The sequence below is a fragment of the Agrilactobacillus yilanensis genome, assembly GCF_003946725.1.
GTDB lineage: Bacteria > Bacillota > Bacilli > Lactobacillales > Lactobacillaceae > Agrilactobacillus > Agrilactobacillus yilanensis.
Genome location: NZ_RHOY01000011.1, coordinates 1 through 93,527 on the forward strand (window position 1 = coordinate 1; position 93,527 = coordinate 93,527).

General features: G+C 40.6%; 79 protein-coding genes and 2 pseudogenes. 53 read left to right on the forward strand and 28 right to left on the reverse strand.

Annotated features, from left to right (window positions below):
- Window positions 1–352: 352 nt before the first annotated feature.
- Complete coding sequence (locus tag EKM93_RS08445) at window positions 353–1,720, reverse strand: amino acid permease (RefSeq protein ID WP_125714928.1); 1,368 nt, start codon at window positions 1,718–1,720, stop codon at window positions 353–355.
- A gap of 351 nt (window positions 1,721–2,071) precedes the next feature.
- Here EKM93_RS08445 and EKM93_RS08450 point away from each other — a divergent pair, with 351 nt between their 5' ends.
- Complete coding sequence (locus EKM93_RS08450; protein ID WP_125714930.1) at window positions 2,072–2,632, forward strand: NAD(P)H-dependent oxidoreductase; 561 nt, start codon at window positions 2,072–2,074, stop codon at window positions 2,630–2,632.
- Window positions 2,633–2,698: 66 nt separating this feature from the next.
- Here the strand turns inward: EKM93_RS08450 and EKM93_RS08455 are convergent, their stop codons facing one another.
- Together EKM93_RS08455 and EKM93_RS08460 are read right to left on the reverse strand one after the other, a co-directional pair.
- The gene (locus EKM93_RS08455; protein ID WP_125714932.1) at window positions 2,699–5,137 is read right to left on the reverse strand and encodes a glycyl radical protein; all 2,439 of its coding nucleotides are present in this window, start codon (window positions 5,135–5,137) and stop codon (window positions 2,699–2,701) included.
- Between the two features lie 53 nt (window positions 5,138–5,190).
- Window positions 5,191–5,985: a glycyl-radical enzyme activating protein gene (locus EKM93_RS08460; protein WP_125714934.1), complete on the reverse strand. Its 795-nt coding sequence runs from the start codon at window positions 5,983–5,985 to the stop codon at window positions 5,191–5,193.
- 138 nt (window positions 5,986–6,123) lie between these two features.
- Here EKM93_RS08460 and EKM93_RS08465 point away from each other — a divergent pair, with 138 nt between their 5' ends.
- Window positions 6,124–6,882 carry a DeoR/GlpR family DNA-binding transcription regulator gene (locus EKM93_RS08465; RefSeq protein WP_125714936.1) on the forward strand — a complete coding sequence of 253 codons (759 nt, stop codon included), beginning with the start codon at window positions 6,124–6,126 and terminating at the stop codon, window positions 6,880–6,882.
- Here the strand turns inward: EKM93_RS08465 and greA are convergent.
- Complete coding sequence (greA, locus tag EKM93_RS08470) at window positions 6,879–7,349, reverse strand: transcription elongation factor GreA (protein WP_125714938.1); 471 nt, start codon at window positions 7,347–7,349, stop codon at window positions 6,879–6,881. The two genes, EKM93_RS08465 and greA, sit on opposite strands and share 4 nt — an antisense overlap.
- Before the next feature lie 253 nt (window positions 7,350–7,602).
- Here greA and EKM93_RS08475 point away from each other — a divergent pair, with 253 nt between their 5' ends.
- Window positions 7,603–10,374, forward strand: coding sequence for a cation-translocating P-type ATPase (locus tag EKM93_RS08475; protein ID WP_125714940.1), 2,772 nt, complete (start codon window positions 7,603–7,605; stop codon window positions 10,372–10,374).
- A gap of 318 nt (window positions 10,375–10,692) precedes the next feature.
- Window positions 10,693–11,205 (forward strand): GNAT family N-acetyltransferase, encoded by a 513-nt coding sequence (locus tag EKM93_RS08480; protein WP_225423673.1) that lies wholly within the window; start codon window positions 10,693–10,695, stop codon window positions 11,203–11,205.
- 50 nt (window positions 11,206–11,255) lie between these two features.
- Here EKM93_RS08480 and EKM93_RS08485 read toward each other — a convergent pair whose 3' ends face one another.
- The 5 genes from EKM93_RS08485 to EKM93_RS08505 all read right to left on the reverse strand — a co-directional run bounded on the left by EKM93_RS08485 (window position 11,256) and on the right by EKM93_RS08505 (window position 15,682).
- The gene (locus tag EKM93_RS08485) at window positions 11,256–12,092 is read right to left on the reverse strand and encodes a PfkB family carbohydrate kinase (RefSeq protein ID WP_125714942.1); all 837 of its coding nucleotides are present in this window, start codon (window positions 12,090–12,092) and stop codon (window positions 11,256–11,258) included.
- Window positions 12,093–12,094: 2 nt separating this feature from the next.
- Window positions 12,095–12,601 (reverse strand): ECF transporter S component, encoded by a 507-nt coding sequence (locus EKM93_RS08490; protein WP_125714944.1) that lies wholly within the window; start codon window positions 12,599–12,601, stop codon window positions 12,095–12,097.
- Between the two features lie 27 nt (window positions 12,602–12,628).
- Window positions 12,629–14,131, reverse strand: a complete 1,503-nt coding sequence (locus EKM93_RS08495) for a hypothetical protein (RefSeq protein WP_164507038.1) — start codon at window positions 14,129–14,131, stop codon at window positions 12,629–12,631.
- Window positions 14,132–14,285: 154 nt separating this feature from the next.
- Window positions 14,286–14,987, reverse strand: coding sequence for a hypothetical protein (locus EKM93_RS08500; protein ID WP_125714948.1), 702 nt, complete (start codon window positions 14,985–14,987; stop codon window positions 14,286–14,288).
- Window positions 14,988–15,058: 71 nt separating this feature from the next.
- Window positions 15,059–15,682, reverse strand: coding sequence for a histidine phosphatase family protein (locus EKM93_RS08505; RefSeq protein ID WP_125714950.1), 624 nt, complete (start codon window positions 15,680–15,682; stop codon window positions 15,059–15,061).
- A 313-nt stretch (window positions 15,683–15,995) separates the two neighbouring features.
- Here EKM93_RS08505 and serC point away from each other — a divergent pair, with 313 nt between their 5' ends.
- The 4 genes from serC (at window position 15,996) to EKM93_RS08525 (ending at window position 20,620) form a co-directional block, all read left to right on the forward strand.
- Entirely contained in the window at window positions 15,996–17,075 is a 1,080-nt protein-coding gene (serC, locus tag EKM93_RS08510) for a 3-phosphoserine/phosphohydroxythreonine transaminase (RefSeq protein ID WP_125714952.1), read from the forward strand.
- A gap of 25 nt (window positions 17,076–17,100) precedes the next feature.
- On the forward strand, window positions 17,101–18,276 hold the full coding sequence (locus tag EKM93_RS08515; protein ID WP_125714954.1) for a phosphoglycerate dehydrogenase: 1,176 nt from the start codon (window positions 17,101–17,103) through the stop codon (window positions 18,274–18,276).
- 922 nt (window positions 18,277–19,198) lie between these two features.
- Window positions 19,199–19,909 (forward strand): VIT1/CCC1 transporter family protein, encoded by a 711-nt coding sequence (locus EKM93_RS08520; protein WP_125714955.1) that lies wholly within the window; start codon window positions 19,199–19,201, stop codon window positions 19,907–19,909.
- Window positions 19,910–19,924: 15 nt separating this feature from the next.
- On the forward strand, window positions 19,925–20,620 hold the full coding sequence (locus EKM93_RS08525; protein ID WP_225423674.1) for a VIT1/CCC1 transporter family protein: 696 nt from the start codon (window positions 19,925–19,927) through the stop codon (window positions 20,618–20,620).
- A gap of 74 nt (window positions 20,621–20,694) precedes the next feature.
- On the opposite strand, the gene EKM93_RS08530 is transcribed toward EKM93_RS08525, so the two are convergent.
- On the reverse strand, window positions 20,695–21,207 hold the full coding sequence (locus EKM93_RS08530; protein ID WP_125714957.1) for a hypothetical protein: 513 nt from the start codon (window positions 21,205–21,207) through the stop codon (window positions 20,695–20,697).
- Window positions 21,208–21,357: 150 nt separating this feature from the next.
- Here EKM93_RS08530 and EKM93_RS08535 point away from each other — a divergent pair, with 150 nt between their 5' ends.
- From EKM93_RS08535 to EKM93_RS08580, 10 genes are all read left to right on the forward strand, one after another.
- A complete protein-coding gene (locus EKM93_RS08535; protein ID WP_125714959.1) occupies window positions 21,358–22,005 on the forward strand; it encodes an NAD(P)H-hydrate epimerase in 648 nt (215 codons plus the stop codon).
- A 64-nt stretch (window positions 22,006–22,069) separates the two neighbouring features.
- The gene (locus EKM93_RS08540; protein ID WP_125714961.1) at window positions 22,070–22,411 is read left to right on the forward strand and encodes a heavy metal-binding domain-containing protein; all 342 of its coding nucleotides are present in this window, start codon (window positions 22,070–22,072) and stop codon (window positions 22,409–22,411) included.
- A 229-nt stretch (window positions 22,412–22,640) separates the two neighbouring features.
- A complete protein-coding gene (locus EKM93_RS08545) occupies window positions 22,641–23,861 on the forward strand; it encodes a CDP-glycerol glycerophosphotransferase family protein (protein ID WP_125714963.1) in 1,221 nt (406 codons plus the stop codon).
- Window positions 23,862–23,877: 16 nt separating this feature from the next.
- Complete coding sequence (tagD, locus tag EKM93_RS08550) at window positions 23,878–24,270, forward strand: glycerol-3-phosphate cytidylyltransferase (protein WP_125714965.1); 393 nt, start codon at window positions 23,878–23,880, stop codon at window positions 24,268–24,270.
- A 14-nt stretch (window positions 24,271–24,284) separates the two neighbouring features.
- Window positions 24,285–26,684 carry a CDP-glycerol glycerophosphotransferase family protein gene (locus tag EKM93_RS08555; RefSeq protein ID WP_125714967.1) on the forward strand — a complete coding sequence of 800 codons (2,400 nt, stop codon included), beginning with the start codon at window positions 24,285–24,287 and terminating at the stop codon, window positions 26,682–26,684.
- A 5-nt stretch (window positions 26,685–26,689) separates the two neighbouring features.
- Window positions 26,690–27,691 carry an XcbB/CpsF family capsular polysaccharide biosynthesis protein gene (locus tag EKM93_RS08560; RefSeq protein WP_125714969.1) on the forward strand — a complete coding sequence of 334 codons (1,002 nt, stop codon included), beginning with the start codon at window positions 26,690–26,692 and terminating at the stop codon, window positions 27,689–27,691.
- A complete protein-coding gene (locus EKM93_RS08565) occupies window positions 27,610–28,641 on the forward strand; it encodes an ABC transporter ATP-binding protein (protein ID WP_225423675.1) in 1,032 nt (343 codons plus the stop codon). Before EKM93_RS08560 ends, EKM93_RS08565 begins: the two co-directional genes overlap by 82 nt.
- Before the next feature lie 14 nt (window positions 28,642–28,655).
- Window positions 28,656–29,465 carry an ABC transporter permease gene (locus EKM93_RS08570; RefSeq protein WP_125714970.1) on the forward strand — a complete coding sequence of 270 codons (810 nt, stop codon included), beginning with the start codon at window positions 28,656–28,658 and terminating at the stop codon, window positions 29,463–29,465.
- 149 nt (window positions 29,466–29,614) lie between these two features.
- Complete coding sequence (locus EKM93_RS08575) at window positions 29,615–30,577, forward strand: LCP family protein (protein ID WP_125714972.1); 963 nt, start codon at window positions 29,615–29,617, stop codon at window positions 30,575–30,577.
- Window positions 30,578–31,052: 475 nt separating this feature from the next.
- Complete coding sequence (locus tag EKM93_RS08580) at window positions 31,053–33,062, forward strand: Na+/H+ antiporter (RefSeq protein ID WP_125714974.1); 2,010 nt, start codon at window positions 31,053–31,055, stop codon at window positions 33,060–33,062.
- Between the two features lie 80 nt (window positions 33,063–33,142).
- Here EKM93_RS08580 and EKM93_RS08585 read toward each other — a convergent pair whose 3' ends face one another.
- On the reverse strand, window positions 33,143–34,666 hold the full coding sequence (locus tag EKM93_RS08585; RefSeq protein ID WP_125714976.1) for a helix-turn-helix domain-containing protein: 1,524 nt from the start codon (window positions 34,664–34,666) through the stop codon (window positions 33,143–33,145).
- 50 nt (window positions 34,667–34,716) lie between these two features.
- Window positions 34,717–35,250 (reverse strand): GNAT family N-acetyltransferase, encoded by a 534-nt coding sequence (locus EKM93_RS08590; protein WP_125714978.1) that lies wholly within the window; start codon window positions 35,248–35,250, stop codon window positions 34,717–34,719.
- A 185-nt stretch (window positions 35,251–35,435) separates the two neighbouring features.
- Between EKM93_RS08590 and EKM93_RS08595 the strand changes: the two genes are divergently transcribed.
- The 4 genes from EKM93_RS08595 to EKM93_RS08610 all read left to right on the forward strand — a co-directional run bounded on the left by EKM93_RS08595 (window position 35,436) and on the right by EKM93_RS08610 (window position 39,899).
- Window positions 35,436–37,031, forward strand: a complete 1,596-nt coding sequence (locus EKM93_RS08595) for an Nramp family divalent metal transporter (RefSeq protein WP_125714980.1) — start codon at window positions 35,436–35,438, stop codon at window positions 37,029–37,031.
- 37 nt (window positions 37,032–37,068) lie between these two features.
- A complete protein-coding gene (locus EKM93_RS08600) occupies window positions 37,069–37,521 on the forward strand; it encodes a universal stress protein (protein ID WP_125714982.1) in 453 nt (150 codons plus the stop codon).
- A 145-nt stretch (window positions 37,522–37,666) separates the two neighbouring features.
- Window positions 37,667–38,752: an acyltransferase family protein gene (locus EKM93_RS08605; RefSeq protein WP_164507039.1), complete on the forward strand. Its 1,086-nt coding sequence runs from the start codon at window positions 37,667–37,669 to the stop codon at window positions 38,750–38,752.
- A gap of 82 nt (window positions 38,753–38,834) precedes the next feature.
- On the forward strand, window positions 38,835–39,899 hold the full coding sequence (locus EKM93_RS08610) for an acyltransferase family protein (protein ID WP_164507040.1): 1,065 nt from the start codon (window positions 38,835–38,837) through the stop codon (window positions 39,897–39,899).
- A 69-nt stretch (window positions 39,900–39,968) separates the two neighbouring features.
- On the opposite strand, the gene EKM93_RS08615 is transcribed toward EKM93_RS08610, so the two are convergent.
- The 3 genes from EKM93_RS08615 to EKM93_RS08625 form a co-directional block, all read right to left on the reverse strand.
- Window positions 39,969–40,613: an SDR family oxidoreductase gene (locus tag EKM93_RS08615; protein ID WP_125714987.1), complete on the reverse strand. Its 645-nt coding sequence runs from the start codon at window positions 40,611–40,613 to the stop codon at window positions 39,969–39,971.
- A gap of 236 nt (window positions 40,614–40,849) precedes the next feature.
- Entirely contained in the window at window positions 40,850–41,371 is a 522-nt protein-coding gene (locus tag EKM93_RS08620; protein WP_125714990.1) for a GNAT family N-acetyltransferase, read from the reverse strand.
- A gap of 199 nt (window positions 41,372–41,570) precedes the next feature.
- A complete protein-coding gene (locus tag EKM93_RS08625; RefSeq protein ID WP_125714992.1) occupies window positions 41,571–42,098 on the reverse strand; it encodes an HdeD family acid-resistance protein in 528 nt (175 codons plus the stop codon).
- 95 nt (window positions 42,099–42,193) lie between these two features.
- Here EKM93_RS08625 and sfsA point away from each other — a divergent pair, with 95 nt between their 5' ends.
- Together sfsA and EKM93_RS08635 are read left to right on the forward strand one after the other, a co-directional pair.
- Window positions 42,194–42,961, forward strand: coding sequence for a DNA/RNA nuclease SfsA (gene sfsA, locus EKM93_RS08630; RefSeq protein WP_125714994.1), 768 nt, complete (start codon window positions 42,194–42,196; stop codon window positions 42,959–42,961).
- A gap of 64 nt (window positions 42,962–43,025) precedes the next feature.
- Window positions 43,026–43,847 (forward strand): Cof-type HAD-IIB family hydrolase, encoded by an 822-nt coding sequence (locus tag EKM93_RS08635; protein ID WP_164507041.1) that lies wholly within the window; start codon window positions 43,026–43,028, stop codon window positions 43,845–43,847.
- Between the two features lie 1,369 nt (window positions 43,848–45,216).
- Here EKM93_RS08635 and EKM93_RS08650 read toward each other — a convergent pair.
- The 6 genes from EKM93_RS08650 to hydE form a co-directional block, all read right to left on the reverse strand.
- A complete protein-coding gene (locus tag EKM93_RS08650) occupies window positions 45,217–46,056 on the reverse strand; it encodes a zinc ribbon domain-containing protein (protein ID WP_125715001.1) in 840 nt (279 codons plus the stop codon).
- 450 nt (window positions 46,057–46,506) lie between these two features.
- On the reverse strand, window positions 46,507–47,406 hold the full coding sequence (locus EKM93_RS08655) for a hypothetical protein (protein WP_125715003.1): 900 nt from the start codon (window positions 47,404–47,406) through the stop codon (window positions 46,507–46,509).
- Window positions 47,407–47,515: 109 nt separating this feature from the next.
- On the reverse strand, window positions 47,516–48,658 hold the full coding sequence (locus EKM93_RS08660; protein WP_125715005.1) for a nitrogenase component 1: 1,143 nt from the start codon (window positions 48,656–48,658) through the stop codon (window positions 47,516–47,518).
- Window positions 48,655–50,013, reverse strand: a complete 1,359-nt coding sequence (locus EKM93_RS08665) for a nitrogenase component 1 (RefSeq protein ID WP_125715007.1) — start codon at window positions 50,011–50,013, stop codon at window positions 48,655–48,657. The genes EKM93_RS08660 and EKM93_RS08665 overlap by 4 nt, the downstream gene beginning before the upstream one ends.
- A 9-nt stretch (window positions 50,014–50,022) precedes the next feature.
- Window positions 50,023–50,772, reverse strand: coding sequence for a nucleotide-binding protein (locus EKM93_RS08670; protein ID WP_125715009.1), 750 nt, complete (start codon window positions 50,770–50,772; stop codon window positions 50,023–50,025).
- Complete coding sequence (gene hydE, locus EKM93_RS08675; RefSeq protein WP_125715010.1) at window positions 50,765–51,826, reverse strand: [FeFe] hydrogenase H-cluster radical SAM maturase HydE; 1,062 nt, start codon at window positions 51,824–51,826, stop codon at window positions 50,765–50,767. The genes EKM93_RS08670 and hydE overlap by 8 nt, the downstream gene beginning before the upstream one ends.
- Window positions 51,827–52,121: 295 nt before the next feature.
- On the opposite strand from hydE, the gene EKM93_RS08680 reads away from it, so the two are divergent.
- The 12 genes from EKM93_RS08680 (at window position 52,122) to EKM93_RS08735 (ending at window position 69,577) form a co-directional block, all read left to right on the forward strand.
- Window positions 52,122–53,240 (forward strand): serine hydrolase domain-containing protein, encoded by a 1,119-nt coding sequence (locus tag EKM93_RS08680; protein ID WP_164507044.1) that lies wholly within the window; start codon window positions 52,122–52,124, stop codon window positions 53,238–53,240.
- Between the two features lie 38 nt (window positions 53,241–53,278).
- A complete protein-coding gene (locus EKM93_RS08685) occupies window positions 53,279–54,148 on the forward strand; it encodes an NAD(P)-dependent oxidoreductase (RefSeq protein ID WP_125715014.1) in 870 nt (289 codons plus the stop codon).
- Window positions 54,149–54,350: 202 nt separating this feature from the next.
- Entirely contained in the window at window positions 54,351–56,579 is a 2,229-nt protein-coding gene (locus EKM93_RS08690) for an SLAP domain-containing protein (RefSeq protein WP_125715016.1), read from the forward strand.
- A 507-nt stretch (window positions 56,580–57,086) separates the two neighbouring features.
- The gene (locus EKM93_RS08695) at window positions 57,087–57,299 is read left to right on the forward strand and encodes a hypothetical protein (RefSeq protein ID WP_125715018.1); all 213 of its coding nucleotides are present in this window, start codon (window positions 57,087–57,089) and stop codon (window positions 57,297–57,299) included.
- Window positions 57,300–57,313: 14 nt separating this feature from the next.
- Entirely contained in the window at window positions 57,314–57,556 is a 243-nt protein-coding gene (locus tag EKM93_RS08700) for a DUF2922 domain-containing protein (RefSeq protein WP_125715020.1), read from the forward strand.
- A gap of 621 nt (window positions 57,557–58,177) precedes the next feature.
- Window positions 58,178–59,953 carry a hypothetical protein gene (locus EKM93_RS08705; RefSeq protein ID WP_125715022.1) on the forward strand — a complete coding sequence of 592 codons (1,776 nt, stop codon included), beginning with the start codon at window positions 58,178–58,180 and terminating at the stop codon, window positions 59,951–59,953.
- A gap of 662 nt (window positions 59,954–60,615) precedes the next feature.
- Window positions 60,616–62,127: a hypothetical protein gene (locus tag EKM93_RS08710; protein WP_125715024.1), complete on the forward strand. Its 1,512-nt coding sequence runs from the start codon at window positions 60,616–60,618 to the stop codon at window positions 62,125–62,127.
- 448 nt (window positions 62,128–62,575) lie between these two features.
- The gene (locus tag EKM93_RS08715; RefSeq protein WP_125715026.1) at window positions 62,576–63,544 is read left to right on the forward strand and encodes a LacI family DNA-binding transcriptional regulator; all 969 of its coding nucleotides are present in this window, start codon (window positions 62,576–62,578) and stop codon (window positions 63,542–63,544) included.
- Between the two features lie 317 nt (window positions 63,545–63,861).
- Window positions 63,862–65,214, forward strand: a complete 1,353-nt coding sequence (locus tag EKM93_RS08720; protein ID WP_125715028.1) for an SLC45 family MFS transporter — start codon at window positions 63,862–63,864, stop codon at window positions 65,212–65,214.
- A gap of 374 nt (window positions 65,215–65,588) precedes the next feature.
- Window positions 65,589–67,832, forward strand: coding sequence for a glycoside hydrolase family 65 protein (locus EKM93_RS08725; protein ID WP_125715030.1), 2,244 nt, complete (start codon window positions 65,589–65,591; stop codon window positions 67,830–67,832).
- A gap of 75 nt (window positions 67,833–67,907) precedes the next feature.
- The gene (gene pgmB / locus EKM93_RS08730) at window positions 67,908–68,579 is read left to right on the forward strand and encodes a beta-phosphoglucomutase (protein ID WP_125715032.1); all 672 of its coding nucleotides are present in this window, start codon (window positions 67,908–67,910) and stop codon (window positions 68,577–68,579) included.
- Window positions 68,580–68,581: 2 nt separating this feature from the next.
- The gene (locus EKM93_RS08735) at window positions 68,582–69,577 is read left to right on the forward strand and encodes an aldose epimerase family protein (RefSeq protein ID WP_125715033.1); all 996 of its coding nucleotides are present in this window, start codon (window positions 68,582–68,584) and stop codon (window positions 69,575–69,577) included.
- Between the two features lie 91 nt (window positions 69,578–69,668).
- Here the strand turns inward: EKM93_RS08735 and EKM93_RS08745 are convergent.
- Window positions 69,669–70,916: pseudogene (locus tag EKM93_RS08745) on the reverse strand (M20/M25/M40 family metallo-hydrolase).
- A 110-nt stretch (window positions 70,917–71,026) separates the two neighbouring features.
- Here EKM93_RS08745 and EKM93_RS08750 point away from each other — a divergent pair.
- The 5 genes from EKM93_RS08750 (at window position 71,027) to EKM93_RS08770 (ending at window position 76,365) form a co-directional block, all read left to right on the forward strand.
- Window positions 71,027–71,776: a hypothetical protein gene (locus EKM93_RS08750; RefSeq protein ID WP_125715037.1), complete on the forward strand. Its 750-nt coding sequence runs from the start codon at window positions 71,027–71,029 to the stop codon at window positions 71,774–71,776.
- A gap of 84 nt (window positions 71,777–71,860) precedes the next feature.
- The gene (locus EKM93_RS08755; RefSeq protein WP_125715039.1) at window positions 71,861–72,646 is read left to right on the forward strand and encodes a hypothetical protein; all 786 of its coding nucleotides are present in this window, start codon (window positions 71,861–71,863) and stop codon (window positions 72,644–72,646) included.
- A gap of 93 nt (window positions 72,647–72,739) precedes the next feature.
- Entirely contained in the window at window positions 72,740–73,411 is a 672-nt protein-coding gene (locus tag EKM93_RS08760; RefSeq protein WP_125715041.1) for a hypothetical protein, read from the forward strand.
- A 162-nt stretch (window positions 73,412–73,573) separates the two neighbouring features.
- Window positions 73,574–74,578 carry a glycoside hydrolase family 73 protein gene (locus EKM93_RS08765; RefSeq protein WP_125715043.1) on the forward strand — a complete coding sequence of 335 codons (1,005 nt, stop codon included), beginning with the start codon at window positions 73,574–73,576 and terminating at the stop codon, window positions 74,576–74,578.
- A gap of 143 nt (window positions 74,579–74,721) precedes the next feature.
- A complete protein-coding gene (locus EKM93_RS08770) occupies window positions 74,722–76,365 on the forward strand; it encodes a hypothetical protein (RefSeq protein WP_125715044.1) in 1,644 nt (547 codons plus the stop codon).
- 138 nt (window positions 76,366–76,503) lie between these two features.
- Here EKM93_RS08770 and EKM93_RS08775 read toward each other — a convergent pair whose 3' ends face one another.
- Window positions 76,504–77,070: a hypothetical protein gene (locus EKM93_RS08775; protein ID WP_125715046.1), complete on the reverse strand. Its 567-nt coding sequence runs from the start codon at window positions 77,068–77,070 to the stop codon at window positions 76,504–76,506.
- A 65-nt stretch (window positions 77,071–77,135) separates the two neighbouring features.
- Between EKM93_RS08775 and EKM93_RS08780 the strand changes: the two genes are divergently transcribed.
- On the forward strand, window positions 77,136–77,720 hold the full coding sequence (locus EKM93_RS08780; protein WP_125715048.1) for a polysaccharide deacetylase family protein: 585 nt from the start codon (window positions 77,136–77,138) through the stop codon (window positions 77,718–77,720).
- A 148-nt stretch (window positions 77,721–77,868) separates the two neighbouring features.
- Here EKM93_RS08780 and EKM93_RS08785 read toward each other — a convergent pair whose 3' ends face one another.
- Both EKM93_RS08785 and EKM93_RS08790 read right to left on the reverse strand, forming a co-directional pair.
- On the reverse strand, window positions 77,869–78,552 hold the full coding sequence (locus EKM93_RS08785) for a hypothetical protein (protein WP_125715050.1): 684 nt from the start codon (window positions 78,550–78,552) through the stop codon (window positions 77,869–77,871).
- Window positions 78,553–78,654: 102 nt separating this feature from the next.
- The gene (locus EKM93_RS08790; protein ID WP_125715052.1) at window positions 78,655–78,975 is read right to left on the reverse strand and encodes a helix-turn-helix domain-containing protein; all 321 of its coding nucleotides are present in this window, start codon (window positions 78,973–78,975) and stop codon (window positions 78,655–78,657) included.
- Window positions 78,976–79,280: 305 nt separating this feature from the next.
- Here EKM93_RS08790 and EKM93_RS08795 point away from each other — a divergent pair, with 305 nt between their 5' ends.
- The 3 genes from EKM93_RS08795 to EKM93_RS08805 all read left to right on the forward strand — a co-directional run bounded on the left by EKM93_RS08795 (window position 79,281) and on the right by EKM93_RS08805 (window position 82,685).
- The gene (locus tag EKM93_RS08795; protein ID WP_125715054.1) at window positions 79,281–80,063 is read left to right on the forward strand and encodes a hypothetical protein; all 783 of its coding nucleotides are present in this window, start codon (window positions 79,281–79,283) and stop codon (window positions 80,061–80,063) included.
- Between the two features lie 169 nt (window positions 80,064–80,232).
- Complete coding sequence (locus EKM93_RS08800; RefSeq protein WP_125715056.1) at window positions 80,233–80,775, forward strand: sigma-70 family RNA polymerase sigma factor; 543 nt, start codon at window positions 80,233–80,235, stop codon at window positions 80,773–80,775.
- A 218-nt stretch (window positions 80,776–80,993) separates the two neighbouring features.
- Window positions 80,994–82,685, forward strand: a complete 1,692-nt coding sequence (locus tag EKM93_RS08805; protein WP_125715058.1) for an N-acetylmuramoyl-L-alanine amidase — start codon at window positions 80,994–80,996, stop codon at window positions 82,683–82,685.
- A gap of 501 nt (window positions 82,686–83,186) precedes the next feature.
- Here EKM93_RS08805 and EKM93_RS08810 read toward each other — a convergent pair.
- Window positions 83,187–84,149, reverse strand: a complete 963-nt coding sequence (locus EKM93_RS08810; RefSeq protein WP_125715060.1) for a CAP domain-containing protein — start codon at window positions 84,147–84,149, stop codon at window positions 83,187–83,189.
- Between the two features lie 311 nt (window positions 84,150–84,460).
- Window positions 84,461–85,309 (reverse strand): annotated as a pseudogene (locus tag EKM93_RS08815) (aldo/keto reductase).
- A 183-nt stretch (window positions 85,310–85,492) separates the two neighbouring features.
- On the opposite strand from EKM93_RS08815, the gene EKM93_RS08820 reads away from it, so the two are divergent.
- The 8 genes from EKM93_RS08820 to EKM93_RS08855 all read left to right on the forward strand — a co-directional run bounded on the left by EKM93_RS08820 (window position 85,493) and on the right by EKM93_RS08855 (window position 93,281).
- Complete coding sequence (locus EKM93_RS08820) at window positions 85,493–85,807, forward strand: PTS fructose transporter subunit IIB (protein WP_125715061.1); 315 nt, start codon at window positions 85,493–85,495, stop codon at window positions 85,805–85,807.
- A gap of 18 nt (window positions 85,808–85,825) precedes the next feature.
- The gene (locus EKM93_RS08825) at window positions 85,826–86,938 is read left to right on the forward strand and encodes a PTS fructose transporter subunit IIC (RefSeq protein WP_125715063.1); all 1,113 of its coding nucleotides are present in this window, start codon (window positions 85,826–85,828) and stop codon (window positions 86,936–86,938) included.
- A gap of 21 nt (window positions 86,939–86,959) precedes the next feature.
- Window positions 86,960–87,847: a class II fructose-bisphosphate aldolase gene (locus tag EKM93_RS08830; RefSeq protein ID WP_125715065.1), complete on the forward strand. Its 888-nt coding sequence runs from the start codon at window positions 86,960–86,962 to the stop codon at window positions 87,845–87,847.
- A 29-nt stretch (window positions 87,848–87,876) separates the two neighbouring features.
- Entirely contained in the window at window positions 87,877–89,829 is a 1,953-nt protein-coding gene (locus EKM93_RS08835; RefSeq protein ID WP_125715067.1) for a BglG family transcription antiterminator, read from the forward strand.
- A 17-nt stretch (window positions 89,830–89,846) separates the two neighbouring features.
- Entirely contained in the window at window positions 89,847–90,308 is a 462-nt protein-coding gene (locus tag EKM93_RS08840) for a PTS sugar transporter subunit IIA (RefSeq protein ID WP_125715069.1), read from the forward strand.
- A gap of 15 nt (window positions 90,309–90,323) precedes the next feature.
- Window positions 90,324–90,989, forward strand: a complete 666-nt coding sequence (locus EKM93_RS08845) for an RpiB/LacA/LacB family sugar-phosphate isomerase (protein WP_125715071.1) — start codon at window positions 90,324–90,326, stop codon at window positions 90,987–90,989.
- A 63-nt stretch (window positions 90,990–91,052) separates the two neighbouring features.
- Window positions 91,053–91,871 (forward strand): gluconate 5-dehydrogenase, encoded by an 819-nt coding sequence (locus EKM93_RS08850; protein WP_376923069.1) that lies wholly within the window; start codon window positions 91,053–91,055, stop codon window positions 91,869–91,871.
- An 18-nt stretch (window positions 91,872–91,889) separates the two neighbouring features.
- Window positions 91,890–93,281: a PTS galactitol transporter subunit IIC gene (locus tag EKM93_RS08855; protein ID WP_125715075.1), complete on the forward strand. Its 1,392-nt coding sequence runs from the start codon at window positions 91,890–91,892 to the stop codon at window positions 93,279–93,281.
- 169 nt (window positions 93,282–93,450) lie between these two features.
- Here EKM93_RS08855 and EKM93_RS13805 read toward each other — a convergent pair.
- The coding region (locus tag EKM93_RS13805) for a putative holin-like toxin (RefSeq protein WP_125715082.1) at window positions 93,451–93,527 on the reverse strand (77 nt) is incomplete at its 5' end.

Sequence of the window (93,527 nt, forward strand, 5' to 3'; positions counted from 1 at the left end):
GTGTTTGTTTTGGTTATAAACATTATCTTCCTGAATCCCCGAATTGGCAATCTAGGGGGTCATTTCATATTATCTCTAAACGCGTTCAAGGTCACTGACTTTTCACGCTCTAAACGCGTTCCCAAAGACTGATTTCTGCGCTTAGCTACGTCTAACTTGTAAGCGAAGCCCGCTCACGGCGTTAGCCTAGGCTATGCTCAAAATCAACTCGTCTTTGGTCACGCTCTGATTTAAACGCGTTCAAGGCCACTGACTTTTCACATAACTACAAATTACTTGTAAGCCAAGGACGGGCTTCCAGCGTAATTTTAGGTTATGCTCAAAGTCAAACCGTGCCCTTTCACGCTCTGATTTAATCAATTTCTGGTGGTTTTTTACCGTGGTACTTGCGCCAGTAGATTAAGGACATGAGGGCTAAGAAGATGACGCCGATGATGATTGAGATTCGTGTTTCTGGGTTAATGAACATAAAGATTAAGGTCATCACTAAAAAGGCGAGTGTCAGCCAATTTGAGATTGGTGATAGGGGCATTTTAAAGGGATGCTCGGCCATGATGGCTTGATGTTCTTTTCTAAAGCGCATTTGACTAATTAAAATGACAAACCAAGGGACCATCCCTGGTAGGACACTGGAACTGTACACCATGACGAAGATATTGATGGCGGCGGGATAAATAAGCGGCAATAGGGCATTTAAAACGACCCCTAACAAAATACCGATAGATGTGAAAATAACGGTATAAAAAGGTACCCCATGACGGTTTAATAATAAGAATTTCCGTGGCAGTTGGCCTTGATTGGCTAAGGTGTAACCCATTCGGCTGGCACTGTAAATACCGGAATTAGAACCGGATAAAGCGGCTGTAATTACAACAAAGTTGACGATGGAAGCGGCGGCTGTAATCCCAACTTTGGCAAAGGTTTGGACAAATGGAGAGCCAATTTGAGAAAGCTTATTCCAAGGATAGATAGTCACAATGACAAAAATAGCGCCGATGTAAAAAATTAAAATCCGGGCAACTGTCGAATGAATGGCTTTGACCAATGTTTCGCGGGGATTTTCGGCTTCACCAGCGGTAACCCCAATCAGTTCAATCCCTTGGTAAGAGGCCAATACAATCGCTAATGAGAAGACAAAACCTTTAAAGCCACCGGTGAAAAAGCCGCCGTTTTGCCAAAGATTGGCTAAACCAATGGCATGTCCATGATTCCCTAGGCCAAAGAAGATAACCCCTAAACCAGCGATAATCATTAAAACAATGGTGACAACTTTAATGAGTGAGAACCAAAATTCCAATTCCCCAAACATCTTAACGGAAATTAAATTGGCAATACATAGGAAGGTAATGGCAATTAATCCAGGGATCCAAGCGGGTAGACCTGGCCACCAGAACTCCATATAACCCCCGATGGCAATCATTTCACTCATCCCAACAATGATGAACTGGAAAATATTACTCCAAGCGGTTAAATAGCCAAAAATAGGATGAATATATTCACTGGCAAACTTCGCAAACGAGCCGGTGTCAGGGTCAACGTATAACATTTCCCCCAAGGCCCGCATGATCATATATAAGAACAGACCAGCGATGGCATAAGAGATTAGAACGGATGGGCCAGTCCATTTAATTGTGGAGCCGGACCCCATGAATAAACCAACCCCGATCGTTCCCCCTAATGCGATCATACGCATTTGTCGAGCACTTAATTTTCTCTGCATTTCTTCTTCCCCTTCAAAAAAACAGATTGTCTAGGACAATCCAATTTCAGTTTTATGCACTAATACAAGGCTCACAATTTTATTAACTTTAATATTAGAAAATCATTAAAAAAGCGATTATGTACATGAACATGTTACTCTAAAATAAGTCTCAAGGCAATGAAAAGTTCAATAGTTGATAGGGTTCGTTGGTTTTATTAAATGGATATTATAATTAGGTTTTTCACATATTCACTATTTCACTTTAAATAAGTTTTTTAATAGTCTGGAATGAGAATTTACCAAGTAATCTTGTAAGCGAATGCAATGAAAACTATAATTTAAAGTAATAAATGATGGAGGTTATTCAATATGAAAACAATTATATATACCCATCCTTGGGCAAAAAGCTTTAATCATGGTATTTTGGAAACGTTAACGACGAATTTTGCAGCCCACAAAGAGGCTTATCAAGTCATTGATTTGTACCAAGATAAGTTTAATCCCGTATTTGATAACGACGAATTAGCACAATTTAATAAAGGCACAACGCCTTATCCATTAGTAAAAGATTATCAAGCAATGTTGAAGCAGACAGATGAATTAATTATTATTTTTCCGATCTGGTGGTCAACTGTACCAGCAATTCTTAAGGGCTTCATTGATAAGGTTATGTTACCAGGGTTTGCTTATAATATTGATGATACGGGCTGGCATGGCTTGTTAACCAATATTAAGAAAACAACAGTCATTACCACATCTGAATCACCATGGTCTAAATTTACAGATTCAATTCAAGGACAATTTATTGACAGTTTGCTGCCTGAATTAGGCTTACACGCTGAACAAACAACTTGGCGGCACTTTGATGGCGTAGAGACATCAACCCCAGAAGCCAGAGCTGAATTTTTAAAAGAATTAGCTGATCTATAAAGTCGGTATATAAATAAGCACCCACTTAAGAGTCTACTTAAGTGAGTGCTTATTTTTTTTAGATTATTATAAAGCTTGTTCTGTCCGGGCAATAATATCGTCTTGAGTTTCTTTAGATAAGCCCACGAAGAAAGCGGAATAACCGGCTACACGAACGATCAAGTCACGATGCTTTTCGGGTTGTGCTTGAGCTTCTAATAGCGTTGCTTTAGAAACAATATTGTATTGAACATGGTAGCCGTGGAGCGCATTAAAGAAAGTCCGGATCAATTGAATCAGTTTTTCACAATTCTCAGGTGTTCGTAAAACTTGTGGCGACATTTTTTGATTTAATAAGACGCCACCGGTGATTTCTTTAGTGTTCAGTTTAGAAACACTCTTGAACACGGCAGTAGGGCCATCCACATCCATAGCATGTTCTGGAGAGCAGCCTTCCGCCAATGGGGTTCTGGCATGACGGCCGTCTGGCGTAGCTAGTGTACTATGGCCTTGGCCCACATTCGCGGAAATTGAAGAGGTGCCGGCATAACGCAAGCCACCAATTGGACCTCTACCATAGCGGGTATTTTTGTACTTAGCGATTTCATCAATGTAAGGGGCATAGGCGTCAACGATTAATTGATCCACAAAATCATCATCATTGCCATATTTTGGCGCCGTTAATAATAACTGGCGCACCGTTTCACCTTCTGGCCCGGCAAAATCATTTTGTAGTGCAGTCCAAAGGTCGGTAGTGCTCAGCTGCTTTTCATCAAAAACGAAGCGTTTGATAGCGGCTAAACTATCTGCCAAATTGGCAATCCCCACTTGTAGGCCGCTAATGAAATCATAAATTGCGCCGCCTTCTTTAATGGTTTTGCCCCGACCAATGCAGTCTTCAGTCAACGTGGAACAAAGAATATCTGGATAGTTCTGTTCTAGGGCTAAATCACAGCTGTTTTCAATGATGACACTTTGTCGCGTCATTTCTCGCAAGGATTTATCCCAAGCTGTGGCTAATTGTGAATAACTGGTCATATCCGTAAAGTGGCCATAATCCGGCAATAGTTTTTCACCAGATTCCGGATCCACGCCACCGTTCATAACAATTAATAAAGTTCTAGGGAAATTAATAAAGCTCATCCCGGTACACCGATACCCCCATTTACCAGGGACAGCGGTTTCAACACAGCCAATAGCACTATAATTGTACGCATCAGCTTTTTTAACCCCCCGGGCCATAAAGGACGGAATAATAATCTCATCGTTATTAAAGGCGGGCATCCCCAAACCTTCTTTAATAACCGCCACGCAGGCCTGCATAAAGTCATCACTTAAGCCTTTATGATAACGCACCGTTAAGTTAGGCTGAGGCAAATGAGCTTGGGCAATCGCATTCAAAATTAAATAAGATAAAGGATTGACCGCATCTTCACCAGTCACAGTCTGGCCACCGATGGTAATATTTTGATAAAGCGGACTGCCCGCAGAAAATTGCGTGTGGCCCCAAGACCGAACTTTATTAATGGTTAAAGTTTTTAAGCATAAATTTGTTAATAATTCCGTAGCCTGATCCGCTGTTAAGATACCAGCGGCTAAATCTCGTTCGTAAAAAGGGTTTAAATACTGATCCACCCGGCCGTAGGAAACAGAGTGGCCATTGGATTCGATTTGTAAAATGAGATGTGTTAACCAAACTGCTTGAACCGCTTCTCTAAATGTAGTAGCGGGTTCATACGGGACTTTGTGTAAAATCTCAGCCATCGTTAATAGATTTTGTTTTTCAGCTGGATCAGAACATGTTTTGGCTTGGGTTTCAGCTAATTGGGCATAACGCTTTGCAAAATCTCGAACCGCTTTAATGACAACTAAACTGGCTTCATAAAAGTAGAGTTTCTTCTGATCGTTGATATCTGTGAGCGCTAATTTTGCTTTTTCAGCTAGAACCCGGGTTTCGTACCATTTTAAACCTTTAGTGATGATATTATTATAATCCACAGCAATATGGCCGTCACCGGATGTAATGTTACCGGCAGCGCCAATAATACCTAGATCGTAAAAAAGGCGACTGGCTTTTGGAAAAGCTGCGTAACCCCGATCTTCTAAAGTGTTGTTTTTCCAGAAAGGCGCAATTTCTCGAAGCTGCGTTTTAGTGGCTTCTGTAATATAAAAGACATCTCCAGGCCGTTTTTCAAATTGGTCTAATTCGTCAATAACCCAATTCATGGAATATTCTGGAAAAATTGGGGCCCAACGATTACTTTGTGCCTGATTGCCGGCTAATAAAGTTTCAGGTTCAATGTAAATAGTCATGTTTTCCAAAATATGTGCTAAAACATGGGCCCGTAACAAATCTACTTGTTCCTGCTGATGGGCTTGGTAGGCCTGTGTCGTTAAAATCGCCCGCTGTGCATCTACATAAGGTTTGGCATCTAAAATTTTGTCCCGGTAATGCTGCATTCTAGGTGTTAGTTTACCAAAAGGGTGTTTCGGGTCAGTAGTTTTAAGTTCGACATTGGATAACATGTGAAAACCTCCTAAATTTTTGAGCGATAACTTTCGTACGAAACTATTTTAGATTACCAGCTATTAATTTTAGCGGTGACTTGATACTGTGCTAAGGTTGCTTGAAAGGCCAATAGATCTTCGCCGTGAAGTTGGGGCGTGTCTTTTAAGCGGTAGGGCCGGTCCAGCTGTTGATATTTATTTAAGCCGAATTGATGAAACGGCAGTAATTCAACCTCACTAACGCCTAATTCTTGGAAAAGTTCACCAAAATGTTTGGCGTCGTCTAGGCTGTAATTAAAGTCAGGAATGATAGGGATGCGAATCTTTAGAGGCACATTGGCCGCTAATGCTTGACGCAGATTTTTTAGAATAAGGTCATTGGTGACACCGGTACCTTGTAGGTGTACTTGAGGATTCCAGTGTTTACAGTCAAAGTACATGAGATCAAAATAAGGCATGAATGCTTTAAAAACGTCAAAAGGCGCATGACCGGTTGTCTCGCAAGCTAAGTGAATCCCTTGTCCTTTGACCGCTTGGGCTAAGGCGATGGCAAAATCCGCTTGGGCTAAAACTTCGCCGCCAGAAAAAGTAACCCCACCACCAGATTGGTCGTAAAAAGCTTTATCTTTTAAAATTTCAGTCAATACTTCGGGAACCGTTTGATAAGTACCCACCGTAATTTTTTTAGTACCAGCTGCTGCCGTCATTAATTCCGGTCGGCCGCTTTGAGATTCTGGATTGGCACACCATTGACATCGTAGGGGACAACCTTTAAAAAAGACGACGGTACGAATGCCGGGGCCATCATTTAAGCTAAATTTTTGAATGTTAAAAATTAAACCTTTTGTTGCTGTTTGGGATGTCAATGGTGATCACAACCTTTCGAACTTCGTTACCTGTAGTATAACATAAATATTTTCTTTCGCAACTAATATAGCTTTCGTTTGAAAAAATAATAATTTTAAAAATTATGCTAAACTAGACATAATTATGGAGGTTTTTCAATGAATAAACGAATTGATGATCTACTGCAAATTGTGAATCAACAGCAAAAAATAGAAGTCAACGAATTAGCCCAACAGCTTAATGTTTCTAAAGTTACGATTCGAAAGGATTTGACGGCACTAGAAAAAAAAGGCTTGTTACGACGACAGCACGGTTATGCGGTCATTAACAACCCTAATGATTTAAATTATCGTTTGGCACAAAATTATGAAGTGAAACTAAAAATCGCCCAGGCGGCAGCGGATATGGTACAGGATCAAGCGACGATCATGATTGAATCCGGCTCAACCTGTGCGCTTTTAGCGGAGGCGTTAGGCAAACAGGGGAAACATGTGACCATCATTACAATTTCATATTTTATTGCCAATTACGTTGCCCAATATACGAATTTAGATGTATTTGTGCTAGGCGGGAAATATCAGCCTGATGCGCAAGTCGTGGTGGGCCCTTTAGCTAAAGCGGTTTTGGCCAACTTCCGGGTGACCAACTTATTTATTGGTACCGATGGCTTTGATCCGACGGCTGGTTTCTTTGGCAATGACATTATGCGTACAGATACTGTTCAAGCAATGGCCGCAAATGCACAAAAACTAATTATTTTAACCGACGCCACTAAATTCACACAACCTAGTCTAGTGCATCAATTTTCACTGCCGGAAGTGGACACCGTGATTACCGACCAGAGCCTGCCGGCAGCTACAGCGGCTGTTTTGGCTAAAAATGAGGTGACTGTCGTCAAAGTAGCCGCAAATGCTTAACTTAAAAAAACATCGATAATCTTTACTTGGTAATCACCAGCTGGTGCGGTGACGGTGACAATTGCCCCGGGCCGCTGCTGTTTTAAAGCCCGGCCTAAAGGCGAAGCCAGTGTGATTTTATAGTTGGGTAAGTCAGCCTCTGGCAGGCCGACTAGATGATAAGTTTCTTGTTCGTGGTCGTCTAGAAATTCCAAGACAACATCTTTGCCAATTTCAATTTGATCATTATCGGTGGGGGTGACAATTTTGGCATAGCGCAGTTGTTTTTCCAAATAGCGCAACCGACTTTCTAAATGACGCAAATCGCGTTTGGCGGCACTGTAATCGGCATTTTCGGATAAATCACCCAATGCTCTAGCAACTTGCAGCGCTTTAATTCGGGCGGGCCGTTGTGCTTGGCACTGAAGAATTTCTTGCTGAATTTGATGGTAGCCGGCTTGAGTGATATCGTTGAAATATGGTTTCACATGAAACACCTTCCTAGATTTATAGGGAACTTTTGCTAATTAGGCCTATTATAACGGATTGAACGGGTTAGAATCTAGAAATAATGTATATAGGAAGAATTAGTTTTATGTAATAATCATCATAAGAAAAGCTTGCGTGAACTATAATTATCATGATAAACTAGAACTAACGAAATAGGAAAACCAAAAACGCGAGCCAAGCCCAGCCTAAGACGACTGAACTTTGACTGGCGTTTTTTTAAGGAGGTAACGGATGAAATTTTATACAGCAACGACAAAAGAAACCCTTAAAAACTTAAATGTTGAACGGACAATGGGGCTTAGCCATAAAGAAGCCCAGCGGCGATTGGCACAATACGGACCTAATGAATTGGCACAAGAAGCAGAAGTTTCAAAAGTAAAACTTTTCTTCAAAAGCTTTAAAGAACCGATTGTGATCGTGTTGCTCGTGGCGATCATTTTGGCGAGCTTCAGTGCCGTTTATGATTTTAAAGTGACTTTAAATACGAGTCACGCCTGGGCTTCAGTCTATGAAGCAATTGCCATTGCGGTCATTATTTTTGTGAATGCCTTCATTTCATTTTATCAGGCCAACAGCGCCCGTAAATCCTTAGCGGCGCTACAAGAAATGTCTCATCACCATATCAATACTCTAAGGGATGGCAACTGGCAGCCCGTGGATACGACACAATTGGTACCTGGAGATATCATTAATGTTAAGATGGGCGACTTTATTGAAGGAGATGTGCGCTGGCTTAAAGTTTCGGAACTGCAAGTTAACGAATCTCATCTCACCGGCGAAGCAGACGGTATTAACAAAATTACGGAAGTTTTAGCAGAAGATGCCCAATTAGGCGATCGTAAGAATATGGGTTTTTCAGGGTCCACGGTCGTTAACGGCAACGGCATCGGTGTGGTGGTAACGACGGGGATGCAGACGGAATTAGGCAAAATTGCTGATTTACTGCAAGGCTCCAAAACACAAAAGACACCGATCGAAAAAAATGTGAATGCCTTAGCTAAAAAACTGATGTTTCTGGCAGGTGGCATCATTGTATTCACGATTTTATATGACTTAATTAAAGAATATCTTGCCACGGGGACCATTGTTCTGACCAAAATTCCAGAAATCTTATCCAGCGCCATTGCTTTGGCTGTGGCGGCGATTCCAGATGCGATGCCCGTTGTTTTATCCATCGTTTTGACCATTGGCGCTACTATGTTAGCCCGCAATAATGGGCTGATCAAGTCTTTAAGTAGTGTAGAAACGCTAGGGGCAACCTCTTACATTGCTTCTGACAAAACGGGTACTTTAACTAAAAATCAGATGACGGTTGTTCGTTTCTGGGCGAACAACGCTACTTTTGCCGTTGAAGGCCGAGGTTACGATCCTTTGGGCGAAATTACACCGCTGACAAATGATGTACCTTATCAAGCCTTCTTAGAAGCGGCTGTTTTAAATAATGAAGCCGAAATCCGCCAAGATGAAACGCAAAATTGGCAGCCTTATGGTAATCCTACAGACGTTTCACTTGTTGTACTGGCGGCTAAAGCTGGGATTACAAGAAGTGCGCTGTTGGAAAAAAATGACGATCAAGACATTGATGTTATCCGGCTTTTGCCATTTGATAGCAAACGTAAAATGATGAGTGTGGTTATCGAAAAAAATGGGCAGTATCAAGTGATCACCAAAGGGGCACCGGATGTGATTTTAACAAACGCCACCGGAATTATGTTAGATAACGTGGTGAAACCCGTGGCCGAGTATCGCAAAAAATTTGATAGCAAGATTTTAGAATTTGCCAATGATGCTTTGCGGACACTAGCTGTCAGCGTCCGTCAAGTGGATAAAGCCACCGCGTTACACGGAACTGTAGCAGATTTGGAAAAAGACTTGACGATCTTAGGTATTGCCGGCATTATTGATCCACCAAGAGAAGAAGTGAAAGCTTCCGTAGCGAATTTGAATGCAGCAGGGGTTCATGTGGTCATGATTACTGGCGATCACGGGGCAACTGCCCGGGCCATTGCTTATCAATTAGGCATTGTGGACAGCAAACAAGCTAAAGTGATTGAAGGCCGCGAAATTGAAGCGATGACAGACGAAGAACTATTCCAAGTTGTACCGGACACTTATGTTTACGCGAGAGTTTCACCGGAACACAAACAACGGATCGTTAAACAGCTGCAAAAACATGAAGCAGTTGTGGCAATGACTGGGGACGGCATTAACGATGCACCGGCACTGCGGGCAGCTGATATTGGCATCGCCATGGGAATTAATGGTACGGAAGTCACAAAAGATGCTGCAGATTTAGTTTTGTTGGATGATAAATTTACAACAATTGAAAATTCAGTCCGTGCAGGGCGTCGGATTTTTGCCAATATTCGTAATTTCATTCGTCAAGAACTGATTACGAATGTCGCTGAAGTACTGTCATTAGTATTAGGGGTTATTTTAATCACTGCCCCAATTGGCAATATTAGTGAAACAACACCAACCTTAACCGCTTTGATGGTTTTATGGGTGAATATGATCAGTGATTCCTTGCCATCCTTTACTTTAGGCTACGATCGGCCGGAAGGTGACTTGATGAAACAAGGACCTCGGGATACTAAGCAGTCTATTTTAGCTGGTATGCTACCACGGATTTTTGTGCGGGGGACAGTCATGGGCTTGATGGTCTTCCTGGCATTTATCTGGGCAGCTAAACAAGGGATGCAAGTCTCTGAAGCACAGACCGTTGCCTTTTTGACCTTAGTATTTGGGCAACTATGGCACATCTTTGACGCCCGGAGCAACAAAACACTATTTTCCCGGAAACCGTTTGAAAATAGCCGATTAAATCTAGCCGTTGCCTTTGCAGCAACCAGCTCTATCCTAGTCACACTAATGCCATTCTTTAATAAAGTTATGGGCACAGCAGCTTTATCCCCAACACTTTATCTAGCCGTTATCTTCATCCCAGCCCTACCAACATTTATTCTCTCAGGGATAAAAGCTATGGCAAGTAAAAGAGCGTGAACCAACACGGGCTGATTTCGTAATATAACCTAGACTTGGTAGGTAGTCGCTGGCGACTAACAACAAGGCGTAGTTATATGTAGAAATCAGTGTTGGTGAGCGCGTTTAATCAGAGCGTGAACTAGAGCGGGAAAGCCTCGAGCACTAACCTAGGCCTGTGCCGTAGGTAGTTTTCGCTTACAAGTTAAGACAGTGTCAAAAACTAACTTTTGACACTGTCTTTTTTTGGCTTAAAACTGACATTGAAATGGGACGTGGCTAACTCAGAATAATTGCGTTATAATACTTAACATCAATTCTTGTGAGAGGATAGTTAACATGGCTAAAACAATGATTAAACCAGCTTTTATTTACCCCACAGCTGTGGATTTACCGGAGATTGTCGCAATTTATAATCAGAGTATCCCAGGACACTTAGCCACTGCAGATCTAAAACCGGTAACCGTGGCCTCTAAACAAGCCTGGTTCCAAGCCTATAATCCGGCGCAACGGCCGCTGTGGTTGATGAAAGTTGATGGACAAACAGCGGGATGGGTGGGCTTAGAAAGCTTCTATGGCCGGCCAGCTTATTACAAAACCGCCGAGATCAGTATTTATATCGCTAATGATTACCAGCATTTAGGCTTAGGGCAACAGGCATTAACTTTTGTAAGCACTGAGTTGCAGCGCCTTAATCTGGAAACGTTAGTCGCTTATATTTTTAGCCATAATAAACCGAGCCAAGCTTTGTTCCAAAAAAATGGCTTTGAACGCTGGGGCCATTTACCAGAAGTGGCCTTAATGGCTGACCAGCATCGGAGTTTGGACATCTGGGGTCGTCATTATTGTTGAATAAAAAAGGTTGCTCAAAAATTTAATTTTTGAGCAACCTTTTATTTTGATTAAAGCTGGGTTAATAGTGCACTTAACTGTAATCCGAATCGCCGTTGAATGTGACTATCGGCGGTTTGTTTCAAAGCGACATAAGTCAAATCACAGGCCCTTTTAACTGCTTGATCAAAGGGCACCTTAGCATAAAGCTGACAGGCTAGAATTGCCGCAAACGTATCGCCGCTGCCATAAAAATGACCGCTTAATTTTGGTTGCTGCAATTGCTGGAGCTGGCTGCCTTTTTGCCAAACTGTTGAAATTTGAGCTTCATAAGGAATACCGGTGATCACAATCTGCGCTTTATTATGGGTCAACAAAGTTAAATCATGAAAAATTGCTTGTAATTCGGCGGTTGTGACGGTAGTCGTTCCGGGGCGACCGGTTAAAAACTGGGCCTCCGTCAAATTTGGTGTAATAACGGTGGCCGTTTGAATTAAAGCTGACATAGCGGTGACATTAGCTGCATTAATATTAGGATATAATTTACCGCTATCACCCATAACTGGATCGATTAAAACAATCGGCAAGTTTTGTTGGCTGAGATAGGCTTCGAATAGATTGATCAATGCTTCTGAACCTAAGTAGCCCACTAGAGCACCGGATAGATTAATGTTTTGCCGTTGCCAATGGGCAAATAATTCGGGCAGCCAAGTCAATAAACTTTGACTTTCAACAGTACCAAAACCTTCTGTCTGTGCGGACAATAAAGTTGTGGGTGCTAATGCAGTAGGAATATTGGTTTTGGCGAAAATTGGTAGTGCAGCACCAAGTGAAATTCGGCCCAATGCGGATAAATCTTCGCCAATTAAAAAAGGCTGTGCTGGCTGTTGGCTCGTATCTTTTGTCATAATTAATGTGACAAGCGGGGTGCAAATTTACGGATACTGACAAATAAAGGATAAGCCACTAAACCACCGGCAATACCTTGGATGACATTCATCGGAATACTTAAGAAGCCAGCAGACCAATTATATAAAATCGTATCTGTAATGGCGTAACCAATAACCATCACAATGACACCAATCCCCATCCCGGTGAAGCGGGCAGCACGGGAATTTTTACCTTTTTCAGCCAGAAAACCGGCAATATAGCCTTCTAGTCCATGGACGATTAATGAAAAAATCATATATTGGGCATAACCAGAAATTAAATCCAGTAATAAACCACTTAAACCGCCGACGATGGCGCCTTGCTTGCGACCGTAGAGCATCGCCGCAATAAAAATACCGGCATCGCAGAGATTGATATTTCCCCGAGTCATTGGCACAGGAATTAAGAAAACCCGTGCAATAGTTACATTTAAAGCAATTAATAAAGCTAAATAAACGACTTGTGTCGTCGATAATCTTTTGGTCATGTGGTGCCCAACCCCTTTGTACAATAATTAAGATAGTTTTGGCAGTACAACTTTGAATTGTTGCTGCGTTTTTGATGTTGGCATAACAGTAGAAACACGAATATCATTCGTATATTGAATAATGGCTTTTTCGACCGTTGGTGAACTGGCTAAGACATTGTGGACGCGGATTTGGCCGTCAAATAAAGCGGCAAATGCCGGTGAGCCCAAGTCGTCTTCAGTGATTAAAGGCCAAAGTTCCAAATGACTGGCTTTCAAAGCGCTGAGTTCTGCCAGTAGCGGTTCGTTTAAACCTAGGACAACACAGCTGTCGGTCTGGAAGACTTTATGTTTTAGCCACCAAGCAATTAAGTCTTGTTCTGTGGCAAAAATATCAATCAAAATATTGGCTTCATTAAGCAGTTGAATCTGTAAGCGCCCTTGATGATCATAATCTTTGATCAGCACAATCGACCCATTATCCCGGTAGAACGTTTCGTTAGTGACAAATTGACTGTCTGTGCGGTCAATCATCTGCGTCACCGACAGCCGGCCATAAGTGTCAAAAATATCTCTTTTGATCGGCTTATCTTCCCAAAAATACGTGATCAGCCATAAGCTCTTATTATCCCGTCGCTTGATAACCATAATTTTATGACCATGGTCATCGCTGATTGTTTCCAGTGGGCCATTAACATTATGAACCCAAGTGGCCTTATCTGGAATCTGAACTTTAGTAACAGGTGGCTGAACAGCACTGGTTTGTAAGTCTTGGTATAAATTTAATAATTTCGCTTTTGGAGCAACTAATCCGGTAGTTTGATACTGCTGCCAAATTTGACTCAAGTTGGCATTATAATTTGTGGTAATAATATTTAATAAAACTTGGTTGCTAGTAAATGTTTCTTTTAGTCGGCGCAGGGCGTAACTATCCACATCAGATAAAGTTAATTTTAAGTCCGGACTTAAAATATAATAACTGGTGTTGATCAGAAAAGTTAACGGTCGAATAAACGTCTGACCATTAAAGTAAGTTGCTAACCGGGTTTGATTTTCCTGTAATAAATTCTGGTAATCTTGCAAATCTCGACGCTGTAATTCTGTATCCGGATTTGCGGCAGCCGGGATGGCAGGTTGTTGCGTGGTAGCTTTGTCTAAGTTTGCCTGTAAGCTTTGGACCACTTTGGTTAAGGCCTTATTTTCAGCCAACAGTCGTATCTTTAAAATACCAGCTTCCCGATCTAATTCTTGAACTAAGCCTTTTACCTGTTGTTCGGTTTCTGCCCGCTGAGCACTTAACTGACCTAGGCTAGCCTCGTGGGTCGGCTCTGTACGTTTGGGCGGTTCGGGTTGTGGTTCTAGATCGTGAGTTGTGGCAGTTTCTAAGTTTTCCAAAATAGAATCTAAGGCTTGCGTGTTTTGCGCAGGTGCTTGCTCGGTCGGTTCGGGACTTGTTTCTGGTTGAGCCGGCATCACTTCTGGACTGGAGGTTACAGGTACTGCTTCTGATTCAGCCAATGCTTTTTTTGAATTTTTTCGTTTAAAAACCATAATAAATCCTTCCATACGCAACGCTGAAGTTGCTAGTTTTCATTATATCTGTTTCATATACAAAATGCGAACGTTAATTGGTTAAAATGCAATAATTTACCTAAATTATACAATGACCTTAGCCGCTGTTTTCAGGAAATAATACGGTCACTGATTACATAAAATAAAGCGGTCCGGCTGGTGCAGAAATTGGCGTTAAAGTCAATCCTGGCGTGCCGTTAATAGGGGTGGCTACCGGTGGCGTAATGGGTTTAGTGGCTGCTTTAATGGCCAGTGATACTCGGGGAAACGGATGGTTACTGATGGTTAAGACATTATTCAGAACAATCGTTGCCTGGCGAACAACTGGGTAATCTTGCTGGCGTAGACTTTGTTTTAAGTTTTGATAGGCTTGATAACAGGCGGGCTGCCGCCGATTTGCTGCGGGACTATGCGCATAGCGTAATAAAACCGCAAAAGCTTGATCAAAAAGTTGGTTTTGGGCGGTGGCCATAGCTGCTGTAAAAGCTGTTTTAAAGGTAGCGATTCGTTGAGTTAAAGGGACTAGCGGTTCTGTAGCAAAGTGTGTGCATAAGCTGGTGTATTGCCGTTTCAAATTAGGATTGGCGGTTAAATAATCAGCTGCCGCATAGTCTTGACAAAGTTTTTGCGCTTGTTGCTGGGCGTTTGTCAAAGCCCGTGTCGTTTTGGCAGTATGAATCGCTTTTAGTAAGGCATCACTTAATTGGGTCTGCTGACTCAAATTTGAGCCCTTATAGCGACGCAGACATTGATAGCTATAAGCAACATTATAGTCTTGCTGTAATGCTGGTGAAAGCTTTTGATAAGCTGTTAGCGCTGCTTTGATACCGGTCATAGGCTACGCCGCCTTTCTAAAAAATTAAAAGTTCAATGTTAGATGTGATTCTCACAGGCTTCCGACTTTAGTCAGAAGTGGTTGACAGCGGCACGGTTATAATACACTAAATGCTGGGCGCCAGTTTCTGGGGTAACTAACAGTTTCGAGACACTGCAGTTGTCAGGTTCTAAAATAGTTAATCCGGTACTATGGGTGGCGTTGATCGCAAAACTACGAACGGTAAAGCCGTGGGTCACCACCACAATTTTTTGGGCAGGGTATTTTTTAGCGGTTGCTAAAGTAAAATCTAAAACCCGAGCCTCCACTTGTTCAAAAGTTTCACCAAAGGCTACGTGGGCATAACTAGGCTTTACGTCATGGATTAGAGCGTCAAAGTAATCCGGAAAACGTTGTTCCAAGTCGGCATTAAGTTGGCCGTCCCAATCACCATAAGAAATTTCTAACAGTCGAGGATCAAAGCTAAGGGGCAACTGGGCAGTTTGGTTTAAAATCTCGGCGGTTTGTTTAGTGCGGATCAGCGGTGAGGCAATTATTTGGTCAAAGCCAGTTAAATCAAGGGCTTTATGTAAATTTTGCGCTTGTTGTTTGCCTAACGCATTTAGATAAGTTTGTGGAGTATTAATGGTACCTTGTTTGATGCCGGCTAAATTTGCATCAGTTTTGCCGTGGCGGACAATGTAAAATTCAGTCATAGTTCATAACGCCTACCTTTTTCTCTAGTTTATCAAATTCTAACAAAAAAATTTGAATGTTGACACTTTTATATTTTGTTGCTAATATGTAATTAACAATTTTTTAAGGGGATTCTAATATGACAAAGCCAATTAATTTAAATACTGTCACATTTGAACAAGTTTCCTCATGGTCTTCATCAATCTGATGTAGGCCAATTTCACGTGTCCTTGGCCTTTATCGTGAGGCCGAGGGATGAGTTAATAACGTAAATTCCTAAAGCACTCACGCTTGCCGTGGGTGCTTTTTATTTTATGAATTGGAGGGTCTGTTATGACCACATATAACTTTGCCGCTGGACCAGCAGTACTGCCAAAAACCGTACTTGAACAAGTACAAAAAGAAATGTTAAATTTTAAAAATTCTAACATGAGTATCTTAGAAATTTCTCATCGTTCAGACCTATTCACAACCGTTTATCAAAGTGCCAAGCAACGGTTATTGGCATTGATGGCCTTGTCACCAGTAGATTATGATGTTTTGTTCCTACAAGGTGGCGCAACATTACAATTTACAATGCTACCTTTGAACTTAGCCACTAAGTACCATCGGGTTGCTTACTTAGATAGTGGCCATTGGTCAGCACGGGCCATTGAAGAAGCTGCGAAGTTAAAAGATTTGACGGTAGATGTTTTAACATCATCTGAAGATAATCATTACACGAATATTCCAGAATTTCCAGAAGTATTAGAAGATACTTACGATTATTTACACATTACAACCAATAATACAATTGAAGGCACAGCCTATTGGTCACTGCCCGAAACCAAGACACCGTTAGTAGCCGACATGTCTTCTAACTTTTTAGGGCAAACTTATCCATATGAAGCCTTTGATGTGATTTATGCCGGGGCTCAAAAAAACTTAGCGCCAGCGGGCTTAACAATTGTTGTTATCAAAAAAGCACTGTTGCAGCAAACCGCCGATAACCTGCCGAGCATGTTGGACTACACCGCTTTAGCCAAAAAGGACTCTGCTTTAAATACGCCGCCGGTTTTTCAAATTTATGTGGCTGATTTGGTATTACAATGGCTAGAACAACAAGGCGGTGTGGCTGCGATGACCGCGATTAATCAGCAAAAAGCAGCCTGCCTATATGACTTTTTAGACCAATCTAAACTTTTTCATACACCTGTTCAAAAAACCGCACGTTCTTTAATGAATATCCCATTTTTAACCGATGATCCCGCTGTGGATCAAGACGTCATTACAAAAGCGAGTGCCGCCGGTTTACTGAATTTAAAAGGGCACCGCTTAGTAGGCGGTCTGCGAGCAAGTTTGTATAATGCCATGTCCCTTGAAGGGGTCCAAGCCCTAGTTACTTTCTTAAAAGCTTATGAGCAGCGTCAATAACAACCAAAATAACGGAGGAAAATTAATGTATAATATTAAAACGTTTAACGCCATTGCCCCTCAAGGGTTAGCAGAATTTGCGGAAGATTATGTGATCAATGAAAGTGACACACCAGATGCCTATTTAATTCGTAGTGTAGATTTGCATGATCATAAATTACCTGAAAATCTAAAGTGTATTGCCCGCTGTGGGGCAGGATACAATAATATTCCTTTGGATAAAGCTTTGGAAAATGGCACCGTAGCCTTTAATACCCCTGGTGGTAATGCCAATGCCGTTAAGGAACTTGTGATTGCCAGTATGATTATCGCCAATCGTAATATCATTGATGCGGCGACTTGGGCTGGACAAGCGACAGCTGGTGCGGACATCACGTTGCGGACAGAACAGCAGAAAACGAAATTTAACGGCACCGAATTACTAGGCAAAAGACTCGCTGTTATCGGTTTAGGCCACGTGGGCTCTCGTGTAGCCAATGCTGGCGTGGACTTAGGCATGCGGGTAACCGGCTATGATCCTTATCTATCAGCGGATGCGGCTTGGCATATTTCGCAAAATGTAAAGCGGGCCAAAACTTTAGACGCCGCTTTGCACAATGCAGATTTTGTCACAGTTCATGTGCCTAAAAACGCTGAAACCACAGGCTTAATTGATGCTCAAGAACTGCAAGTTATGAAACCAAATGCCGTTTTATTAAACTTCTCACGATTAGGCATCGTGGCAAATCAAGATGCAGTGACCTATTTAAACAACGGTCGATTGCGTAAATATATTACAGACTTCAGTGACGATCAAATTTTGGGTCATAAAGACGTGACGATTATGCCGCACATTGGCGGGTCTACCGTTGAAGCTGAAATCAATTGCGCCCGAATTGCTGTGGCTGAAACTCAAGAATTTTTAGAAACCGGCAATATTCGTAATTCTGTGAACTTACCTAATGTACAATCACCGTTTACCAGCGCCTTTCGCTTCACATTAATCCACCAAAACGTCCCTAACATGTTAGGCCAAATCTCTACAATTATCGCCGGAGAAGGCGTTAATATTGAAAATCTAGTGAATCGAGCAAAAGATAATTACGCCTATACAATGGTAGACACTAACGACCTTAGCGCCGAACAACAATATTATTTAATTGATAAGTTGAACAACATCCCCACCGTCACACGAACACGATTAATAAAAAATAGAGCGTGAAGCCTCATGTTTTGGCTTCGCGTATAGCCTAGAATCTTGCCGGGTGTCGTTAGACACACAAGAGATTCGTAGCTATACAAGAAGACAATGAGGGTGAACGCGTTTCAAAAAACAGAGCGTGAGCCAATACGGGTGATTTCGCAATATAACCTAGACTTGGCAGACAGTCGCCAGCGACTGGCAACAAGGCGTAGTTATATGTAGAAATCAGTATTGGTGAACGCGTTTCAAGATCAGAGTGTGAACTAGAGCGGGAAAGCCTCGAGCGTAACCTAGACTTACGACATAAGCCCGGTCTTGGCTTGCGAGTAAGACGTAGTTATGTGAGAGCTTTGCTCCAGTGAACGGGTTTCAAGATCAGAGCGTGAACTAGAGCGGGAAAGCCTCGAGCGTAACCTAGACTTACGACATAAGCCCGGTCTTGGCTTGCGAGTAAGACGTAGTTATGTGAGAGCTTTGCTCCAGTGAACGGGTTTCAACCAAACTAAAGCCACCATAAGCACATAAAAACAGAGCGGCAAGCCTCCAAAAAAAGGGGACGTTGCACGCTCTGTTTTTATATAGACGTCCAAATGATAATTGATATCAATTGAATTGTATGTAAGCGCTTATTAATAGTCGTTATTAGACATTTTATCGGTAATAGGGTATTTTAAAATTCTAAATAAGTAGTGGTTTACTTAGGCTAAATTAGAAGTAAACTAGAAAAAGGTAAATTTAAAAGTTCAGTGACGAAGTTATCAATTTCGTCAAAATACCGATAACAAAGGCTAAACATGTCTATAACTTATGAAACAAAAATATTTAAAGATTAAGAGACTCAAAGAAATGTTAAAACACTATTGACCTGGTCTAGTTATGGAATTATAATAAAGCCTAGTTCCAAACAATAATTATTCTAAATTAGAACGAAGGCGAAACAATGCAGAAAGCGAAGAAATCAACCGTGGTACAAAAGAAAAAAACTTCCTTAGCGGAAAAAATTAATTTAATGCGTGCCTCGGTTATGGGGGCAAATGATGGGATTTTGTCAATTGCTGGGATTGTCATTGGGGTAGCCGGTGCCACTAGTAACAGCCATGCTATTTTTCTAGCAGGTATTTCTGGAATGCTTGCCGGCACGGTTTCGATGGCAATGGGGGAATATGTCTCGGTAAATTCTCAGCGTGATACAGAACGTCACGCCGTTCAAGAAGAAGTGCAACGTTTGGATGACCATTATGATGACGAAGTAGCCTATATTAAAGAAAAATATGTAAAGACTGGTATTCGACCAGAATTAGCCCATAAAGCAGCCGTTGAAATGATGGCCAGCAGTCCATTAGAAACGGCGGTTCGAGAACGTTACGGCTTTAACCCTAAAGAACATACTAGTGCAATCAAGGCAGCTTTGGCCTCGATGATTGCCTTTCCAACAGGCTCTATTTTACCTTTACTAGCTATTACGATGTTTCCTACGAACATTCGCGTGATTGCGACAGTGATTGCCGTCGTCTTAGCTTTGACGGTTACGGGCTATGCCGCTGCCGCCTTAGGGAATGCGAACCGGGGGAAAGCCGTTTTAAGAAATGTAATTTCAGGCCTATTGACGATGATTATCACCTACGTCATTGGGAGCTTGTTTGCCAGGTAATGGAGATGAAATTAAATGATCAATCGTAAAACTGCAAAAAAAGCGCCAGCAACAATGCAAGAACGCTCAAACACGTTAAGAGCCGGGGTTCTAGGTTCAAATGACGGCATCTTAACCGTTGTTGGGGTTCTGTTCAGTGTTGCCGTGGCAACTACTAATGAGTTTACCATCTTTATTGCCGGCCTAGCCGATCTATTAGCCTGTGCCTTTTCTATGGCCTCTGGGGAATATGCCTCAGTGAGTTCGCAAAAAGATACTGAAAAAGCCGTTGTGGCTAAAGAAGCTGAACTTTTGAAAAGTGATTATGAAGGCGAAGTGAGTGCCGTTGTTGCCTTTTATCGCGAAAAGGGTGTTTCCGAGGAGACCTCTGAAGCTATTGCCACAGATCTCATGGCGCAAAATGCATTAGCCACTGTTGTCCGGGTAAAATATGATTTAGTCTTAAATCATTACATGAGCCCATGGAATGCGGCCTTTTCTTCAATGGCGGCTGCAGCTGCCGGTGGTTTATTTCCTTTATTAGCAATGACCTTGTTGCCAAACGCCTTCAAATGGCCAGGGACAATTTTGGCGGTATCATTATCAGTTACATTAACTGGTTTTTTAAGTGCCAAGTTAGGCAATGGCCTTGTTAAAAATGCTGTTATCCGTAATGTCATTGTGGGGATTGTTACCATGGCAATTCACTATTACGTTGGGTTAGCACTTTAAAATAATTTTCTTAAAAAATAGCAACTACTAAGTTATCAAACTTTTGGTAATTTAACAGTTGCTATTTTTTAATTTTAAGATAAGGCGACTTTAGCGGTATCCGGTTTTAATAAATCGTTGAATAAGTTTAAAAACGCCTGTAACGCTGTTTTTAATTCTGGGCGTGTTTCAAAACCAGCTTCAATGGCTACTTCATGGGTTAATGTCAGATGATACTGGCCTAGAAAGTTCTTAAACCAAGGTTGCTTCAAGAACTGGCAGACAGATACATCGTAGTTCTCATAAGTTTGAGCATCTGCGCTTTTAGTGCGCTGTTGTTTAATGAAAGGCTCTAAAATTTGATTGGTGAATAATAAAGTGCCCAAGTCTGTCAAAGTATAACCTGTATCAAGATTTTTGTACAAAAATAAGGTAGTTAGTCGGCCATTAAGCGGTAACCCCAGCTGTAATTCATAATAATCCGTAATTTTAGTTTTTGTTAAAGGGGCTGCTTGATGATATAAAATATTGGTTTTAGCTTTAGGCAAAACATCGGCTAGAACTTTTGAAATTGCCAAGTAGTCTGCGGAAATTGGTTTTGCAAGCATTAAAAAACCTCCTAAAAGTGTATTTTATGGCGTCTAAATCACACTTATAGTATACCCCTTTAAAATATAAATGTTAAGCAAACCTAACTAAAAAAATTAGCTATTCCATATAAGGCAAATGTTGTATGATAGATAAAAGGGGGCAGGGTTATGACTGGAGAACAAGTATTAACTGCTGAACAAATGGCGGAATGTGATCGGCATACCATTGAAGACATTGGCCTACCATCACTTGTTTTGATGGAACGAGCCGCATTGGCAGCAACGGATGTTATTGTCAAACAAATGAGTACAAATAAGGTATTGGTTGTTTGCGGTGTCGGCAATAATGGCGGGGATGGCCTAGCGGTGGCACGCTTATTATGGCTTAAAGGTATTCCTGTGACGGTGGTGTTGATTGGTAATCCAGAAAAGGCCACTGCCCAAACAAAAACACAATTAAAAGTCTGCCAATATTATGGCATTACAATTTTAGAGGCACTACCAGAATTGGATACGTATACAACGATTGTGGATGCTATTTTTGGCATCGGTTTATCACGGTCAGTGACTGGTAAATTTGCCACGGTGATTGAACAACTAAATGCGGCTGCTGCGGGTAAATTGGCTATAGATATTGCCAGTGGTATTAGCGCGAATGCAGGGACTGTTTTAGGCACGGCCTTTAAAGCAGATGTTACCGTGACCATGGCTTATCAAAAAATAGGTCAAACTATTGCCCAGGGACCAGCGTATAATGGCGACATCATTGTCGCAGATATTGGGATCTACCAAGACGATCACTCTATTGAGGGCTAGAGGCAGGGCATTATTTAAAACTTTGGTATAATAAACTATCTTTAATAATTTGGAGGTATGCTTAATGGCAGAGTCTTATGAAACGATTTTAATTACAACAACAGAAACAATTCCAGGCCAGACTTATACTGTAATCGGTGAAGTCTTTGGTTTAACGACACAATCTAAAAATGTTTTTAGCAATATTGGTGCTGGCTTAAAAAATATTGTTGGTGGTGAAATCAAGGCCTACACGAGCATGCTCCATGAATCTCGGGATGAAGCCGTTGATCGCTTGCGGCAAGCAGCTTATGAAAAAGGCGCTGATGCTGTCGTTATGATGCGCTTTGATTCTGGCTCAATCGGTACCGATATGCAGTCCGTTGTGGCTTATGGGACCGCTGTAAAATATGACGATAGAGCTTAAGCGTGGTATATAAAAGTTTGAACTGGTAAATGTATTTTAAAAAAAGAAGCTGAGTTAAAGTTATTTTGACTCAGCTTCTTTTTTGCTAATCAAAATAAATTATTTTAATTAAATTATTTGATAAAATAAGAAAAACGGTTCATAATACAAATTAATTAGACTTATGATTTATTTAGTCGCCGATCATTGCATTTATACAGCTCTAAGCTGCAATTAGGAGTGATTAGAGATGATCTCAAATTTATTTAACCACATCCGACAGTTTATTGTTTCAATTATAAAAGAAATATATTTAATTTTGATAAAACATTTGCCTACGACTCGACAAAAACAAGCTGTTGTTGTGTATTATATGGCTTTTGCCTATAACGATGCGGGCTTAATTTTGAAGTTATTTGCTAATTTAGGCGCACAACTTGTTTTGGTCTATGCACCTAAAGCCGCGGACCAAGCCACTGAATTAGCAAATAAAGGCCTTAAGGTTGTGCCATTAAATCGAAAGAATTTTTTGTTCAAAAATGATATTTCGTATTTAAAACGGGCAGAATTGGTAGTCTGTGATGATTACTTAGCTGAAATTTCAATTTTACGACAGCAAGCTGTCATCCAAGTTTGGCATGCCAGCGGGGCCATTAAAAATTTTGGTTGGTTGGATAAAGCTAATTTAAAGCGACCCTATTTGGATCGACGGCGATTTCAGATGGTTTACGACAAGTATACGGCCGTACTCAGTGGTTCTCGGGAAATGTCTCAAATTTTCCAAACTTGTTTTAGTATTTCCAAACAAGTTATTAAAGAACTGGGATGTCTGCAAACGGACTTATATTTCCCAAGAAATAATGCGGTGATTGAGCCTAAAATTGATGTTTTATACGCCCCGACATTTAGAAAAAACTGTGACAATATGCGCAATATTATCCGCCAAGCCATTGCCGTATTTGGGCGCTATCCAAAACGGACCTTTTATATCAAACTCCATCCCGTGCTGATTAGCCAACTTGCCGCAGATCATTTTCAAATACCGCAAAATATTGTGATAACAGCTCAGCCACTTTATCAATTAATGCAGCAAAGTCGCTTATTTATTACGGATTACTCAGCCGCTGTTTTTGATTATTGTTTAATGAATCCTATGCGGCCAGTGTTGTTTTATTGTCCGGATTATCAAAAATACAGTCAAGAACCTGGCATTCAACCTTTGTTTACAGCTTGGCCACTGGGACCGGTGGCCAGCGATTCAGCTGCTTTGGACCATTGGCTGAGGCAACCGAATTTTGCGCAATACACACCAACAATTCAGCGTTATGTCATGGATTTACATGAATTTAATGATGGTCACGTAGCCGCTCGGGTATCGGTTTATATTTTAAATCAACTCAGTTTTAGAATTTACAAAAAGCATATCTTTCGTCGGTACACTCGAAAATCAGTGACACATCGGCCGGTTTGATCAAGGAGTTGGTCTTATGCAAAAAGTGATTACTTACGGCACCTTTGATTTGTTGCATTACGGACATATTGAATTACTCAAACGCGCCAAGGCATTAGGAGATTATTTAATTGTGGCGCTGTCAACTGATGAATTTAATTGGCGGTGTAAACACAAACAGACTTATTTTCCTTATAAAAAAAGAAAACAATTATTGGAAGCCATTCGTTATGTCGACTTGGTGATTCCAGAAAATAGTTGGCAGCAAAAAACTGCAGATATTCAAGAATACCGCGTTAATATTTTTGTAATGGGCGATGATTGGCGTGGGCAATTCGATGAACTTACCAGTTTGGCTACTGTGATTTATTTACCACGAACACCAGAAATTTCGACGACTAAGATCAAAAAGGACCTTAGATTGAGTTAGGCTAGGTGATCGATGTGAAGAAAAAAATAGCAATTATCAGTTTTAATATCTTTGCGGCTGGTGGTACGACTCGGAGTAATTTGAATTTAATTTCAGAGTTTAGAAATCACGGCGATACGGTGGCCGTTTATAATTTTAGAACCTTCACGGCGGTGGATGTTTTGACCTTAAAATATCAAAATGCAGTCATTGATGAACAAGTCAGATTTTACTCCTTTACAGATTTGGGCACAGCGCTAACCGCAGACTATATTTTTATTACCCGGGAAAACTTTTTTCCATTGGCGAAATACTTGCGCTATCAAAACCCCAATAGTGTGATTATTGGCGAAATTCATATGGCTTTGCCCCTCGTACAAGCAACCGTGCAACCGGAGGATTTAGTTTATTTCAGTAGTATTCGGGTGGCCACAGAATCTATCAGAACTGCCTTTGTTCAGCGGTTTAATTTTAAAAATGTTTATGTACAGACAGTGAGCTTGGCACATTTGCAAGGCATCGTGCAAACGCCTTTTTTTGAAAGCAAAGCAGACGCTAAAAATCAAATTAATTTTTTAGTCCGCACCCGATTTGAAAATGAAAAAGATATTCCCTTTGCGATCCAATTAATGGATTATTTAGTGCATTATTTACAGCGTCAGAATTTTCAATTTTATATTGAAGGCTATGGGCCGGGCGAAATTTTATATCGAAATTTAATTAGTTATTACAACTTAAAAGCCTATGTTTTTATTAATCAAACACCACCGGAGAATTACTGCTATTTATATACTGGCCGAGCGGAGTCTTTTGGTTATTCCTTTGCGGAAGCCTTTGATGCGGGACATCCCGTTATTTTTTATCGTGGGGATGACGGGGTTATTTTTGAAAATTTCCAAGCATTCAAAAACTGCCTCTGGCTGCAAAAAGACATTGTCACCGATGCTCGTAGAATTTTGGACTTTGTGGCAACGGCCAATACGTTAACGGATTATCAGACCAATTTACTAATTTTAAAACGATTGGGCGGTCAATATTATGAACGGTTCCTTGAAAATATGCGGCTGCAAAGTAATGCCTCACCAAAAGTACCCAAAAAAGCAGTTGCTTTTACTGCTATTTATGACGCTTTGTTAACAACGGATGCTACCGATCTTTGGGCGCCTTATCGAAAAATTTACAATCGACTAAAGGCTTGGCCGTTGATCGGTGGTTTGTTAAAACAACCTAAATTGAAGCAGTGGGCTATTTTACATTTAACCCAGCATCTTCAAAACAAACAACTAGTCGCCGCTGATTTACCCCTGACAGCAACCGCCATTTTTGTAGAATCTTTTCACGGACAGAATTTTTCAGGGGATCCTAAATATTTAGCATTAGCCATCCATCAGCAATGGCCGCAAGCAGAAATTTTTGTTAGCGCCACGAATCAGCTGGTGGATATGACCATTAGTCGTTACGGCTTTGTGCCGATTCGAACTGGGACCCCGGACTATATTCAAAAAGCCCGCAGCTGTAAATATGTGATTATTAATGGCAATAGTTTGGATAAAATCGGGAAACGCAGAGGTCAAATTTTTATCCAAACATGGCACGGTCTACCATTAAAACATATGGTTCATGATCTGAGCGATCCGGTTCAGCGGCAAAAAGAAGTGACGGCTTTTGGACCAAGAATGCAGAAATGGGACTATTTATTGACGTCTTCAATGTACAACACAGAATTACTGGAAAGCGCTTTTAACCTAACAAAGAACAAGCATTTGACCATCTTGGCAGCAGGCACACCTAAAAATGATTATTTATTAAAATACAAAAATGATCTAAACGAAAAAAAGCGATTGTATCTTAAGTATTTTAATCGACCTTATGATGCCACTAAAAAAATAATTTTATACTGTCCAACTTGGCGGCAAAATAATTGGGGTGAAAAAACAACCCCGAATCTAAAACAATTGATCCATCAATTACCACCAAATTATGAATTGATTGTTAAACTGCATCCTTTAGAAAGCAGTCAACGTAAGCATTACAAAGCGCTGGATCCGAGAATTTATTGTTTTTATAACGAATGGGTAGATATTCAAGAACTCTATTTATTAGCAGATATTTTAATTTCAGATTATTCTTCAGCAATTTTTGATTATGCGCTATTAGACAAAAAAATCATCATTACCCAAGATGATCAATCTAAATATGAACAAGCCATAGGTTGGTATTTTGATATTAAGCAGCAATGCGGCCTGACAACGACCACTAATACAGTGCCCGCCTTAGTCACTGAAATTTTGAAAAAAACGCCAATGACCTATGACGCCTTGATTCAACGGAAATTGCTGACAAATGAGACAGCCACCGCAAGTCATAAAATACTACAGACAATTTTTGCAAAAGATTACATGAGAACCGGTGATAACCTAAGAAAGGTCCGGTAAAAATTATGAAAATAAAACAATACGACGCAACAGCCACCAATCTTGACTGGACTGCCGACAAATTGATTATTAATACGACCATACCGCAAAGCCTACTCGCTCTAACCACACGTTTTGACGCCATGCGTATTTTATATCAGGAATTAATGAATCATGACTATATATATTATATGTTTCAAGGCAACAAATCCTACTTTATTAAACGCCCGCTGGTAGGCACATTATGGCAGCGTCAAGATTTACAGCAGCATGGCGCCACCTTTTACACCTTGCAAACGATTAAAGCCGTGGCCAAAAATCACTTAGCCCCGTTACGGCTGCTAGTATTGTTTTCGGCAACGCCGGATGAGGCCCAACGATTAACCAGCAACATCGCCGATCGGATGCTGATTAATAATGCCGCGTTACTCGCCCCGCAATTGCTGGACAATACTATGATTTTGAGTGTGATGGATTTATGTCGGTCCAGTGGTAGTTTTTATTTTGATACCCCACAATATCCGGATTTTGAACAAGATATTGGCGCCATGATTATTGAAGTAATGCAAAAGTATCATATTGCTAAAGATGATGTGGTGCTGTACGGGCAAGGCCGTGGGGGCACAGCTGCTTTATATTATGGCTTGTGTGCGGATTACAATGCGGTCAGTGTGAATCCAGTTTTGACCTTAACCTCATTTACCGCCAAAAATGATACTTTCTTTTTAAACGACAGTCTACCAACGAATTTTTTAACAAAATTTGAACCGTTTTTAACAGCGCCTTTAACGTATCCTAAAATCCTGATTGCCACGCCCATGTTAAATCCAGATGCTAAATTCTATGCCGAACTGCATCATGAAAAACTGCAAGTTATGTCGCTATATAACAGTTTAGACACAACTTTACAAAGTGCAATGACCCATACGGTGGCGGCGCAAGTGACATGGCTGAACTATTTATGGCTGCAGTCAAAACATTATTTAAAAGTAAATCAGCATATTGCAAAACTGAGTCAGGCGTTATAACGGCGACACAACCTATGAAGAAGGCAGGGACGGTCATGGATGAAGCACAGGTAAAATTAAAAGTACAAGCTTTAACGAAGGCTTACGATCTATTCAAAAATAAATCAGATCATTTAAAGACGCTTGTCTTTGGACAGCGGGCAGCCTCACAATTTTGGGCACTTAAAGGGCTTAGCTTTGAAATTTATGCTGGTGAAGCGGTGGGCATTGTCGGTATTAATGGGTCGGGCAAGTCAACGTTAGTCAATTTGATCAGTGCGCGCTTAGCCCCAACTTCAGGCCAATTGACTGTTTCTGGAACAGTGGCAATCATTGCCATTGGTGCGGGTTTAAAAGGGCAATTAACTGGTTTAGAAAATATTCGATTAAAGGCATTGATGCAAGGCTTAACCACTCAAGAAATTGCGCAAGTACAACAAGAGATCATTGAATTTGCGGATTTAGGGGCGTTTATTGAACAGCCAGTCAAAACGTATTCCAGCGGGATGCGAGCGCGTTTAGGTTTTGCCATTGCCATTCATCAAAAACCAGATATTTTAATCATTGATGAAGCTTTATCGGTGGGGGATCAGACTTTTTATAACAAGTGCATGCAAAAATTACTGGCTTTAAAAGCAGCGGGTAAAACCATTATTTTTGTCAGCCATGCTTTGAATCAAATCACCCAACTTTGTGATCGGGTAATTTGGCTGCATTTTGGCGATTTAAAAGAAATTGGGCCAACTAAAATGGTGCTGCAAAATTATCGAGCTTTTATCACGATGTTTAATCAATGGTCGTTGACAAAAAAGCATACCTATCAAACCCAAGCCAAGCAGGCTCAGGCGACTTTTGAGTTAGCGCCAACGACAGTCCGTACCAAGGCGCAGCCGATGACTTGGCCCACGCGACTGCTAGCTTTGGCATTAACGAGTTTATTAGCCGTTGTAGGTTTGATGATTTGTCTTTGATGAAGGTGACAGCCATGATCGAAATTAAAACAATTATGAAAGCACAAATTGCGCATTTCGGTTTGATTTTACGTTTAGCGCATTATGATGAGCGGGCCACTTATCAAAATCATTATTTAGGCTTGTTTTGGCAATTTTTAAATCCGTTAATTCAAGTGGGCCTTTATTATTTGATCTTTGGGTTGGGATTTTATAATGGTAAAAAAGTGGCGGGCGTCGCCTTTATTATTTGGCTGTTGATTGGTTTGACCTGTTGGCTATACATGAATGCCACTATTTTAGGGGCTACGACCAGTATTGTCAGACAATTGCCTTTTGTTTCCAAACTTAATTTTCCGGTGAGCATTTTACCAACGGTGATCTTGATCGGCCGCCTGATCAACTTTGGGGCCATGCTAGGCTTAACCGTACTTATTATGGTGAGCCAAGGTATTTATCCCACGGTGATGTGGCTGCAGTTAGGTTATTATTTTGTCTGCATGCTGAGTTTTTTGTTCAGTTTAAATTTATTGAGTGCCACAATTACCGTATTAATTCGAGATTATCAAATCGCTTTGCAGTCCGTCATGCGGGTGTTGTTCTATTTATCAGGGGTTGTTTGGGATTTAAACAGCACTTATTTTCCTGCTTGGCTGAAACGCATATTTACGTTAAATCCGTTGACCTATATCATTGAGGGCTTTCGGAATAGTCTGCTATCGCGCCATTGGTTTTGGCAAGATGGTCAGCAGATGGTCTTCTTTTGGACATTCGTCATGTTACTGCTATTAATTGGAACCCAGTTATATTTTAAATTTAGACCGCGGTTTATGGACCTCATTTGAAGGGAGATTGTCAAATTGTCACGACGTAAAAAATTAAGTTGGGTTGTCCTAAACGGATTATGCCTGCTGTTGTTGAGTACCGGCTGTAGCCCAACGCAAAAAGTAACGCTCACGCACACCACAAACAGCTGTATTCAGAGGCCGGATTAATGAAACGACACGCTAAATTCAAAATTGGGATCGGATTAATTTTGCTGTTGGTGATGGTTAGCGTCGGCTTTGGTTGGGGAAAATATCATCGGCTCAAACAGGCGGTCACGGAGACTTATCAGCCCGTTGCCCAAACTGCCGAAAAAACGGCCGCTGAAAAAATAGCACAAAAAAAGCCTTTAGCACTTTTGTTATTAGGCGTAGATACTGGTGCTTTCGGGCGCAATTATCAAGGATTAACGGATACGATGATGGTCTTGACCTTAAATCCCAAACAGCAGACGGTTACGATGACCAGCATTCCTCGAGATACCGCCGTCACGGTACCGGGATTTGCGGCTAAAGGGCTGAGCAAAATCAACGCAGCCTATGCTTACGGGCAAGCCAAGACGAGTGTTAAGACGGTTGAAAAATTACTGAATATACCGGTTGACTATTATGTGTTAATTAATATGGGCGGCTTAGCCCGGGTTATTGATCAAGTGGGCGGGGTGGACGTGATGGTGGCTTTAAGTTTTACGTACGAAGGCTATGTCTTTACAAAAGGACAAAACACCCATATGACCGGTAATCAAGCCTTAGCTTATGCTAGAATGCGCCATGAAGATCCTCAAGGTGATTACGGCCGGCAACAGCGGCAGCAAGCGATTTTACTGGCGCTAGCGCAAAAGAGCCATTCTGCTAAATTATGGTTAAATCAAGATTTCATCACGGCGTTAACTGCTCAGACACAGACGGATCTGACATTTAATAATTTGTTGCGATTGCTTAACGCTTATCCGGTGACTAATGCGCCGGTGGAAACGTTGCGGTTACAAGGGCAAAATCAGCGCGTTGGCGATCAAGATATGATTTTTATGACACAAACGGAATTGCAGCGGGGCACTGATTTTATTCGTACGGCCTTAGCTTTGCCCAGTGCTAAAACTGGGGGCATTAATGGCCAAATTAAAGGAGACTGAGTCCATTTTGATTCGGTCTTTTTTGTATAACTACGAATCTCTTGTGTGTCTGACGACACCCTGCAAGATTCTAGGTTACGCTCGAGGCTTTCCCGCTCTAGATCGCGCTCTGGCTTAAATGCGCTCCCAAAGACTGATTTCTGCGCTTAGCTACGTCTAACTTGTAAGCGAAGACCGCTCACGGCGTTAGCCTAGGTTACGCTCGAGGCTTTCCCACTCTAGTTCCCGCTCTGTTTTATGCGTTTACGAGGTAGCTGATGCCGATTAAGGCGATGGTCATGATAAAGACGTACGATAAGATGGTTTTTTGCATAATATACCTGCTTTCAATTTATTAGGGCTAGTTTAAAAAATAAATGATCGCAAAGCGTGTTCTTTTTTTTATTTTTCCTTGAAGAATTGACGAGTGTAAGTACTTCAATTGTCAGCAATTGAAGTGTAGACTAGATTTAAATAACTTTTCTGGAGAAGAAAAATGCATACAATCTTTTTAGTATTGCTCGTTGTGGCTGCCGTTGTTGCGGCTAATGCCGTTTATGCACGGTTCAATGCAGTACCGGTGGCTTTTTTGCAGATTGCAGCGGGTTTATTGTTAGCCTTAACACCCCTTTACCGCGATTTTGAATTGGAGCCGGAAGTTTTTTTGTTAGCCATTATTTCGGTCTTAATGTTTAATGATGGTCAAAATACAAGTATTCGAAAATTGACCCGGCAGTTAGGCACTACGTTATCGTTGGCAGTTGTGCTGGCGATAATTACAATCTTGGTAGTGGGTACGGTCACACACTTCTTAATACCGCAGTTTTCATTAGCACTTGCTTTAGCGCTGGGGGCCATTATTACACCCACAGATGCAGTGGCGGTATCTTCGATTACAACCAATATGGCGGTGCCTGAAAAAGTTATGGAAACATTAGAAAATGAATCCTTGTTTAATGATGCTTCGGGGATCGTAGCCTTTAATTTAGCTATCGCCGCAGTAATTACCGGTAAGTTTTCAGTGACCGCAGGGGTTCAAAATTTCTTATACGTTTTTATTGGCGGCATTATTTTAGGCTTAATTTTGGGCTATCTCATTGTGAGGGTTCGCATTGCCTTGATTAATCGTCGGGTAGATACGCCGTCGGTCATTGTGCCGTACACGCTGTTAACCCCATTTGCGGTCTATCTAATTGCGGAGGCTTTTGGGGTTTCTGGTATTTTGGCGGTGGTCGCCACCGGGTTAATCCACGGCATCCAGCAAGGTCGTTTACGTTTAACCACTTCCCGGCTGCAGATTGTCATGAGTACCACTTGGTCTATCGTGGCCAGCATCCTAAATGGTATTGTTTTTGTGTTATTAGGCGTTTCTTTACCAAGCGTCATTATTCACTTACAGCAAAGAGATACGGGCTCAGTGCTCATTTTAGTGGGCCTAGGTGTTTTATTATACGCAGTGATGACCTTTGTTCGTTTTTTGTGGTGCCGAATGGATATGGCTAAGGTCGCTGCGGAAAATCGTCAGGAACAAACAAAAAATAGTTTGATCTTAGCCCTCAGTGGTGTCCATGGCACGATTACGTTAGCAATGGCCTTTTCGTTACCGTTAACTTTAGGCGGCCATAGCTTTACTTATCGAAATGATATTATTTTTATTGCATCAGTTGTTATCTTAACGAGCCTGCTGGTGCCAACTTTGATTTTGCCAAGAATTTTACCAAAGCAAGTCAGTCAGGTTACCGAAGCCCAATTGGCGCAAGCTAAAACCGCAATGGTGGATGATGCCATTAAAATGATCCAAGACCGTCATGGCACTTCGCCTAACGCCAATGCGGTAATGATGATTTTAGCCGGTCAACGACCAGTTGAAGCAGCCCCCAATAAAGCAAAATTAGATGCTTTATTTGATGCAGCCTATCAGATTGAACAAAAAACAATCAATGAAATGTATCAGGCTGGTACCATCAGCGCTCAAATGTTGAATTGGTATTTAAGAGTCGCCCGGACGACAAACTTACAAAATCAACAAAGCTTTCGGCAACGGCTTTCTTTTTTCATTCGCTTTATTGTCGTCAGCAAAATTTCTTTAGACAAAGCCGCGCGTCAACGGCGTCATGAATTTAGATTATTGCGCCGGCAGCAGCAAAGTCTAGCTCGGGATAAAATGGCTGAAATTAAACGCCGGAGTTGGACACAGTTAAAAGAAATTGAGCAAAAGCCTTATGACGCAGTGATTGCCTATTTGATAGACAGTTATACGCCGGAAAATGAAACTGAAATCAGTCTAGTCCGCCGCGCTTATGAAGAACGGCATCGTCGGCTATCCGGGACAAAAGCAGATCAGGAAGCACAAAATGAACTCTTAATTGAAGCCTTCCAGCAAGAGCACAACTTTATTCAAAATCAAGCCGCCGTTAAAAATTATAATCGTGCTTTGAGTAATGAACTATATGAACAAATCTCAACCGATCAACTGGTTTACATGCAAAGCGTTAACGCAGATTAATGAAGCAATAAAAAACAACCCTTATCCGTTGGGCAAAGCTGCCAACAGATAGGGGTTGTTTTGGGTTTTGGGGTCGCCACTTATAAATAAACATCTAAATCCATTTTTAAATAAGCTGAAACACAATGATCTAACGCGATCATTACCCGAGAAATATCTTCCTGAGCACCAAAATCCTTGATTTCGATGATTCGCTGGTTTGTTTGAACCGTATCCAACAAAGTTTGACGGTTATACATATTCGTTGTCGTCAAAACAAGATCATATTTTTGAGTGGCTTTAAATGGCGTTAAAGCCACATTAAAATGGGCACTGATCAACGTCATCAATTTTGATTGTAAATAATAATTAATGGACTGTTCATGCATATCATAAAAACCAATCTGAAAAGTTTTAGTCGTCTGACCCACTAATAAGCGCAAGATCAATGTGAAGTAACCCTTTAAGAAGAGCACAATTTCTGGACTTTGAAAAATCGGATCAATTTTTTGTAATTTAGTGATTAAACAGCCGCAAAACTGATTTTGACCGCTATCTTCGGTCCAATGATTCGTTTGATCAATGGTGTCTAAGAGTTGGTGAAAACTGCTAAATATCCCGGGAAATAAAATAATATTGCCAATCTCGTAATACAGCGTGTAGCGCAAGAAATTAAAATGTTGGCTGAAATGGAATTTAACACTGATAAAATCAACAATTTCAGCGACAACCGAACGAATACGGTCTAGATGGGCAGACAAAGCACCGGTATTATGAATAAATTTAAAAAACTCGCTGTCCCAAGATAAAATGCGCTCAGAAGAAATAAATAAAATGAAATTTACAACTTCAAAGTCTAAATCTCGAAAAACAATGCGCAGATTTTTATGGAAAATTTGAATCAATTTGCGGCCATAAGGTTTTTCAGCCATAGCTTTTAAATTTACAATATCTAAGGCCGTATCTAAATGTCGAGATTTATTGCGCTGCAGATTAATATTGTAAAAAATATTAATCGCATTACGGCCGATTTCTGATAAACGGCTGCCGATTAAGTGTTCAAAATCTGTAATAAATTGTTGAATGTGGGGTTCAGCAACGGTTGCCAACTTTGGATTAGTGGCATTTAAAGTGCTGAATAAATTATAGTAAAAGTGCCGAATATTAATTTCACGACCATTGATCCGATTATTGCGAATGGAGATCTGAAATTCACTGAGTAAATGATTGACCTTATTCATTGCCCGAAACAAGGTAGATTCACTGATTAATAGAGCTTGCTGCATTTTTTGCATTGTGAAATTTGGATGCCAAAAAGCGTAAGCCAAAATTTTGTAGACGAGAGATTCCTGGATAATATGATTGGTAATTTCTTCTAAACTGGAATCTGGCGATATTTCTAACACAATCATCGTTCTCGTTTCGGTGAGTTGCACAAAATTGACATTTCGCAACATTTTAAGACTGTCATTTAGGGTGATCACATGATCAGAGACCATTCTAGACGTTGTTTGTAAATTATTGATCAATTGAGATTTAGAAATCGCACCGTGACTACGAAAAATACATTCCAGCATCTTGACATCAAACGCTGATTTCGCATCTAACAAATCTTCCTTATTCATTTTTACAAACTCCCCCCTATAAACATGCTTAAAATACAAAATAAAAACGATTACTTTTGTGGCGTGTTTAAGAGCTGAAAAGCGAGACGTTCACCGTCTTGAATCGGTAATTTTACAACACCGCAATATTGGAAACCATTTTTTTGAATCACATGTTGCATTGGTAAATTCAAACGGTGGGTATCAATTCGAATGTCTTGGTAATCTAAAGCGATGGCCTGGGTAATTAAATGTTGCATGATCTCAGAGGCAAGCCCCTGGTTTTTTAAGGTGCTGGTGACACACAAACGATGGATGGCAATATATTCGCGAGACGTGGGCTGTGTCTGCCATTGGCCGTCAATGGCTTCATATGCTGGATCAATACCGCTAATTAAAGCCCCGTAAGCTACCACTTTTTCTTCTTGGCAAAGGACATAACCTTGTCCGGTGAGCATATCGGTTTTGAAAGTCATAGCTGTGGGACCATCACTAGGATTTTGCCACTGGGGGATTTGTCGTTTGGCAAGTAATGTTTTTGCTTGGGTCATAATTTCAACAATTGCGGTTAGATCATTTTTATTTGATTTTCTGAAAGTAAACAAAAAAATTAACTCCTTTTTTCAACGCTCAAAGTTGGTCTAATCATTATAATACCAAGTTTTGTGTCGATTTTAAAACAATAACCCCTGTTATCTAAATTAGGTTAGCCTTACTTTTCTGTTTCCAATCCTTAATAAATAGTGTAGAATACACAATGGATTAAAAATCATTAGGGAGTTGATTTAAAATGGCTGAAGAAGAAAACGGTCAACACAAGCATAAACTGATTGAATATGCGAATGGACCTTCTTTGGAGGAAATTAATGGTACGGTTGAGGTACCAAAGGGAAAGGGCTTTTGGCGCACTTTATTTGCTTATTCAGGCCCAGGTGCATTAGTTGCCGTTGGGTACATGGATCCAGGTAATTGGTCTACTTCTATCACCGGCGGGCAGAATTTCCAATACATGCTGATGTCAGTTATCTTAATGTCTAGTTTGATTGCCATGTTATTACAATATATGGCAGCCAAGTTAGGGATTGTCACACAAATGGACTTGGCTCAAGCCATTCGGGCAAGAACCAGTAAGAAACTTGGGATCGTATTATGGATTTTAACGGAATTGGCCATCATGGCAACGGATATCGCCGAAGTTATTGGGGCGGCTATTGCCTTGTACTTACTGTTCCACATTCCGCTGGTAATCGCGGTATTTATCACCGTTTTAGATGTTTTATTACTGCTCTTATTAACTAAAATTGGTTTCCGTAAAATCGAAGCTTTGGTCGTTTGTTTAATTTTAGTCATTTTATTAGTTTTCGTCTATCAAGTTGCCTTATCTGACCCAGATTGGGGCGGTGTTATCAAAGGCTTAGTACCAACGGCAGAAACTTTTTCTAAAACCCCAGTTGTTGGTGGGATGTCACCATTAAACGGGGCATTAGGGATTATTGGGGCCACAGTTATGCCCCATAACCTGTACTTGCACTCTGCAATCTCACAAACTCGGGCAATTGACCACAGTGATGAAGATCAAGTTGCTCAAACCGTCCGTTTTGCAAAATGGGATTCTAACATTCAATTAACTTTTGCATTCTTCGTAAATGCATTGCTCTTAATCATGGGGGTTGCCGTCTTCAAGACTGGTGCTGTTAAAGACCCTTCATTCTTCGGTTTGTTTGAAGCTTTGTCAGATACTTCGACTTTAAGTAACGGCGTTTTAATTGGCGTTGCGAAGTCAGGTGTTTTGTCAGTCTTGTTTGCCGTTGCCTTATTGGCCTCTGGTCAAAACTCGACAATCACAGGGACTTTGACCGGGCAAGTTATCATGGAAGGGTTTATCCACATGCGGATGCCTTTATGGGCTCGGCGGTTGATCACCCGGTTAATTTCCGTAGTGCCTGTTTTAATCTGTGTTATGATGTTCGCCCATAGACCTGAAGTGCAGCAGCACGTGGCCTTAAATAATTTGATGAACAACTCCCAAGTCTTCTTAGCCTTTGCCTTACCATTCTCAATGTTGCCATTGTTAATGTTTACAGATAGTAAAGTTGAAATGGGTAATCGGTTCAAAAATAGCTGGTTTGTTAAGGGACTAGGTTGGATTTCTGTCGTCGGCTTAACTTATTTGAACTTATTAGGCTTACCAGATTCAATTGCTGGGTTCTTCGGCGACAGTGCTTCTAAAGGTGAAATCTCACTGGCCCACGGCATTGCTTATGTGCTTATCGTTGCTGTTTTGGCATTGTTGGCTTGGACAATTTATGAATTGTACAAGGGCAATAAGCGCTTTGAATTGCAGTTAGAAACACAAAAAGCAGCTGATAAAGGCAACACAAAATAGGCGTCTAATCTAAAAATAAAGGAAATGATGAGAAGTTATGCGTGATTTAAATCCAAGTAACGTCAAAACATTTAACAAAATACTCGTTGGGGTGGATGATTCGGAAGATGCACAGCTAGCCTTCCGTTACGCCTTGAATCGTGCCAAAGTTGATAAAGCCCACTTAGTGATTTGCTCAATTTTGGAACCAGATGAAATCAATGTGTATCAGGCTTTAGATAAAGACTTTGTTCACGGCCAGCGTGCCGAACTCGAAGCTCATTTAAAAGGGTATCAGAAATTAGCGCAGCAATTTGGCATTGAAGATGTTCAAATTGTCGTTGCAGAAGGGGATGCCGGGGAAACGATCGTTAAAAAGGTTATCCCTAAAGTTGAACCAGATGTTTTAGTCATTGGCGCAGAATCTAAGAAGGGCCTGAAACGGCACTTTGGTAGTCAAGCAGCTTACATGGCCAAATATGCACCCATTTCTGTTTTTGTGATTCGATAGATTAGAGACAACGCAATTAGAGCGATTATTTAACCGATAAATAAGAAAAGGTCCGATCAAAAATTATTTTATTGATCTGGCCTTTTTTAATTGTCGTTTTAGGCTATAATTAAATCAATTATTAATTTCAAAGGACATTATTATTTTGACTAAAGAACGAGATTATTCATTGGACTTTGTGCGAGTCGTTGCCGCTTTGTTTGTCATAACTGTTCATGTGATGGCCAATAGTACAAAAACCAATGACATTGCTTATAATATTAATTTAGTTGCGAGCAGCGGTATTTTTATGTTTATTATTTTATCAGGCTGTACCAATTCGTTGCGATTTCAAAATCAGCGCCGCTGGCCAAAACAGACCCAGCTGTTTAAAAGTGCTTTTACGAAGCTATTGATTCCTTATTTGATATGGACGCTTATTTATCGAACGATTAATGGTTACTTACATCAAGACGTTTGGTGGGGCTTAACCGATTGGCCTAAGCTGGGGATGGATATTTTGACTGGCGGAGCTTGGTATCATCTTTATTTTATGGTGATCTTGATTTATTTATACTTAATTTATGGCTTGTTATATCGTTGGTTAAAAGCATATCGTTTGCCAACACTACTATTTTTTGGTTTGAGTCCTATTGCCATCACCTACATCGTGGGCCTTGTCAAAATGCCCGCAGCGTTAAATAATATTTTGTATTCTTCGCCGCTAAATTGGTGGGGGCTGCCGTTTATTTTAGGCATTTTGTGGGCGTTACATTTTAAACTGAAGATTTGGGGCCGTAATTTGAAATTACTAGGTTTAGTGACCATTGTGGGCGGCGGTTATTTTTATCTTTACACAATAACCACGGGTTTATTTGAACACAGCCAACGAATTGCCGTTTATAATTTAATGATGTATTTACGGGAAGGGTACGCATTTTTAAGTATTTTATTCTTTTATGCATTAGGGTACATATTGTATCAATATTTACCATTTTTGAAAAAACCTATGCAACGCTTAGGCAGTCACGTTTATACCATCTACTTCTGCCATCCGGTGATTATTTGTATCACTGATCAGCTGCAGCAGACGTATTCATTTTTTGGCAGCCATGAAACGGGACCGTTATTGGTAAAACTTGGGATCACCATTGTGGGAGCTGTCGTTTTAGCCTATTTGATTGATGGTGTAAAGTTAGGGCTCAAGCGGCTGATTCAGCAGCCTAAGCTGGCTATCAAAACGGCTCAATAATCGACTTGATGGTCGGTTATTTTTTTGGGTGCGAAATGTGATAATATTAAAAAATACACGAACGACGAAAGGAGCGGCATGTTTGGAACGAAAATGGGATGTGCAGTTAGATTTTGTCCGGATCATTGCCGGCTTTTTTGTGGTGGTTGTTCATGTGATGGCCAATAGTGTTAAATTTAGTTCATTTGCGTACTATACGGATTTAATTGCCAGCAGCGGTATTTTTATGTTTATTATTTTATCGGGTTGGACCAATACACTGAGTTATCAAAATAGGCGTCGGGGGCCCGGCTATAATCATTTGTTTAATCCGGCGGCTAAGAAGTTGCTGTTGCCATATATCGGCTGGACATTGATTTACACAATGATTAACGGCTACTTAAATGCTAAACCGTTGTTAGGGTTAACCCAGGGCATAAAACTCGGGGAAAATTTGTGGACGGGTAGCGCTTGGTATCATCTTTATTTTATGGTTTTATTAATTTACTTATACTTAGTCTATGGCTTTTTATTTGAATTGCTACATCGATTTAAGTGGCAGACGATGCTCTTTTTCAGTCTAACGCCGATCGGTATTACTTATTTGGTGAATCAAGTCGCCATGCCGCCGCTGTTGAATCGTTTTCTTTATTTATCACCATTAAATTGGTGGGGGCTTTTATTTATTATCGGGATGCGTTGGGGCCTGCAATTTCGCCTTGAAGATTGGCAGGGACATCTGAAGTTAAAGGGATTAATTGCAGGGATGACTGTGGGGTATTTTGGGCTATACGCAGTAGTGCTAGAATTGTTTCATCAAACAAATCAAACGGCCTGGTACAGCGTCATGATGTACTTACGGGGGGCCTATACTTTTTTAGCGTTATTGCTATTTTATGGCTTAGGTTATTATTTGATGCGGCGGTTTACGAAGCTGAAAAAACATGTTAAAGCGTTAAGCAGCCATATTTACACGCTGTATTTCTGTCATCCGGTGATTATTTGTATTACCGATCAGCTACAACAGCAACATCTGATGTTTAAAACAATCACCGCCGGGCCATTGTTATTAAAATTAGTGTTGGTGTTAACGGCGTCTTTAATATTGACTTATAGTATTGATGGCCTGCAAAATAAACTGCATCAACTATGGACAAAAAAAGCGTGAAGCCGCGACTTCACGCTTTTTTCTATGGGTTAGTGCTCGAGGCTTTCCCGCTCTAGTTCACGCTCTCTACTAATACCAGGCGGGTTGGTCGCCGTCGGTATTTGGTTTGTTCAAGCCAACGGAATGGCGGATTTCAATGGCTGGGTTTTCAGCGAGTTCTACAACAAAGGCGGCGACACTGCGGCGAGAAACTTCGGTGCCGACAAAGGGTGTGCCTTTTTGAGTAGTTTCGTAATCAATTTCATGTTTATTTGTCAGCCAAGCGGGCCGGATGATGGTGTAATCTAGGTCGGAGGCTTCAATGATTTTGGCAGCAGCTGAGTAGTTTGGCAAATAACCATCATCTAGCATGTGGTGGTTCCATTCACCAAATTTACCAGGTACTTCATCATAAATTCCTAAAGTTGAAATCCAGATTAACCGTTTAACACCGGCTTTGTCCATGGCAGTAACGACACTTTTAGCTTGTTTTTCAATGGAATTTGTGCCGGAAAGATTTGCATAAACCACATCTTGACCGGTAACAGCAGCGGTCAAATCTTCAGGGTTTAAAACATCGCCTTCAATGATTTTGCTGTCACTAGGGGCTACAGGTTGAATGCGTTTAGCTTGCCGTAAAAACAGGCTCAATTGAATGTCTTTTCTGTCTTTAAATAAGTCAATGGCTTCTCTAGCGATTTGTCCATTAGCACCAAGTATTAAAACTTTTGTCATAAGATGACCTCCATAATAACAACTTCTATTTTGTAAGCAACTAAACTGTAATACTAATCATTACAATATTCAATACCTTTTGATAAAATAATTTATTTTCCGGCAGAGATAATCATCAGAAATCACAAAAAAAGACTATCGGATCAAGCTTCGATAGCCCTTAAAATAAATCTAAAAAAGAGCGTTAGTGGTTTTTCGACTACTAGCGCTCAAATTATGAATTTTTTTAAAATTAGTTAAGCTTCTGGCAATACTTTTTTAAGTAGGAAATCGGTTTGGACATCATCCCCCATAATGAAATGATGTTCACTGAAGCGTTCAAAACCCATTGTTTTATAAAAAGCCTGAGCTTTATAATTATGTTCCCAGACCCCCAGCCACATTTCTTTTTTGTGTCGCTGCTGGGCCAGTTCAGTGGCCAGCGTCAGCATCTGGCGGCCAAGACCTTGACGTTTGAATGCTGGCCGGACATAAATTCGTTCGACCTCAAAGCTATCTGGGCCCATGGGTTCTGATTGGGCATCTTCGATATTGACCTTAAAGTAGCCGGCCAATTGCTGTTGAACGTACAAGAAGTAAAATTCAGAAAGTTCATTTTGCAATTCACGAGTGAGTTTTGGCTTATTGTAAGCTTCTTCTAAATAAGTGACCATGTTTTCATCTTTTGTGATACCATCAAAAGTTTCTTTATAGGTTTGAATGCTAACTGCTTGCAAAGTATCTAAATCTGCTAAAGTACATTTTTTAATTTCCGCCACATCATCAAACTCCTTTTTTATTATTAGTATTATAAAACAAAACTAAAAAATTTGGTAAAAAAAGATAGCCAAGTTAATGACTATCTTTAGGGTTTTTATATCAACCAGGAAAAACAAAGTTAAGCGTAGACTCTATTCAGACCGGTTGTTTGTTTTAGGAAGTTAGGAGAAAAGAAATTAAATGACGTTAAAAGTAAGTTTAAGCTTTTAATTTCCGGGCGGTGAAAATATTCATAATGGCATTGAATAATAGCGCTGCACCGAAGATTCTTAAGGCTAACAAGATTGTGTTGAATGGGTTAAATACAAGGACTAAGCCTAAAATAATCATGACAATACCGTAAAGGATAAACGGCGTTGGCCGGACATTGATATATTGCCGGTGACTGAAGGCGTCAACGATTTTTGCAATACCACTGACCCCTAAGCTGATCCCTAATAAGAATGGCAATGCACTCAAAATTGGCTTAGATAGTAGTAAAATCAAGCCGGCACCGACCAGTTGACTGATCCCAATGGGTAAGTTAAAACTGCGTTGGTAGGCTTTACGTTGCCGAAAAGCTGAGATTAGGTTTAAAATACCAAAGAAGGCAACGAAGCCGGCAGTGACGTTAATAAAAATATTCAGCATTGATGCCGGCTGTAACAAGCTGAATAGCCCTAAAATAATAAAGGCAATACTTTTAAGCCAAGTATATTTGCGAAACTGATCAAAAAATTTATTCAAAATAAGCACCCCGTTTTTCAAATGACTCACGTTTAATCTATACCGATATTGTAAAATGAAATGCATAAAAACAATAGGGACTTAAGGAGTAATTCATGGAGTATTCTAATACATATTTAGCCCGATTTATTGATCGGCCCAATCGTTTTGTGGCTCACTGTCAATTATTGACCACTAACGAAATTGTGACAGTTCACGTTAAAAATACCGGCCGAACATCCATCTTACAGCCGGGGGTAACGACAGCTTTAGTAAAAAGTGATCGACCAAACCGCAAAACATTATACGATTTAGTCGCTGCTAAAAAATACGATCAAATCTGGATCAATATTGATTCACAAGCACCTAATGTGGTGGTCAATGAAGGGTTAACCCAAAACGACATTCATTTACCGGGCATTGAACGGATTACAAAAGTGATGCCCGAAGTTCAATTTTTAGATTCGCGGGTGGATTTTATGGGATTCGGCACTAAAAGTGAGCCTTTTTTCTTAGAAGTTAAAGGGGTGACTTTGGTCAATCAGGGGATTGCTGCTTTTCCAGATGCGCCGACAACTCGGGGCTTAAAACATGTGCATACGTTAGAAAAGGCGATTGATGCCGGTTACCGAGCCTATTTATTTTTTGTTATTCAAATGGCAGATATTCACAAAGTAACGATTAATCGGGCAATTTATGCGCCGTTGGCTGAAGCGATTGCCCAAGCCCAAGCTAAGGGGGTACAAGTCTTGGCTTACGACTGTGCCGTGACACCTCAGACATTGACGTTAAAGCGGCCAGTGCCTTTTGATTTGGATCAGCCGTTTGTAAGTGACGGATTGCCATCTTCAATAACACCGAAAGTTAAGAAGCCCCTTGAATAAGTGGGCCGTATCTAAGATAATGAGGGGAGGAAAACTTTTCGTTAAAAAATTGGAGGCTATTTTTTTGAGTATTCGTTTGATCGTTACAGATATTGACGGCACATTTTTTGATGATGCCCATAATTATGATGTTGATCGGTTCAATGCCCAATACGCTGAAATGCAAAAACAAGGCATTCGGTTTGCAGTCGCCAGCGGGAATCAATTACCGCATCTGCATTATATTTTTGACCGTAAGTCCCCCTTGACGACTTTTGTAGCGGAAAATGGCAGTCATATTGTGGATGGGGCTAAAGTTATTAGTGAAACGATGATCCCAATGCAGACGGTTCATGAACTACTAACGCACTTAGCGGCACATGAAATTTTTGATAACGCCCATGTACGCTTGTCTGGTAAACAAAATACGTATTTACAAGCAAATGATCCGACAATAAATGATGACATTGTCCAATATTACTTGCATGATATCGCTGTTGTGCCAGATTTAATGCAGGTGAATGATGAAATTTATAAAGTAAATTTGGACTGGCGCTATCATGATATTGAAACACAGTCTGAAAAACTCAATGCGTTATTTGGCGACTATCTCCACGCAACGCCAAGTGGCTCTGGCAGTATTGATATTATTCCCAATGGTGTGAACAAGGCGTTTGGCATTGATCAGTTGCGAGACTATTGGCAGTTGTCTAAAGATGAAATTATGGCCTTTGGTGATAATTTTAATGATTTGGAAATGTTGCAGCATGTTAAGCATGGCTATGTTATGAAGAATGCGACTAAATCCATGCACGAATTTGGGCTACCTACCACACCGTTGGATAATAATCACAGTGGTGTATTAGATATGATTGATCGTGTTTTAACTGGTACATTTCCCGAATAAGAAGCTGGAAATGTAAAATAACTATGTTATAATAAACACGAAAAGAGGCTAATGTTGAGGGAACAACATTAGCCCTAGCAAAGCCATTTAAGACGGTGACTTTGTAACAGAAATAACCGTTACTCGTTCAAAGTAAGACGGTTATTTTTTTGATTGATTTTAATCCCAATCAAAACTAGAATAATGCTCAAAGCAAGCATAATTTTAGAACTTATAATTGGCAAAAAAGTAAGCTAAATCTAAATAACTATGTTATAATAAACACGAAAAGAGGCTAATGTTGTTGCCACAACATTAGCCCTAGCAAAGCCGTTTAAGACGGTGACTTAATAACTGGAATAACCGTTACCTTGTCAAAGTAAGACGGTTATTTTTTTTGATTGATTTTAATCCCAATCAAAACTAGAATAATGCCGAAGATGTGGCATAATAAATCGCCAAATCTTAGCATTAAATCTAGCGTGTCATGAACTGACACTAGGCTATCTCCTTTCCTAGAATGTGTCACTACGGTTTGATCAACCATAGGCATCACTCCAATCTTGAAATAGCCACCGTCTTAGCTTCTTTGCTGTTGTTATTATAACATAACATCTATACTACTATATAGTAAAAATAACATTGTTTTATAAAGCAGCTATCTTCTAAGCAAATGTAATTTTAGAGCTTATAATTAGCAAAAAGCAAGCTAAATCTAAATAACTATGTTATAATAAGCACGAAAAGAGGCTAATGTTGCGGTAACAACATTAGCCTTAGCAAAGCCGTTTAAGACGGTGACTTTGTAATTGAAATAACCGTTACCTTGTCAAAGTAAGACGGTTATTTTTTTGATTGATTTTAATCCCAATCAAAACTAGAATAATGCTCAAAACAAGCATAATTTTAGAACTTATAATTGGCAAAAAAGTAAGCTAAATCTAAATAACTATGTTATAATAAACACGAAAAGAGGCTAATGTTGCGGGAACAACATTAGCCTTAGCAAAGCCGTTTAAGACGGTGACTTGATAACAGAAATAACCGTTACTCGATCAAAGTAAGACGGTTATTTTTTTTGACTGATTTTAATTCCAATCAAAACTAGAATAATACCAAAGATATGGCATAATAAATCGCCAAATCTTAGCATTAAATCTAGCGTGTCATGAACTGACACTAGGCTATCTCCTTTCCTAGAATGTGTCACTACGGTTTGATCAACCATAGGCATCACCCCAATCTTGAAATAGCCACCGTCTTAGCTTCTTTGCTGTTGTTATTATAACATAGTATCTATATTAATTTATGATAAAAATAACACTAAATTAAAAAAGCCTTTGAGATTTTTATTTTCTCAAGGCCTTTTTTATTAATAAATTACTTCGAGTTACGTGAATAGGGTGCTGCTATTTTGAATGAGGTCATTTAAAGTTGAAACGCCAAGGATGGCAATGACAAAGCCGATGGCGAAGACAATGATAACACTGGCTATCAAGTAAGCATACCCTTTATCCATTTTCTTTTTAGGTGTTGTATCAAGAATCATTGCCATTAGACTGAGCTGTAAGAATAAGCCGCCGATGCTAAAAATAAAGTAATAGCCAATGACATTTAAATCAATAATTTGCCACAACAAAAGTAATATGCTGATGAAGATCATCAGATTTGTATGGTGGGCAAAAGTGGTTAAACTGGTCAGGTAATTTTGACTGTGATCTCCTAAAAAGACCCAACGTGCCAAAAAGGCTGTGGATGCAATAATAAAATTGCTGGCGAGTAATAAAATAAAGCTATGTAGGCCAACGGTTAGAGGACTGTTTAGAATACTATCCGTGCTTACAGCAGTGGCGATAGCGGCCAATAATGCGCTAAGTGTTAATGAAATCAAGCCGAATCGCCGATCAAATGAAACTTGTACTTTTAAAGGATGGCTTAGGCCAGAAAGTAAAAACTGCCAATAGTTGCCGTTGGTTTTAGTAGCGGTCGCTGAAGTGTGACTTTGACGCCGATGCTGTTGAGTGGGTGGTGCGGTATTAGTCGGTTGTCTTAAACTAGTGGGCTGTGCGGCTGAACTAGGGTGATTTATGGACTGGGCATAAGGACTTTGCCCTTGGGGATGTTGCCCAGCAGGTTGATCGTTAACGTTGGCAAAATCATAGCCGCAGTTGTTACAAAAGCGCATGTCACTGAGCACCCGTGCGCCGCAATTTGGACAGTTTTTGTACATTTTAATTCCTCCATCAAAACGCTTTCCCAATTATTGTGCAAAGTATAACATATAAATTAGGCTTAAATTTATCAAAAATAATAAGCGTCAATTACCAAATTTGACATTTTGTCAAAAAAGTAATGGACGCTTAATTTTTGTAATCGTTTTGACTTGATTATATATGAATAAGTCTAGGTTACGTGCATCGTCAAACCGTAGCTTTTCTCGCTCTGGGTCTAAAACGCGTTCACTAGAGCAAAGCTCTCACCTAACTACGAATCTCTTGTGTGTCTGACGACACCCTGCAAGATTCTAGGTTAGTGCTCGAGGCTTTCCCGCTCTAGTTCTCGCTCTAAACGCGCTCCCAAAGACTGATTTTTGCGCTTAGCTACGTCTAACTTGTAAGCGAAAACCGCTCACGGCGTTAGCCTAGGCTATGCTCAAAATCAACCCGTCTTTTGTCTCGCTCTATTTATAATTACTCATGTCTGATTCTTTGACGGTGCTGCGGCCGTCTGCTGCGGCGTTTTGGATGGCATGGATGATGTCTAGATCGGACCAGGCGCTGGTGTCAACGCCTTGATCTTTAAGCTGGCTTCTAGCTTTTGTGATCTGAGCGGCAGTGACAGCTTTGCCGTTGACAGTGGTGTCTTGATCTTGAGTGTATTCTCCGCCGCTGGCAGCTTTAGACTGCTCTTCTGCAGGTGCATCAGAACTTGAAGTAGCCGCATTGTTGCTGCTGGAAGAAGATGAGTCCGTTGTTGGCACATCAGTGGTTGTTTGACCACTTTCAGCTGCCGCCGCACTATTATCCGCCTTTAAAGACAGCGCTTCTAAGCGAATGTCTACATAAGCATCTTGGCCGATTTTATCTTGGGATAATAATTGCGATAAAATGGCATCTGCTTGAGCATAATTCTTATCCGCATTTTGCTGTTTGGCCGTATTGTAAAGCTTGTTGAGGGCCTTGCGGTTCTTGATAATCTTCTTCACAGACTGCTTGATCGTCTTTGCCTTATTATTCATCGCCGTCAAACCATTGGGCGTCGTTGTGACAACCTTCAATTGATCTAAAGCCTTATCAAAGTCTAAGTCATCAATATTAGTCTGTGCATCCGCCAAAGCCTGAGCTTGCTTGTAATAAGCCGCCGCCTTAGCATCATTTGTTTTAATCGTTGTGGCCATCTTGTAGTAAGCCTGGGCTTGTTCATAATTACTATCGCTGATGGCCGACTTCCCATTCGATAAAGCCGTATCGTACGTACCATCATTACTGCTGCTGGTGGACTTAGCACTGCTATTGTTGCTGCAGCCGGCTGCCAGTAAAAGCGTAGCACTCGCCACCAGAGCCAGAAGTGTTTTTTTCATTATTGAACCTCCATAAAGTTGTGACTATAATGGCCTTCATTATAACATGGCACCCTAACCGAAACAAAAATCCCACAACGATGTAAAACCGTTGTAACCCAATCTTAATCTAAACCAAACTTTGTAAAAAAGGCGCAAAATCCGTGACCAAATTTGGCATCGTATCATGATAAATCCGCCCAGAAAACGCCTCATGGGGCAAGGGGACAAAACGCGCAGACGCCGGACAGATCGGTTGGTACAAGGGATCGGCCACAATGGTGGTCGCTGTTTTAAGGCAATCACGAATATCATCTTCATCGTGGGCCGTCAATTCATTTTCAGTTAACAAACCCGACTGGGCATCCACCGGACAGATCACCCGACTGCCTTGTCCAGTGGCCTGCTGATAAGCCGTAGCTAAAGACATCGTTGTCACCGTCTCGCCAATGAAGTAAGTGTCTGCACCTTTTGTGCAGTTTAAAATAGATTGATTGACACCAGTTTGATCGGCAGTTTGAATGGCCGTTACCGCCTGGGCCATTAATGCCGGCCCATAAGGCATCCCCACCACATAAGGCATCTTGAACCGCTGTTGCAATAACTTGGCCACCCCTAAACCGCCAGTGGTCACCACTAAATTAACATGCGCCTGACTGGCTTTTTTTAAAGCATCTAAGTCGTTATACATCGCCCAATTACTGTGCACCGTAATCCCATGGGCAGCCAAACTTTCCGTTAAAGCAGACACCGTACCGTTCACCGAAAAATCCAACGGCGTCACCCCTAAAAGATTCACCGTTAAATTTGGTGTTTTGGGCAAAGCTTCCGTACAAAAACGCGTCGCAATCGCCGTTAACGCCTGATCAATTCCCGTCGTATAGGGATGCATCCCGTCCGTGTTAAAGCCAAACGTAGGGATATCTGTTGCTTGCGCCACCTCTAAAGCCAGCGCCGGAAAATCCGTCCCAATCACCATCGGAATAGGCGAACCCGTCAACGCAATAAATCTCGGCTTTAACCGCTGGGCCGCTTGAATGGTATCCTCTAAAAACTTCTGATCATCGCCTAAGATCGCCTGGGTCTCCGTCAACCCAGACACAAAAATCAAACTATCTTGATCATACCAACGGGGTTCATCGTGGGTGGCATAAAGAGAACCGTAGCCCCCAGCATCATGCATCACCGTCATACCGCCCAATTCATATAACGCCGAACAGACACCGGAAATATCTGCCGTATAACGTGAAATAATACTTGCTGTATGTTTCATAATACGCAACTGCACCCCCAATTTAACGCCTTAACCGGAATGAGTGCCGCCGTATCTTTTGGCGTTTCAAACGCCGCAGTCATCAAATGAGCCAACCGGGTAATCGCGCTGAGCCCATACATCCCATCGCCCTCAATAATATTGACAAAATAATCAGAACCCGTGAAATAAGCCGCCTTTTGCCCAATAGCTAACGTCTTTTCCGACCGCTTCCGAGAGGCCACACGCATCTGCACATCCTCAGTCGGATGAATCATCAAATCCGGCTTGAGCTGTTGCAGCTTGTCAAAGTCCGCTTGTTCCTCCACCTCAAACGCATCCGCATACACATCCGTCACATTAAAACCATGGGTTAACAGCATCCGCGTCAAACTCAACGGCCGCGGCCCCGCAGAATAATCAATCGCAATCGGCGTCTGCCCAATCACCGCCTGAGCCTGTTTTAAAGCCGACTCCGCCTGGGCCACCGCTTCTTTGTCCGGCGTATAAGGCACCTGCAACGTCGCACATAATTTAGCCAAACGCGCCTCAATCTCCCCATAATCAAAACTCAGCGGTAAATAAACATGAGTCTGCCCCAAATTCTTCGCCAACAACTCACCCGCCTTAATCGCAGAAGGCAGAATCGAAATATTCACCGAACTAGCCGCCATCTGCTTGTACGCCGCATAATCTTGACACGTCCCAATCTCATGCACCGAAAAACCATGCCTCGTCAGCAGCTGATACAAATCACTATCATGCGGCAGCGGATAATCACTGCCAATAATATTCACCGCCATCTGATCCTTAGGCAAAGGCGTTAACAAACTGTAAAGCTGTTGACGCATCATTTCCACGGGATTAGGGCCGCTTTTGCGCATGATCGGAAACATATAACAATCGGTAAAATCAATATCCGGGAACCGCTGCCGCAATTGACTGTAAATCAAGTCAATATCGCTGCCCAAGAACTGATGAATACAGCTGGTATACACTAAAACAGCAGGGGGCCGCTGTGGGAGTTCTTCAATAATATGACTGACGCCCTCAATCACCTGGGCCTCCATATCCCCCTCCAAAACATTTTCTTCGCCTACCGCAATCGTGGAAAAACGCTGCGCCAAATCCAACTCCGCCGCACTTAATACCACACCCCGTAAACAGCCTTCTGGACAGACAAAAATCAAGTGGGCTTGGGGTAACGTCAGGCCGATATGTACAATATTCCAACCCCCCCGAGCAGGTGGCGGGTATTCCAAGCCCTGATAAAAGGGCACCGGAAAATGCGCTTGGTTCAGTGGCAAATCAATGCCCACGTGCTGACCTTCAATATTTTTTAACGCAATAAAATTTTCCGGCGTTCGGTCTAACATGATAACACCTCACAGCTGGTCACAATTTGATCGGCCAGTGTTCCGGTATTGTTGGGTTAAAGGCGCTTCAGGAAAAGCTTCCACCACCGTTTTGCCCAATTCTTCAGCACTTTGAATCAAATCACTGCGGTCGATACTGCCAATGATTTTACTCTCAATATCATCAGCCAACTGCTGGACTTTGGCAGTCTCATCTTTGACATTGCGCCGATTCAACACTAAGCCTGCAAACTTGGCATAATTGCGGTTTTGGAACTGCTGAACCGCCGTGGCAATATTTGCCGCCGCATAAATAGACATATTTTCACCGGAAGTAACCACGACAACATAATCCGCATAACCCGGCCGCATCGGCATGGTAAAGCCGCCGCAGACCACGTCTCCTAAGACATCGTATAACACCACATCGGGCTGATATTTCTCATAAGCGCCTTTTTCGGCCAATTTCGTTAACGCCGCAATAATTCCTCGACCGGCACAACCTAAACCCGGTGTTGGTCCGCCGGCTTCCGCACAGACAATATTTTTGTAACCAAGCCGCACCATTTCATCTAACGTAAATTGATCTTGCTTAGTCCGAACTAAATCCAAAATAGTCGTGAGCTTTTCATTCCCCCGTAGTAAAATCGTGGAATCTGCTTTAGGATCACATCCAATTTGCATCACCTGTAAACCCTTGTCCGCCATAGCGGCTGCCATATTTGAAACGGTGGTGGACTTCCCGATACCACCTTTACCATAAACTGCGATTTTAAGCATGATACTCCTTCTTTCTAGGTTGAAAATCGCCACGGCTACGCACAACTTGGTAGCCGATGGTTTGCATTTGTTCTGATAATTTTTGAATCCCCGTGGCCGCATCATCATTAATCCCGGCCTTGTTGTCATAAAGCAGATACTGCTTGCGAAAACGCAACGGTGAAAGATTGGGCATGACCACATTGCAGCCGGCCAAAACCCCCAACTGCCGGCCGTTGCCTTGAACCGTCCCTAAAGCCGTGGTGGCCGGCAATAAAACATCCGGCAGTAAAATCCGGCATAAACTCAAAATAAATAAAGTTAATTGTTCATTGCCCGCTGAATATGCTTTAAACGGTGTTTGACTATGGGGAATAAACGGCCCAATCCCGATCATCTCCGGCTGAAATTCAGTGGTGAAGACCATATCGGTGGCTAAATCCGCAATCGTTTGAAACGGCGCCCCCACCATAAAGCCGCACCCCGTCTGATAACCAATGGCCTTTAGTTCTTTTAAACACTGCATCCGATGCTCAAACGGCTGGTAAGCGGGATGCCAGCGGCGATAAAGGGCAGGTGACGCTGTCTCATGTCGTAATAAAAACCGATCCGCCCCCGCATCAAAGAACCGCTGATAAGCCGCCTTTGTACTTTCACCGATGGACAACGTAATGGCACAGTCCGGATAACGCTGGTGAATGGTAGCGATAATCTCTTCAAAGATCTCGGTGGTGTAGTAAGGATCCTCGCCGCCTTGCAGGACAAACGTGCGAAAACCATTTTGATAGCCATCTTCGCAGCAAGCCAAAATTTCAGCCTTGCTTAAACGATAGCGTTTTACTTGATGATTGCTGTGCCGGATACCGCAGTACAGGCAGTCATTGCGGCAGTAGTTCGTATACTCCACAATCCCCCGGAAAAAGATCTTTTTGCCAAACTTAGCGATCGTCAATGCATGGGCCAATTGGGTGGCATAGGCCTGATCATCAGGCGTATAGTCGGTCAATACCGTCACCCATTGGGCATGGGTTAAATGATGGGTTTGGTATAATTGATCAATTAAATCATGAACCATAATTTGTCATCCCTCTATTAGAAAAACACAAAAAGGCTGGGACAAAACACAAGTTTTGTACCAGCCTCATTTCGTCAAAAAAATAAGCCTTCAGAAATGATTCTGCCAAATGGCGCATCATTGTGTCTTTCATCTCAAAGATTTTTTGATGTCAGTACAAGTGAAATATATCACAACAACGCATGGGCTTCAATGTTTTTGCCTGAAAAAATGACAGCCACGCAAAGCCGGAAACACTCTGAAAAATAGCAGAAATGGTATGATAAAGATGATCATATATAAAGGGGAAGGGCATATGATAAAAACAAAAGGATCTCTCTTAAAATGGCTATTGGTACTCATTATGTTAGGGGGCACACTGGCACCAACGACGGCGCTGGCCGCCAGCACGCAAAACCCCAGTACGGCCGGGAATGTGGACCAACTCACAAGAACCCAGCGGCAGTACATTAACAAAAAACTCAAACGCCAGGCACATTTTACCGGCACCGCCTTATTTTACCGCAACGGCCACGTCATCTATCAGCAAGGCTACGGCTACGCCAATTACAACCAAAAAATTAAAAATAGCGCCAAAACCATGTATCAATGGGCCTCGGTACAAAAATCCGTCACCGCCGTCTTATTGATGTATCAAGTCCAACAAGGCAAAGTCAGCCTGGATGATAAATTAGCCCAATATTATCCTAATATCGCCGGGGGCAAACAAGTGACCTTGCGGCAAATGCTGGATATGCGTTCTGGACTGTGGCTGGCCAAGCCCCAAACGTTTTATAGCGCCAATGATAAAGACATCGTAAATTATGCCGTCGAAAATACACAATTTGTGGCGGCTTCATTAAATAAGTGGAACTATCAAGCCGTTAACTTCTTATTATTAGCCGGCATTATTGAACAAGTCAGCGGCCGGACGTATGCCCAAGAAGCAAACCGGGTCATCTTTAAACCGTTGCATCTGAAAAACACCGGCTTTATGCCCAACCCGGATACCACGCACTGGGCCACTAGCTACCGCAATACCGGTGTTCATTACTACAGCTACAGCCGACCGGAGACCATCACCAAGCCCACGTACAATCGGGAATTAGGTACCGGCAATCTGTATTCTACAGCAGGGGACCTATTGCACATACAGCAGGCGGTCATTCATGGTAAAATTATATCAAAGACGGCACTGGCACAATTGCGGGATGCTACCGGCGGTCATTATCGCGGGGGGATTTATAATTATGCCGATCATGTGTATGCACGGGGCTGTATTTCGGGTTATGAAAATGTCTTTTGTTTAGACAAAACCGGAAACACCGGCGTCGTTTTAATGGGGAATCGTTATTTCTATGGTAAGAAAAAACCTGAATCCCATACTTCTAAGGCGTTAGCCCATGATCTGTTTAAGTATTTACAAAAACAATAACGCCCCTGTCCGTCCAAAAATCAAGGAGGCAATTATTTATGGTAAAAAAAATCGGTTTCATCGGTACCGGCGTGATGGGGACCGGGATGATCAAAAACTTAATCGCCCACGACTTCCCAGTCACCGTCTATAACCGGACAAAAGCCCATGCCAAAGCAGTGCTAGATGCAGGCGCAACTTGGCTAAACACCCCTGCAGAAGTCGCCCAAGCTACAGACGTGGTCATCACCATCCTAGGCTTTCCAGAAGACGTTCAACAAGTGTACTTCGGCCAAGATGGGATCTTTGAAGGCGTCCACAGTAATCAAGTCTTAATTGACATGACCACCACACGGCCTAGCATCGCCCAACGGATCTATGCCCAAGCCCAAGCCAATCAAATTGATGCGTTAGATGCGCCAGTTTCAGGCGGGGATATTGGTGCTCAAAACGCCACTTTGACCATTATGGTGGGCGGCGATCAAGCCGTGTTTGAGGGCCAGCAAGATATTTTTAACGCCATGGGCAAACAAGTGAAATACTTCGGTCCAGCCGGCAGCGGCCAGCATACGAAAATGGCCAATCAAATTATGATTGCCGGCACAATGACGGGTTTAACAGAAATGCTAGTGTATGCTAAAAAAGCCGGTTTAGATTTGGCGGCGGTCTTAGATACAGTGGGTAATGGCGCTGCAGCCAACTGGTCATTAAGTAACTACGGCCCAAGAATTTTGAAAAATGATTATACCCCTGGCTTTTTTGCCAAACATTTCTTAAAAGACCTCCGCATTGCCTTAGACAGTGCCCGAGAAATGAAAATTGAATTACCAGCGACCCTTGAAGCAAATCGGCTTTATCAGATTTTAGTGGAAGACAAAGGACTGGGGAATGACGGCACACAAGCGCTGATTAAATTGTGGTGGCAATAAGCGGTAGGTGATGCAGTTAAACGAACTCAGTCGGGCTGACTGGGTTCTTTTTAAAATGATAATTTTTCTTAAAGCTTTTTAAAAGATACTTAAATCACAAGTGCGGAGTCTTATATCTAATCTTAGATATGTTAAAATGATCCTGTATCTATATATTGGAAGAACGAAACGTTATATTATCTATTAAGGGTGGGGTAGAAAAGTGTATAAACCAAAACATAAAAGACCAACAGAAGTCAAAGTAAACGGTAAAGTAGCGACATTAGCAGCCAGTGCGGTTATGTTAGCGACACCAGTATTGCAAAGTGTCAGCCCAGCATTTGCAGCAGAGGGTACAACCGATTCTACTACAGAACAAGATGCTGACAAGAACGAAGTTGTTAAAGAGGCAGATTCTTATAGCGTAGGAGATTTGCAGGGTTTAGTTGAAACTGTTGAAAAATTAGCTGATGACGGTACTAAAGAGACAATCGAAACGCCTGGTTTTACTTTGCCGAGTGTTCAAGTGCTACAAGGAGCGCTTGATGAAGCTAATGATGTAATTACAAAAAATACAAATACAGAGGCAGACGCTACTGAGGCTTATAATGCACTAAATGAGGCACAAACAACTTATACGGCAGACTCGGCAACAGATAAAGCAACTTATGATAATTTACAAACAGCAATTAAAGCTGGTACTGATGCTACTAAGGGTAAGCCTGAAGCCAAGATTACAGCATTAAACACTGCAATTGAAACTGCAAAAGCTATTTATGAAGCTGCAGACCTAACAACTGATACGTTTGGAAGTAAAGCTGATGCTGCGGTTAGTGCAATTACAGCAGCAATTACCGATCTGGGTGACGAGACAACCGATACTGATGACACTGGTGTTGCTACGCAGGACGAAAAAGATGATTTAAAGGCAGCACTAGACAAATTTGAAGCATTAGACGAGGCCGATTACACAGCGGATTCTTACACTGCTGCAAAAGCAGTTTACGACAATGGAAATAAAATCTACACGGATACTGATGCTACATCAGAACAAGTTAACAATGCAACTACCGCTATTAACACGGCTATTGACGGCTTAGTCAAGGTTGTAGACGATTCCGGTATTGCGACAGCTGCAGAAAAAGCAGTGCTCAGACAGATACTCGACAAGGCGACTGCTATCAAGCCAGCTGGCTACACCAATGAGACTTATCAAAACTTGCAGGGTGCTATACAAGCTGCTCAAAGCGTCTATTTAGATAAAGAAGCAACCAGTAATGCGGTGAACGCAGCTAATGCCAATGTGCAAACGGCTTTGGACGATTTAGTAGCAATTACAGATGGCAGCACAACGACAACGACAGAACAAACTTTACGCAATTTGGTGACGCAATCTGAGACTTTCAACCTTTGGGATTACACCCAAGCTTCATGGAATACGTTGAACCATGCGCAAGTTAATGCCAAATATATCTTATCTTTGGATAATCCAAGCCAAACACAATTAGATGATGCTTATGATTACTTAAGCGATGCCATCGACAAGTTAGTTGAAGCTAATGACAGCAGTGCTTTGAAACAATTAGGTGACTTGTACACGCAAGTCGGTCGTTTGTCCGCCAGTGATTTCACAACGAATTCATGGGCTAAAGTAGTAACTGCTAGAAACGCCGCAGAGGTTGTCTTAGAAGGCGGCTTTGATGCATCTGTTTCTAACGTCCAGACCGCTTATGACAACTTACAAACCGCAATTAAGGGCTTAGTAAGCACTGATGCCAATTACTCTGAAAAGACAAAATTAAGTGATTTGTACAGCGAAGTAGAATATTACACTAAAGGTTCAACTGTCGATGATGTCTGGGCAGCTTTCGTAACTGCTAGAGACAACGCTGCTGCAGCTTTGAAATCTGATGACAGTACCGTTATCGACTACATGGTAGCGAATGACGCCTTAACGGAAGCTGTGACGGCTTTAGGCGATACTGCAGACACGAGTTACATTGCCACAGCCGCTTACAGAGATATTGACGGTGTGGGTAAAGTCTTCTTCTCTGATAACCAAGGGATTGTTTTGTATAACAAGCCAGAAGGCAAACAAGTCAAAGACGCTGACGGAGAAGGTCGGATGTTAGCTAACGAATCCAGATGGAAAGTTATGCGCCAAGCAACGCTACAAGACGGCTCTTCATGGTATGAAGTTGGGAAGAACCAATGGGTAAACGCCAGATTTGTCATGATCGAAGAGGCTCAAATTGGCCAAATCGACTACTTACCAGATATGGGCGTTAACTTGTGGGTCTTTGAACCAGACGGCTTACATTTCACCGGCCGGCGCCTAGATAACGGCAGCCAATGGGAGATGTGGGGCAGCATGATGATCAACGGCCAACAATACTTCAACCTTGGGGCTAACCAATGGGTGAACGCAGAATATATTGCAATTGCAGAATAAAAATTAAATTGAACGACAAAACACCAGCTGAGGCAATACCTTGGCTGGTGTTTTTTGGGTGCGTTTAAGCGGAAAATTTTATGTAAACAAAAAGCCCCCCTACCGATCGGGAGACTTTTGCAATTATGAGCGATTCAGTAACGAATACCAACATAAAGTATAACCGAAATTACTCAAAAAAGAAATACCCTTGTAACGATAATGAAACGTAAAAGCAAAATTAAGACTAAAGACTGACGGCAAAGCCTTGATAAAATAACGTTTTGGAGAAATTAAAAAAATAATGGTAGGTGCAAAATTTTTTTCAGCATACTAGATGTTGTGTTTTGGTACAGAGCAGGTGCCTCAAATTTTGAAGGGCCAAAGCCTTGATAATTAAGGCTTGCTAAAAAATAACAGCATTTTTTTAAAAAAAGATTTCCGTTTTTGCGTTTAGGATTGTTACTAGTTTATGTAAGCAAGTTTGCTAGCAACGAACCTTACAAAAAAACTTAGGAGGCAACATTAATGGCACTTAATTGGAACGGCACAACTTTAAACTACACACTGGCAGGCGATCACTATCCACATGGTAAGAAAATGCGACAATTCAAAAATGTGGTGAAAAACCCCGATGAAGCAAAAGTTTCAGCATTAGGGGCAACTTTAGCCAGCTTTGGCGAAGCCGATGAACTTGTGGATAGCGAAATTGTCACACGTCACTCTGTTGTGACTGACTAATAGGAGGAAATTAAATGAAACAACTACAAATGATTTTTAAAACCAGCGAGGGTAACCGCAGTGCTCTATCATTAAATGACGTTCGAGAAGATTTAGAACCGACAGTCGTTAAGGGGGCGATGGAAAACATTGCCAAATCTGAATTATTTATTAAAGATGATGTGGCACTTTATGATGAAATTATGGCGGCACAGTATGTCTCCAGAACCGTTACCGAACTCTTTAAGCACAAACCCGAGACTAAAACTAGAAATTAAAATTACTTTCATGATCTAAAAACAGTATCATATAGTTGCAAAAAGGCGGCGGGCACATTATTGTGTCTGTCGCCTTTTCGTTGTGGAGAATAGAATGGATACAGTAAAACTGTCAAGGACAGTACTACACAGAATTAGCAAAACCAGTTATGGTAAATAGCAAGTCTGTGCGCTTGCTATGTAAATAAAAAATGAATTATGTGCGTCAAAAATTTAGCGATTTTAAGTTCAAATTGGCGCCAATTTCTGAAAAGTTGAAAGTTTTTTAGAATATTTTGTTTGTAATACTCTTGTAATATAAAAAAATCGAGGTTGATATACCAACGTTTTAAGATAATCTTAAGAAATCCAAATGTTAAAAGTTGATTGCAGAGCAAAAAAAATCCTTTTTAGAGTTCACAAAACATCTTTTTTATTGTAACATGATTGTGTTGGTAAATAATTGACCAACAACGATATACTGATTTCCGTGTCTAGCTAGCTGGAGATTAAAGCATCGTCAAAGCCCACCGCGGGGACTTTGGTTACTTTGATCTTTATTGTACAAAACAAACGGTAAATATGTTATAATCGTAATGGTATCAATTATAAATTATGAGAATTTTAGGAGGAATACCACACATGAAGAAATCTTCAAAAGTTAAATATTTTGGCGTTGCAGCTGCAGCTTTATTAGCAGTTGCGCCAGTTGTCGCTCCTGCAGTGACAGCTACAACTAACGAACCTGCTACAGTACAAGCTGCTACAGCTGGTACTACACCTGATTTTATTGCTGATGCTACTATTAAAAGCTTTGGTACTGGAACTGCTGTCTATGCTAAAGAGGGTGGTGTAACTAAAGAAGCAACAATCGCTGGGAAGACTGCAGTTGATGTTACAAATGTAACACCTACTTACCAAACTGTACAAGTTACTGTTTCTCCTGCCGAACCAGAAAGTACTGATGGTAATTTGGTAGGGAAAACTGCTACTACTCAAGTGTATTCTGATTCTGAAGGTACTGTTGCTGACGGTGACCCAGTAGATTTAATTGCAGAAACACCTTATACAGAAAAGACAGCTGATGGCACTTATAAGATTGATGCTGGTTACGTAAGGGCTGAGGATGTTACTGCAACACCAACAACTGCTGCTGTTGATGCTAAAACAACTACAGTAAAAGGTTACTTCTACGTAACTCCAGGTGCATATCTTGCTACTGACGGCGCAAAAGGTACAAATGGTACTTTGTATATCCCAGCTAATGGTTATAACTTGAAGTATAACATTAGCGCTACAGTGCAAGCCGCTGATGAAGATGCTGCTGCTACTGTTTCTAAGACAGCTATTAATACTGAAACTGGCAAAAATGATGCTAATATCACAACTGCACTTACAAATGGCACATTAAATGTAACTGGTGTTTATACTGATGCTGCTGGTGTTGAATACTATTCATTCGACAAAAATGGTGCTGTATACCTTGTTCCAGCTGCTGAGTTAACAATCTCTAAAGGCTACACTGTAACTGCTACACAAGGTTACATCACTACTACTAAAGATGATGTTCGCACTTATAGCGACTCAGCTTTAAATAACTATACTGGTACTTTGATCCGTGATAAAGGCACACAATTATTAGTTGATCAAAAAGCTACAAATGCTAACGGCGATGTTGTAGCTTACCACGTATCTGCTGATGCTGATACAGCTGCTAATACTTGGGTAGATGCTAACAATGTAACTTTTGCAGCTGCAACTCTTGATGTTACTGCTGAAAAAGGCTCTGTAATTGCTAATGCTTCTGCTACTGTATACCGTGACAAAGCTACTACAATTGCTACTAAAGACACTATTGCTAAAGGCGAAACTGTTGATTACACTCGTGTAGTTACTAACTCTGTTACTGGCGAAGTTGTAGCTTATGGCTACAAGAACGACAATGGTAACTGGCGTTATGTTAAAGCTTCTGCATTTGACGAAAATGCTGATGCTGACGTAACTGTTTCTAAATTACCTAACGGCACAGCTCTTTACTCTAACTACAAAGCTGCTACTATCTACACTAATGCTGCTGCAACTGAAGATTCTGGTACTAAGTTGAGCACTGACGTTAACGAATGGTCTGCTTTCGAAGTATCTAAAGATGCTGATGGCAACACTATTGCTTATCGTTTAGGCAAGAACCAATGGGTCAAAGCTGCTGATCTTGAAGCTGAACAAGCTTTAGATGGTACATTTGACGTAGCTGCTGGTATTACTTTGTCTGATGCTGAAGGTACAAAGACTGGTTCTATCGAAAATGGTGGCAACTATAAAGTATTCGCTGTACGTTACATCAATGGCAAACAAGCCTTGAAGTTAGGTACTGACAACCAATGGGTAATCGCTGCACAAGGTGACTACTACCCAGCATAATAATTTAACCTACGTTAAATTATTTCCAAACACTTAAACATTAAGCTTAAATTATTCTAGAATAGAGACCGATGACTCTGATCAAGTCGTCGGTCTTTTTTTGTTCAAAATAAAGCTGACAAGTAATCCATAAGTGCACTTAGGGTATTAAATAATAGTTTTCACTATTGGTAGTTAGTCATAATGTTGCATCAAGTATGAATTACTTATCAACTCTGAAATCTATTTTAAACGATAATTGTAGTTATAAACTTTTAAAATTTTGATTTTTTAATGCTATTTTTGAGAGTGACTGCCCAAATTCTTATTGAAAATTGCAAAACAGCGGGTTTATTAATGAGATATTGTAGAGAGTCGCTTATCAAATTGTAGTTGTGGTTATAGGCTAAGGTAGAGACACCGTTTAACGTTAATTTAAAAACTAATCCTGTATCATCATCAGTCCCAATTCTGAAGCTATCGGCAAGTCGTGTTTTTAAATCTCCAAAAGGGATAATCTTAAAGTAACGCTATTTGGCTTTGTCCAGATTTTACACTTAATTTTGTCTACTAAATTTTTCACTTTAACTCATTAAATTTGATAGTGTACTGAACTGTGTTTGCGGTATAACTACGGTTGTATCTATGAAAGCAAAACTCATAATTTTTTAGGAGGCACTATTATGAAAAAGTCTTCAAATATTAAGTATTTTGGTATTGCAGCAGCAACCTTAGTCAGTTTAGGTGTCGGGGCGGCAACGTTAATTACACCCACGGCAGCGCCAGCAACGGCGCAAGCGGCCACCACAGCAGATAAGGATTTTCCAGCTTTTGCGCCGGTAATGTCCGGTACTTCAGATACAGCAGGTTCAGTTCAGGTGAATGGTCAGTGGCAAAGCGTGACGTTATCGGCGGGCTTACCGATTAATGCCAGCACGAAGTTATCGACTTCTGGACCGGTGAGCGGCAAGACGTATTACGTTTTTGCTGGGGCCACGTATCCGGGGGCAGATGGCAAGGATGCCACGGGTGATGTGTATGTGCCAGCCAAGGGCTTAACGAAGCAGTATACCGTTAGCTTTTATGGCGGGGCAACAGGAACAGCAGCGACGATTACCACGGATGGGACGACGGCGGCTGGTTCAGATGCAACAACTTCAGCAACCAATGACTTGAAGACCGGTACGTTAAAATTAGATGCAGTGTACACGGACGGTACCAATACATTCTTTGCTTATCGGCATGATGGGCAAACTTACTTCGTTAACACGGCGGCTGTGACGACTTCAGCAGCGTTAACCACAACGGATACGGTGGGGACGGTCACAACTAATGATGATAATATGAAGACTTATACGGATCCAGCTTTGCATAGCTATACTGGGAAGTTGGTTCGGGATAAAGGGACTGAGTTAAGAGTCGATCAGCAGGCCAGTGATGCCAGCGGTACGGTTATCGCTTATCATGTGACCAGTGATGCGGACGAAGGGGCAGATACTTGGGTTCCGGCGTCTGATGTGACTTTCACAGCGAATAAATTAGTTCGACAGGCGGCTACGGGTTCATTGACGGCTAAAGATGAGGCGACGATTTACTCTGATAAAGAGACCACTACGGCAACGGATCTGACGTTAGCTGAGGGTGAGACGGTCACTTATAATGTGGTTGTTAAGAATTCTATTGATGGTACGATTGTGGCTTATGGGATTAAGGGCGACGATGGGACGTACACTTATGTGAAGGCGTTCGATATGACGGTGAACACGGCGCCAACTGTGAAAACAGCGGCTTTGCCTTTAGGGACAGCAGTTTATTCCGATTACAAGCCAGCAACGATTTACAGTGATCCAGCAGCAACGAAGGATTCTGGGACTAAATTAGCGACTTCTGTGAATGAATGGACGGCTTTTGCCACGTCAACAGATAGTGATGGCGCTATTGTGGCTTACAAGTTGGGGAAGGATCAATGGATTAAGGCCAGCGATTTGCAGATTGAACAAGATTTGAGCGGTACCTTTGACACTGCTGCGGGTTCACCATTATATAGCAGCGATGGGACACAGTCCGGGAGTATTTCGGTTGCAGGCCCTTATCAAGTTTTTGCCGTACGTTATATTAACGGGAAGCAATCTTTGAAATTGGGGACGGATAATCAGTGGATCAAGGCGTCAGATGGGGATTATTATCCTGCTTAAGTTTTGAATCCCAGTGCCGGATTGGGTGATAAAAATGAAAGAAATCACAGGTCTTCGCCTATTGTTGGCGGCGTTGTTGGCTGTGGGCGCTGCCACTACGGCATTAGAAGTACGATTGTCTCAGCTACGGCCGCAGACATCTGATAAATCATAGTATCAGCGCTATAACGGCGCTTGCAACTGAAAGGAAGTGGTGTCCTGCGCACCAAACCAATCACTCCGCAAGCACATTTGATGCGTGCTAAAACAAAATCCAGTTTGAAGTAACGATCTAGCGCGTTATTTTGGACGAGAATCATAGGCTTAGGTTCTTTTTAGAATTTAAGGCTATGATTTTTTTAATTACTGATGATTAATCGGTTAATCACTGTAAAGCAAGGCGGGTCTTATGGTACAATATGTTCTGATTCAGCAATAAAACAAGGTTTAGGGTATAGGAGTTTTTTGAATGGTCACAATACGTGATATTGCTAAAAAAGCTGGTGTTTCAGCTTCTACAGCGTCCCGGGCGCTTAATAATAATGCGCATATCAGTGAGGCGACAATTCGCAAGGTTAAGCGAATTGCAGTCGAAATGGGCTATCGGCCGGATTATAATGCTAAGAATCTGACTTTGGGTGAGGCCAATGCGGTGGGCGTTATTTTCCCAGTGGGGAATGATCAAGTTACCGGTAATCCTTTTTATATCAGTATTCTGTCAGGGATTAATCAGGAATTAATCAAGCGCAAATATTCGCTGTCCGTGGCGATTGCTAAAACAAATAAGGATTTATTTGAAAATGTAAAGTCGATGGTGATGCAAAGTAAGATCAAACGGTTTATTTTGCTGTACTCGAAGCAACACGATCGGGTGGCGAATTTCTTACGGCAAAATGAATTGCGGTTTGTGGTGATTGGGCAGCCGCCGTATCAATACGATTACTATGTGGATAACAATAATGTGAAAGCTGGCGCCAGTGCGACGAAATATTTGTTGACCCATAATCGGGTGCAACAGCCGCTATTTGTTACCTCTGACCAAGATTGGGCCTATGAATGCCAGCGTTATCAAGGTTTTGAACAAGTTATGGCGCAATATGATTTGCCTGCACAACGTCTGCAAGTCGATTTAAAACAGTTAAAAGTGTTAGATGCGTTTATTTTGGCGCATCCGAAGATAGACGGGGTTGTGGTTACCGATGATAATTTGGCCATGGAGTTTTATGGCAGTTTTCATCGAGTGTATCCTAAGCGGCAGTTGGCCGTGGTGAGTTTTAACCATGTAGTGCCCTCAGTTTTCTTAGCGGAACATTTCAATTCGGTGGATTTATATCCGGAGATGATGGGGATTAAGGCCGTTGTTTTGTTATTCAGCGATCGAGAAGATGAAAAGATAAATGCAAAACAGCATTTAATTGTGAAACATAAAATTGAATAGAAATAACCGCCTCATTTTTTAAAGGTGGTGGTTATTGGAGCTAACGTTGCGGATGCAAGGTTAGCTTTTTTTGATGATAATTTAGGTTTTTGAGCCCTTAATTTTGGGATAAATAAAGCGAATTCATAAATTTTTCAATTTTTTTGAGTTATTTTTATTTTTCTATAAACACTTATACATCAGTGATAATAGCCGTTTTATAGACTTGAGATTAGGTTATTTTTTGAAGAAAATTTGTGCAAACGGTTGCATTAAAATGAATACGGTTTTATAATGAACTCATCAAATGAATTAAGCACGATGGAAGAGGGGTTAATATGGCAGACAACGAAAAGACAAAAGAAACACAAGGTCTTCCTAGCTTACCTGCTAGTAAGATTTGGATGATGAGTTTTGGTTTCCTCGGCGTCCAAATGGCATTTACATTACAGAGTTCACAAATGAGCCGGATTTTCCAAACAATTGGGGCTGATCCCAATAACTTAGGTTGGTTCTTCATTTTACCACCGTTGGCCGGTTTAATTGTGCAACCGATTGTAGGTTATTATTCTGATCGAACTTGGGCACCTAAGTTAGGCGGCCGGCGTTTACCTTATTTAATTTTAGGCACGATTGTTGCCGCAATTGTCATGCTATTATTACCTAACTCTGGTTCAATGGGCTTTGGTTACGCTTCAATGGCAGCGCTATTATTTGGTGCTGTTACCGTAGCTTTCTTGGATCTATCATCTAATGTTGCCATGCAGCCATTCAAAATGATGGTCGGAGATATGGTCAACGACGATCAAAAAAGTTATGCTTATGGTATCCAGAGTTTCTTATCCAACACCGGTGCCGTTATCGCCGCAATTTTCCCATTCATTTTAGCCGGTTTAGGCATTGCCAATACCGCCGCTAAAGGGGTTGTACCTAAATCTGTTATCTGGTCATTTTACATCGGCGCAATTATCTTGGTGATTTCTACAATTATCACCATCGCCCGGGTCAAAGAATACGACCCACAAACTTATGCGAAGTATCATGGTATTTCTGAAGAAGCTAACAAAAAAGGCGGTAACTGGATTAGCCTTTTGAAAAAAGCACCAAAAGTATTTTGGACAGTAACTTTAGTTCAATTCTTCTGCTGGATGGCTTTCCAATATCTCTGGACATATTCTGCTGGGGCAATTTCCGCTAACGTTTGGCACACGACAAATGCAAGTTCAGCTGGTTATCAAGCTGCCGGGAACTGGTATGGGGTTTTAGCCGCTGTGCAATCTATCGCCGCTGTTGTTTGGTCTTACGTTTTAGCCAAAGTACCAAACAACCGTCACAAACTCGGTTACAGTTTAAGCTTATTATTAGGTGCTGTAGGTTTCATTTCCGTCTTCTTCATCCACAACCAATACGCTCTAATTGCGTCATTCGTCTTAGTCGGCATGGCTTGGGCCGCAATGAACACGTACCCACTAACAATGATCACTAACGCCTTATCCGGGGAACACATGGGCACATATTTAGGCCTATTTAACGGCTCAATCTGCTTGCCACAAATCGTCGCATCCCTAGCCAGCTTCGGCCTATTCCCATTATTAGGCGGCTCACAAACCAACATGTTCTTACTCGCCGGCATCATCATGGCCATCGGCGCAATCTCAGTTAACTTTATAAAGGAAACATATAAAGCCTAGAGCGTGAACCAACACGGGTGATTTCGCAATATAACCTAGACTTGGCAGCCAGTCGCTGGCGACTGGCAACAAGGCGTAGTTATATGTAGAAATCAGTGTTGGTGAACGCGTTTAAGAATCAGAGCGTGAACGCGTTTAAGAATCAGAGCGTGAACGCGTTTCAAAACCAGAGCGTGAACTAGAGCGGGAAAGCCTCGAGCACTAACCTAGACCTGTGCTGTAAGTGAACTTTACTTACAAACAGGACGTAGTTAGGTGAGAGCTTTGCTCTAGTGAACGCATTTAAAACCACCTATACAATAGAAAACAAAAACAACGCACCACAGCTTAAACAACCACGACACTTAAACACAAACAAAAAAGGAGATTTCATAATGAAAAGAATTTTTGAAGTTCAACCTTGGGATGTTATCACACACGAATTTAACCCCGCTGACAAGAGACTGCAAGAATCCATGACCAGCCTTGGTAACGGCTACATGGGCATGCGTGGCTTCTTCGAAGAAGATTATTCAGGTGACACCTTGCCAGGCCTTTATCTTGGCGGCGTCTGGTTCCCAGACAAAACCCGAGTTGGCTGGTGGAAGAACGGCTATCCAAAGTATTTTGGTAAAGTGATCAACGCCGTGAACTTCATTAAAATGAATTTTATTATTAATGGGGATAAGTTAGATCTAGCAACGGACACATTCAGTGATTTCACCTTGGATCTAAATATGAAAGAAGCCTTACTAACCCGGAGTTTTGTTGTCACAAAAGCCGGTGCTAAATTACAATTTACCTTTGAACGCTTCTTAAGTGTTGCGCAAAAAGAACTCTCAGTTCAACGTGTTCAAGTGAAAAACGTTGGCGATACTGCCGCTGAACTCAAAGTGGTTTCTGCCATTGACGCAGACGTTAAAAACGAAGACGCCAATTATGACGAACGTTTCTGGGATGTTTTAGATGTTAATGAAAACAGTGTGGTTGCCAAAACAGTGCCTAACAACTTCGGCACACCGCAATTCACTTCAGCAATGACCATGGCCCATGTTACCGACTTAACACCAGCCGGCGGCAAGACCCATGACAAAGAAGCGATTCAATGCTTCAAGAAAACATTAGCGGCCAATGAAACAGCTACCATCGAAAAACGAGTTATTGTTGTCACATCAAGAGATTATGAAACGCAGCCCGCATTGACGTCAGCAATGGCTGACTTAGCCGCTAAAGTTGCCGATGAAACTTATGACAATTTATTGACCGCCCATACGGCCATTTGGGCCCAACGTTGGAGTCAATCCGATGTGAAAATCCAAGGGGATACGGAAGCACAACAAGGTATGCGCTTTAACTTGTTTGGTCTATTCACCACTTATTATGGCGAAGATGCCCGCTTGAACTTTGGACCAAAAGGCTTTACTGGTGAAAAATATGGTGGTGCGACTTATTGGGATACGGAAGCGTTTTGTATTCCAGTTTACTTAGGTATTACGAAGCCAGAAGTGACCCGGAATTTATTGATGTATCGGTATAAGCAATTAGATGGGGCCTATGTGAATGCTAAGGAACAAGGGCTCAAAGGTGCGTTGTATCCAATGGTGACGTTCAATGGGATTGAATGCCATAATGAATGGGAAATCACTTTTGAAGAAATTCACCGTAATGGCGATATTGCCTTTGCTATTTACAATTACACCCGTTATACCGGTGATAAATCTTATGTCTTGCATGAAGGCAGCAAAGTATTAACCGAAATTTCTCGTTTCTGGGCAGATCGGGTGCACTTCAGTGAACGGAACAATCAATATATGCTTCACGGGGTTACTGGACCGGATGAATATGAAAACAACGTAGATAACAATTGGTATACAAACTACTTAGCGCAATGGACGTTGAAGTATACGTTGGAGATCTTGCAAGAAGTAGATGCGACGCAAGCCGCTGAATTGCAAGTTACAGATGCTGAAAAGAAACAATGGCAAGATATTGTGGATCGGATGTATCTGCCATATGACAAGGATTTGGATATTTTTGTACAGCACGATGGTTTCTTAGACAAAGATATTCAGCCTGTCAGCAGTATCCCAGCGGATCAATTACCATTGAATCAAAATTGGTCTTGGGATAAGATTTTACGCTCACCATATATCAAACAAGGCGATGTCTTGCAAGGTATTTGGGACTTCATGGACGACTTCACCACGGCTGAAAAACAACATAACTTTGATTTTTACGAACCATTGACGGTTCATGAATCTAGTTTATCCGCTGCCATCCATGCCGTTTTGGCCGCCGACTTGCATTATGAAGATAAGGCAGTTGAATTGTATGAACGGACCGCCCGCTTAGACTTAGACAATTACAACAATGATACAGATGACGGCTTGCACATTACCGCAATGACCGGTGGCTGGATCGCCATGGTTCAAGGCTTTGCCGGCATGCGGGTGCACGATGATGGCACTTTGAGCTACAAACCATTCTTACCTAAAAAATGGACAAGCTACAACTTCCGTCAAGTCTTTAGAGATCGGGTCATTGAAGTGAACGTCGCCCAAGACGGCGCTGAATTCAAATTGATTTCTGGCGAACCATTAACCATTACAGTTGATGGCAAAGCTGTTGAATTAGCATAATAGACCTAAATATGGGGCTGGCGACACAAGATGTCTCAGCCCTATTTATGTAGATATAGAAGGGAAACGATAATAATGGCGACATTTGAACAAATTAAAGGTTTTATTTTTGACTTAGACGGGGTCATTGCGGACACTTCCGTTTATCATGCCCAGGCTTGGCGCCAACTAGCTGAAAAACTAGGGGTGACTTGGACCGACGATCTAGCCGATGCCCTAAAAGGCGTTAGCCGCATGGATTCTTTGGAATTAATTTTAAAGGCCGGCGGGAAAGAAGCCGCTTATACCCAAGCAGAAAAAGAAGTTTTTGCCACTGAAAAAAATACCAACTATTTAAATTTACTAAAAGGTATGGACCATTCCGCAATTCTACCAGGTATTGCCGAATTCTTAACAGACTTAAAAGCAAACGGCTATCGCCTATCGCTGGCTTCAGCCTCTAAAAATTCACCGTTAGTTTTGGAACAATTAGACTTAGCCCAATATTTCCAAGCTCGAGTGGACCCAACAACGCTGAAAAAAGGCAAACCAGATCCTGAAATTTTTGCCAGAGGGGCAGAAGTGCTGGGCTTGAAGCCAGAAGAATGTATCGGCGTGGAAGATGCCAAAGCCGGTGTAGCCTCAATCAACGGTGCCGGTGAAACCTCCGTGGCCATTGGTGATGCAACAATCTTAAAAGCGGCAGACATTATTTTTGCCGACACAGCCCAATTGACCTTAGCTAATATCAAAAAGGCGATGGCCTAAAGATGAGTGTGACACGACAGCTTTTTGGCACCTATAAAGCCGCCCCAGTTTATCGTTACATCATCGAAAACCGGCGGCACAGCAAACTTTGCGTGTTAAGCTACGGCGCCACCTGGCAAGATTTTCAAGTCCAAGTTAAGGGTACAACACAAAGTTTAATTGAACACTTCGACAGCTTTTCAGAATACTTGCAAAATCCTTACCAAAACGGGAAAACGGTTGGTCCAGTAGCGGGCCGAATTGGCGGCGCCCAATTTAATTTAGGCGCGCAGACATTTAAATTGCCGGCTAATGATCAAGGCAACTTAATTCACAGCGGCGATCATGGTCTGCAGACACAAAATTTCACTGGGACATTTGAAGCAACGAGTAACAAGGTAACATTTGTACAGAAAATGACGCCGGAAATTGATAATTTTCCTAGCAATTTAGAAGTGACCGTCACTTATCAGCTCAGCGATAATGACGAAATAATTGTGACTTACACGGGCTGCAGCGACGCCGAAACGTTATTTAATCCCACGAGTCATGTCTATTTTAAACTAACCGATGATTTTGGTGCCCAGCAATTGCAGATCAATAGCGATCAAGTGGTGGCGGTGGATCATCAAAAGGTGCCGACAGGGGAATTTTTGCCGGTGAACGCCGGTTATGATTTTAGACAGCCGAAGACTTTGGCCCAAGGGTTGGCGGATTTGCAGGCGGCAACGGGACACTTAGAGTTTGACGATACGTATTTACTGCAGCCGGGGGTAAAGGCGGCCACGCTATGTACCGACCAGCATGGGGTAGATCTATATAGTGATCGCAATGGTTTGGTAATTTTTACCGCCAACACAAAAAATGTGGCCCAAGCCGATCAGCATCAATATAGTGCGCTGGCCATGGAGCTGCAGACGTTGCCAGATGCGATTAATCATGGGGGCTTTGGTGAGATTAGGTTATCAAAGGCCAAACCGGTGACATACACGAATCGCTATGTTTACTGGCAGCGGTGAGCATGATTTAAGATAGAAAACAAAAAAATCAAAAAAAAAGAACGGTATAACTATTTTTTGCGTACTTATAGTTATACCGTTTTTTATATGGCTAAATTTCAGAGAATTTTTGTGCGATGGTTTTATAAAGGTCAATGTAATCTAAGTAATCTGTTTCATAGACAAATTCATTGACTTGATGGGCGCTTTCGTTACCGGGACCGGCGACAACAACGTCAATTTCCGGATTAACCCGGACAAACTGAGAAGCATCCGTACCACCGGGGGCACCCACGGCTATGGCGGATTCGTGTCAAGTTGCTTGATAGCTTTCATGAACAAGCTTTAAAAACTTGGAATTTAAGTCCGTCTTAACCGGCCAGTTACTGCTGGTTTCAATCATTTCCAGGTTCATCTTAGGATCTTGAGCTTGGAGTTTGGTGATTAAAGCCTGTATATCTTTAGTGAGACGATCGTTATTATACTCTGGAATCGTTCTGATTTTGACGGTCATTTCGGCGTAATCAGGAATGGTATTATCTTGATCGCCAGCATTTAAAATTGTGATAGCTGGAGTCGTTCGGCCTAAGATGTCATCGCTGTATTGGGTAATTGTTTCAAAGTAAGCTTTTTGTGCATTGTAAAAGGTCACTAGATTGTCCAAAGCATTAATACCCACTTCAGGCATAGAGCTATGGGCGGCTTTACCTCGGGCAATAATCTTATAGACAATCGATCCTTTATGGGCGCAAAAGAAACTGTGACGGCCGTAATGTTCGGGCTGTTGGGCGGGCAGTTGAATTAAACCGCTACCCATGAGCTTCTTTAAAACGATATCGGCGGAAGCATTACTTGGTTCGCCCACCACTAAAGCGTGAACATCGTTGACGTAACCATCTGCGGCTAACTTTTGTGCACCTAATTCGCCTAATTCCTCACCAACTGTGGCTAAAAATTTGATATTGCCATGGAAATTAGGATCTTGGCTTAATTCAATCATCGCGATGGCTAAACCGGCTAGCCCACTTTTCATGTCAGAAGTGCCCCGGCCAAAGATTTTGCCGTCATGATGTTTTGGATTAAAGGGGCCATAAGTCCATTCGTCCGCAGCGACTGGTGCTACAACGTCTTGATGGCCGGTAAAACCTAAAATCGGGCCGTCCCCCTTGGCTAACGTCGCAATTAAATTCACTCTATCTGGAGCGTAGGCATGTAATTCGGTATGAATCTTGTGCGCTGTAAAGAGGGCTTGCAAGTAATCTGCAACTTGTTTCTCATGGCCGTTGACGGTTTCTAATCGAATCAAATCGTCTAAAATGGCTAGTTTTTCTGCTTTATTCATGATCTGTAGGGCCTCCATGTCAATTAATCTGCGATTCGCAGTTTATGAACAGGTCTATTCTAGTATTTTTTTCTAGAAAAATAAACCATAAAGGCCTAGAATATTAAAATTTTAGAAAGTTGGTAATAATGATGACACAAACATTACGTTTAAACCGATTGGATGACGCTTTTTCCACTTATTTGAACAAACGAGGGGTTTTGATCACCTGGTTAGATCGGATGGGGGCGGCTTCGGCAACCGCCGTGAACATGATGTCCCAAAAACCGTTGACGCAACCGCAGTTACGGCTTTTAAAAGACGGGATCAACAACAGTGATACTTTACGAAACCTCAATGCCTTGGATATGGCAGATCCCCGCAGCAGCGATTATATGGCGACGTTTATCGGGGCTTTACGATATTTAACTTATGATTTGGCCTGCTTAGGACCGATCAGCCATCCCAAAAGTTTGGCGGCGGTACAAACGATCAATCGAGAATTATTTGAAATTGCGACGACACAAAAAGAAATTCAAGCTGATTTGGCGGATTATATTGAAGATCATACGTTACCACGGTTTTATCAGATTGTCTTGTTGACTGTGAATCATGCCAATGAGTTAATGGCAGATTTGCCTTGGGTTGATTATCCGGGAAAATTGAGTAATGTGGGCATGGACTTTATTGAATTAGTGTTTAGTTTAGGTGAACTTTACTTCGGGCAACGGGGGGCGATGACCTTTGATATGACTGAAAAATATCAAAATTGGTTAGATGAAATCTTAAGTCGGGTCCAGCTGGCTGGGGATCAGCATCTAACACCGGCTGTGCAAAAACAAATGATTGAAGCGCATATCGCCAAAGTCAAAGATCAGTTAGATTTTTATACTGTCTAAAAATTTTTGTGTTTACCATTGTTAAGGGCTTACAGGATTGATATTATAGAAATATAAGCGTACTTTGAAGGGATGTTAAACACAATGGATAAACAACTAAATACATTGATCAGCGGTTTTATGGAACCAAATCAAAATGTCATGACTTGGCTGGATCGGGTCCACGTGGCGACCTTGACGATTTCTAATATTTTTAAAGGGATGGTTAATGAAATTGACGGCGGCCTAGATCCAGATGATGCGAAATTATTAGACGATATTACCGATGAACAGCAGGCGATGATGCAGGAATTAAAAAAATCTGAAGAATTTGCCGGCTTGTTTGACGGTGCTGACGGCACTGATGATGCAGTAGATGATGAACATGACGATCAAGATTTCCCTGAACTATTCAGTAATGCCTTGTCTTTTGCTTGCTATGATTTTGTAAGCTTAGGGGCGATTGATGACGCTACAAGTATTGAAGCTATCCAAGCTGTTGGGGATAATATTTTCGGGATGTCTGGGGAACCAGCTGAAATTATTGAGGATATTCAAGCTTATAACGAAGCTAATATGCCTCGCTTTTATGAAGTTTTGACGAACTTGATCAATGAAGTTTCTGATATTTCTGGCGATATGCCTTGGGTGAAATATCCGCAAGGGGACAGTAATGCAGGGATTGATTTTATTGAAATGTATACTAATTTAGCAGCGATGTATTTTGCGTATAAGGCAGAATTTGATCAAGAATTAGAAGCAAATTATCGTTTGTTGTTAGAAAAAATGATCCAAAGTGTGCATTTATCCGCAGACCAAGCTTTGACAGAAGCTCAAATTCAAGGTGTTGTGGATACAAGTGTGACACAAATCAAAAGTAATTTGGCCTAGACCGGGTCACAGGATTACCATTAAAAATTCATAGAATCATCATGAAAACCTTTTAGGATAAACACTAAAGTGATTGCCTAGGAGGTTTTTATTTTGTGGGCAGGGACAAAAATTAAATACACCAGTCTGGCAGTATTAGGACTGCTAATTACGGGACCAATGGTAGCTTCTCATGCAGCAGCAACGGTTGAAAACACCGTCTATGCCAGCACTGAAACGGTGAGTGTTGACCAGCAACCAGACACAACCGTATCAGAGGGCTTTGAAAATACTAGCGGTACTGTAACTACACGCTATAATCGGCTAACAACTTATAGTGACCAAGATTTAACCCAAGCGACCACGACGGTTATTCCAGCTAAGCAGACATCTTTAGTTGTGGATCAAGTTGTGAAAAATAGCGCCGGTCAGCCGACTGCTTACCACATTGCGGCTAGTTCTGGCACTGCCGCTAATAATTGGGTGGCTGCTTTGGCTGTAACTTACAGTGATAATCTGCTGAACTTAAGCGGCAGCAGCTATACGACCGTCACGGTTAAGGGCACTTTTACAACTACCCAAACGAACATACAGACTTATAAAGATTACTTATTGGCTACTAAAACCGGCCGGATTATTACCAAAAAGGGTCAAACATTCACCGTGGATATGGCAACAAAAGATAGTAATGGCAATATTACCGCTTATCATATTGCCACGACCGCTAAAACAAATGGTGGCACTTGGCTTTCGGCAACAAAAGGTAATTATAAAGACAGCCGTTAGATGGTGAATAAATACCATTACTTTATGACGTTTCTTTTACAGGAAACGTCATTTTTTATCATTTAAATTACAACTTCGTGATTTGCTTGTAACTCATATTTTTAATTGCTATCATCAGGATAGGAAAATTAAAAAAGATTAAAGATTTTGAGGGAGCAATACATGAAGAATTCATTGATTAAACACGTGGCCGTGGCCGGACTTGCTGGTGTCATGGGCATGGGAACCGTTGTGACAAACTTAGCTACTTTTGGCAATACGGATACACCAAAAACCGTACAAGCCGCATATACTGAACAGCAATTTTTGGACTTAGTATGGCCGTCCGCACAACAAGTTGCCACGAGCCAAGGCTTGTATGCTTCTGTCATGATTGCTCAAGCAATGTTGGAATCAAATTATGGGAACTCTAAATTGGCCCAAGCCCCAAATTATAACTTATTTGGGATCAAAGGGGATTATAACGGCGCTTATGTGGCCTATGAAACTCAAGAATGGCGGGATGATCATTATGAAACCGTTGTTCAAAATTTTAAGAAGTATCCAGATTATTACAGCTCAATTCAAGATAACGGGGATAAGTTACGAAATGGTGTTTCTTGGCAGCCACTACGCTATAACGGCGCTTGGATTGAAAACACAAATAGCTACGAAGATGCGACAGCCTGGTTAACTGGCCGCTATGCGACGGCGCCAGATTATAACACAAAACTAAATAATTTAATTGCCCGTTATAATTTGACAAAATATGATCCACAAATCTCTGGAACAACGGGTGTTGTAACATCTACCGGGACTTCAACGTACAATATGTATGCCGGGCCAAAAACATCTAATGGGGATTGGTTAGGTAATGGAACACAATGGCGCTACGATCGTGTTGTGACACTTTATAATGGCGAAGTTTGGTATCGTTTAGGCGGCAATCAATGGGCTAGCGGTGCTAACTTAAGTACAGGCAATACAACAAGTGATGGTAATTCTGGCGTGGTCAAGATGACAAGTACCGCACATCTATACAGCAGTGCTGGTACTGGTTGGACAAGCCGAACTTTGGCAAAAGGCACTGACTGGCGTTATTTTGAAACAAAAGACGTCAATGGCACCACCTGGTATAACTTAGGTGGTAACCAGTGGATCTCTGGGAATGCGGTAGCGATTCAGTAAAATTATGATTTTTTAAAGTTATTTTAAAGAATCGTGTTATAATGAACTATAGCCGTATTTCTGAATGTACAAATGATATAATGGCTATTATATGAGCGACTTAGGTAAGATGAATTGTAAGTTTTCAAGGAGGAAATTTTATAATGAAGAATTCAAAGATCAAATATGCCGGTATTGCAGCTGCTGCCTTATTAGCTGTAGCACCAATCGCAACACCAGTTATCTCTGCAAGTAGTCAAGTGGGTATTGTGCAAGCGGCCGATGATGCTACAACGAGTACTGCTACACCAATTAACGCGACAGGAGTTGCTGTATCAAGTTTCACTAAAAATGATAAAACTAAAGTTGATACTGTTGCTACAGTAGATATTAAAAATAATGTGGTAACTGCGTTTTATGATGCTAACGGAGATAAAATTAGCACAACAGCAACTCCTGATGGTAATGACGTCAATACACCTGCTGATGGCGCTGAATTAGTATTGGCTTCACCAATTACTTTGTACAACATTAGCAATGGTACTAGTGCTAACGTTACAACCTTTAAACTATTAAGTGACAAAACAATCAATACTGCAGTGACTGCTGGTGGGGATACTGCAATGAGCAACCTGTCAACTACAAGTAAAGTGACAGAAGTGGCTTTAGCAAATGCTAAGACTTTTGTTAATGCTAAAAGTGCAACAGCTAAAATCTATAGCGACCTAACAACAACTTCTGTTACTAAGAATACCATTGCTGATGATGGTGATACTTTGGCACTTGCTGCAGGTAAAGACACTGATGGCGATATTGTATCTTATAAAGTTGGTGATAACCAATACGTTAAAGCTGGCGATGTTAATGTAGTTACATTAGATCAATTGATTGCTAAAGGGACTATTAAAACAACTAAAACAACAGTTGCTTATGATTCAGATTTAAACAACGGATTTGTAGATTCTACAAGTCGCTATGCTAAGAATCAAACTTTAAATTACACAGCTATTTTAATAGACCAAGATGGTGATAGTTTTGCATATCGCATCAAAGATGGTACTGATACTTATTGGATCAAGGCTTCTGATGTTACTACAGATACAGATACAGATTCTGATTTAGCAATCACCACTGTACCTTCTGGTCAATTAACAGTTAACTCTGCTAAAAAAGCAGTCGTTGTTTACAACGATGCCGCAACAACACAAAAATCTGGCAGCACTTTAAGCACAGATTATGCTGAATGGGGTGTTACTCGGACAGCTAAAGATGCTGATGGCGATATTGTAGCTTATGACTTAGGCAACGGCCAATGGGTTAAAGCTTCTGATGTTACAACATCTGATGACAATAACAACAATAACAATAGTGGTTTAACAATTAAGAACACGGTATCTGGGGATGCGCTTTACTCTAACTACCAACCATTACAAGTTTATAGTGATGCTGCTATGACAACACCATATTATGAAAATGGTCAAAGCAAGACCTTAATGACTTGGTGCACTGAATGGTCTGCATTCCACTATGCTACAGATGCTAATGGCAACATTAAGTCTTATGACTTAGGTGGTGGCCAATGGGTTAACGCTAATAACTTAACACGTGTTGCTACTTGGGGCGGTAATATCGTTCTTGAAGCTGGCACAACGTTGACAAACATCAATGGCCAAAAGACAGGATCTATTTCTGCTTCTGGTTCATACCAAGTCTTTGCTGCTAGCTACATCAATGGTAAACAATCATTGAAGTTAGGCAACGATAGCCAATGGGTTACTGCTGCTAACGGTGATTACTACCCAGCATAATACGCAACTAAGCGTTATTTACTGATAAAATTAATGTTAAAAGTCCAATTCAATTTTGAATTGGGCTTTTTTTGCTGTAATAAAAAACAACTAGAATCAGCTGTCTTCTAGTTGTCCTGAATTATAGTGGAATTAACTTTAATTGAATGGGGCTCCGTCTATATCTATCTGATAGGCATCACCATTTGGATAAACAATGAAGTGGTAAAAGTATTGTGGGTAAAAAATAGATTGATCCTTTACCTCCCAGAACCTATCCCCCCAATAATTTCCGTACGGACTATTATAGCCATGGTAAATAACATGCCATCTGCTATCTGCCTCATTCTCATCGTGATATCGGGTAACAGTACTCAAGAGTGCATCATTGTCATCATAAACGGGAACTCGAACTTGTTTTGCTTGAATCCACAGATCACCGCCAGCCCAATAATAAAAGCCATCATAACGGCTTGTATACCCGTACACTTGCCACTGAGAATTTTTGGGCAATATTTTCAGAAACTTCTTTTCTCGGTCATTTCCTTCGAAAAGGTTGGCACCCCATTGCCCACTGACAGTTGCGACAGAAGAGTAGTCGTAGAATTGGTCCTTTTCTCTAAAACCATACAGTATTCCTTCGGCTTGGACTTTTGCGATAGGTACTAATAGCTCTAGTAACAGAATTAAAGAGAAAAGTAGTGTAAATGCTTTTTTTGATTTCATTTTAGTCCCTCCTTTTGATAATAAAATTATACCACTAATCTCATTAATAATAAACATATATAAAAATGACTGGAGATGAGGCGTTAGGTGCTTTATTAGAAGGTAAGAGTATTCCAGCTAAGTCCGTTTTATTAACCTTTGACGACTTCTATTCAAGTTGGGTAGATCCTATTGGTACTAATCCAAGTATTGTGGCAACGTTGCAAGATTATGGTTTTAATGCCTTGCTCTTTGTAACGGTTGGTAAGATGAAGAATAGTAGTAATTGGAATGCATTAAAGAAACTGAACAGGACACAATTTGGTATTGGTTGTCATAATATCGAACATTATCCAGATGCAACAGCGTCACTTGATGAGGTTATCCGACAGGTTGCAGATTCAAAAAATCAAATTGAAAAACAATTGGGTATTACAGTGCGCTCATATGCTTATCCGTATGGTAGTCGTAATGATACAACTAGATTACATTTAAGGAAAAATGGCTATAAAATTGGCTTTAATTTTGGTTATGGTGGTGGTAAGGAGGATGCCGCTTGGGATAATTATTCACATGGTGTTAGAGAAAGCTTGCTCGAGAAGTATAATATTACTAGAATTCCAATGACACAAATTAACAAATATAGTTTTAATGATATCTTTGGTGCTTAACATGATAAACCTATTTAATTCATAATATAAATCATAATAAAACGCATAAATCATATTTAATAAGTATGATTTATGCGTTTTTAATAATAATATTTATTTGCTAAAAAGAGAGCGGTCTCCAAGATTTGGGAAAAATACCTACTGAATTTTAATCAAGCAAGGATGACCACGTAACTTTTCCAAGGTTTGGATAGAGATAGTTAGCTGATACCCATTGATCAGCGCCTATATCAAACCATAGGCCCGTATCGTATGAGAAATAAGCTCGATTAATAAGCCAAGTTGTGTCAGGGGCAACCCATTGAACGGGGGTATCATAGGCCGGTGTTTTCCAGAGTGTTACAGCACGATTATTCTTGATGGTTGCTTGATAAAAGCTCTGCCACACTGCAGCCCATTCGGTGCTAAAAGAGCCAGGATAGAATCCAAGTGATTTCTTTGAAATTTGATTGACTGGGATTCGAACAGCCTGTTTACTGGTAAGATATAAATTATCCCCAACTTGGTAAAGTTCGCTAGACAAAACATACCATGGGGTGGATTCGCCAGAACCTACCCATGGGCCTGGATAAAGTTGAATTTTCCAGGTCGAAAGTCCAGGTACAAAGGAGTCCTCAATAGCTGCACCAATGAATAAGCGTCTGTCAAAACCGGACAGTCCATCCTCAAGATAGTCAGGATTAAGTGCCAAAAAAGAAGAATCCCTGACCGTAAAGATGACATCACTAGATGCCTCGCCATTAACATCAGCTCCATAAACGGTGTGTGTTGGAATGAAAAACAACAATAATGAACAGATGAAGATTAAGCTACCCATAACTTTGTGTTTCATTTTCTTTGCCCCCCATATTTCAAGAAAGTACAGTGTCCAAAAATATTAAATTATAATGAGATAAATCACTATAAATTTAATCGTAATTGATGCCCCAAGTGCTTAGTCCTTTACCTTACGTTTCCTAAATTCAATGTATTGGATAATGTCTTCAATTTCCTCGGGTGTTGCATTTTTATCTATATGTGCAGCGATTAATTCACTATTTGCATTTTTTTGTGTCTCCCAGCCCATTAAGTAAGCAGGTGTAGTCTGCAGTGATAGCGCTAATTCTTTTAAAATAGAGACTGGAATATCTTTAACTGCACCGCTTTCATAACGAAAAATAGTTGCTCGATTTAAACCAAGTTTATCCGCAAGCGTGTCTGCTGACAGTCCAATTGCCTTACGTCTTTCTTTTATTCTAACACCAATTGAAGCCATGATTTCACCTCTGTTTATGAACTAAAGTATAACATAATAGTAAACTAACTGTTGCATTTGTGCAACGATTATTTACAGATTTAGCCTTTTTATATTTAAGCCATCTTGATTTAACTAGATGATATATGGAAAATTAATTATGTAATCATTATATATAATCGGTTTATATAAGCAGAATGCTGAAATAATTATTTTTAAGTATTTTATGAGAAACTTAATGCATTTTTTGTTTGTGAATAGCTATTTATCGTGGTATGATTACCCATTAATATAGGATGCTAGCGATACAATTATGGAGTAAAAAAATGAATTATGATCAACGGTGGCTATTACATGCCCAAATTGTTACAAAACGGGGACTGGTTGAACATCGCTTTGATAAAATTTTAGAAGTTGATCCAGCTTTTGAAATTAGTTTGAACACGTTACTGATTTTAGATATGACCCAGATGAATTTTCAGTATGCCACAGTGATTTTAGATTTAGAACGCGGATTAGTTGCTACGCCTAGGCGAACACGACAGTTAATTAGTCGTTTTCTTAATCGTAGTCCGCTAACACTGATCTGTCCAAGAATTATTAAGCAGCTGCTGCCACTAAAGCATCGGGTGCTGCCCTTGAGTTTTGGGCGGCAGACATTTGTGCCTTTAACGAGTGCGAGTCATGGTGAATCTGATTGGGTGGGGGTTCAACATTTGATTCACTATATGGGTCAAGAACGAAAACGGGAACTAATCTGGCGTCGAGGGTTACGGGCGACGGTTGAATACAAAGGTGATTTTGAGAAGTTAATGCATCTGGCCGTGCTGTATAGTGAGTTATTAGTGGCGCTACTTCAAGAAGTGGCACAGTCTTGTGGTCTATTATTAGCTAAAAACGAGCAGCTGCTTGGATTTTACACATGTGATTGTCTAGGACATCAATTATTGCGGGAGCAACAAGTGAGTTTTAGGGATTTCAGCCGGCATTTTGAACAATTGTTAGGGGATTGCCTGTACCCGGCAAAGGAGTGGCCGGATACGACAATTCGCTCGGACTATCTGGCTTCCGGATTCCGTAGTTACGATCGGTTAAAAAAATTTGATTAACGACGTATTTTATTTTAAACCTGATAAGAGCGCCATTTAAATAAATTTAATTTCTATCAAGCCTGATTAATCAGGCTTTTTTTGTGTTTATGTCGGATAGGCGAATCGGCTTTGAACAACTATAGTGAAACTACCACAGGCCTGTGGCACAACAATTGGAGGTGCCAACGTGGTAGTAGAGAATGAACAACATTTATTAGAGGGCTGGCGTTTTGCGGTGTCCCAACAAAAAGTAATTTATGGTGCTTTGAAAAAAGAGCGGATTTGGCGGAAGAACACTTATTGGGCAGATTTTGTGCAGGAGGGGTTCTTGGTTTATGCGCAGCGGTATGTGACTTATCGGCAGGCGCATGAGGATTTTGAGTTGGCGGCTTTTAATTTATATGCGTTTCAGGCAATTCGCTGGCATATTCGGAATTTATTGCGCCGAGATCAGTGGTTACAAAGTCATAGTCAGATTTGTTTAGATGATGATGAAACACAGACGCCGGCGATGTTAATATCGGCTTTTCCAGCGGATCAGGTGTTATTGATGGATGCTATCCGACAGGGGCAAGTGGTGTTGACCAAACGGCAGCGGCTTTTATTGCAACGGCATTTTTTGGCGGGGGAAAAACTGAGTCAGTTAGCGACTGAATTTCAGGTGACGCCGCGGACGTTGCGTAATGATCGGCGTGTTGTTTTGACGGTATTGCGGTCATTATTGCATTAATTTTGGTGCAAAATTGGGGTTATCGGTGATCTGGATGGGTGTAAGCTAAATTCAAATTAATGCCAAAAAAACGGTTAGATTAATTTAGCTTTTCATGCTCTTTTCAATCAGATTACAATTCTGTGAAATTTCTTACGATTTTACGATAATATGTTATGGTTGTAATTGAACTAAGTGGGTTTAGTTCTAGGTTTTAGGAGACTTAAGGAGAAATTATAATGAAGAAATCAAAACGTGTCCTCGTTTCTTTGTTCAGTGCGGCTTTGTTAGCTGGTGCTGCAACGGTAACGACTAATGAGATTCAAAATGCGAATGAACCACAGGCTGGGAAAGTACAAGCTGCGAGTTATATTAATAACTATATTAATCAACAAGGTTTTGGTAATCCGTCGATTACGACTTATAATTCAACGTTTACGAATTATTTTGGTTATCGTAACGGGGTAGGCAAGCCAGAGGGGATTGTGATTCATGAAACGGCCAATCCGACTTCCGTAATTTCCGGTGAAGTAAGTTATATGATGAACAATTGGAGCAGCATTTATTCTTATGTCCATGCTTTTGTGGACCACAGTCAGATCATCAATATCCATCCAACTGGATATGGGGTTTGGGGCGCTGGTCCAGTGGCGAACTATCGCTATATTCAAATTGAATTAGTACGGGAACATACAACGGATAACTTTGCCCGTTCCGTAAATAACGATGCTTATTATGTGGCTTATTTATTAAAACAATATGGGTTGAAGCCGTCATTAGCGGATAATACTGGTTCTGGGACAATTTGGTCGCATAATGCGGTTTCTAAGTGGCTTGGCGGGACAAATCATACGGATCCTGTGGGCTACTTCAGTACTTGGGGCTACAGTATGGATCAATTTTATGATTTAGTAGTTCAAAAGTATAACCAACTCGGGGGTTCTACCGGTGGCAATACTGGCGGGAACACTGGTGGTAATACGTCTTCTAATTTGGACTCACCAACATCAATTACTGATGTTACAAAACGGGCCAGAATTAATGGCAGTTCAACAAATGGGGTCTATTATTTATTAGACAACACGTTCCAATCTTTTGGTTCTAGTTCAAGTTATAATGGCCAGACTTATGATGTTTATAAGATTGCCAAGACTAAGAATGGTGTAGAGATGGCGCTGATGGGTAATAATGGAAACGGTGAATTTTGGATTAACACCAATACGTTGTCTTATGTGGCTACAACTACTGATACAACGACCAGTCAACAGAACATGATGGGTTCGGCAACGATGAATAGCAATGTTCAGACTTATTACTATGTCAATGGTGGGTTCACTGCTGCAGATCGTTTTGGTAATCAAGGGGTAACCATCCAACAAAAAATTCAGACGCAAGCAGGTAAGATTTATTATTTAGTTAATACTACTCGGGGACTGCGTTGGGTCAGCAACTATGATCTGAGCAGTATTAATGAAGATAAGATTGTGAACCAAACGGCCTATAATGGGACGGCTTATATGAATTACGGCCAGACTTATTATTTCATAGACGGCGGCTTTAGTGCGGCTGATAAGTTTGGTGGGCAAAATGTAAATATTCAACAAAAGATCACAACCCAAAAAGGGGACGTTTACTATTTAGTTAGTACAAACCGTGATTTACGTTGGGTTAAAGCTTCTCTGTTAAGTAATATTTCTACAGTAGGCTCGGTTAGTTCTGAAGAAAGTTTCAGCGGTAAGGGTAAGATTGGCTTTGGCACACAAACTTATTATTATGTTGACGGCCAGATGATTACAGCTGATAAGCAAAACACACAAGTATTAGAAATTACCAAACGCATTAAAACTGGTGATGGCGCCACTTATTACTTGTTAAATAAACAAGGCCAAGGTTGGCGTTGGGTCAACAGTAGCGATGTAACCTTACAGTAAACAAGTACAGAGTGTGAAGGGCCACGAATTTGACTTCGAGCATAACCTAAAATTATGATGGAAGCCCGACATTGGCTTACGAGTAATTTGTAGTTATGTGAAAAGTCAGTGACCCTGAACAGGTTTCAAATCAGAGTGTGAAGGGCCACGAATTTGACTTCGAGCATAACCTAAAATTATGATGGAAGCCCGACATTGGCTTACGAGTAATTTGTAGTTATGTGAAAAGTCAGTGACCCTGAACAGGTTTCAAATCAGAGTGTGAAGGGCCACGAATTTGACTTCGAGCATAACCTAAAATTATGATGGAAGCCCGACATTGGCTTACGAGTAATTTGTAGTTATGTGAAAAGTCAGTGACCCTGAACACGTTTCAAAAAAACCAAATAAAAGAGTCAAAATCATGCGTTTAAAACAATGATTTTGGCTCTTTTTAAATACCGTATCCGTATATGCATCAAGTTATACCTGCCTCAAATAACAATTTATAATTAACCCGGGTCACCAACCATAAACGTTAACATAGTTGCTATCTAACCATTGATTAGGACCCACTAAATACCAAAGTGTACCGTTACTGTCAACTTTAGTACCATCGATTTTCCAAGCGCTACCATAAGGCAGGACCCGCCCGGAGTAACTGCGGTTTTGACCATAGCCAGTCCACAGATCTAAGCCAGCTTTGTCATTAATCACACCATAGATACCAGATTGCCAGTTAATATAAGTTTCGCTTAATGGTGTGTAGTGTGTTGGCCAAGTAGATTCATTAACACCGCTTTCAGAACTGTAGGACACATAATTGTTGATGGCTGAATTAGTAGCAGCAGTTGCAACACCTGCAAAGTCCAGACTGTTATAAACTCGAGTGACGCCATTTGCATCTGTTGTTTTAGTAAAGGCCATACCAACTTGTGTGAACCAAGGATTCAAAAGATTTTTGCGATGACCATAATCTGTAACGCCAACATCGTCATAGTATTGAGTGACGAGTGCAATGGCCAACTGTTCATCATTTGTAATGGGATTTAGTAAAGCACCACCAGAACGAATATACGTGTTGATTGGCGTCATTGCAAGATTCTCGCCAAAGAAATAATAACCAATACTATTTAATGCGTGGGATTCATCGGTCATATCATGGCTTAAGGTGCTCTGAGTCGCATTACGATCAACAATTGTCTGCGACCAAGCATTGGTAATGCTTTGGTTATACTGTAATGGGTGTAAACCATTTTGCTGGCGCAATTGATTAATCGCATAGAACATTAAAGCTCTAACATGATCTAAATTTGGAGAAAAACGAATGGTTGTGGTAGCGGCTGCGTTTGTGGCCGTACCGGGAGAAATTGCGGCTTTTACATAATGCGGTTGCTGTGTCTGAAATCCTGGGATCATCGGTTTTGCGGTTGCAAGGGATAATCCCAGTAATGTCGCGCAACTTAGCATGCAAAATTTATTCATGATGATCACGTCCTTTAGTGGCTTTCTGGCAGTATCATTATGACATTTATCTTGCGTAAATATTTTCCTTTTTCCGTAATTCAAAGCGCAGAATTTGGCAGTTAAACTAGTGTTTTAAAGGGATTTAGGCGGTGTATTTAGAGGTACCACTGAATTTTGGCTTGAGGCAGGGCTTATTGACTGTCAATAAAAAGCAATTATTTTATTCGGAATTGAGAGTATATAATAATTTTCACAATAAGAAACCAGAAATACGGATTAATAGCCTATTTCTGGTTTTTTTATTTGGAATTTTTGGAGGATTAACGAACTTATAAATTACGTTGATCAGGGTCTTGAGCTAAACCGGCACGCCCCTCTAAACTATCAATAGTTTCCATATCTTTTTTTGAAATTTCAAAATCAAATAATTTTATATTAGTTGCAATTCTATCACGATGAATTGACTTAGGCAGTGGTAAGAAACCATGTTGTAAGCTCCATTTAAGTGCAATTTGGGCGATACTTCGATTATATTCAGCAGCCAGTTGCTTTAGTTCTGGTATATTAAAGAGATTACCAGTACCTAGAGGACTGTATGCTTCAGTTAATATACCGTGGGATTTGTTATAATTAGTGACTTTTGGCTGTAAGTCGCTAGGATTTATGAATATTTGATTAACAGCTGGTTTTATAACGGCTGTTTTAAATAATTCATCGAAATGATTTTTTCTAAAATTTGAAACACCAATTGCTCGAATTTTTCCTGATTCAACGGCTTCTTCCATAGCCAACCAAGAAGCAGCATTTGTTTCAGCCCAACGATCCCTTAGTTTCACAGGATTGGGCCAATGAATTAAATATAGGTCCAAGTAGTCTAGATTTAAAGCCATCAAAGATTTATCTATTGCTAACTTAGTTCTGCGATAGCCATGATCTGCATTTCAGAGTTTAGTAGTTACAAAAAGATCGCTTCTATTAATGCCACTCTGCTTAATTGCGTGGCCAACTGAGACTTCATTACCATAAATAGCTGCAGTGTCGATCAAACGGTAACCACACTGAATGGCGTTAAGAACAGATTTTTCAGTGATACTACCACTTGGTGTTTGCCAGGTACCAAAGCCTATCTTTGGAATTTTTACAGTATTGTTGAGCGTATAATACGTTAATTGATCCATAAACAAACCGCCTTTTTGTACAAGCTTAGCATAGATAGCTAACAGGTTGAATGAAACGGTAGATATCCTCCTTAATAAAGAAGTACCGGATTGATACAGTAAACATGCTTGATCAGTTTTGAACAATATCTAATATAATGAGGTCATAAGATCTTATTAATTGAATAGAGAGGGGTACTTATAATGAAAATCATCGGTATTACGGCATGTGTTGCAGGTATTGCACATACTTACATCGCTAAAGAGAAGATTGAAAAGGCAGCCATTTCAATGGGAGACGAAATAAAGATCGAAACACAAGGTTCCATTGGTCCAGAAAATGTACTAACAGCTGAAGATATTAAAAAGGCAGATGTGGTTTTACTTGCAACGGATATTGGGGTTGATAAATCTAGATTCAAAGGAAAAAAAGTAGTGGCAATTCCAATTAGCCTAGTTATGAAGTCTCCAAAAGGTGTTATCAAAAAAATTCACGAAAAAATGGAAACCGCTCTATAGGGTTGGGAGGTTTAAATAATGAGTCGTAAAAACTTGCAAATTAAAAAGCATGTTATGACAGGTATTTCTTATATGATCCCGATTGTTGTTGCAGGTGGGATCTTAGGGGCATTAGCAAAAGGGTTTGGTGGCTATAACATTGGGGACGCTGTGCAACCTGGTGTAACACCATGGTCTAATTTGGATCCGTTTTCTTGGACTGGTTTTTGGTGGGGTGTGAACCAAATAGGTTCTTACGCCATGACATTTGCGGTTGCAGTAATGGCCGCAGGGACAGCTTATTCTATTGCTGGTCGGCCCGGGATTGCACCAGCGTTTATCTTGGGTTATGTCGCTAATGATACAAAGGCAGGTTTTATTGGAGGTTTAATTCTAGCTTTTGCAGTCGGTTATTTTGTTAATTTCATGAAAAAGTGGAAGGTACCGAAATGGATGAACGGATTAATGCCGGTATTAATTATTCCTGTGATTACGACATTTGTGGTCGGTATGCTATTCACCGTTTTCCTTTCACAGCCATTAGCCTTTATTATGATCAAATTTCAAAATTGGATTATTAGTTTAAATGGTGGTTCAAAAGCAATAATCGGGGCTGTTATTGGGGCTTGTATGGGCTTTGACTTGGGTGGCCCAGTTAATAAAACTGCTTCTCTTGCGGCTAACGCATTAGGGGCAGATGGTATCTTCGCACCTTGGGCTGCAAAACTTATTGGTGGTATGACACCACCAATAGGCGCTTTTATTGCGGTAATGATTGCTAAAAAGAAATTTAGTCGTGAACAAGTAGAGACTGCAAAAACAGCTTTACCAATGGGTCTTTGTTTTATTACTGAAGGTGTTTTACCTTTTGCGGCAGCAGATCCAATTCGTTTTATTATCAGTTCGGTATTAGGGTCATCTGCAGCGGGTGCTATAGCTTTAGGATTAGGCTGTGAATCTCCAGCTGCTCATGGGGGCGTCTTTGTTGTTCCGATGATGACACATCCTCTTTATTTCTTACTGGCATTATTAGTTGGCTCCGCAGTTACAGGAATTGTATATGCTGTTTTAAAACGGCCAGAGACTGCAACAGATGAAGAGAATGAAGAATTAGATGATGAAAGTATCGATTTTGACATCAGTGTTGAATAAATTTATTGGAGGGTCTTTCTTATGTTAGTAACCATGAAATCTATTTTAGATGAGGCAAATAAAAAAAATTATGGTGTTATGGCCATGAATAGTGTCAATATGGAAATGATTCGTGCTGGAATAACGGCAGCAAATGAAGAGCATGCACCATTGATTATTCAAATTGGCCCAGGACAGATGGGAAATTTAGGTCATAAAGAAGAAATTGTACCTATGATTAAGGAACTTAGCGATCGTGCCTATGTCCCTATTGCACTTAATTTAGACCACTGTGGTGATTTAGAGATTATTATCGATTGCATCAAACACGGTTTCACTAATGTGATGTTTGACGGATCAAGTTTACCTTATGAAGAAAATTTAGAAAAAACAAAACTAGTCTGTGCTTTTGCACATGCTAATGGGTGTTCTGTTGAGGCGGAATTGGGACATGTTGGGCAGGCTTCAGATGATGACGATCATAACTTAGACTTGTATACCGATCCAGAGCAAGCAATTGAATTTGTTAACGAAACTGGGGTTGATGCGTTAGCCGTGGCAATTGGGACAGCACATGGTAATTACCCTAAGGGGAGAACACCAAAAATCGATTTTGAGAGACTACAGCTATTAAAAGAGTCTCTAAATATGCCGCTAGTTCTTCATGGAGGCTCAGGTTCAGGAGAAGAAAATATAAAAAAGGCAGTTAAATACGGTATTAATAAAATCAATGTGGCAACAGATGCTTTTGCAGTTGCTAAACAATCAATGTTGGATGCTTTAGACAAGGACTCTTCGCTAGACTACATTCATGTATGTATGGCAGCTGAAGCGGGGGTTAAGCGGTTTGTAAGAAATTATGTTCGGACAACTGGTTCGAGCAATCAATATGTTTTCAAAGAAAAGAGCCTAGTTGCAGGTAATGAATAACCTAACATTTAATTAGGAGGGATGTTTAATTGAATCTTGATAAGAGAAAGCAGTATAAGAATCAGATAATTCAAGAACTGCTGAATGTATCACGGACATCTATTGGTGAAATTTCAATTAAAATTAAACTCTCTGAAAAGACCACAGGTATTTACATTAACGAAATTAATGATTATCTAATTAACAACGATTTAGGACGAATCGTAAAAAAACGGGGTATAGGTATTTGGTTAAATGCTAACGAAAAGCAAAGAAAAGAGATTAGTAAATTTTTTAAACAAGAAGCGTATCACGTCTCTATCAATAAGGTAGATGCGGTGGCATTAATAAAGCACCTACTTGGTTTGAAAGAAAATGAATATATTACAAAACAAAAACTTTCAGAACTTACTTTTCAAAGTGTACCAACACTGAATAAATCATTGGAGAAGCTACACCCATGGTTCTATAAATATAATTTAACGATAGAGGCGCGGCCAAGTAAGGGTATTTCTCTTGTTGGAAATGAATTTTCTAGAAGACAGGCAATGATGAACCTGGCTATTTATCAAGATACAAAAAATTTTAAACGTATTTTAAAGTTCTTTGCACCTAATGTGGATGTTGATCAAATCGAAATCGCAATAAAAACGGCCGAAGATGATTGGAACATTCAATTTACAGAAGATTCTTTCAAAATAATTTGTGTAATGGTTTGTATTTCGTTGTCTAGAGTCAAAACACCAGTGAAAAATATGGATGAAACGCTACGAAAGACTGAATTCTATAATGAATATAATTTTTCAGAACATATTTTTCAAATCATTAAGGGATTAGGATATACCCATTATAATACAAGTGATATTAAACTTATTGCGTTACAAATTATCATTGCAAATAAAATAAAGTGGAACCATTCGCCTAAAATATTAGATCAAATTAGTCATCAAAGCGAGTTTGATGAGGATCTAAAAATATTCGTCAAAAAACTAATAGAATCTATTTCTTCAATTATGAGAGTTGATTTTACAAAAGATATTCAATTAGAAAATGGGTTAGTTCAGCATCTGCGTTCAGCGATATTTAGAATGAAGTATGGACAAGAGGCAAACAAGATCGGTAATCTTCAAATTAAAAAGATGTACAAAAATATCTATCTCAGTGTTTTAGCAACTAGTCCGTTATTTGAGGAACATTATGGTGTTCAAATAACGGAAAATGAACTGAATTATATTGTCCTCTATATAGAAACGGCATTATTGCGAAAACAACAAAAAGTTGATGCGATTATGATAACTGATTTAGGCAGAGCACAACGTTTATTGGCCGTAGAATCTATAAAGCACTATATTTCTCAAATAGAAGACATTCAAATTGTTTCTAAAGCTACTTATCTGAAGAAAAAAATAGCTTCAAATAAAATTATTTTTTCAACTGAAACAATAAACGACGATAATGTTTTAGTGATCAATAGTTTACCAACAAGCAAAGATTTAGACAGAATTAAAAATAAGATCAATGAATTTAATCTTCCTGAACAGATGAATGTCATTTTTTCAAAAGAAAGTCAGACGTTATTTGATGTAAATCTTATAAGTTTGAATATTAAAGTTGAAAATAAAAAAGAACTGTTGGCGCATGCCATTCAAAAAATGGAAGACTTAGGTAAAGTTAATTCAAAATTTTTTAATTCAGTTTGGACACGCGAAATTACGACGACAACTAGTATAGGAAATATGGTAGCAGTACCTCATGGGAATATGACGCTTGTGAATGAACCTTCTGTTTATTTGATGACATTGGATGAGCCTATTAGATGGTTTGACGATGAGATGGTTCAAATGGTTTTTATTTTAGCGACAAAAATGAATAATGAATTTGAATTAAATCGGATGAAGAGCTTCTTTAGAGATTTGATTAATTTTACAGAAAATCAATCACTACAAGATGAATTACTAAGGATTACAAATAAAACAAAAGCCTATAATTTCTTATTCGGCTAATAAATAGAGGTGAAAATATGAATGAAGTAACTGTCAAATCAGTGTTTGATCCTAAGATTGTAGATTTAAATATAAATGCGAAAACCAAAGATGAGGTTATTAAACATCTTGCGGAGTTACTTGTAAAAGAAGGCTACGTTACTGATATCAACGCTTATACTGAAGATATTTATCACAGAGAAAGTCAAGGCATTACAGGGATGGGGGATAATATTGCGATTCCCCATGGTAAATCTAGCGCTGTTGTTAAAACAGGCCTAGCAATCGGCAAGACCAATCAGATGATTCCTTGGGAGTCCTATGATGAAAAACCGGTTAATATAATTTTCTTATTTGCTGTAGCAGACAAAAAAAGTGATGATAAAACGCACTTGAGGTTGTTAGCAGATGTTGCGACAAGATTGGGAAATGAAGAAACGTTAAAACAGGTTAAACAAGCAAAAGATGTAATGGAATTACATCGGGCATTATTTTTATAAAATGGAGGGATTTAATTGAAAATTGCACTTTTAAATGAATTTAGTCAAGCGCCAAAGAACGGGCTCATTCTTCAAACGCTAAAGGATACGGTAGAACCGCTGAACCATCAAGTTTATAACGTTGGTATGAGTACACCACTAAGCACTGAGGATGTTCCTGAGGCTTATACAAAAGATAATCCTAGATTAACTTATTTACATTTAGGTATTCAAGCGGCGCTGCTTCTAAATGCAAAGGCCGTAGACTTTGTTGTTGCTGGGTGTGGTACTGGGCAAGGTGCACTAATGTCCTTGAATATTTATCCAGGTGTTGTTTGCGGCTACTGTATTGAACCAGCAGATGCATATTTATATTTACAAATTAATAATGGAAATGCTCTATCTATACCGTTTGCTAAAGGATTTGGTTGGGGCGCTGAGATCAATTTAAAAAATATTTTTCAAAATGCCTTTTCATCCCCTAGTGGATTGGGCTATCCAGCAGAACGAAAAGAATCACAGAATGCTAATGCTGCTAAACTAATGAAGGTTAAGTCACAAGTTGCTTATCCATTATTACAGGCGTTAAAGAATGTCGATCAGGACTTAGTCAAAGAGTCTCTAACGCCTAATTTCCGTGCTTGTTTTAATGCGGGCTGCCAAAACGAGAGTATCAGAGAATTTGTAAATAGTTTCAATTAAACGGGCAAATGCAGCTTTAAACTAGAAATAGTTATTAGCTGCTTTTTATTATATAAGGAGGAAATAATTATGGAAAAATTTTCAAAGCATTCTTTTGATTTAACAGGGAAAGTAGCATTAATTACAGGTGGAAGCTATGGGATTGGTTACGCTATGGCTAAGGCGTTATCAATGTATGGGGCTACTGTAGCATTTAATGATATAAATGATGCGTTAGTAGAGAAGGGGATGAAAGCTTATGCGGCAGAAGGTATTCAAGTACATGGCTATGTCGCAGATATTACTAATGAACTAGATGTAGTACAGTTAATTAAAAAAATTGAACACGATCTGGGCAGTATAAATATATTGATTAATAATGCAGGGATTATTAAACGGGTACCTATGCAGGAAATGAGTCTGGCGGATTGGAATAAAATAATTGAAACCGATTTGACTGGACCTTTTATCGTAGCGAAAAATGTAATTCCAAAAATGATTCAAGAGGGCCAAGGTAAAATTATAAATATTTGTTCAATGATGAGTGAGTTGGGACGTGAAACGGTGAGTGCTTATGCTGCTGCTAAAGGTGGATTAAAGATGCTAACCAAAAATATTTGTTCAGAATATGGTGCTAATAATATTCAGTGTAATGGTATTGGACCTGGGTATATTGCAACACCACAAACAGCACCGTTACGTGAACAACAATCAGATGGGTCAAGACATCCGTTTGATGAGTTTATTATTTCTAAAACACCTGCAGGTCGTTGGGGGACGCCTGAAGATTTAATGGGTGCAGCGGTATTCTTATCTTCACAGGCTTCTGATTTTGTGAACGGACATATATTGTATGTAGATGGTGGTATTTTAGCGTATATAGGGAAACAACCAAATTTCTAAAATTACACAGGAGTTCTTATGAATTTTATTAGAGATTTTATGTCCTTGGGTGCAAGCGTAATGATGCTAATTATTTTTTTAGTATTTGGTTTATTATTAAAGATTAGCTTTGGTAAAGCACTTAAATCGGGTCTGTTAATAGGTGTTGGCTTTGTAGGGTTAAGTACTATTACACAGCTATTAGCAGATAACTTAGGACCTGCTGTTAATGCTATGGTAAAAATATATAATCTTCATCTTTACACCTTAGATATTGGTTGGCCAGCTGCCTCTACAATAGCTTATGGCACAGAGATAGGTGCTATTACTATCCCATTGGGTATTGGGATAAATGTATTGATGATTTTTACAAAAACAACTAGGACCTTGAATGTAGATCTATGGAACTATTGGCATTTTGCATTTGTTGGTTCAATTGTTGCAATAGCAACAGATAGCTTTTTTAAAGGGATATTTGGAGTAGTTATAACAACAATTATGACACTTATTGGTGCGGATTTTTCGCAAAAAAAGGTAGAATCCTTTTATGGTAGTGATTTAAAAGGTATATCATTACCAAATGCTTTTTGTGTAGGATTTATTCCGTTTGCAATTATTGTCAATAAATTGATCGACTATCTTCCAAAGATAAATAAACTTGATTTTGATGCCGATAAATTACAACAAAAAATTGGAATTTTTGGAGATCCAATTTTCCTCGGCGTCGTAATTGGCTCTTTACTAGGTATTCTGGCACGCTACCCACTTGCCAAGGTGTTACAGTTAGGGATGGTTTTGAGTGCGGTAATGGTCCTTATACCTAAAGTTACTCAACTTTTTATAGATGGTTTGTTGCCCATGTCGACCAGAGCAGAAGAAATAATTAGCCATAAATTTAAAAAGCGATCATTTAATATTGGGATGACGGCCGCACTTGTAATTGGGCATCCAACAACAATCGTTTGTTCCTTAATATTAGTACCGATTATTTTATTTCTATCAGTTATCATGCCTGGAAATGAATTTTTACCGCTGGCTAGTTTGTCAGGATTAATCTATCTATTTCCGATGATATTGCCATATACAAACGGCAATATCGTAAGATCTTTTATTGTTGGACTGGTAGCCCTTCTATTTGGCATAGTTTCCGCAACATCAATTGCACCAATTTTTACGGAAGCTGCCAATATAGTACAATCAACACTAATTCCAGTAGGAACAAGTTCAGTTGCGAGTATAGATTTTGCGGCTAGTCTAATAACATTTGTGATTTATCATTTAACAACCTATGGATCATTGATCGGGCCTGCTGTCATTGCGTTTTTAGCACTAGTATTGATGTTAAAAAATAGAAAACGAATTATTGAGGAAAACAATGAGGCATTAAGTATGCGTAAAAACAGTGATTGTATTTCAATTAAGGATGATTAATACGTGTCGTTAAAAAATAAAAGAGAAGTTAAAATTTGACGGTTTGTGTTATAATTAAACAGAAGAAAAGGCTAACGTTAGTCCAATAACGTTAGCCCCAGCAAAGCCGTTGATAACGGTGGCTGCTTTGGGTATATTAAATAACCGCTATGCATCCAAAGTTAGGCGGTTATTTTTTATGTTGATTTTTATTAATCAACGCAACAACTAATGTTATAAGCGCTATAGTATAAGCGCCAAAAGCTA

What these genes read in the sequence shown, in the direction of transcription:
- EKM93_RS08495 (WP_164507038.1), bottom strand. Translation starts at nt 14,131, where the DNA reads ATGGTTTTTAAACGAAAAAATTCAAAAAAAGCATTGGCTGAATCAGAA.
- EKM93_RS08515 (WP_125714954.1), top strand. Translation starts at nt 17,101, where the DNA reads ATGTATAATATTAAAACGTTTAACGCCATTGCCCCTCAAGGGTTAGCA.
- EKM93_RS08540 (WP_125714961.1), top strand. Translation starts at nt 22,070, where the DNA reads ATGGCAGAGTCTTATGAAACGATTTTAATTACAACAACAGAAACAATT.
- pgmB (WP_125715032.1), top strand. Translation starts at nt 67,908, where the DNA reads ATGGCGACATTTGAACAAATTAAAGGTTTTATTTTTGACTTAGACGGG.
- EKM93_RS08715 (WP_125715026.1), top strand. Translation starts at nt 62,576, where the DNA reads ATGGTCACAATACGTGATATTGCTAAAAAAGCTGGTGTTTCAGCTTCT.
- EKM93_RS08575 (WP_125714972.1), top strand. Translation starts at nt 29,615, where the DNA reads ATGAAACGACACGCTAAATTCAAAATTGGGATCGGATTAATTTTGCTG.
- EKM93_RS08780 (WP_125715048.1), top strand. Translation starts at nt 77,136, where the DNA reads ATGACTGGAGATGAGGCGTTAGGTGCTTTATTAGAAGGTAAGAGTATT.
- EKM93_RS08775 (WP_125715046.1), bottom strand. Translation starts at nt 77,070, where the DNA reads ATGAAATCAAAAAAAGCATTTACACTACTTTTCTCTTTAATTCTGTTA.
- serC (WP_125714952.1), top strand. Translation starts at nt 15,996, where the DNA reads ATGACCACATATAACTTTGCCGCTGGACCAGCAGTACTGCCAAAAACC.
- EKM93_RS08735 (WP_125715033.1), top strand. Translation starts at nt 68,582, where the DNA reads ATGAGTGTGACACGACAGCTTTTTGGCACCTATAAAGCCGCCCCAGTT.
- sfsA (WP_125714994.1), top strand. Translation starts at nt 42,194, where the DNA reads ATGGAGTATTCTAATACATATTTAGCCCGATTTATTGATCGGCCCAAT.
- EKM93_RS08485 (WP_125714942.1), bottom strand. Translation starts at nt 12,092, where the DNA reads ATGACAAAAGATACGAGCCAACAGCCAGCACAGCCTTTTTTAATTGGC.
- EKM93_RS08705 (WP_125715022.1), top strand. Translation starts at nt 58,178, where the DNA reads ATGAAGAAATCTTCAAAAGTTAAATATTTTGGCGTTGCAGCTGCAGCT.
- EKM93_RS08545 (WP_125714963.1), top strand. Translation starts at nt 22,641, where the DNA reads ATGATCTCAAATTTATTTAACCACATCCGACAGTTTATTGTTTCAATT.
- EKM93_RS08560 (WP_125714969.1), top strand. Translation starts at nt 26,690, where the DNA reads ATGAAAATAAAACAATACGACGCAACAGCCACCAATCTTGACTGGACT.
- EKM93_RS08450 (WP_125714930.1), top strand. Translation starts at nt 2,072, where the DNA reads ATGAAAACAATTATATATACCCATCCTTGGGCAAAAAGCTTTAATCAT.
- EKM93_RS08785 (WP_125715050.1), bottom strand. Translation starts at nt 78,552, where the DNA reads ATGAAACACAAAGTTATGGGTAGCTTAATCTTCATCTGTTCATTATTG.
- EKM93_RS08720 (WP_125715028.1), top strand. Translation starts at nt 63,862, where the DNA reads ATGGCAGACAACGAAAAGACAAAAGAAACACAAGGTCTTCCTAGCTTA.
- EKM93_RS08580 (WP_125714974.1), top strand. Translation starts at nt 31,053, where the DNA reads ATGCATACAATCTTTTTAGTATTGCTCGTTGTGGCTGCCGTTGTTGCG.
- EKM93_RS08455 (WP_125714932.1), bottom strand. Translation starts at nt 5,137, where the DNA reads ATGTTATCCAATGTCGAACTTAAAACTACTGACCCGAAACACCCTTTT.
- EKM93_RS08765 (WP_125715043.1), top strand. Translation starts at nt 73,574, where the DNA reads ATGAAGAATTCATTGATTAAACACGTGGCCGTGGCCGGACTTGCTGGT.
- EKM93_RS08680 (WP_164507044.1), top strand. Translation starts at nt 52,122, where the DNA reads ATGATAAAAACAAAAGGATCTCTCTTAAAATGGCTATTGGTACTCATT.
- EKM93_RS08505 (WP_125714950.1), bottom strand. Translation starts at nt 15,682, where the DNA reads ATGACTGAATTTTACATTGTCCGCCACGGCAAAACTGATGCAAATTTA.
- EKM93_RS08535 (WP_125714959.1), top strand. Translation starts at nt 21,358, where the DNA reads ATGACTGGAGAACAAGTATTAACTGCTGAACAAATGGCGGAATGTGAT.
- EKM93_RS08650 (WP_125715001.1), bottom strand. Translation starts at nt 46,056, where the DNA reads ATGTACAAAAACTGTCCAAATTGCGGCGCACGGGTGCTCAGTGACATG.
- EKM93_RS08795 (WP_125715054.1), top strand. Translation starts at nt 79,281, where the DNA reads ATGAATTATGATCAACGGTGGCTATTACATGCCCAAATTGTTACAAAA.
- EKM93_RS08790 (WP_125715052.1), bottom strand. Translation starts at nt 78,975, where the DNA reads ATGGCTTCAATTGGTGTTAGAATAAAAGAAAGACGTAAGGCAATTGGA.
- EKM93_RS08490 (WP_125714944.1), bottom strand. Translation starts at nt 12,601, where the DNA reads ATGACCAAAAGATTATCGACGACACAAGTCGTTTATTTAGCTTTATTA.
- EKM93_RS08825 (WP_125715063.1), top strand. Translation starts at nt 85,826, where the DNA reads ATGAGTCGTAAAAACTTGCAAATTAAAAAGCATGTTATGACAGGTATT.
- EKM93_RS08750 (WP_125715037.1), top strand. Translation starts at nt 71,027, where the DNA reads ATGATGACACAAACATTACGTTTAAACCGATTGGATGACGCTTTTTCC.
- EKM93_RS08855 (WP_125715075.1), top strand. Translation starts at nt 91,890, where the DNA reads ATGAATTTTATTAGAGATTTTATGTCCTTGGGTGCAAGCGTAATGATG.
- EKM93_RS08655 (WP_125715003.1), bottom strand. Translation starts at nt 47,406, where the DNA reads ATGAAAAAAACACTTCTGGCTCTGGTGGCGAGTGCTACGCTTTTACTG.
- EKM93_RS08525 (WP_225423674.1), top strand. Translation starts at nt 19,925, where the DNA reads ATGATCAATCGTAAAACTGCAAAAAAAGCGCCAGCAACAATGCAAGAA.
- EKM93_RS08615 (WP_125714987.1), bottom strand. Translation starts at nt 40,613, where the DNA reads ATGACAAAAGTTTTAATACTTGGTGCTAATGGACAAATCGCTAGAGAA.
- EKM93_RS08770 (WP_125715044.1), top strand. Translation starts at nt 74,722, where the DNA reads ATGAAGAATTCAAAGATCAAATATGCCGGTATTGCAGCTGCTGCCTTA.
- EKM93_RS08810 (WP_125715060.1), bottom strand. Translation starts at nt 84,149, where the DNA reads ATGAATAAATTTTGCATGCTAAGTTGCGCGACATTACTGGGATTATCC.
- EKM93_RS08665 (WP_125715007.1), bottom strand. Translation starts at nt 50,013, where the DNA reads ATGTTAGACCGAACGCCGGAAAATTTTATTGCGTTAAAAAATATTGAA.
- EKM93_RS08830 (WP_125715065.1), top strand. Translation starts at nt 86,960, where the DNA reads ATGTTAGTAACCATGAAATCTATTTTAGATGAGGCAAATAAAAAAAAT.
- EKM93_RS08565 (WP_225423675.1), top strand. Translation starts at nt 27,610, where the DNA reads ATGGCTGAACTATTTATGGCTGCAGTCAAAACATTATTTAAAAGTAAA.
- EKM93_RS08570 (WP_125714970.1), top strand. Translation starts at nt 28,656, where the DNA reads ATGATCGAAATTAAAACAATTATGAAAGCACAAATTGCGCATTTCGGT.
- EKM93_RS08500 (WP_125714948.1), bottom strand. Translation starts at nt 14,987, where the DNA reads ATGACCGGTATCAAAGCAGCGCTAACAGCTTATCAAAAGCTTTCACCA.
- EKM93_RS08445 (WP_125714928.1), bottom strand. Translation starts at nt 1,720, where the DNA reads ATGCAGAGAAAATTAAGTGCTCGACAAATGCGTATGATCGCATTAGGG.
- EKM93_RS08585 (WP_125714976.1), bottom strand. Translation starts at nt 34,666, where the DNA reads ATGAATAAGGAAGATTTGTTAGATGCGAAATCAGCGTTTGATGTCAAG.
- EKM93_RS08670 (WP_125715009.1), bottom strand. Translation starts at nt 50,772, where the DNA reads ATGCTTAAAATCGCAGTTTATGGTAAAGGTGGTATCGGGAAGTCCACC.
- EKM93_RS08595 (WP_125714980.1), top strand. Translation starts at nt 35,436, where the DNA reads ATGGCTGAAGAAGAAAACGGTCAACACAAGCATAAACTGATTGAATAT.
- EKM93_RS08660 (WP_125715005.1), bottom strand. Translation starts at nt 48,658, where the DNA reads ATGAAACATACAGCAAGTATTATTTCACGTTATACGGCAGATATTTCC.
- EKM93_RS08725 (WP_125715030.1), top strand. Translation starts at nt 65,589, where the DNA reads ATGAAAAGAATTTTTGAAGTTCAACCTTGGGATGTTATCACACACGAA.
- EKM93_RS08475 (WP_125714940.1), top strand. Translation starts at nt 7,603, where the DNA reads ATGAAATTTTATACAGCAACGACAAAAGAAACCCTTAAAAACTTAAAT.
- EKM93_RS08600 (WP_125714982.1), top strand. Translation starts at nt 37,069, where the DNA reads ATGCGTGATTTAAATCCAAGTAACGTCAAAACATTTAACAAAATACTC.
- EKM93_RS08685 (WP_125715014.1), top strand. Translation starts at nt 53,279, where the DNA reads ATGGTAAAAAAAATCGGTTTCATCGGTACCGGCGTGATGGGGACCGGG.
- EKM93_RS08465 (WP_125714936.1), top strand. Translation starts at nt 6,124, where the DNA reads ATGAATAAACGAATTGATGATCTACTGCAAATTGTGAATCAACAGCAA.
- EKM93_RS08755 (WP_125715039.1), top strand. Translation starts at nt 71,861, where the DNA reads ATGGATAAACAACTAAATACATTGATCAGCGGTTTTATGGAACCAAAT.
- tagD (WP_125714965.1), top strand. Translation starts at nt 23,878, where the DNA reads ATGCAAAAAGTGATTACTTACGGCACCTTTGATTTGTTGCATTACGGA.
- EKM93_RS08530 (WP_125714957.1), bottom strand. Translation starts at nt 21,207, where the DNA reads ATGCTTGCAAAACCAATTTCCGCAGACTACTTGGCAATTTCAAAAGTT.
- EKM93_RS08480 (WP_225423673.1), top strand. Translation starts at nt 10,693, where the DNA reads ATGGCTAAAACAATGATTAAACCAGCTTTTATTTACCCCACAGCTGTG.
- EKM93_RS08700 (WP_125715020.1), top strand. Translation starts at nt 57,314, where the DNA reads ATGAAACAACTACAAATGATTTTTAAAACCAGCGAGGGTAACCGCAGT.
- EKM93_RS08805 (WP_125715058.1), top strand. Translation starts at nt 80,994, where the DNA reads ATGAAGAAATCAAAACGTGTCCTCGTTTCTTTGTTCAGTGCGGCTTTG.
- EKM93_RS08820 (WP_125715061.1), top strand. Translation starts at nt 85,493, where the DNA reads ATGAAAATCATCGGTATTACGGCATGTGTTGCAGGTATTGCACATACT.
- EKM93_RS08520 (WP_125714955.1), top strand. Translation starts at nt 19,199, where the DNA reads ATGCAGAAAGCGAAGAAATCAACCGTGGTACAAAAGAAAAAAACTTCC.
- EKM93_RS08840 (WP_125715069.1), top strand. Translation starts at nt 89,847, where the DNA reads ATGAATGAAGTAACTGTCAAATCAGTGTTTGATCCTAAGATTGTAGAT.
- hydE (WP_125715010.1), bottom strand. Translation starts at nt 51,826, where the DNA reads ATGGTTCATGATTTAATTGATCAATTATACCAAACCCATCATTTAACC.
- EKM93_RS08695 (WP_125715018.1), top strand. Translation starts at nt 57,087, where the DNA reads ATGGCACTTAATTGGAACGGCACAACTTTAAACTACACACTGGCAGGC.
- EKM93_RS08710 (WP_125715024.1), top strand. Translation starts at nt 60,616, where the DNA reads ATGAAAAAGTCTTCAAATATTAAGTATTTTGGTATTGCAGCAGCAACC.